This window comes from Streptomyces sp. NPDC012935, from assembly GCF_042900345.1.
Classification (GTDB): domain Bacteria; phylum Actinomycetota; class Actinomycetes; order Streptomycetales; family Streptomycetaceae; genus Streptomyces.
In genome coordinates, this window is the sequence record NZ_JBIBBC010000018.1 from 1 (window position 1) to 115,343 (window position 115,343).

96 protein-coding genes and 8 pseudogenes (1 of these 104 running past the window's edge) are annotated in these 115,343 nt (G+C 70.4%); 48 read left to right on the forward strand and 56 right to left on the reverse strand.

Annotated features, from left to right (window positions below):
* A partial coding sequence (locus ACFY5C_RS32815; RefSeq protein ID WP_389451659.1) for a glycoside hydrolase family 19 protein occupies window positions 1-122 on the forward strand: 122 nt, incomplete at its 5' end.
* Between the two features lie 13 nt (window positions 123-135).
* Window positions 136-903 (forward strand): NPP1 family protein, encoded by a 768-nt coding sequence (locus ACFY5C_RS32820; protein WP_389451217.1) that lies wholly within the window; start codon window positions 136-138, stop codon window positions 901-903.
* A gap of 62 nt (window positions 904-965) precedes the next feature.
* Here the strand turns inward: ACFY5C_RS32820 and ACFY5C_RS32825 are convergent, their stop codons facing one another.
* From ACFY5C_RS32825 to ACFY5C_RS32835, 3 genes are all read right to left on the reverse strand, one after another.
* Window positions 966-2,321, reverse strand: coding sequence for an MFS transporter (locus ACFY5C_RS32825; RefSeq protein ID WP_389451220.1), 1,356 nt, complete (start codon window positions 2,319-2,321; stop codon window positions 966-968).
* 67 nt (window positions 2,322-2,388) lie between these two features.
* Window positions 2,389-3,864 (reverse strand): NAD-dependent succinate-semialdehyde dehydrogenase, encoded by a 1,476-nt coding sequence (locus tag ACFY5C_RS32830; RefSeq protein WP_389451223.1) that lies wholly within the window; start codon window positions 3,862-3,864, stop codon window positions 2,389-2,391.
* A 180-nt stretch (window positions 3,865-4,044) separates the two neighbouring features.
* On the reverse strand, window positions 4,045-4,842 hold the full coding sequence (locus ACFY5C_RS32835) for an IclR family transcriptional regulator (protein ID WP_389451226.1): 798 nt from the start codon (window positions 4,840-4,842) through the stop codon (window positions 4,045-4,047).
* A gap of 220 nt (window positions 4,843-5,062) precedes the next feature.
* On the opposite strand from ACFY5C_RS32835, the gene fae reads away from it, so the two are divergent.
* The 5 genes from fae to ACFY5C_RS32860 all read left to right on the forward strand — a co-directional run bounded on the left by fae (window position 5,063) and on the right by ACFY5C_RS32860 (window position 10,584).
* On the forward strand, window positions 5,063-5,602 hold the full coding sequence (fae, locus tag ACFY5C_RS32840; RefSeq protein WP_328883998.1) for a formaldehyde-activating enzyme: 540 nt from the start codon (window positions 5,063-5,065) through the stop codon (window positions 5,600-5,602).
* Entirely contained in the window at window positions 5,599-6,711 is a 1,113-nt protein-coding gene (locus ACFY5C_RS32845; protein WP_389451229.1) for a mandelate racemase/muconate lactonizing enzyme family protein, read from the forward strand. The genes fae and ACFY5C_RS32845 overlap by 4 nt, the downstream gene beginning before the upstream one ends.
* On the forward strand, window positions 6,708-8,228 hold the full coding sequence (locus ACFY5C_RS32850; RefSeq protein ID WP_389451231.1) for an aldehyde dehydrogenase: 1,521 nt from the start codon (window positions 6,708-6,710) through the stop codon (window positions 8,226-8,228). Before ACFY5C_RS32845 ends, ACFY5C_RS32850 begins: the two co-directional genes overlap by 4 nt.
* 80 nt (window positions 8,229-8,308) lie before the next feature.
* Window positions 8,309-9,247, forward strand: a complete 939-nt coding sequence (locus ACFY5C_RS32855; protein ID WP_389451234.1) for an NAD(P)-dependent oxidoreductase — start codon at window positions 8,309-8,311, stop codon at window positions 9,245-9,247.
* Window positions 9,248-9,423: 176 nt separating this feature from the next.
* On the forward strand, window positions 9,424-10,584 hold the full coding sequence (locus ACFY5C_RS32860) for an iron-containing alcohol dehydrogenase family protein (protein ID WP_389451237.1): 1,161 nt from the start codon (window positions 9,424-9,426) through the stop codon (window positions 10,582-10,584).
* A 10-nt stretch (window positions 10,585-10,594) separates the two neighbouring features.
* On the opposite strand, the gene rph is transcribed toward ACFY5C_RS32860, so the two are convergent.
* Entirely contained in the window at window positions 10,595-13,225 is a 2,631-nt protein-coding gene (rph, locus tag ACFY5C_RS32865) for a rifamycin-inactivating phosphotransferase (protein WP_389451240.1), read from the reverse strand.
* 219 nt (window positions 13,226-13,444) lie between these two features.
* Complete coding sequence (locus ACFY5C_RS32870; protein WP_389451243.1) at window positions 13,445-14,056, reverse strand: 3'-5' exonuclease; 612 nt, start codon at window positions 14,054-14,056, stop codon at window positions 13,445-13,447.
* Between the two features lie 150 nt (window positions 14,057-14,206).
* Here ACFY5C_RS32870 and ACFY5C_RS32875 point away from each other — a divergent pair, with 150 nt between their 5' ends.
* The gene (locus ACFY5C_RS32875; RefSeq protein ID WP_389451246.1) at window positions 14,207-14,773 is read left to right on the forward strand and encodes a DUF6817 domain-containing protein; all 567 of its coding nucleotides are present in this window, start codon (window positions 14,207-14,209) and stop codon (window positions 14,771-14,773) included.
* 412 nt (window positions 14,774-15,185) lie between these two features.
* On the opposite strand, the gene ACFY5C_RS32880 is transcribed toward ACFY5C_RS32875, so the two are convergent.
* The 3 genes from ACFY5C_RS32880 to ACFY5C_RS32890 all read right to left on the reverse strand — a co-directional run bounded on the left by ACFY5C_RS32880 (window position 15,186) and on the right by ACFY5C_RS32890 (window position 17,884).
* Window positions 15,186-15,620, reverse strand: a complete 435-nt coding sequence (locus tag ACFY5C_RS32880) for a subtilase-type protease inhibitor (RefSeq protein ID WP_389451249.1) — start codon at window positions 15,618-15,620, stop codon at window positions 15,186-15,188.
* Between the two features lie 427 nt (window positions 15,621-16,047).
* A complete protein-coding gene (locus ACFY5C_RS32885; RefSeq protein WP_389451252.1) occupies window positions 16,048-16,788 on the reverse strand; it encodes a VOC family protein in 741 nt (246 codons plus the stop codon).
* A gap of 121 nt (window positions 16,789-16,909) precedes the next feature.
* A complete protein-coding gene (locus tag ACFY5C_RS32890) occupies window positions 16,910-17,884 on the reverse strand; it encodes a helix-turn-helix transcriptional regulator (RefSeq protein WP_389451255.1) in 975 nt (324 codons plus the stop codon).
* A gap of 137 nt (window positions 17,885-18,021) precedes the next feature.
* On the opposite strand from ACFY5C_RS32890, the gene ACFY5C_RS32895 reads away from it, so the two are divergent.
* The 4 genes from ACFY5C_RS32895 (at window position 18,022) to ACFY5C_RS32910 (ending at window position 22,563) form a co-directional block, all read left to right on the forward strand.
* A complete protein-coding gene (locus ACFY5C_RS32895) occupies window positions 18,022-18,417 on the forward strand; it encodes a RidA family protein (RefSeq protein ID WP_389451662.1) in 396 nt (131 codons plus the stop codon).
* Between the two features lie 164 nt (window positions 18,418-18,581).
* Complete coding sequence (locus ACFY5C_RS32900; protein ID WP_389451258.1) at window positions 18,582-19,298, forward strand: FadR/GntR family transcriptional regulator; 717 nt, start codon at window positions 18,582-18,584, stop codon at window positions 19,296-19,298.
* A gap of 41 nt (window positions 19,299-19,339) precedes the next feature.
* A complete protein-coding gene (locus ACFY5C_RS32905) occupies window positions 19,340-20,710 on the forward strand; it encodes a hypothetical protein (protein ID WP_389451261.1) in 1,371 nt (456 codons plus the stop codon).
* A complete protein-coding gene (locus ACFY5C_RS32910; RefSeq protein ID WP_389451264.1) occupies window positions 20,707-22,563 on the forward strand; it encodes a GMC family oxidoreductase N-terminal domain-containing protein in 1,857 nt (618 codons plus the stop codon). The genes ACFY5C_RS32905 and ACFY5C_RS32910 overlap by 4 nt, the downstream gene beginning before the upstream one ends.
* Before the next feature lie 80 nt (window positions 22,564-22,643).
* Here the strand turns inward: ACFY5C_RS32910 and ACFY5C_RS32915 are convergent, their stop codons facing one another.
* From ACFY5C_RS32915 to ACFY5C_RS32925, 3 genes are all read right to left on the reverse strand, one after another.
* Window positions 22,644-22,958, reverse strand: coding sequence for a DUF4326 domain-containing protein (locus tag ACFY5C_RS32915; protein WP_389451664.1), 315 nt, complete (start codon window positions 22,956-22,958; stop codon window positions 22,644-22,646).
* A gap of 17 nt (window positions 22,959-22,975) precedes the next feature.
* Window positions 22,976-23,530: a PaaI family thioesterase gene (locus tag ACFY5C_RS32920; protein WP_389451266.1), complete on the reverse strand. Its 555-nt coding sequence runs from the start codon at window positions 23,528-23,530 to the stop codon at window positions 22,976-22,978.
* 281 nt (window positions 23,531-23,811) lie between these two features.
* Window positions 23,812-24,111 carry a putative quinol monooxygenase gene (locus tag ACFY5C_RS32925; protein ID WP_389451269.1) on the reverse strand — a complete coding sequence of 100 codons (300 nt, stop codon included), beginning with the start codon at window positions 24,109-24,111 and terminating at the stop codon, window positions 23,812-23,814.
* A 167-nt stretch (window positions 24,112-24,278) separates the two neighbouring features.
* Between ACFY5C_RS32925 and ACFY5C_RS32930 the strand changes: the two genes are divergently transcribed.
* A complete protein-coding gene (locus ACFY5C_RS32930) occupies window positions 24,279-25,238 on the forward strand; it encodes a GlxA family transcriptional regulator (RefSeq protein ID WP_389451271.1) in 960 nt (319 codons plus the stop codon).
* A 127-nt stretch (window positions 25,239-25,365) separates the two neighbouring features.
* Here ACFY5C_RS32930 and ACFY5C_RS32935 read toward each other — a convergent pair whose 3' ends face one another.
* From ACFY5C_RS32935 to ACFY5C_RS32960, 6 genes are all read right to left on the reverse strand, one after another.
* Window positions 25,366-26,118 (reverse strand): LPXTG cell wall anchor domain-containing protein, encoded by a 753-nt coding sequence (locus tag ACFY5C_RS32935; RefSeq protein ID WP_389451274.1) that lies wholly within the window; start codon window positions 26,116-26,118, stop codon window positions 25,366-25,368.
* A gap of 269 nt (window positions 26,119-26,387) precedes the next feature.
* Window positions 26,388-27,266 (reverse strand): PhzF family phenazine biosynthesis protein, encoded by an 879-nt coding sequence (locus ACFY5C_RS32940; protein WP_389451277.1) that lies wholly within the window; start codon window positions 27,264-27,266, stop codon window positions 26,388-26,390.
* Between the two features lie 57 nt (window positions 27,267-27,323).
* Entirely contained in the window at window positions 27,324-28,160 is an 837-nt protein-coding gene (locus ACFY5C_RS32945) for a carbohydrate ABC transporter permease (RefSeq protein WP_389451280.1), read from the reverse strand.
* The gene (locus ACFY5C_RS32950; protein ID WP_389451282.1) at window positions 28,157-29,140 is read right to left on the reverse strand and encodes a carbohydrate ABC transporter permease; all 984 of its coding nucleotides are present in this window, start codon (window positions 29,138-29,140) and stop codon (window positions 28,157-28,159) included. The genes ACFY5C_RS32945 and ACFY5C_RS32950 overlap by 4 nt, the downstream gene beginning before the upstream one ends.
* A 2-nt stretch (window positions 29,141-29,142) precedes the next feature.
* Window positions 29,143-30,444, reverse strand: coding sequence for an ABC transporter substrate-binding protein (locus ACFY5C_RS32955; protein WP_389451285.1), 1,302 nt, complete (start codon window positions 30,442-30,444; stop codon window positions 29,143-29,145).
* A 17-nt stretch (window positions 30,445-30,461) separates the two neighbouring features.
* Window positions 30,462-31,682: an aminotransferase class V-fold PLP-dependent enzyme gene (locus ACFY5C_RS32960; protein WP_389451288.1), complete on the reverse strand. Its 1,221-nt coding sequence runs from the start codon at window positions 31,680-31,682 to the stop codon at window positions 30,462-30,464.
* A gap of 239 nt (window positions 31,683-31,921) precedes the next feature.
* Here ACFY5C_RS32960 and ACFY5C_RS32965 point away from each other — a divergent pair, with 239 nt between their 5' ends.
* Window positions 31,922-32,638, forward strand: coding sequence for a FadR/GntR family transcriptional regulator (locus ACFY5C_RS32965; protein WP_389451291.1), 717 nt, complete (start codon window positions 31,922-31,924; stop codon window positions 32,636-32,638).
* An 18-nt stretch (window positions 32,639-32,656) separates the two neighbouring features.
* Here the strand turns inward: ACFY5C_RS32965 and ACFY5C_RS32970 are convergent.
* Window positions 32,657-32,872, reverse strand: a pseudogene (locus ACFY5C_RS32970) (IS5/IS1182 family transposase); the annotation flags it as partial.
* 175 nt (window positions 32,873-33,047) lie between these two features.
* Between ACFY5C_RS32970 and ACFY5C_RS32975 the strand changes: the two are divergent.
* From ACFY5C_RS32975 to ACFY5C_RS32985, 3 genes are all read left to right on the forward strand, one after another.
* Window positions 33,048-33,470 (forward strand): hypothetical protein, encoded by a 423-nt coding sequence (locus ACFY5C_RS32975; RefSeq protein ID WP_389451294.1) that lies wholly within the window; start codon window positions 33,048-33,050, stop codon window positions 33,468-33,470.
* Between the two features lie 354 nt (window positions 33,471-33,824).
* Window positions 33,825-34,652, forward strand: coding sequence for a class I SAM-dependent methyltransferase (locus ACFY5C_RS32980; protein ID WP_389451297.1), 828 nt, complete (start codon window positions 33,825-33,827; stop codon window positions 34,650-34,652).
* A gap of 221 nt (window positions 34,653-34,873) precedes the next feature.
* Window positions 34,874-36,967 carry a SpoIIE family protein phosphatase gene (locus tag ACFY5C_RS32985; RefSeq protein ID WP_389451299.1) on the forward strand — a complete coding sequence of 698 codons (2,094 nt, stop codon included), beginning with the start codon at window positions 34,874-34,876 and terminating at the stop codon, window positions 36,965-36,967.
* A 41-nt stretch (window positions 36,968-37,008) separates the two neighbouring features.
* Here ACFY5C_RS32985 and ACFY5C_RS32990 read toward each other — a convergent pair whose 3' ends face one another.
* Window positions 37,009-38,433, reverse strand: coding sequence for a Gfo/Idh/MocA family protein (locus tag ACFY5C_RS32990; protein ID WP_389451302.1), 1,425 nt, complete (start codon window positions 38,431-38,433; stop codon window positions 37,009-37,011).
* 392 nt (window positions 38,434-38,825) lie between these two features.
* On the opposite strand from ACFY5C_RS32990, the gene ACFY5C_RS32995 reads away from it, so the two are divergent.
* Window positions 38,826-39,677: an endonuclease/exonuclease/phosphatase family protein gene (locus tag ACFY5C_RS32995; RefSeq protein ID WP_389451305.1), complete on the forward strand. Its 852-nt coding sequence runs from the start codon at window positions 38,826-38,828 to the stop codon at window positions 39,675-39,677.
* 8 nt (window positions 39,678-39,685) lie between these two features.
* Here ACFY5C_RS32995 and ACFY5C_RS33000 read toward each other — a convergent pair whose 3' ends face one another.
* On the reverse strand, window positions 39,686-40,063 hold the full coding sequence (locus tag ACFY5C_RS33000) for a MerR family transcriptional regulator (protein ID WP_389451308.1): 378 nt from the start codon (window positions 40,061-40,063) through the stop codon (window positions 39,686-39,688).
* 116 nt (window positions 40,064-40,179) lie between these two features.
* Between ACFY5C_RS33000 and ACFY5C_RS33005 the strand changes: the two genes are divergently transcribed.
* The 14 genes and pseudogenes from ACFY5C_RS33005 (at window position 40,180) to ACFY5C_RS33070 (ending at window position 53,879) form a co-directional block, all read left to right on the forward strand.
* Complete coding sequence (locus ACFY5C_RS33005; protein WP_389451311.1) at window positions 40,180-41,253, forward strand: alkene reductase; 1,074 nt, start codon at window positions 40,180-40,182, stop codon at window positions 41,251-41,253.
* A gap of 154 nt (window positions 41,254-41,407) precedes the next feature.
* Window positions 41,408-42,008: pseudogene (locus ACFY5C_RS33010) on the forward strand (flavodoxin family protein); the annotation flags it as partial.
* Window positions 42,009-42,179: 171 nt separating this feature from the next.
* Window positions 42,180-42,689 (forward strand): SRPBCC family protein, encoded by a 510-nt coding sequence (locus tag ACFY5C_RS33015; RefSeq protein ID WP_389451314.1) that lies wholly within the window; start codon window positions 42,180-42,182, stop codon window positions 42,687-42,689.
* Window positions 42,682-44,301, forward strand: a complete 1,620-nt coding sequence (locus tag ACFY5C_RS33020; RefSeq protein WP_389451317.1) for a phytoene desaturase family protein — start codon at window positions 42,682-42,684, stop codon at window positions 44,299-44,301. The genes ACFY5C_RS33015 and ACFY5C_RS33020 overlap by 8 nt, the downstream gene beginning before the upstream one ends.
* Before the next feature lie 68 nt (window positions 44,302-44,369).
* Window positions 44,370-45,251, forward strand: a complete 882-nt coding sequence (locus ACFY5C_RS33025; RefSeq protein WP_389451320.1) for an SDR family oxidoreductase — start codon at window positions 44,370-44,372, stop codon at window positions 45,249-45,251.
* Between the two features lie 50 nt (window positions 45,252-45,301).
* Window positions 45,302-45,559, forward strand: a complete 258-nt coding sequence (locus tag ACFY5C_RS33030; RefSeq protein ID WP_389451323.1) for a DUF2945 domain-containing protein — start codon at window positions 45,302-45,304, stop codon at window positions 45,557-45,559.
* Window positions 45,559-46,047: pseudogene (locus ACFY5C_RS33035) on the forward strand (MSMEG_6728 family protein). The gene ACFY5C_RS33030 and the pseudogene ACFY5C_RS33035 overlap by 1 nt, the downstream one beginning before the upstream one ends.
* Before the next feature lie 69 nt (window positions 46,048-46,116).
* On the forward strand, window positions 46,117-46,956 hold the full coding sequence (locus ACFY5C_RS33040; protein WP_389451326.1) for an oxygenase MpaB family protein: 840 nt from the start codon (window positions 46,117-46,119) through the stop codon (window positions 46,954-46,956).
* Between the two features lie 71 nt (window positions 46,957-47,027).
* The gene (locus tag ACFY5C_RS33045) at window positions 47,028-47,423 is read left to right on the forward strand and encodes a VOC family protein (RefSeq protein WP_389451329.1); all 396 of its coding nucleotides are present in this window, start codon (window positions 47,028-47,030) and stop codon (window positions 47,421-47,423) included.
* A gap of 134 nt (window positions 47,424-47,557) precedes the next feature.
* On the forward strand, window positions 47,558-47,980 hold the full coding sequence (locus ACFY5C_RS33050) for a CBS domain-containing protein (protein WP_389451332.1): 423 nt from the start codon (window positions 47,558-47,560) through the stop codon (window positions 47,978-47,980).
* 48 nt (window positions 47,981-48,028) lie between these two features.
* Complete coding sequence (locus ACFY5C_RS33055) at window positions 48,029-48,250, forward strand: DUF6480 family protein (protein WP_389451335.1); 222 nt, start codon at window positions 48,029-48,031, stop codon at window positions 48,248-48,250.
* 293 nt (window positions 48,251-48,543) lie between these two features.
* Complete coding sequence (locus tag ACFY5C_RS33060) at window positions 48,544-49,731, forward strand: glutamate--cysteine ligase (RefSeq protein WP_389451667.1); 1,188 nt, start codon at window positions 48,544-48,546, stop codon at window positions 49,729-49,731.
* A 165-nt stretch (window positions 49,732-49,896) separates the two neighbouring features.
* Window positions 49,897-51,681: an N-acetylglutaminylglutamine amidotransferase gene (locus ACFY5C_RS33065; RefSeq protein ID WP_389451337.1), complete on the forward strand. Its 1,785-nt coding sequence runs from the start codon at window positions 49,897-49,899 to the stop codon at window positions 51,679-51,681.
* The gene (locus ACFY5C_RS33070; RefSeq protein ID WP_389451339.1) at window positions 51,678-53,879 is read left to right on the forward strand and encodes a S9 family peptidase; all 2,202 of its coding nucleotides are present in this window, start codon (window positions 51,678-51,680) and stop codon (window positions 53,877-53,879) included. The genes ACFY5C_RS33065 and ACFY5C_RS33070 overlap by 4 nt, the downstream gene beginning before the upstream one ends.
* A 7-nt stretch (window positions 53,880-53,886) precedes the next feature.
* Here ACFY5C_RS33070 and ACFY5C_RS33075 read toward each other — a convergent pair whose 3' ends face one another.
* Window positions 53,887-54,522 (reverse strand): hypothetical protein, encoded by a 636-nt coding sequence (locus ACFY5C_RS33075; protein WP_389451342.1) that lies wholly within the window; start codon window positions 54,520-54,522, stop codon window positions 53,887-53,889.
* Between the two features lie 218 nt (window positions 54,523-54,740).
* On the opposite strand from ACFY5C_RS33075, the gene ACFY5C_RS33080 reads away from it, so the two are divergent.
* Window positions 54,741-56,861, forward strand: a complete 2,121-nt coding sequence (locus tag ACFY5C_RS33080) for a SpoIIE family protein phosphatase (protein ID WP_389451345.1) — start codon at window positions 54,741-54,743, stop codon at window positions 56,859-56,861.
* Between the two features lie 44 nt (window positions 56,862-56,905).
* On the opposite strand, the gene ACFY5C_RS33085 is transcribed toward ACFY5C_RS33080, so the two are convergent.
* The 7 genes from ACFY5C_RS33085 to ACFY5C_RS33115 form a co-directional block, all read right to left on the reverse strand.
* Window positions 56,906-57,478, reverse strand: a complete 573-nt coding sequence (locus ACFY5C_RS33085; protein WP_389451348.1) for a hypothetical protein — start codon at window positions 57,476-57,478, stop codon at window positions 56,906-56,908.
* Between the two features lie 110 nt (window positions 57,479-57,588).
* On the reverse strand, window positions 57,589-58,056 hold the full coding sequence (locus ACFY5C_RS33090) for a hypothetical protein (protein WP_389451350.1): 468 nt from the start codon (window positions 58,054-58,056) through the stop codon (window positions 57,589-57,591).
* Between the two features lie 51 nt (window positions 58,057-58,107).
* A complete protein-coding gene (locus ACFY5C_RS33095; RefSeq protein ID WP_389451353.1) occupies window positions 58,108-58,665 on the reverse strand; it encodes a Dps family protein in 558 nt (185 codons plus the stop codon).
* A 136-nt stretch (window positions 58,666-58,801) separates the two neighbouring features.
* The gene (locus ACFY5C_RS33100; protein WP_389451356.1) at window positions 58,802-61,303 is read right to left on the reverse strand and encodes a SpoIIE family protein phosphatase; all 2,502 of its coding nucleotides are present in this window, start codon (window positions 61,301-61,303) and stop codon (window positions 58,802-58,804) included.
* Between the two features lie 76 nt (window positions 61,304-61,379).
* Window positions 61,380-65,651: a HAMP domain-containing protein gene (locus ACFY5C_RS33105; RefSeq protein ID WP_389451358.1), complete on the reverse strand. Its 4,272-nt coding sequence runs from the start codon at window positions 65,649-65,651 to the stop codon at window positions 61,380-61,382.
* Between the two features lie 594 nt (window positions 65,652-66,245).
* Complete coding sequence (locus tag ACFY5C_RS33110) at window positions 66,246-66,965, reverse strand: DUF6766 family protein (protein ID WP_389451360.1); 720 nt, start codon at window positions 66,963-66,965, stop codon at window positions 66,246-66,248.
* A gap of 83 nt (window positions 66,966-67,048) precedes the next feature.
* Entirely contained in the window at window positions 67,049-67,459 is a 411-nt protein-coding gene (locus ACFY5C_RS33115) for a hypothetical protein (RefSeq protein ID WP_389451363.1), read from the reverse strand.
* Window positions 67,460-67,785: 326 nt separating this feature from the next.
* On the opposite strand from ACFY5C_RS33115, the gene ACFY5C_RS33120 reads away from it, so the two are divergent.
* Window positions 67,786-68,529, forward strand: a complete 744-nt coding sequence (locus ACFY5C_RS33120; protein WP_389451366.1) for a class I SAM-dependent methyltransferase — start codon at window positions 67,786-67,788, stop codon at window positions 68,527-68,529.
* 461 nt (window positions 68,530-68,990) lie between these two features.
* Here the strand turns inward: ACFY5C_RS33120 and ACFY5C_RS33125 are convergent, their stop codons facing one another.
* The 3 genes from ACFY5C_RS33125 to ACFY5C_RS33135 form a co-directional block, all read right to left on the reverse strand.
* Window positions 68,991-69,473, reverse strand: a complete 483-nt coding sequence (locus ACFY5C_RS33125; protein WP_389451369.1) for a hypothetical protein — start codon at window positions 69,471-69,473, stop codon at window positions 68,991-68,993.
* 382 nt (window positions 69,474-69,855) lie between these two features.
* Window positions 69,856-70,269 carry a DUF3662 domain-containing protein gene (locus tag ACFY5C_RS33130; protein ID WP_389451372.1) on the reverse strand — a complete coding sequence of 138 codons (414 nt, stop codon included), beginning with the start codon at window positions 70,267-70,269 and terminating at the stop codon, window positions 69,856-69,858.
* Window positions 70,270-70,401: 132 nt separating this feature from the next.
* Window positions 70,402-71,523, reverse strand: coding sequence for a YihY/virulence factor BrkB family protein (locus ACFY5C_RS33135; protein ID WP_389451375.1), 1,122 nt, complete (start codon window positions 71,521-71,523; stop codon window positions 70,402-70,404).
* A 178-nt stretch (window positions 71,524-71,701) separates the two neighbouring features.
* Between ACFY5C_RS33135 and ACFY5C_RS33140 the strand changes: the two genes are divergently transcribed.
* The 3 genes from ACFY5C_RS33140 to ACFY5C_RS33150 all read left to right on the forward strand — a co-directional run bounded on the left by ACFY5C_RS33140 (window position 71,702) and on the right by ACFY5C_RS33150 (window position 76,550).
* Window positions 71,702-72,268 (forward strand): PadR family transcriptional regulator, encoded by a 567-nt coding sequence (locus tag ACFY5C_RS33140; RefSeq protein ID WP_389451378.1) that lies wholly within the window; start codon window positions 71,702-71,704, stop codon window positions 72,266-72,268.
* 78 nt (window positions 72,269-72,346) lie between these two features.
* Window positions 72,347-74,065 (forward strand): acyl-CoA dehydrogenase family protein, encoded by a 1,719-nt coding sequence (locus ACFY5C_RS33145; protein WP_389451380.1) that lies wholly within the window; start codon window positions 72,347-72,349, stop codon window positions 74,063-74,065.
* A gap of 319 nt (window positions 74,066-74,384) precedes the next feature.
* A complete protein-coding gene (locus ACFY5C_RS33150) occupies window positions 74,385-76,550 on the forward strand; it encodes a SpoIIE family protein phosphatase (RefSeq protein ID WP_389451383.1) in 2,166 nt (721 codons plus the stop codon).
* Between the two features lie 42 nt (window positions 76,551-76,592).
* On the opposite strand, the gene ACFY5C_RS33155 is transcribed toward ACFY5C_RS33150, so the two are convergent.
* From ACFY5C_RS33155 to ACFY5C_RS33165, 3 genes are all read right to left on the reverse strand, one after another.
* Window positions 76,593-77,780 carry a type III polyketide synthase gene (locus ACFY5C_RS33155; RefSeq protein ID WP_389451386.1) on the reverse strand — a complete coding sequence of 396 codons (1,188 nt, stop codon included), beginning with the start codon at window positions 77,778-77,780 and terminating at the stop codon, window positions 76,593-76,595.
* A 280-nt stretch (window positions 77,781-78,060) separates the two neighbouring features.
* Window positions 78,061-79,620, reverse strand: coding sequence for a mucoidy inhibitor MuiA family protein (locus ACFY5C_RS33160; RefSeq protein WP_389451388.1), 1,560 nt, complete (start codon window positions 79,618-79,620; stop codon window positions 78,061-78,063).
* Between the two features lie 4 nt (window positions 79,621-79,624).
* Window positions 79,625-81,820, reverse strand: coding sequence for a DUF4139 domain-containing protein (locus tag ACFY5C_RS33165; protein WP_389451391.1), 2,196 nt, complete (start codon window positions 81,818-81,820; stop codon window positions 79,625-79,627).
* Window positions 81,821-82,145: 325 nt separating this feature from the next.
* Between ACFY5C_RS33165 and ACFY5C_RS33170 the strand changes: the two genes are divergently transcribed.
* Window positions 82,146-83,375, forward strand: coding sequence for an MFS transporter (locus tag ACFY5C_RS33170; RefSeq protein WP_389451394.1), 1,230 nt, complete (start codon window positions 82,146-82,148; stop codon window positions 83,373-83,375).
* A gap of 92 nt (window positions 83,376-83,467) precedes the next feature.
* Here ACFY5C_RS33170 and ACFY5C_RS33175 read toward each other — a convergent pair whose 3' ends face one another.
* From ACFY5C_RS33175 to ACFY5C_RS33185, 3 genes and pseudogenes are all read right to left on the reverse strand, one after another.
* On the reverse strand, window positions 83,468-84,517 hold the full coding sequence (locus ACFY5C_RS33175; protein ID WP_389451397.1) for a glycoside hydrolase family 5 protein: 1,050 nt from the start codon (window positions 84,515-84,517) through the stop codon (window positions 83,468-83,470).
* A gap of 187 nt (window positions 84,518-84,704) precedes the next feature.
* Window positions 84,705-85,062 (reverse strand): annotated as a pseudogene (locus ACFY5C_RS33180) (hypothetical protein); the annotation flags it as partial.
* A 90-nt stretch (window positions 85,063-85,152) separates the two neighbouring features.
* A complete protein-coding gene (locus ACFY5C_RS33185; RefSeq protein ID WP_389451400.1) occupies window positions 85,153-85,419 on the reverse strand; it encodes an SAM-dependent methyltransferase in 267 nt (88 codons plus the stop codon).
* 304 nt (window positions 85,420-85,723) lie between these two features.
* Between ACFY5C_RS33185 and ACFY5C_RS33190 the strand changes: the two genes are divergently transcribed.
* Complete coding sequence (locus ACFY5C_RS33190) at window positions 85,724-87,064, forward strand: ferric reductase-like transmembrane domain-containing protein (RefSeq protein WP_389451403.1); 1,341 nt, start codon at window positions 85,724-85,726, stop codon at window positions 87,062-87,064.
* A 266-nt stretch (window positions 87,065-87,330) separates the two neighbouring features.
* On the opposite strand, the gene ACFY5C_RS33195 is transcribed toward ACFY5C_RS33190, so the two are convergent.
* The 5 genes from ACFY5C_RS33195 to ACFY5C_RS33215 form a co-directional block, all read right to left on the reverse strand.
* The gene (locus tag ACFY5C_RS33195) at window positions 87,331-87,783 is read right to left on the reverse strand and encodes a VOC family protein (RefSeq protein ID WP_389451406.1); all 453 of its coding nucleotides are present in this window, start codon (window positions 87,781-87,783) and stop codon (window positions 87,331-87,333) included.
* 416 nt (window positions 87,784-88,199) lie between these two features.
* Window positions 88,200-88,874 carry a hypothetical protein gene (locus ACFY5C_RS33200; protein ID WP_389451409.1) on the reverse strand — a complete coding sequence of 225 codons (675 nt, stop codon included), beginning with the start codon at window positions 88,872-88,874 and terminating at the stop codon, window positions 88,200-88,202.
* Between the two features lie 360 nt (window positions 88,875-89,234).
* On the reverse strand, window positions 89,235-89,495 hold the full coding sequence (locus ACFY5C_RS33205; protein WP_389451412.1) for a hypothetical protein: 261 nt from the start codon (window positions 89,493-89,495) through the stop codon (window positions 89,235-89,237).
* A 480-nt stretch (window positions 89,496-89,975) separates the two neighbouring features.
* Window positions 89,976-90,818 (reverse strand): DUF4397 domain-containing protein, encoded by an 843-nt coding sequence (locus tag ACFY5C_RS33210; protein WP_389451415.1) that lies wholly within the window; start codon window positions 90,816-90,818, stop codon window positions 89,976-89,978.
* Window positions 90,819-90,937: 119 nt separating this feature from the next.
* Window positions 90,938-91,561, reverse strand: a complete 624-nt coding sequence (locus ACFY5C_RS33215; protein WP_389451418.1) for an RNA polymerase sigma factor — start codon at window positions 91,559-91,561, stop codon at window positions 90,938-90,940.
* A gap of 165 nt (window positions 91,562-91,726) precedes the next feature.
* On the opposite strand from ACFY5C_RS33215, the gene ACFY5C_RS33220 reads away from it, so the two are divergent.
* The 6 genes and pseudogenes from ACFY5C_RS33220 (at window position 91,727) to ACFY5C_RS33245 (ending at window position 97,436) form a co-directional block, all read left to right on the forward strand.
* A complete protein-coding gene (locus ACFY5C_RS33220; RefSeq protein ID WP_389451421.1) occupies window positions 91,727-92,824 on the forward strand; it encodes a MerR family transcriptional regulator in 1,098 nt (365 codons plus the stop codon).
* 124 nt (window positions 92,825-92,948) lie between these two features.
* A pseudogene (locus tag ACFY5C_RS33225) lies at window positions 92,949-93,050 on the forward strand (FAD-dependent oxidoreductase); the annotation flags it as partial.
* Window positions 93,051-93,221: 171 nt separating this feature from the next.
* Window positions 93,222-93,932 (forward strand): SDR family NAD(P)-dependent oxidoreductase, encoded by a 711-nt coding sequence (locus tag ACFY5C_RS33230; RefSeq protein WP_389451424.1) that lies wholly within the window; start codon window positions 93,222-93,224, stop codon window positions 93,930-93,932.
* Entirely contained in the window at window positions 93,929-95,158 is a 1,230-nt protein-coding gene (locus tag ACFY5C_RS33235) for a lycopene cyclase family protein (protein ID WP_389451427.1), read from the forward strand. Before ACFY5C_RS33230 ends, ACFY5C_RS33235 begins: the two co-directional genes overlap by 4 nt.
* Complete coding sequence (locus ACFY5C_RS33240; protein ID WP_389451430.1) at window positions 95,155-95,886, forward strand: methyltransferase domain-containing protein; 732 nt, start codon at window positions 95,155-95,157, stop codon at window positions 95,884-95,886. The genes ACFY5C_RS33235 and ACFY5C_RS33240 overlap by 4 nt, the downstream gene beginning before the upstream one ends.
* Window positions 95,883-97,436, forward strand: coding sequence for an FAD-dependent oxidoreductase (locus ACFY5C_RS33245; RefSeq protein ID WP_389451433.1), 1,554 nt, complete (start codon window positions 95,883-95,885; stop codon window positions 97,434-97,436). The genes ACFY5C_RS33240 and ACFY5C_RS33245 overlap by 4 nt, the downstream gene beginning before the upstream one ends.
* 24 nt (window positions 97,437-97,460) lie before the next feature.
* On the opposite strand, the gene ACFY5C_RS33250 is transcribed toward ACFY5C_RS33245, so the two are convergent.
* From ACFY5C_RS33250 to ACFY5C_RS33285, 8 genes and pseudogenes are all read right to left on the reverse strand, one after another.
* Window positions 97,461-98,468 (reverse strand): DUF5914 domain-containing protein, encoded by a 1,008-nt coding sequence (locus ACFY5C_RS33250; protein WP_389451436.1) that lies wholly within the window; start codon window positions 98,466-98,468, stop codon window positions 97,461-97,463.
* Window positions 98,469-98,529: 61 nt separating this feature from the next.
* Window positions 98,530-99,456: pseudogene (locus tag ACFY5C_RS33255) on the reverse strand (phytoene/squalene synthase family protein); the annotation flags it as partial.
* On the reverse strand, window positions 99,456-101,045 hold the full coding sequence (locus ACFY5C_RS33260; protein WP_389451439.1) for a phytoene desaturase: 1,590 nt from the start codon (window positions 101,043-101,045) through the stop codon (window positions 99,456-99,458). The gene ACFY5C_RS33260 and the pseudogene ACFY5C_RS33255, both read right to left, overlap by 1 nt.
* Window positions 101,042-102,184, reverse strand: a complete 1,143-nt coding sequence (locus ACFY5C_RS33265; protein ID WP_389451441.1) for a polyprenyl synthetase family protein — start codon at window positions 102,182-102,184, stop codon at window positions 101,042-101,044. Before ACFY5C_RS33265 ends, ACFY5C_RS33260 begins: the two co-directional genes overlap by 4 nt.
* A 143-nt stretch (window positions 102,185-102,327) precedes the next feature.
* A pseudogene (locus ACFY5C_RS33270) lies at window positions 102,328-103,826 on the reverse strand (cryptochrome/photolyase family protein).
* A gap of 15 nt (window positions 103,827-103,841) precedes the next feature.
* On the reverse strand, window positions 103,842-105,215 hold the full coding sequence (locus ACFY5C_RS33275; RefSeq protein ID WP_389451444.1) for a cryptochrome/photolyase family protein: 1,374 nt from the start codon (window positions 105,213-105,215) through the stop codon (window positions 103,842-103,844).
* Window positions 105,216-105,399: 184 nt separating this feature from the next.
* Window positions 105,400-106,293: an SDR family oxidoreductase gene (locus ACFY5C_RS33280; RefSeq protein WP_389451447.1), complete on the reverse strand. Its 894-nt coding sequence runs from the start codon at window positions 106,291-106,293 to the stop codon at window positions 105,400-105,402.
* A gap of 105 nt (window positions 106,294-106,398) precedes the next feature.
* Window positions 106,399-106,607, reverse strand: a pseudogene (locus ACFY5C_RS33285) (MMPL family transporter); the annotation flags it as partial.
* 664 nt (window positions 106,608-107,271) lie between these two features.
* Here ACFY5C_RS33285 and ACFY5C_RS33290 point away from each other — a divergent pair.
* A complete protein-coding gene (locus ACFY5C_RS33290; protein WP_389451450.1) occupies window positions 107,272-107,643 on the forward strand; it encodes a cupin domain-containing protein in 372 nt (123 codons plus the stop codon).
* Window positions 107,644-108,039: 396 nt separating this feature from the next.
* Here ACFY5C_RS33290 and ACFY5C_RS33295 read toward each other — a convergent pair whose 3' ends face one another.
* Entirely contained in the window at window positions 108,040-109,014 is a 975-nt protein-coding gene (locus ACFY5C_RS33295) for a GNAT family N-acetyltransferase (RefSeq protein WP_389451453.1), read from the reverse strand.
* Between the two features lie 316 nt (window positions 109,015-109,330).
* Window positions 109,331-109,534 carry a hypothetical protein gene (locus ACFY5C_RS33300; RefSeq protein ID WP_389451456.1) on the reverse strand — a complete coding sequence of 68 codons (204 nt, stop codon included), beginning with the start codon at window positions 109,532-109,534 and terminating at the stop codon, window positions 109,331-109,333.
* Window positions 109,535-109,713: 179 nt separating this feature from the next.
* Between ACFY5C_RS33300 and ACFY5C_RS33305 the strand changes: the two genes are divergently transcribed.
* The gene (locus tag ACFY5C_RS33305) at window positions 109,714-110,844 is read left to right on the forward strand and encodes a winged helix DNA-binding domain-containing protein (RefSeq protein WP_389451459.1); all 1,131 of its coding nucleotides are present in this window, start codon (window positions 109,714-109,716) and stop codon (window positions 110,842-110,844) included.
* 1,114 nt (window positions 110,845-111,958) lie between these two features.
* Here the strand turns inward: ACFY5C_RS33305 and ACFY5C_RS33310 are convergent.
* Entirely contained in the window at window positions 111,959-112,591 is a 633-nt protein-coding gene (locus ACFY5C_RS33310) for an RBBP9/YdeN family alpha/beta hydrolase (RefSeq protein ID WP_389451462.1), read from the reverse strand.
* Window positions 112,592-112,645: 54 nt separating this feature from the next.
* Here ACFY5C_RS33310 and ACFY5C_RS33315 point away from each other — a divergent pair, with 54 nt between their 5' ends.
* Window positions 112,646-113,002 carry a MerR family transcriptional regulator gene (locus ACFY5C_RS33315; protein WP_389451465.1) on the forward strand — a complete coding sequence of 119 codons (357 nt, stop codon included), beginning with the start codon at window positions 112,646-112,648 and terminating at the stop codon, window positions 113,000-113,002.
* 513 nt (window positions 113,003-113,515) lie between these two features.
* Here the strand turns inward: ACFY5C_RS33315 and ACFY5C_RS33320 are convergent.
* The 3 genes from ACFY5C_RS33320 to ACFY5C_RS33330 form a co-directional block, all read right to left on the reverse strand.
* Window positions 113,516-113,836, reverse strand: coding sequence for a hypothetical protein (locus tag ACFY5C_RS33320; protein WP_389451468.1), 321 nt, complete (start codon window positions 113,834-113,836; stop codon window positions 113,516-113,518).
* Between the two features lie 129 nt (window positions 113,837-113,965).
* Window positions 113,966-114,151, reverse strand: a complete 186-nt coding sequence (locus ACFY5C_RS33325) for a hypothetical protein (protein ID WP_389451471.1) — start codon at window positions 114,149-114,151, stop codon at window positions 113,966-113,968.
* A gap of 305 nt (window positions 114,152-114,456) precedes the next feature.
* Window positions 114,457-115,343, reverse strand: the 3' portion of a protein-coding gene (locus ACFY5C_RS33330) for an Lrp/AsnC family transcriptional regulator (RefSeq protein ID WP_389451474.1). 175 nt of this gene lie beyond the right edge of the window; the window shows 887 of its 1,062 coding nt (coding positions 176-1,062); its start codon lies beyond the right edge, outside the window; the stop codon is at window positions 114,457-114,459.

Below are 115,343 nucleotides of genomic sequence, written 5' to 3' on the forward strand. Positions count from 1 at the left end.
GCATCAACGGCTCCCTGGAGTGCGACGGCAAGAACCCGGCGCAGGTCCAGAGCCGCGTCGACGCCTACCAGCGCTTCACGCAGATCCTCGGCGTCTCGCCGGGCAGCAACCTCTACTGCTGAGCCGGGAGTCGTGATGCGCAAGCTGAGATCCCTTGCCAAGGTCGCCCTCGGCGCCCTCGGCGCGATGACGCTCGTCGTGGCCCTCCCGGCGAGCGCCCACGCGAACGTCCTGACCCTGCTGCCGCAGAACGCCGACGGTCTGCAACAGACGTTCTCCCCGGCCTACGACTACGACGGCGACGGCTGCTACGCCACGGCCGCCATCGGCGCCGACGGCACCATCAACCCGGGCCTCAAGCTCGGCGGCGACGTCAACGGCAAATGCCACGACTACGCCCAGCTGGCCAACGCCAACACCTACTCCCGCGCGAAGTGCAACAACGGCTGGTGCGCGGTGATGTACGCGAGCTACTTCGAGAAGGACCAGATCACCCTCGGGCCGGCGGCCCTCGGGCACACCCACGACTGGGAACACGTCATCGTGTGGATCAGCAACAACCAGGCCGAGTACGTGTCGGTGTCCCAGCACAACACCTACCAGCTGGCGGCTCGTTCGGCGATCCGCTTCGACGGCACCCACCCGAAGATCGTCTATCACAAGGACGGCGTCTCCAGTCACTGCTTCCGGTTCGCGGGCACCAACGACGAACCGGCGGAGAACGCCACCGGCACCTGGTTCTTCCCGCGCTTGGTGGGCTGGGAGGGCTATCCGGCCGGATACCGCGACAAGCTCATGAGCGCCGACTTCGGCTCGGCCACGATCAAGATCGACGACGGCGACTTCCAGTGGGCTCTCAACTACGCGAAGCCCTCCGGGATCCCCTTCGACGCCTACGCGTGAGCTCGACAGTGCACGGCCCCGCAGGCGATCGCCTGCGGGGCCGTCCCTTTGGCGTGCGGTGGCTATGCCCCGCGCGCCTTGCGCGCCGCCCTGGCGAGGTCCATGTCGGTGGTCTCGGGGGCCAGGAACTGCGAGACCAGACCACCGAGGGCGAGCACGCCCGCACCTATCAGGAGCACGAACTCCGCCCCGAACCGCTCCAGGCCCATCGGCAGCAGGAAGGTGCCGATGGCCGCGCCGACCCGGCTCATCGCGGTGGCGAAGCCGACGCCCGTGGTGCGCAGGGCGGTCGGGAAGACCTCCAGGGGATACACGGCGGTCAGTGCGCTCGAAGCGGCGTTGAGGAAGATGAAGAACAGGAATCCGCCGACGATGACCGGCGTCGACGTCGGCCACAACGCGACCAGCGCCAGACAGCCGGCGGTGATCCAGAACGGCGGGATGAGCAGCCTGCGCCGGCCGATCCGGTCGACGACGAGGCAGCCCGCCGTCACGCCGGCCACAGCGGTGAAGGAGTAGACGAGCAGCGCCGCGACCGCGTTGTCACCCATGTTGAGGGCCTCGAAGACCTGGGTCCAGAACGTGCCGATGGCGAAGTACGGCAGCACCAGAGCCGCCCAGAAGACGCTCGCGAACACGGTGCTGCGCAGGTGCCGGCGATGGAACAGCGCGCCGAACCCCTCCTTCGCGGGGGCATCACGTTCCTCGAGTTCCGCGTCGACGTCGACCTCGATGCCGTACTTCTCGATCAGCGCCTCGGCCTCCTCGCGGCGCCCCTTGCTCAGCAGCCAGCGTGCCGACTCCGGGATGCCGCCGCGCAGCGCCACGCACACCACGGCGATGACCGCGCTGCTGGCCAGCGACCAGCGCCAGCCGCCGTCGACCTCGGCGAAGAGCGCGCCTACGACGGTTGCCAGCGCGTAGCCGACGTACCAGCTGATCTCCAGGCTGGCCAGCAGCCGGCCGCGGCCCTGGCGAGGCGCGTACTCGGACAGCAGCGGCGCGCCGATCGCGTACTCGCCGCCGATCGCCACGCCCATCAGCAGGCGGATCAGGAACAGTTGGAGTCCGTCGGCGACGAAGAACTGCAGGACCGAGCCGATCAGGAAGATCAGCATGTCCACCAGGAACACGGGGCGGCGGCCGAACCGGTCCGCGAGCCGCCCGAAGAGAGGCCCGCCGACGAAGATGCCGATCAGCGGGGAGGCACCGACCAGTCCTTGCATGAGGGGCGAGAGGTGGAGGTCGGCGGTGAGCGCGGCCATCGCCATGCCGATGCCGCCGATGATGTAGCCGTCGATGCCCTGCCCGATCTGGGTGGCGAGCTTCAACTTGGTGTGCAGACGGCGGCGTTCACGCGTGAAGTCGGGGACTTCCGGGGTGCTGGGCTGGTTCTGGGTCGCAGGCGTCATTGCCATGGGCGGTCCTTGTCCTGAGCGGCGTGAGCAAGAGGGAGAGCGGGGGAGAGCCGGGGGAGAGCAGGGATCAGAGCGGCCAGTCCAGAGCGATGTACTGCGTCTCCAGGAAGGCCTCGATGCCTTCGCGGCCGCCTTCCCGGCCGAGACCGGACTGCTTGACGCCCCCGAACGGCGCCGCGGGGTCGGACAGCAGGCCGCGGTTGACGCCGACCATGCCCGCCTCGAGGCGCTCGGCGATCCGCAGGGCGCGGCCGACGTCGCGGGAGTAGACGTACGAGGCGAGACCGTGCACCGTCGCGTTGGCGCGCGCCAGCATCTCCTCCTCGTCGGTGAACGTGCTGAGGGGCGCCACCGGTCCGAAGACCTCCTCGTGCAGGATGCGGGCCTCGTCGGGCACGTCGACGAGGACGGTCGCCGGGTGGAAGTGGCCGGGCCCGTCGGGCGTGGTGCCCTGCGCGGCGACCCGCGCGCCGCGCCCGAGGGCGTCGTCGACGAGCGAGCGGATCTTGTCGACGGCCGCCCGGTTGATCATGGGGCCGAGTGTGACGCCCTCCTCCAGGCCGGGGCCGGTCCGTACGGCGGCCATGGCGGCGCCGAACTTCTCGGTGAACTCGGCGGCGACCGACTCATGGACGTAGAACCGGTTGGCGGCGATGCAGACTTCGCCGCCGCCGCGCATCTTGGCATCCATCGCGCCGCTCACCGCCGCGTCGATGTCGGCGTCCTCGCAGACGACGAAGGGGGCGTTGCCACCCAGTTCCATGGTCACGTTGACGACGTTCGCGGCGGCCTGCTCCAGGAGCAGCCTGCCGGTTGCGGTGGAGCCCGTGAACGAGAACTTGCGGACCCGTTCGTCGCCGAGCCAGGCGGAGACCACCTCGGGGGCGCGGTCGGTCGGCAGGACGTTCAACAGCCCGTCGGGCAGGCCGGCTTCAGCGAGGAGAGCGGCGATGGCGAGAGCGGTCAGCGGTGTCTCCGGCGCCGGCTTGAGCAGGACGGGGCAGCCCGCCGCGAGCGCCGGGGCGATCTTCCGGGTGGCCATGGCGGCCGGGAAGTTCCAGGGCGTCACGAAGGCGGTGACGCCGACGGGGTGCTTGCGTACCACGTGCCGGAAGCCGCCGGCCGGTGCGTCCGCGAAGGAGGAGCCGATCCGGACCGCCTCCTCGGCGAACCACCGGAAGAACTCGGCGGCGTAGGCGACTTCTCCCGCCGCGTCGCGGTAGGCCTTGCCGTTCTCCAGCACGATCAGCCGGGCGAGGGGGTCCGCGTGCTCGCGCATCAGCTCGAAGGCGGTGTGCAGGACCTCCGAACGGCGCCGTGGCGGTGTCGTACGCCAGCCGGCGGCGGCGGACCGAGCCGCCTCGATCGCCGCGCGGGCGTCCTCCGGTCCCGCCGAGGACACCTCGCGGACCAGGTCTCCGGTGGCCGGGTCGTGGACGGGGTAGGTCCGTCCGTCGGCGGCCGGGAGCCAGCGGCCGCCGAGGAACACATCGCCTTCGGCGAGCGGGGCCTTGGCCAGGAGGTCGATGCCGGCGAGGTTCATGAGCTGCTCTTTTCTCCGTTCCGGACGGGGGCTCGTCCGATGCGCGGTGAATTTACGAGGGCGTCATGGGGCCGACAAGACAACCTCGGCGGATCGCAACCGTGGTTGCTGTGAGGGCAACTCGCTCGCAGGCCTTGCGCGGGAGCACAGACAACGGGAGCACAGACGGTGGTGGAGCCGTCAGGTCAGCCGGGCCCGCAACTGCGGAGTGCGCCGCGGTTCCCAGCCCAGCAGCGACGACACCCGCCCCGCCGCACGCGCTGTCGTACGCCCCGCGACGTCGAGGCGGTCGCCGAGCCGGGAGATGGGGGCGGAGATGTTGATGGCCGCGACCACCCGGCCTCGGAAGTCGCGCACCGGCGCCGACACCCCGACCAGGCCCTCCTCGAACTCCTCGCTCACCCGCGCGTACCCCAGCCGCTTGGCGTCCTGGATGAGGGCCCACAGCTCCTGCACCGGCATCTCACCGGTCGTACCGAAGCGGACGTACAACTCGTCGGGCGTCGCGTCGGCGAGCAGCACGCGGCCCGCGGACAGCCGCCAGGCGGGCACCCCGCGCCCCTCCCAGCCGTGGACACGGAAGGAGTGCCCGGAGACCGACAGCAGGGTGAGGACCTCACGCTCGCTGAGCACACACAGGTGGCTGGTCTCCTCCAGATCCGCCGACAGGGTGTGCATGACCGGCTCGGCCACCCGCACCAGGCGGCTCTCGGAAGTACGGGCCACCAGGGAGAACAGCCGCCAGCCCAGCCGGTACTCCAGGGTGTCGGGGTCACGCTCGACGATGCCCTCGGCGGCGAGCGCCTTCAGGGCCCGGGAGACCTGCGTCTTCTCGCGGCCCACCAGCTGTGCGAGGCGTACGACGCCGAGGCCGCCGGCGTTCTGCGCCTCGTCGGACGCGAGCGCCTCCAGCAGGTCGATGTCGCGGCGCAGGCCATGTCCGCGGGAAGCCGAGGAAGAGTCGGTCACGTGGGTCATCGTATGCGGGCAGACCGGCTGAGGAACCCCCAGGTCAGGGACGAAGTTGTCAGGAGAGCAACCGGCATTTCGATTCCCGCGACCGCCTTGCGACGAGGTGGCGACCGACCTAGATTCGCCGCATCGAGCCGGATGAACTGCGAGGTATGCGAGCTTTGCGCCCACTCGCCGGATCCACCGGCCGTCACAGCTCCCCGCTCCCGGAGATCCAGGAGATCCCATGCCTTCGCCCTTTGCCCCGACCGCGCTCATCGGCGAGTCCTTCGTCGGTGAGGGCGCCAACGCCGCCCACACGAACGTCGTGATCGGACGCAAGGGCGGCCCCGTCGAGACCGCCTGGGCGACGGCGCTGGCCACACCGAGCGCCGGGCACGTCCCCTTCATGACGGTCGTACGGCCGTCGGTGCCCGTGAAGCCGCTGACCCTGTTCGTGGCCAAGGCCGCCGCGGAGGGCGAACTGCACCAGCGTGCCACCTGGGGTTCCGCCCAGGCCGGACTGGCGCAGGGCATCTCGGACGCGGTCGACGCAGGGCTGATCCCCGCCGAAGAGGCCGACGACCTGCTGATCATCGCCGCGATGTGGATCAACCCCGCGGTCGACGACCTGGACGAGTCCTTCCGCAACCAGCGTGCCGCCGCCCACGACGCGATACGGGCCGCCGTGACCGGCACCCCCACCGTCTCCGACGTACAGGCTGCCGCCAAGCAGGGGCCGACGAACCCGTTCTACACGCCGACCGCCGAGGTGCTCGCCCGATGAAGATCACAGACATCACCCTGGACCGGCTGCGCCTCGAACTGGACCCGCCGTTCCGCGCCGCCTGGGACCCCGAGCCGCGCCGGCACTTCGACGCCACGATCGTCCGCGTCCACACCGACGAGGGCATCACCGGCATCGGCTCCGGCGACCTCATGGACGGCTTCGAGACGTACAAGCACCTGTTCGTCGGCGAGGACCCCCTCGACATCACCCGGCACGTCAAGGCGATCGAGACCGCCAACTTCCACGGCGCCCACTACTGGCCCCTGGAAGCGGCCCTGTGGGACATCATCGGCAAGGTCCATGGCCGCCCCGTGTCGGAACTCTTCGGCAACGCGGCGAAGCGGCTGCCCGCATACGCCTCCTCGGGCGAGCTCAAGTCACCCGAGGAGCGTGTCGCCACGGCCCTGAAGGTGCGTGAGGCCGGCTTCCGCGCCATGAAGATCCGTATCGACCGCAACCGGATCGACGAGGGCGTCGCGGCGGTACGTGCCGTGCGCCAGGAACTCGGGGCCGACTTCGAGATCATGGTCGACCTCAACCAGTCCTGGCGGATGGCCGGCGACACGGCGAACGCCTCCGATCTCGCGGGGACCCGCAAGACCATCGCCCGCCTCGCCGAGCTCGACGTGTTCTGGGTCGAGGAGCCGCTGCCGTACGCCGACCTGAACGGCTTCAAACGGCTGCGCGCCGAGAACCCCGGCGTCCGCATCGCCGCCGGCGAGATGCACCACTCACCCACCGAGCTGCTGCGCTACCTCGAAGAGGACGCCCTGGACATCTACCAGATGGACGTGGTGCTCGCCATCGGCATGCACCGCGCCCGCACCCTGGCCGAGCTCGCGCAGCTGAAGCACCGTCAGTTCACCCCGCACAGCTGGACCAACGGCATCGGCGTGCTCGCCAACCTGCACGTCGCGGCGGGCGTCGGCGGCGGCCCCTTCTTCGAGTTCCCCTACGACCCGCCCGGCTGGACGCCCGAGCGCCGCGACTTCATGCTCGCCGAGCCCGTCCGCGTGAACGCCGAGGGCGACCTCGAGATCCCGGACAGGCCCGGCCTCGGCGTCGAGCTGGACGAGGACGCGATCGACCGCTGGAGGATCAAGTGACGTACACGATCGACGAGTTGCTGATGCGCAGCCACGGCGAGTGGCTGGCCGCCGCGAGCAAGCTCACCTTTGAGACGCGCCCGTTCATCGACGGCACCTTCACCGACGCGACCTCCGGCGACAGCTTCACCAGCGTCTCACCGCGCGACGGTTCGGTGCTCGCGGAGGTACAGGCCGCGGGCGCCGACGACGTCGACCGGGCGGTGCGGTCCGCACGCGCCGCCTTCGAGGACAGCCGCTGGCGTGACCTGGCCCCGAGGGAACGCAAGAGCGTCCTGCTGCGCTGGGCCGACCTGATCCGGGCGAACGCCGAGGAGCTGGCGCTGCTGGACACCCTGGAGATGGGCAAGCCCATCACCGAGTCGGTGCGCATCGACGTGGACAAGGCCGCCGAGACCATCGCCTGGTATGCCGAGGCCATCGACAAGACGTACGACGAGGTGGCCCCGACCCCGGGTGACGCGCTGGCGCTGATCACCCGGGAGCCGCTGGGAGTCGTCGGCGCGGTCGTGCCGTGGAACTACGCGCTGCTGATCGCCAGCTGGAAGCTGGCCCCGGCGCTCGCGACCGGCAACAGCGTCGTCCTCAAGCCCGCCGAGCAGACCTCCCTCGCCGCCCTCCGGCTGGCGGCACTGGCCACCGAGGCCGGGCTGCCCGACGGTGTGTTCAACGTGATTCCCGGGCGGGGCGAGGTCGCGGGGCAGGCCCTCGGCCGGCACCCCGAGGTCGACAAGATCGCCTTCACCGGCTCGGCCGAGGTCGCCCGGCTGTTCCAGGTGTATGCGGGCGAGTCCAACGGCAAGCAGGTCGCCGTGGAGGCCGGCGGCAAGTCGCCGCAGCTCGTGCTGGCCGACGCAGACATCGAGGCCGCCGCGTCCGCCGTGGCGTGGGGGATCTTCTACAACGCGGGCCAGACCTGCAACGCGGGTTCCCGCGTCGTGGTCCACGCGTCGGTGAAGGACCAACTCCTGGACGCCGTACAGCGGATCACCGCCGACACCTTCCACGTCGGCGACCCGCTCGACCCGGCCACCGTCATGGGCCCCATCGTCGACGAGGCCCAACTGGCCAAGATCCTCGGCTACGTCGAGCGCGGCAGGACGGACGGGGCGCAGGTGCTCCTGGGCGGCGGACGCACCCTCACCGAGACCGGCGGCACCTTCGTCGAGCCGACCGTGCTCGACGGCGTGGCGAACACGTCCGCCGTCGCCCAGGAGGAGATCTTCGGCCCGGTCCTGGCCGTCGTGTCGTACGACGGCGACGTCGACGAGGGCGTAAGGCTGGCGAACCAGAGCGACTTCGGACTCGTCGCCTCCGTCTGGACCCGGGACGTCACGATCGCCCACCGCACGGCCAAACGGCTGCGAGCCGGCACGGTGTGGATCAACACCTTCGACGCCAGCGACGTCATCACTCCCTTCGGCGGGTTCAAGGCCACCGGCGCGGGACGCGACAAGTCCCTGCACGCACTCGACGCGTACACGGCACTCAAGACGACCTGGATCAACCTGGCCTGACCGGCCCGCCACCGCACTCCACCCCGTCACCTGCACACTTTTCACCTGCACACCCCTACAGAGCTGTAGCGAGGACAACGATGAGGATCGGTTTCATCGGACTGGGCAACATGGGAAGCCACATGGCCCGCCACCTGATCCACGCGGGCCACCTGGTCACCGTGCACGACACCCGGCCCGAGGCCGCCGCCGAGCACATGGCGCTCGGTGCGCGCTGGGCCGACACCCCGGCGGCATGCGCCGGCGATGCCGAACTGCTCGTCACGATGCTGCCGAATCCGCGCATCGTCGAGGACGTGCTGCTGCGCGGCGGCGCCGCCGAGGCGCTGCCCGAAGGCGCCCTGTGGATCGACATGTCGACCTCCACGCCGGCCGCCGCGGAACGGGTGGCCACCGAGGTGCTCGACCGGCGCGGCGTACGCCGCCTGGACGCCCCCGTCAGTGGCATGGCGCGTGGCGCCGAGGCCGGACGGCTGCAGATATTCGTCGGCGGGACGGCGGACGACTTCCGCATGTGCCTGCCGGTGCTCGAAGCCATGGGCGACCCCGACAAGGTGCTGCACGTGGGCCCGCTCGGCGCCGGCTACACGGTCAAGCTGATGATCAACCTGCTGTGGTTCAGCCACCTCGTCGCCACCTCCGAGGTGCTGGCCATGGGCGTGAAGGCGGGCGTGGACCTGGGCGTGCTGCGCAACTCGCTGCTCGCCAGCCCGGCCGCCTCGAACTTCCTCGAGAACGACATGCTGTGCGTCCTGGCCGACGGCGACTACGACGACTCCTTCGCCATGGCCCTCGCCTGCAAGGACCTCGGACTCGCCATCGACCTCGGCCGCGACGTCGGCGTCTCCACGGAACTGTCCGCGCTCGTGGAGCAGATCTTCCGCCGCTCCAAGGCGCATCACGGGGATCTGGCCGGCGAGATGAGCCCGGTCCGTCTCTACGAGGCCCTGGCAGGAGCGGAGTTCCGCCTCCCGAACCCGGCCGCCGCCCACGACGACGCGGCCCTGAGCCCCGTCTGATCCACGCTTTGCGTCTTGTCAGCCGGGCCGTCTCGTCCGCCGGGCCGTCAGGGTCGGCCCGGCGGCCCCGTCCCCTCCCTCCTCCGTCCCCCTCCGTTCCGTCCCTCCGTTCCAGAACCGTCCCTCTTCTCTTCCGAGCACCACACGTCCCGCCGCGTATTCAGGAGCCGAACGCCATGGGCGAGTCCCGCACCGACCAGCTGACCATCGACCCGACCTGCCGCATCGAGTTCGGCCCCGGCCGCATCGCACACCTCCCGGAGCTGGTCTCCTCCCTCGGCATGAACCGCGCGTTCGTCGTCACCGACCGGGGTCTGCGGGCCGCCGGAATCGTCGACCAGGTGCTCAAGGTCCTGGACGCGGCGGGCCTGGAGCACGGCGTGTACGACGGCGTCGGCGCCAACCCGTCCACCGGCAACGTCGACGAGGGTGCCGCCCGGGCTCGTGCCTTCGGCCCGGCAGTGGTCGTCGCCCTCGGCGGGGGCTCGGTCCTCGACGCGGCCAAGGGCATCGCGCTGCTCGTGGGCAACACGGACGCGGCGGCAGCCGACGCGGACGCGCTGTGGGATGCGCTCGACGGCCTGCCGCTGATCGCGATCCCCACCACCTCCGGCACAGGCGCGGAGACCAACGGCTTCGGCGTCATCGAGGACGCCGAAGCCTGCCGCAAGGTGTACATCGGCCACCCCTCGGTCAAGCCCCGGATCGCGCTCCTCGACCCGGAGCTGACGCTCGGCCTGCCGGCCCGGATCACGGCGGCCACCGGCATCGACGCCCTCGTCCACGGCATCGAGTCACTTGCCTCGCGCGGCGCCAACCCCGTCTCGGTGGCGTACGCGACCCAGGCGGTGGCCATGGTCGGTCGCTGGCTGCCTGCCGCCCACCGCGACGGCTCGGACCTGGAGGCTCGCGCCCAGCTGATGCTCGGCGCCCATCTGGCGGGCCAGGCCCTGACCATCTCCGGCCTGGGCCTGGTGCATGGCATCGGCCACGCCCTCACCGCCCACACCGGCACCCCGCACGGCATCGCCCTCGCCGCCGTCCTGGAGGAGGTCCTGGAGTTCAGCGCCCCGGCCGCCCAGGACGCCTACGAGCAGACCGCCCGCGCGCTTCGCCTCGCCCCGCCCGCCGACGGCGACTGGGCCCGCGCCGCGATCGACGCCGTGCGCGAGATCTCCGGCGCCCTCGACATCAAGCGGCCCCTGCGCGACCTCGGCGTCCGTCCCGACCTGCTGCGCCCGATCGCCTCCGGCGCCCTCGCGGACGCGGTGACCCGCAACGCACCGCGGCAGCCGACGGAGGGGGAGATCGTGGAGATCCTCGAAGCGGTGCTCTAGCCGCAGGTGTTCACGAGGGGCGCGGTCCAGTAGGTGACGGAGGAAGGACCTCGACGTACCCGTCGGTTCCGTGCACGCGGATCCGCTGCCCGTCCCGGATCAGCCGGGTGGCCTGCTCCACGCCCACGACGGCCGGCAGGCCGTACTCGCGGGCGATCACCGCGCCATGGGTCATCAGGCCGCCCACCTCCGTCACCAGGCCTGCGCTGCCGACGAACAGCGGCGACCAGCTGGGGTCCGTGAACGGCGTGACCAAAATGTCGCCCGCTTCGAGATCGGCGTCCGCCATGTCGAGGACGACGCGGGCCCGACCCTCGACGGTCCCGGCGGAAACCGGTAGGCCGACCAGGGCGCCGGCCGGCACGTCGGCGCGCCGGTACGCCCCGGTGACGGCCTCCCCGTCCGATGTGAGCACCCGGGGCGGTGTGAGCGCCTGATACGACCGGAACGCGTCCTTGCGCTGCTGGATGAGCCGAACATCCGCCCGGTTCGAGCGCACGACGTCGTGAAGTTCCTGGAACGTGAGGTAGAAGACGTCCTCCTGCTCAGGCAGCACACCTGCCTCCACGAGGCGCTCGGCTTCTTCCAACAGGGCCTGCTTGTAGACGAAGTAGCGGCTGATGATGCCGTACTTCGGGTACTCCCGGTATCCGATGAAGCTGCGGACCCGGTCGATCATCCGCTTGACCTCGTCGGCCTTCCGCTCCCCGTCCGGCAGGGCCCGCAAGCGTGACAGCACGTCCTGTTCTTTCTTCTGCGCCTTCTGCCGCCCTTGCTCGAATCGCCGCTCGGCGGCGCCCGGCTGGAAGTTCCTGACGTGGTCGAGGATCACGGGCACGAGCGTGGTGGGGCGTTCGCGCCAGCGTGGCCTCGTGATGTCGATCTCGCCGACGCAGCGCATTCCGTACCGCGCGAGGTAGGCCTCGATGGCGTCGCGCGACTCGGCCCCGCCTGGGAGCTTCGCCAGTTCGTCGAGGAAGCCGTCGTCCTCGACGCCCTGCAGTAACGCCACCACCTCCGAATGCGGGCGGATCACATCGGCGACGTCGAGCAGCGCCAGTCCCATCTCGGAGGTGATGTTGCCCGGGGCGGACAGCGTCAGCGTGTCAGCCGCGTTCTTCTCGCCCAGCCACTCCCACAGCTTGTCGTTGAGCCACCACGTGGCCTCCATCCCCGCCATGATCGCCTGAAGGTTCAGCGGATCACCGAAGACTCGCTTGTGCTCCTCGAACGCCTCCAGCAGGAAGTCGAACAGCGCCGGTCCGCTCTTCGTCCGGATGTCGCGTTCCAGGGCGGCGATGGTCTCCTGGCTGCGCTCGATCAGCGCGGTGACGATGGCCGGGTCCGGGTCGGTCTCGATCGGGGCGGGCGCACCCCCGGCCGGCGGCCTGCCGGGATCCGCGTCCGGGACCGACGGGACGAAGCCGTCGCGGTCGAGGACGGTCTCCAGAGCGTCCCTGATCAGCGGATCGCCTTTCCCCAGTACGTCCAGAAGGCCGGCGCGGCTCGCGGGCGAGGCCAGTCGCCGGGTGACGTCGACGAACAGCCTCCCGCCGGCCTCGTGCATCGGCACCATGGCCGTCAGCTGCCACATGGAGAGCCCCAGGGGCTTCATGGGGTCGGTCATCATCTGCCCATGACCGACCGAGACGTAGACGTGATTCTCCTGATCGCCGGTCTCCGGGATGGGGAACAGCGTCGTGATCGGCCGGCTCTGAACGATCTCGAAGTCATCGTCGACCAGGCACCACTCGACGTCCTGCGGGCGGCCGAAGTGCGCTTCGATCCGCCGCCCGAGCTGTACGAGCCGCACGACCTGCGCATCCGTCAGCGCCGGCAGTTCCTGGCGCCACGCGTCGATGGCCACTTCCTGCGTACCGCCGGCCGGGAGGGCTTGAACGGCACGCTGTTTGGCGGCGATCGCCTTGGCGACGACTTCGCCGTCCCGCACCTTGAAGACGTCCGGGTTCACCAGCCCGGAGACCAGGGCCTCGCCGAGGCCGAAGCCGGCGTCCACGGTGGCGACCTTCCGGTTGCCCGTGACGGGGTCGGCCGTGAACAGGATGCCGGCCGCGTGCGGGAAGGCCATCCGCTGCACGACCACGGCCATGTGGACCGTACGGTGGTCGATGCCGTTCCGCTGACGGTACGTCACGGCCCGCTCGGTGAACAGCGAGGCCCAGCACCGGCTGACGTGCTCGAGGATCGCTGTCGGCCCAACGACGTTCAGGTACGTGTCCTGTTGTCCGGCAAAGGAGGCCGTCGGCAGGTCCTCTGCTGTCGCACTGGACCGGACGGCGTAGGCGGACTGCTCACCGAGCCGGCCCAGTGCGCCGGTGATCGCCACCGCGAGATCGCCGGGGATGGCGATCCCCTCGATACACCTGCGAATCTGCGCGCTGAGCGTGCGGATCGCCTCCCGGTCATCGGGGTCCAGACGTGACAGCTGATCGAGGTGCTCGTCGATCGACGGCGCCTGCGAGATGATCCGTCGGTAGGCGTCCGTCGTCACGCAGAAGCCACCGGGCACACGGATCCCCTCGATCCGTGACAGCCCGCCCAGGTGCGCGGCCTTCCCGCCAACGACCGCGACCTGCGTCTCGTCGACCTCTTGGAGATCCAACACATACTGCTCAGTCACATCGCTACCAACTTTGTCGTCGACAACAACACACACGTCGTGCCCCCCCCGTTTGCGCAGGTTGTGGCATCGGCCGACGATTCTGCGCCGTGACCCGGGTCTTGCGGCAAGCCCCCCAGCGCGCTATAAGTTGAGAGTGGCAAGGAGAGTTCTCTCCTTGCCTTTTTCGTTGGGCCGTCCAATTGAGCTGACACCCGGATCCGGCACAGGCGATCGAGGCTAGCCGCTGCAAGGACGCCGCAGACATCCGTCGGGCAGAGCGGCGCCGGTGCTGCACAGGTATTCGATGGCGGCAGCGAGGGAATAGCAGTCGAAAAGCGCGGAGTGCTCTTCACCAGCTGCGGGCTTGGGGAGACCGAGTACCTGCCACAGGCGACCCACGTTGACTGTCGCCGTCTCCGGCGCGAGGGTGTTCAACCAAGGTCGGATATTCAGGAAATGGGCAGCGAGGTAACCATTCTTGACCTCTTCGCCTCGAGCTCGCGCCCAGCCCACGTTCTCGCCGAGAACCATCATGTCGTTGCCGTAGGAGAGCACGGACTCGCCCCGACAGAATCCCAGGAACTCGCCCAGTGCTTCTGACGGGGGAGTCGCCTCTCGATCCAACGTCTCCTGGTCGATGCCGGTGAGATCAGTGAAGTACGCCGAAAGCCGGGGATTGGCCAGGGGTTGCACCAGTGCCTCGAACTCCTCGACGACGGAACAGTCCTCGCGCAAGCGCAGTGCGCCGATCTGTACGATCTCGCGGAGCTGCCCCGGCGCCCCCCAGTCCCGCTCAAGTGCCCCCGGCCAGGACGTGAATTCAAGATCGAAAACAATGAAGGTGGACACAACGAGTCTCCCTGTGGCACAAGTCGCCGTCAGGTTACCCCGTCACGGAGTCGGCGTATTTCCTTCATTGCCTCATGTTCTGCCCGCCGCAACCTCCAAGCCCGCGCCGACGACCCCTGCACCACCCACTGGTGAAAGGACATCCGAACCATGACACCAGCCAGGCAAGGACCGCTGACCGGAAAGGACCAGGAGGCAATCGAGGCCTTCCTGCTCGACCGGGGGGCCGGCGGGATGCCGCACCCCGGCGGCACACTGTTGGAGCACCTGCAGCGCGTTCGGCGGCTGTTGGCCGAATGGGGAGCCGACCCCGAGGTCCAGGCGGCGGGTCTGTGCCATGCGACCTATGGAACCGACGGCTTCGCACCAGCACTGCTGCCTCTCACCGACCGGGCATCGCTCGTCGCGCTGATCGGTGAAAAGGCCGAGGCGTGGGTCTACTTGTACGCCAGCTGTGACCGCGCCACCGTCTATCCGCGCCTCGACGGTAACGCCGCAGTCGCCTTCCGGGACCGCTTCACCGGCCGTGAGTACAGCCCATCGCCCGACGACCTGCGGACCTTCCTCGAGATCACGGCAGCCAACGAACTCGATGTACTGACGCACAACGCGGAACTCGCCGAGCAGCACGGACCCGAGCTGTACCGCTTCCTCAAACGGACTGGCCCATTGCTGTCACCTGCCGCACAGGATGCGGTGGCCCGGCAGCTGGGATAGGTCACCGCGCCGATCGGGCTGTGATGGAGTCGGCGTGGCCGTCACCGACGCACAGGACGGGCAGGCCCGCCGCGCCCAGAGCCCTCTCACCCGGCGCCTCGGTCCCCGGTCCCATGCCGGTGAATCCGCAGGACGAACTCCCATCCCCGTAGGACTCGTTGACCCGGGCCGACCCTGGTGGGTGAGCAGATGAGCCAATGATCCACAACGCGGTTGGATTTGCCGGCATGGGACCATTGCCACGCGAGACCGTCGTCGACGTCCTTGAGGAACGGCTACGCGGGGACAGTCGCGCCGGGCGACCCCCGGCGGACAATTGTCTGCCTCACGAGCGCGAACTCGCCGACGAGTTCGGTGTCACGGGCGAGGGGAGGACCCTCGAGGAGGCCGTACGGCCGTGGGCCGTAACGGCTCAGAACTCGAATGCCGAAGCCCCCTGCGTTTCCTTGATGCAAGGATTCGCGAAGGTGTGCTCATAGTTCACGCGTATACCGCGCCATACGCCCTGAACAGTGACGACAATGGGGCGGTATTCCCTCGTGCAAGGCCGCCCGGTCTCATTTCCGCGGAGCGTGGCCAAGCGGTCGAGATCGCCGTTCACGCGGTCCAGGTCCGCACAGGCCTGTCGCGGGTCGGGGTGAGTTCCGGACGTGGTGTACGCGCAATTCAGCGATACTGCCCGCTCGGGCGCCGCCGTGGCGGCCCGCTCGCCGTGGCCGGTCGTCAGGACCAAGGCCGACGGGGCGTGGAGCGAGGCGGGGGCGCTGTGCGCGGGCACGCTCATGGGACCCGCGAGGGCCGCGGTGAGCAGGATTCCTGTTCCTGCCCAGCGTGTCATTGGTTGCATGGTGAATCTCCTTTCTGTTTGCGGTGCTCTTGCCTCGCAGTACCCATCTGCTTGCTCTCGTCTCAGGGCGGAAGAGTTGTAGCGCTTTCTGTCGTTGCAATTCAGACCCGGTTGCTTACTCAATCAGTGGCTTGATTGACTGAGTGGCGCGCACGGTTGAGGAGGTGCACGGCCTTTCACTGCGATAGCCGATTGAATGCGTGGCCGATGTGCGCGGGTGTGAAATGGCCTGAAATCTGTGAGCGTGCGTTCCGAAGCGGGTGGGTGCGATGGTGTACGGCGCAGGCCCGTTGCTGAGGTTGAATCCCCCGCGAGACTCCGGGCGGTCGGTGCTCAGCCCGCCTCCTGTGGATACCGCATGACCCCAGCGACTCCGGTGATGGCCTCGCTCTTGATTCACGTATCGGCGTGTCGTCAGGGCTCCGTGTCAGGACGGGGCGAGGACACAGAACTCGTGACCCTCCGGGTCGACCAGGCAGGTCCACGGGACGTCGCCTTGGCCGAGGTCGAGGTCGGTGGCGCCGAGGGCCCGCAGGCGGTCCACCTCCGCTGCTTTGTCGTCACCGGGGTACGGCAGCAGGTCGAGATGGACGCGGTCCGGCACGGCCTTAACGCCGGGCGTGCGGAGGAACTCGAGATACGGTCCGACACCCTTCGCGGAGCGCAACACCGCATGATCGTCGGTCACCTCGTGCAGGGTCCAGTCCATCGCCGCGTCCCAGAACCCGGCCATGGCACGCGGGTCTGCGCAGTCGACCACCACCGCGGCGATCGGCCCGGTGTCCCGGTAGATCTCCCGAGGCTCCAGCACGCAGAACTCGTTGCCCTCGGGGTCGGCGAGGACCGTCCACGGCACGTCACCCTGGCCCACGTGGGCGCGCGTCGCACCGAGAGCGTCCAGACGCGCGACCAACTCCGCATGATGTACCGCAGAGGTGGTGGCGAGATCCAGGTGCACACGGTTCTTCGTTGTTGTCTTGGGTTCCGGGACGGGAACGAAGTCGATGCCCACGGCGACCGGGTCGGGCCAAACGAGGCCCCCGGAGGGTCCGACGTAGGTGGTTACCCCGGGGCTGTAAGCAGTCCAGCCGAGCGCCTCCGCCCAGAACCGGCCGATCGCCGATGGATCAAGAGCTTTTATGTTCACCATCGCAGGTCGCAGCGCCACGCGGGCGATCCTACGCGCCCGCTCTGCAATGACATCCGCAGGTGTCGTTCCGCGAGCTCGGCACCTACCAGGATGGAGCGTTCTCATCCTGTCGGGACCCGCACGCAGAGGGCGGCGGCACTCAGGATGGCAGCCCATAGCGGGTGGCGATCGCGGCGGCACGGTTGCACAGGGAGTCGCGCAACCACTGCGGGGCCAGGGCTTCCGCATCTGTGGCGAGCTGCCACAGCGCCCATTCCGCGTGTCGTGAGTCCTGGAAGGTAACCCCCAGCCGCAGCCACCCGTCCGGGTCCGTTGCCTCGGCGCGGACGGCCACCGCGGTGCCCGCCAGGTCCTCCCGTCGAGCCGGGTCCACCCTTACCAGCACGGTGACTTGGTCGCCGCCGGTCCGGAACTGCGTGCTGCGCTCCTGCCAGGCCCGGTCCAGATCGACTTGGTCCGGTCGCTGTGCGGGTTCGTCGAGTTCCTCGGCGGCCAGCACCCGGGACAGCCGGTAGGTGCGGTCCGCGCCAGACCTCGTGGCCAGCAAGTAGCCCTGGTCGCGTACGGTGACCAGGCCGATCGGATCCACCGTGCGCCACTTCGGGGCCTGGTCCACAGCCGCGTAGCGGATGCGCAGTTTGTGTCCGGCGAACACTGCGCGCCGGACCTCGGCCACAACGGTGTCGGGCAGCTCCTCAGCGGCCACGCGGCGCGACAGAAGGTCCGTCTCCGGGTCGATGAGCAGTCGCTGCGCCGCGCCGGCTGCGGTGTCCCGATAGCTTTCGGGCAGCGCGTCCACCACCTTGAGCATGGCCGAAGCGAGCGCCGAGCCGAGCCCGAACACCTGCGCGCCGCGCCGTGACCCGGCCACCAGAAGGGCGAGCGCCTCGTCATGGTTCAGCCCGGTGAGCTCTGTCCGGAAACCGGGCAACAACCCGAAACCGCCGTGCCGACCGCGTTCGGCGTAGACCGGGACACCGGCCGCGGACAGCGCCTCCACGTCGCGCAGCACAGTGCGCGTGGATACCTCCAACTCGCGGGCCAGCGTGGCTGCTGACAGCCGACCGTGCCGGCGCAGCAACAGCACCAGCGATACCAACCGGTCGGCGCGCATACGAGAAACCTATCCAAATACGTGACACAGGATGTCGTAATTCGTTGGGAGCCTTTCAACACGACGCCAAAGACGGGCGGCCACCGAGCCGGTGGACCGCACTCACCGTCGATGAACCGAGTGGAGTTGATGTGGCTGTGGAGCGCACGACGGTCAACCCGTGGACGTGGTCGGTGGAGCTGGGTTACAACCAGGGTGAGATTGTCTCCGGACACACCCGGACCCTGTACTGCTCCGGACAAGCCGCGATGGGGGGTGACGGCAAGCCCCAGCATGACGGTGACATGGCGGCGCAGTTGGCGCTGAGCCTCGACAACCTGGAGGCCGTGCTCGGGGAGGCCGGCATGTCCCTGGTGAACCTCGTCCGGCTCAACGTCCACACCACCGACATCGACCTGCTTTTCCAGCACTACGGCGTGCTGGCTTCCCGGTTGGGCGCTGCCGGGGTGGCGCCGACCACCACGATGCTCGGGGTGACACGGCTGGCGATCCCCACCCTGATGGTCGAGCTCGAAGGGACCGCCGTCGCGTGATGCCGACGTCGGCGTAGGCCCGGGCGTCGTCCTGGGCGTGGGCGCCGGCTCGGCGTGCGGTCCGGTCCGGACGAACCGCTTTCCCAACAGGATTCGTTGACCTGAGGTCAACTCAGGTGGTTCAGTGGATGAGTCACTGATCCACAGCACGGTTGGGGGCCCGGATGGAAGCACTGCCACGCGAGACCGTCGTCGACCTTTTGGAGAAACGGCTGCGCGAGGACATTCTCGCCGGACGTCACCCGGCGGGAAGCTATCTGCCTCCCGAGCGCGAACTCGCCGACGAGTTCGGCGTCAACCGCACCACGCTCAAGCACGCGTTCGGCCGGCTGGCGCAGTCGGGGCTCCTGGAGACGCGGCACGGAGTAGGGACGCGCGTCCGGGATTTCCTGCGCCTGGGCGGAGCGGACCTGCTGCCGATGCTGGTCCGGCACAGTCCGGACTGGATCGGCGAGATCTTCGAGGTGCGGCGCAGTATCGGGGCGTTGATCGCGGCGCGTGCCGCTGACCGGGCCACCGAGGCCCAGGTCGCCGAGCTGCGGGTGCTGCTGGCAGCGGTCGGGGACGCGGACGGCGGCGACGACGTGCAGCTGGCGGACGCCGAGGTGCACCGGGCGCTCGCCCGTGCCACGGGCAACCGCGTGTATGTCCTGCTGACCAACACCCTGTTCAACGCCTACCTGCCCGTGCGCGCGGCGCTGGTCGGGCCCTTCACGGATGCCCGGGCGGCCCACGACCGCCTGGAATCGGTCATCGAGGCCGTCGCCGCCCGCGACTCCGAGGCGGCACGTGTCGCGGCGGGCGCCTATCTTGCGGCGACGGAACGCATCATGCTCGAGGGACTGGCGCGCTCCCGCGAACGCCGGGACGGTGCGCTGTGACCTCACGCGGAACGGAGTTCCGGGAGACAATGCTGGGTCGCGTGCACCTGAACGACGAGGATCACGAGCGCCCTTTGCGACTGGACCTCGTGGTGCGGTCCGATGACCTGATGCTGCCTCAGCGCACGACTCAGGCCCGCCTGACGGGAAGGGTGCGCATAGCCGGGCGGGCGGACGATGCCGAAGCCGCCGGTGAGTTGGAGATCTCGCCCCTGGCCCGCCGCAGGATCCGGTACCGGATCACGTTCGCCATGGAGGGCCGGCGCCTGGTGCTGGACGGCTGGAAGTCCATCTCGCCTGCGCGCCCTCTCGCTTCGATGACCGTGCTGCCGTACACCCTCTACGAGGAGGGCGAACGCGTGGGCGAGGGCACCCTGCGCTTCCCCCTCGCCACCGGGCTGTTGCCCTTCCTGACGAGCTTCCGCTTCCCACGCGCCACGCAGTCCGCACCCGCACCCGCACCCGCACCCGCCGGGCAGGATCTGGCCTCGCGCTGGGACGGTGAACCGGGGCGCACGGAGGTCTGGTACACGACCCTGACCGACCCGGCGACCGGCAGCGGAGTGTGGCTGCACCACGAAGTGGTGGCGCCCACCGATGGCTCCGGCGCCTACGCGCACGGCTGGGTCGCCGTCTTCCCGAAAGACGGCCCCGCCGAGCACGCACGCTTCGGCCCCGTGCCGTGGTCCGAGGACCAACAGGGCTTCGCCACCGAGGAGATCAGCGCGCGGCCCGGCCGTCTCACCGGCTCCGCAGGGCCGTTCACCTGGTCGCTCACCGAGACGCCCCTGAGCGGTTCGGTCCACACCTTTCCCCGCTGGTCGTGGCGGCGGCCCTGGCTGCCGGCCAGCCACATGCTGCCGGCCGCCCGTTGTCACTACAGCGGAACCGTCCGGTACGGAACCGAGGAGCTGCGGCTGGACCGGGCGGTCGGCGCGAGCGCCCGCATCTACGGCCACGGCAACGCGCGACGCTGGGCGTGGCTGCACGCGGACCTGGGCGGCGGTGACGTCCTGGAGATCGTTGCCGCGGTGTCCATGCGACGCGGACTCGACCGACTGCCACCGCTGGTGTTCCTGCGCCTGCTGCAGAACGGACGCACCTGGCCCCGTCGTGCGGAGCGCACCGCCGTGGGCTGGGCGGGGCTCGGCCGGTTCCGCGCGGACATCGGCCTGCCCGAGTGGCGCGTGGCTGGCCGCGCGGGCCTGCGCCGCATCCGGGTGACGGTGACCCAGCCGCCACAGCGGACGCTGGCCCTCGACTACACCGATCCCGACGGATCTGCGTCGGTCTGCCGCAACAGCGAGACCGCGGACGCCGTAGTCGGCGTGGAACGCTGGTGGGGCACATGGCGGCAGGAGGCCACCTGGCGGCTCTCCGGCACCGCCCACGCGGAGGTCGGCGACCGATGACTCCTTCAACTTCCCCTGGACTTACGGCTCTTGCCGCGGCGCTGCTCGCGGACGACGGCACGGCCGAGTGGACCCGGGCCGTGCCGCGGCGCCTCGAGACGCTCCTGGCAGCCATGCCCGCCCCCGCCCGCACCGCGATACACGGCGCGACCAAGGCCATCAACGCCTACGCCGTCGCCCGCACCGGCCGGCGGCTGCCCGCACTCGGCCCCGTGGAACGCGAGCACGTCATGGCGTCGCTCGCCTCCCACCGCTCCCTGCTGCCCCTGCTGGACGCGGTCAAGGTACCGGTGTTGTTGGCGGCCGGTACCGAACGGACGGCGCAGCAAGGCCCGCCGACCTCACTGACCGCCGCCGACGATCCACCGCTTGACTGCACTCCTTCCCGGGACTGGCCGACACGTTCCACCGCGGACGCCGTCGTCGTCGGATCGGGGGCGGGCGGCGCGATGGCCGCGCGGACACTGGCCCGCGCGGGACTGCGAGTCGTCATGGTCGAGGAGGGCGAGCACCACACCACCGCGTCGTTCGGGCGCAGGGCTCCGCTCGACCGCTTCACCGACCTCTACCGGGACGGCGGGGCCACGATCGCCCTCGGGAACCCACCGCTGGTCCTGCCCGTAGGCCGCGCGGTCGGCGGCACCACCGTCGTCAACTCCGGAACCTGCTACCGCACCCCGGACCACGTCGTCACCCGCTGGCTGAACCACCACGGATTCGACGTCGCGGAGGGCTTCGACGCACGCCTCGACGAAGTGGAACGCACCCTCCGAGTGGCACGGCAGCCGTTGGACGTCCTGGGCAACAACGGCCTGCTCGCCCTGGCCGGCGCGAAGGAGCTCGGGTGGGCCGCGGCGCCCCTGCGCCGCAACGCCCCCGGCTGCCGGGGCTCGTGCCAGTGCGTCGTCGGCTGCCCCACCGGCGCCAAACAGAGCGTCCAGCTGTCCGTGCTTCCTCAAGCCTGCGAGGCCGGCACCGCGATCATGACGGGCGCCCGTGTCCTGCGGATCCTCACCGACCGAGACCGGCCGGGCGGTCCGCGGGCCGCCGGAGTGGTGGTCAGCCGCCCCGACGGCAGTGAACTGGAGATCCTCAGCTCCCTGGTCGTGGTCGCCGCCGGCGCCCTGCAGACCCCGCAACTGCTGCGCCGCTCGGGCCTCGGCGGGCACCCCCGGATCGGCCGGAACCTCAGCGTGCACCCGGCCATCAGCGTCGCGGGCCGCTTCAGCCGCCCCGTCACCGGCTGGAAAGGGGTCCTGCAGAGCGTCGGAGTGGAGGAGCTGCACGCCGACGGCATCCTGATCGAAGCCACCGCGGCGCCCCCGGGGATGAGTTCGTTCGTGCTGCCGGGCGTCGGACGCGAACTGCGCCGCGAAGTGGAGGAGACGGAACAACTGGCGACACTCGGCGCCATGGTCGCCGACCGCCCCTCGGGCCGGGTCCTCGGCCGGGATCGCACACTGCTGCGCTACGACCTGGCGCCGCGCGACGCCCGCCGCCTGCTTCGAGCTCAACGCGCCATGGGCCGCCTGCTGTTCGCCGCCGGCGCCGAGGAAGTGCTGACCGGCGTCCCGCACGCCCCACGCGCTCGGACCCTCGAGCAACTGGAGGCGCTTCTCGACACGGTGACGGCGCGGCACCTGCACATGTCCGCGTTCCATCCCACGGGTACGGCCGCCGCCGGGACGGACCCGGAGCGGTCGCCGGCCGACGCAGAGGGGCGCCTGCGCGGCGTGCACGGTGTGCTCATCGCCGACGGGTCCGTGCTGCCGAGCTGCCCGAAGGTGAATCCACAGCTGAGCATCATGGCGGCCGCCCTGGGCGTTGCTGAGCACTTCGTGGCGGATGGCTGAACCAAGGACCGGCCGGGTCCGGGACCCGCCGGGCCCGGGGCCGACCGCGTGCGGGGCCGACCGGGTCCGGGACCGGCGCACTATGGCGCGAGCGAGTCGGCCAACTCGGCGATGACCTGCGCGTGGCACGGCTGAGGGACACACCAGCAGCCGAGCCTGCGGCCACGGAGGGCGGGCAGCAGTTCGAGCAGATCCGGGCGGCTCAGCAGATGGGCCCGGTACTTGTCGATCACCGCCTCCCGGGTGCCGTCCCGGCCGGGCCGGAAGGGACTGGCGAGCGGTGAGGCATCGAGATGCCATCCGCCGCGGTGCATCGCGCGCCCGACGTAGACGACGTCCGCGTAGTCCGGATCGTCGCGATGCCCTTTCATGTTGACGACCGTCGTCCGGTTCACGTCGTTCATAGGCACCCTCAGTCCGCGCCGGGCAGTGGGAAGACGGCGCAGGTGGCGGTCCCGTGCGCATACAGCTTGCCGTCGGCTGCACCGACGAGCCGGGCCTGCGCGGTCGCGGTGGTGCGACCGACGTGGACGGCGGTGCCCTCGCAGCGCAGCGTGGGAGTGGTGTCGAGTACCGGCCTGACCAGGTTCACACCGAGCTGGACGGTGGTGTAGGCACGGCCGGCCGGCAGGGCGGTCAGCACGGCGGTGCCGAGCGCGGAGTCGAGGAGGGTGGCCATAAAGCCTCCGTGGACCGTGCCCATGGGGTTGAAGAGATGTTCTCCCGGCTCGCCCTCGAAGACGGCCTGCCCGTCCTCGACCGCCACCAGGCGAAATCCGAGGGTGGTGCAGATCGGGGCCTCGGGCAGACGACCGTCCAGGCTCATACGGGCCAGCTCGATGCCCGTATGGCCGTCGGCTGCCGCGTAGCTCGCCGGCGGTTGCCAGGTGTGCGTACGTGAGCGGGATCGGGCGGAGGGCACCCCGTCGCCGGTTGTGCTGCCGCCCTTGGTAGCGGGCTGGGCCATGGTCTCTCTCTTCCTCGGTCTACCACTGTCGGCCCGGTCGGAGCCGTGGCCGATGCGTACCTGCGTGCAGGGAGCCGGGGGGGCGGGGCGGGGGGGGGGGGGGGGGGGGGGGGGGGGGGGGGTGGGGGGGTGTTTGGCGGGGTGGGGGGGGGGCGGGCCCTGGGTATCCCCCGCCGGCCCACCCCCCCGGGGCGCCGGGGCGGCGCGGGCGCCGGGGCGCCCGGGGGGGGGGGGCGGCGGCCGCCCCCGCCGGCCCGCGCGCGGCCGCCCGGCTGGTGGGATCAGGGAAGCTTGACCGCCAGGAGGTCGACCGGCCGGATGTCCGGTGCCTCACTGAGCATGGTCTCGGCGGCCCCCATCAGCGCGGCGGCGATCTTGCCCTGAAGGTGTCCTTGACGCCCCTGCTCGTCGGCGAAGGTGTCGAAGACCCCGAAGGTGGTCGCGCCCTGCCGGAACGCGAACCAGGTGACGGTGTGCTCCTCCTGCTGCGCCAGTCGGACGGCGTCCCGCAGCAGAGCCTCCACCTCCCCGGCGAACTCCGGCTTGGCCTCGATCCGGGCCAGCAGCCCCAGCTTCGTCATGCTGCATTCCTGTCTGTGGTCATGGCTGAACGTGCTGTTGTCTCTGGTCATCGGCGAACGTGCGGTGCTGGTACCGGGCACCGGATGTCGTCCGGACACCACAAAACTAGGCCGCCGCAGCCGCCTCGCCCAGCGTCGGAAACGACGCGTCCGATACGGTTTCCGTCATGGATGTAGCTGTACTGGCATACGACGGTGTGTTCGACTCCGGGCTCTCCGCCCTGCTCGACGTGATCGAGGGGGCGAACGCCATGCGCGAGGAACTCCCCACACCACCGCCCGCCTGGAAGGTCTCCACGATCGGCTTCCGCCGCCGGATCCGCACCGGAGCAGGGCATCTGGTCGAGACCCTCCCCATGGACACGGCGAAGAAGGCCGACCTGCTGCTGGTGCCCGCCCTGGCCGAACGACGGCCCGACGCCCTGATCGCCCATGTGTCGGGTCCGGCCGCCGAGCCGGTACGACGCCTGGTGGCCGCGACACGCGAACGTCGCATCCCCATCGCGTCCGCTTGCACGGGCACGTTCCTGCTGGCCGAGTCGGGGGTGCTGGACGGGCGCCGGGCCACGACGAGTTGGTGGCTCGCACCGTACTTCCGTCAGCGCTATCCGGCGGTGACCGTCGACGAGACCCGCATGGTCACCATGTCCGACGGGGTGACCACGGCCGGTGCGGCGTTCGGGCACGTCGACCTCGCGCTCGCGATCGTACGGATGAGCAGCCCGGCCCTCGCGGATCTGGTCGCGCGCTACCTCGTCGTCGACGAGCGGCCGTCGCAGGCGGCGTACACGATCACCTCCGCCCTTGCGCAGAGCGATCCCACGCTCGCGGCCTTCGAGCGCTGGGCCCGGGTGCACCTGGACCAGCCGATCTCGATCGCTGACGCGGCGCGCACCCTCGGCGTCAGCGAACGCACGCTCCAGCGCATCGTGCGTCGCACGCTCGGTACCTCACCCGTCCGCTTCGTCCAGGACCTCCGCGTCGAGCACGCCTCACATCTGCTGCGGACAACGGACCTGCCGCTTGAAGCCATCGCCCGCAAGGTTGGCTACGAACACGCCAACACCCTGCGCATCCTGCTCCGCGAACGCACAGGAGCGACGGCGAGTTCCCTGCGAGGGCGATGAGTTCCGGGCCGGCCGGGGGAGTGGTCGTGTGCGCGGAATCGGCGCGGCGGCTGGTGCACACACCTGCGGCGGCGCGGAGCAGACATCGGCTCCGCGCCGCCGCAGGTGGCGTCCGGCTTGTGATGCGCTAGCGGCGGGACGCTGCCCGGCCTCGCCGGTACAGGAAGGTCCCGGCGGCCAGCAGCGCTCCGCCGCCGGCCATGGCGGCCAGGACACCCTCGTCGATGCCGGTGTCGGGCATCTCCCCCGGCGGGGTCGGCTTCTCGGGTGCGTGCCCGGTCGGTGTCGGCGAGGGTGAGGCCGGCGGGGTGGTGTGCGGCGGCGGAGACGTGGGTGTGGGCTTGGGCGGCTCCTCGGGGCCGTACCCGGCTGGTTCGTCCGGGCCGTACCCGGTCGGTTCATCAGGGCCGTACCCGGACGGTTCGTCCGGACCGTACCCCGTCGGTTTGTCCGGACCGTACCCCGTCGGTTCGTCCGGGCCGTACCCCGTCGGTTCCTTCGGGCCGTACCCGGTCGGTTCGTCCGGGCCGTACCCCGAAGGTTCCGACGGTCCGTACCCGGACGGTTCCTCGGGTCCGTATCCGGACGACTCCCGTGGGCCGTGCGGCGTCCCACGGTCGTTGGTGGACGGTTCTCCTGTGTGGTGTCCGGACGTGCCTTGCGGGTCCTGGCCCCACATCTTGTCGAACCGGGACATGGTGTCTTCGACCTTGGAGTGCATGGCGTCAAACTGCTTGACGTCGAACGGCTCGTCCGGGAAGTCCCACTGGAACGCACGGCTCGACGGCGCGGCGGGCGCATCCGCCTCCGTGCCTTGTGGATCGTGGGCCGCGAACGCCCATGTGCCGCACAGGGACAGGGCGCTTGTGGTGGCGGCCACGGCCAATGCCCTGCTGAGGATCTGTCGCACTCTCGTTGTCTTTCTCTCGGACGGCAGGGTCGCGGCCGGTGCGAACGTGACGCTGCACCTTCGAACTCGCCGCGACGCGCAAATTGTGCACGAACGGTGAAGGTTCGCAGGTGCTGAAATGCTTGTACTGCTCCGGAATTAACCCAATCGTCCGCCCGTGGGGTCAGTTGACCCCAAAGCAAATAGGCCCTCCCGCGCCGGAGATGAATCCGGCGGGGGAGGGCCTGTGACCGGTGCTCTCAGTCGATGCGCGTCCCCGTGCCACCGACTCGGATCCGCCGGTCACCGGCTCGTAGCGTCACGGTGAGTTCGCCGGGGCGGCCCAAGTCCGCGCCCTGGTGCAGGGTGAGGACGGCGTCCTCCCCGATCAGGCCCAGCTCGCGGGCGTAAGCACCGAACGCGGCCGCGGCGGCGCCGGTTGCCGGGTCCTCGACGACGCCACCGACGGGGAATGGGTCGCGGACGTGGAACACGGTGGGGGACTCCCGCCACACCAGTTGAACGGTGGTCAGATCCAGGCGGTGCATCAGGGCTTCGAGGCGCGTGAAGTCGTACCGGAGATCCGCGAGGCGGGCACGCGTCGCGGCCGCGAGAACGAGATGGCGGGCGCCGGCGAAGGCGACACGGGGTGGGAAGGCCGGGTCGAGATCGGCGGCCGGCCAGTCGAGCGCGGCGAGTGCCTCCGCGAGGTCGGCGTCCGCGATCTCCTCGATGTGCGGCTCGACACTGGTGAGCGTGGCCCTGAGCGACCCGCCCTCGTCGCTGACCTCCACCGGCACGGTGCCCGCGCGCGTCGCGAACACCAACTCCCCGGAGCCGAACCGTTCGGCGAGCGCGACGGCTGTGGCGACGGTGGCGTGCCCGCAGAACGGCACCTCGGCCTTGGGGCTGAAGTAACGGATGGTGTACGCCCGTCCCGCCTGGCCGGCGAGGCCCTCCGGGGGCGCGGTCAGGAACGCGGACTCCGAGTATCCGAGGTCGGCGGCGATGGCCAGCATGTCGTTGTCGTCCAGGCCACTGGCGTCCAGAACGACGCCGGCGGGGTTTCCGCCGTCGGCGGTGCTCGAGAAGGCGGTGTAGCGCAGCACCTCGGGCTGCTGCGGCGAGTTCGTCGTCATGATCCTGGCAACGCAGGGTTGGTCCGCGGCCATTCCCGCCGCCGGCCCGCCTCCCACTCAGCCCTTCACCGCCCCCGACGTGAGCCCTTGGACGATGTGGCGGCTGGCGAAGGCGAACAGGAGCATGGTGGGCAGGATCGTGAGAACGGCCGCGGCGGACATCGAGCCCCAGTCGATGTTGAAGCTGGAGATGAAGCCGTTCAGGGCCGTGGGTACGGTCTTGTTGCTGTCACTGTTCATGAGCGTCACGGACAGGAACAGCTCGTTCCAGCAGTTGACGAAGTTGAAGATGAAGGCAGCGACGATGCCCGGACGCATCACCGGCAGCAGGACGCGGAACAGCGCCGCGAACCGGGACAGGCCGTCGATCATGGCGGCCTCCTCCAGCGCGTCCGGGATGTTCTCGAAGAAGCCGCGCAGCATCACCGTGCAGAAGGGGATGCACACCGCGACGTAGACGAGGGTCAGGCCGAAGCGGTTGTCGACCAGCTTCAGGTCGGTCATCAGCAGGTAGAGCGGCCCCAGTGCGATGAACGACGGGATCATCTGGGTGACCAGCGCGGCCATCAGCAGCGCGGACTTGGAGCGGAACTCGAAGCGGGCCAGCACATACGCGGAGAGCATCGAGATCGCCGTGGCCGTCGCGCCGGCCACGGTGGAGACGACGAGGCTGTTGGTGAGGTACGTCCCGAAGTCGGCCGTGCCGAACAGGCCGCTGTAGTTCTCCAGGGAGAAACGCTCGGGCCAGTAGGCGAGCGGGAAGCGGAAGATGTCACCGGGTGCTTTGAGCGAGGTGACGGTGATCCAGTAGAGCGGGAAGACGGTGAAGAGCAACCACACGCCGAGGAACGTGAACTTGACGGCCCGGCCCGCCGCGGACTCCTTGCCGATCACGGCCTCACTCCTTTCTTCTCGCGTGTGGCCATGAGGAAGAACACCGCGAACACCAGCAGCGCGGCCACCACGAGGAGGCCGAGCGCGGAGGCCCTGCCGTAGTCGCCCTGCTGAGTGATCTTGATCATCCAGGTGGTCACGATGTGCGTCTCGTTGTTCGGCCCGCCGCCGGTCATGCCGAAGATCAGGTCGGGGAAGTTGAAGATCCAGATCACCCGCAGCAGCACGGTCAGGGCCAGCGTGGTGCGGATGTACGGGATGGTGATCTGGAAGAGCGTGCGTGTCCTGCTCGCGCCGTCCAGCGCCGCCGCCTCGTAGAGCTCGTCGGGGATCGACTGGAGCGCGGCCAGGATCATGATCGCGAAGAAGGTGACGCCGTACCAGATGTTGGCGATGAGCACGGCCACCATCGCCGTCTTCGGATCCGCCAGCCAGGCGATCGGCTCGTCGATCAGACCGGCCTTCTGCAGCAGGTCGTTGACGACGCCGAACTCGCTGTTGAACAGCCAGCGGAAGAGGATGCCGATGAGGAATCCGGAGATCGCCCAGGGGAAGAAGATCAGCGCCTGGTAGAGGCCTCGGAAGCGGAAGTGGCGGCGCAGCCACAGGGCGAGGGCGAAGCCGATCACCAGCTGCGGGACGATCGAGCCGACCACCCAGACCCCGGTGTTGCCCAGCACGGTGCCCCAGGCGGGGTCGGCGAACACATCGCTGAAGTTCTTCAGTCCGACCCATGAGGTGTCCGTGAGGTCGGTCAACTTCCAGTTGCGGAAGGCCATTTGGCCGCCCGCAATCATGGGGTAGTAGGTGAAGACCGCTACGAAGACCGCGGCCGGCGCCATGAAGGCGGCGATCTGCAGGCCCCGCCGGGTGGTGAACTCCCGCCTCCGGCCGCCCCCTTGGGGGAGACCGCGCTTGCGGGAGGCCTCCCCCCTGCCGGGCCCCTTCGTCTTCGCCGTGGTGGTGAACGTGACGGGCATGCCTACTGCTCCTGCTGCCACTTCTCGGTCCAGTACGCGTCCCAGCCCGCGAGGAGCTTCTTGGGCGTCGTCTTGCCCAGGATCAGCTTCTGCACGTCGGCGTCCGCCTTCTGCTGCCACTCGGCCCACCAGGTGACGCCTCGGGGCTGGGTGACGACGAGGTACTTGTCGGGCTGCTCGGTCATGGTGACGTAGCTCGACCAGGGGCCGGTCTTGTAGAAGGGGTCGCTGGTCGCGGACTTGAGGATGGGCACCAGGCTGTTCTTCTTGGTGAACGTCGTGGACGCCTCGCCTTGCGAGAGGAACTCGACCAGCTTCACGGCCTCGGCCTTGTGCCCGCTGCCCTCGGCGACACCCCACCCGGCGGTGGCCAGCGGCTGCACCGTCTTGCCGCCCGGCCCGGCCACCAGCGGCGCGGTGCCCCACTGGCCCTTCGAGATCGACTTGGACTCCGAGACGGTGGCGATCACCTCGGGGTCCTGGAGCAGGAACGCCGTCGAACCGTTGGAGAAGGCCTCGACCATCTCCGGGTAGCCCCAGGAGACGGACGACTTGGGGGACGCCTGCTTGAAGAGCTTGAGGTAGTCGTCCATGGCGTCCTGCGCCTCGGGGGCGGAGAAGATCGTACGGCCGCTCTTGAGCTTGAAGCCGTTGGCCGGGTCGACCTGGTCGGCGAGGTAGGCCTCGATGGCGGCGGTGGCGTTGCTGTTGGAGTTGGCGCCGCCCCGGAAGGCGTAGCCGTAGCGCCGCTTGGCCGGGTCGTGAATGGCGGAGGCCTGCTCCACGAGTTCCGCCCAGGTGGCCGGCGGCTTGCTGAAGCCCGCGTCCTTGATCAGGTCGGTGCGGTAGAAGAGGCTCAGGCCGTAGAAGCCGTACGGGACGAAGTACGTCCTGTTCTTGGCGTCCTGGGAGGCGTTGACGGCGTTCTCCGTCATCGCCTCCCAGCCCTTCCAGCCGTCGAGGTCCTTCTTCATGTCGTAGAGCCAGCCGTTGTTCGACCAGGGCCCGACGGTGATGTCGCGGACCTCCAGGACGTCCACCCCGCTGCCGGACTGGAGCATCTGCTGGAGCTTTTGGTCGGCCTGTTCGGTGGGCGGGGAGACCAGATTGACCTTGATCTTGGGGTTCTTCTGCTCGAAGTCGGCTATGAGGTCCTTGAGCAGGTCGGTGCGGGTCGGGTTCGTCAGGCTCTCGACCATGTTGAGGGTGACTGTTCCACTCGCCTCGGGGCTCATGGTGGAACAGCCGGTCAGGACCATCGCGGCGGCGGTGCCGAGCGCGAGAGCTGCCGTCCTTCTTCTCATTGTGCTGACCTCTTCCTTCAGTTCTCTCGTGCCCACGTGCCGAGGGCGGGGACGCATTCCTCGGCGAAGTACTCGTAGTCGGCGGCGGTGTTGTAGACGTGGGCGGACAGGCGCAGGTATCCGACGCCGTCGAAGCTGGTGAAGGCCGCCTCCACGCCCAGTTCGAGGGCCACCCGGTCGCGCAGGGCGTCGGCCTCGATCCGGTGGGCGGCGAGTCCGTCCGGGAGGCGCACCAGGCGCATGCCGGGAACGGGCATGCCGACGTCGACCGCGGTGTCCTCGCCGGTCAGTCGGGCAAACGCGGCGCCGATGACGCGGGCGCCGTAGTCGGCCAGCTCGTCCATGTAGCGGCGGGCGGCGCTCCAGCCCCAGGTGCGCTCGATGAGAGCGAGGGACGTCGGCGCGGCCAGGTAGGCGGTGGCGTCGACGGTGCCCTGCTGGTCGAACCGGTCGGGGTAGGGATCGGCTGCGGCCCACGAGTCGATGAGGGGGTGCAGGCCCTCGCGCAACGGGCCGCGGGCCACCAGAGCCGCGGTACCGCGCGGGGCGCAGCCCCACTTGTGCAGGTTGCCGGTCCAGAAGTCGTAGGTCGCGTCGGCGAGCGGGGCGGCGAGGAGCCCGGGCGCGTGCGCGCCGTCGACGAGGACGGGGATGCCTCGCCGCCGGGCCTCCGCTCCGATGCGTTCCACGGGCAGGCGGCGCGCGGTCGCCGAGGTGATCTGGTCGACGACGACGAGCTCGGTGGCCTCGCCGAACTCGTCGATCACGGCCTCGTACGCCTGGTCCGCGTCCGCGTCCAGCGGCACCCGTGCAGTACGGACCCGGCCGCCCCACCGACGTGCAAACCGCTCGGCACCCATGGTCACAGCCCCGTAGCCGTGGTCGGTGACGACGATCTCCCCGCCCCGGCGGAGGGTGAGAGCGGCGTAGACGACGCTCGCGCCGGCGCTGGCGTTGGGCACCAGGGCGAGGTCCCCGGGGCTGGCGCGCAGGAACTCGGCGAGCTCGACCCGCGTGGCGGCGAGCCGCTGGGGGAGCGCCGGGAACCACACCACGGGCGAGCGTTCCATTTCCACACGCAGGAGTTCCTGCCGCTCCTGCGCCACGAGTGGAACCGCCCCGAAGGAGCCGTGGTTCAGGTGCTTGAGGGCAGGATCCAGCGACCACGCCCGGTCGGCGGGCCGGCCGTCCGCCAGCAGCAGAGGGCGCGGCGCGGTGGTCACCTCGGTCTCGCTCACAGGTCTCCAGATCTGGGCAGGGGCGGGCCGACGGAAGGTCGGACTCCGCCGGACACATCTGATGACTCGGCATCCTGCACAGCTTCTCCGACGGAAACAAGGGTCGTACAGTGAAAGTCATCAGATGACTTTCCGGCGGTACGCAACCGACACATCTGATGACTCGCCACACCTCGCTACAGTGCTACGAGGGGACCGCGGCATGATCGCTGTCCCGTCAGGGGAGGAAGAGGGGACGGATGTCCGCAGTCGAGAGGGCGTTCCACGGCCTACGGCACATGATCGCGTCGGGGCGGCTCGGCCCGGGTGAGCGCATTCCGCCCGAGGGGGACCTCTGCGAGGAACTGGGCGTCTCACGGGGATCGCTGCGCGAGGCCGTACGGATGCTTGCGGCCCTCGGCGTCATCGAGCCGCGGCACGGCTCGGGCACGTACGTCTCACAGCTGAGGCCCGAGGATGTGATCGGCAGTCTCTCCCTGACGCTCGAACTCCTCCCGCTGTCGGGCCTGTTGGAGGTCTACGAGATCCGGCGCGTCCTCGAGGCCCACGTCGCCGCCCAGGCGGCGGCCAGGTGCACCCCGGAGGCGGTGCGCACGCTCTTCTCGCTCATCGAGGACATGGAGGCCACGAGCGACCCCACCAAGGCCTCCGAACTCGACCACCGCTTCCACGCCGAGATCGCCCGCGTCGGTGGCAACCCCACCCTGGCCACCCTCCTGGCGGTCTTCCGCGCCCGCTCCCGCAAATACCAGGTCTTCACCTTGCCCGAGGGCCCTGAACTGCGCAGGAAGAGCGACGACGACCACCGTGTCCTGGCCACCGCCATCGCCGACCGCGACCCCGTCGCCGCGGCCGGCGCGGCGCAGGCGCACGTCGCCCAGACCGAGCGGTGGCTGCGGGCGTTCATGCCGCCGATCGAGGAGACGGACGTCCTGGACGGAGCGGACGACGGCTAAAGGGCTGTCCCTTAAAAACGAGCGGTTGTACTCCTGCTTCCAGTCGGGGAGTTCCTCGTCGGCCCGGCGGCGGTGCGGCAGCACGAGGCCGGTGCCGGGACAGCCGCCGTCTGCGATCGTCATGGTGTTGCCGACGGCGGCCTTGGCCCCGGATTCCACCCATGCCTTGCAGTCATCGCGGTTGCCGGGCACCGGTCGGCCGACCACGACGACCAGGCCGCTGTCGGCGTCGATGGGGCGGCGGATGGCCTTCCTCGGCCCCCGGCTGGTGGACCCGCGCCACCTGAGCGTGAAGATGTTCCTCCCGCTGGGAGCCCTCTCCGTACCGTCGGCCCTACGGCCGACTCGAGGGTGAGGCTGGTCCGGGTCCGGTTGGCAGGTGCATGGGTCCGCGGGCAGGATGCTGTCCATGCGCAAGCCGTACCAGGCCCAGGCCCCGGCCCGACCGGGCGCCTCCGCCACCAATGCAGTGCTGTCCCTGTGGTCGCAGGACTCCGTGCTGTCGATCGGTTCGGTTGGATCGGTGCTGTCCATCGGTTCCGTCGGGTCGGCTCTCTCCATCGGCTCGATCGGCAGCGCACTGTCGGTCGGCTCGATCGGTTCCAGCCTGTCGCTGCTGTCCTTCGGGTCGTGGCTGAGCACCGGCTCGGTGCTGTCGGCTCAGTCGACTTGGTCGGCGCTGTCCTGGCGTTCCTCACGCAGCTTCCTGTCCTCCGAGAGCAGGCGGGTCGCCGGAGTACTGGGGGTCGCGGGCGCGGCGGCGGGCACATTGGTGCTGCTCGCACGGACGACGCGGTCCGGGCGCTGGACACCGGGGCTCACGGGGGTGTGAGCCGACAGGTACCTGCGGATCTGCCGCCCGAGCGGCTGGGACCGCGCCGAGCGGTGCGGAGGCCGCGTTCGGGCAGCGGCCTTCTTTGGGCCGTTCGGCTCGGGGCCCGGCGCGCCTTGACTGCGCAGGCGGCCTGAGGCGGAGGATCGGTGGGACGGCGGCCGGGGGACGGCCCGCCCCGGTATCGCTCGACTGCGTGAAGAGGTCGGTCATGAAGCCGTTGGAGGAAGCCATCCTCGCCGCTCGGGCGCACCTGCTCCTCGGCCGGCTCACCCGCAGGAGGGGGCTCGCTCGGGTCCGGGGCGTGAAGCCCGGCGAACCTGGTCGCACTGTCCCTGCCACGCGGGCGGCGGCGTGACTGCCGCCCAGGGAGACGGCGCGCCCGGCGGTGGCCGGTACGGACAGGACGTCTTCCGTCCCGAGCAGGCGGGGGAGGGTGAGCGCATCGACTTCGGTGCGCTCGCCTACGACGACATCACGATGGGACGCCTGCGGGCGCTGGGGGTCGGCCAGGGCTGGCGCTGCCTGGACGTCGGCGCCGGAACGGGCACGGTCTCCCGGCGGCTGTTGGGCGAGGCCGGGGTGGACAGCGTGCTGGCCGTGGACCGGGACGTACGTTTCCTGGCCGAGCGGCCCATGCCCGGGCTGGACGTGCTGGCAGCAGACCTTACGGCCCCGGACTTCGTCCGCGGCACCTTCCGGCTCGTCCACGCGCGATTCGTGCTGATGCACCTGGCCGAGCACGACCGGCTGATCACAACGCTCGCCGACCTGGTCGCGCCCGGCGGGGTGCTGGTGCTCAGCGACGCGGTCGACCTGACGAGCGACCGGACGCCCAGCACGCCGTACACCGCGGTGATGCGCGCGATGTGGAAAGGGCTGCGGGCCACCATCGGGACCGATGTCTCCTGGGTGCCGTCGTACCCGCAGTTGCTGCGAGGGGCGGGGCTCGTGCCTGTCGCTGCCGAGATCCATGTGCCGCCGCTGGTGCCGGGCAGCCCCATCAGCCGCTTCTGGGCGGACACCTGGGAGCGCAGCAGGGCGGCGATGCTCGCCACGGGCCTGGTCGACGACGCGGGTATCGAAACGGCGATCCGGTACCTGGACTCGCAGGAGTGCGCCGCGCTGTCAGCCGGCATGCTCACCGCGTGGGGATGGAAACCCGAGGCCGGAAGGCTCTAGGGACCTCGCCCAGCTCTCCCTCTCCGGTGCCTGAGCGGCCGGCGCACCGATCTGACGACCCGCCGATCTTGGACCGTGCGGCACCGGAGAGGGAGAGCTGGGCGAGACCCCGAGCGGTTTCCTGCGGGCGGTCTGCGGGTGCGGTCCTGCCGCCCGTGGAGCACGCTGGGACAAGGGGCAGCCGACCCCCGAGAGATCGCAGTACCTCGGAGGTGGGTCCCGTGGCGCACAGGGATCCCGGCGGGCGCGTCGACGAGGCAGCCGCCTTGATGCTGGAGGCGCTGTTCACGCAGTCCCCGATCGGGCTCCACCTCATTGACACGGACCTGCGAGTGCTGCGCGTCAACACCGCCACTCCTTTGATGCGGAGCCTGTCCAAGGACGACCTCAGGGGACGCTCGGTCCGTGACGTCTACAGCGTCGTGGATGACGACGTGGAGGCGGTGCTGAGAGGAGTGCTCGACACCGGGGTCCCGGTGCGGCAACGCATCGTCCGAGCGCATGTCGACGGGGATCCACAGGGGCGGGACTTCGAGATCAGCGCGTTGCGCCTGGAAGACGCGCCCCGGTCGGTGCTCGGGGTGGCGGTCACCGCGGTCGACGTCACCGAACGGGAGAGAGGTCACGCCCGAATCAGGATGCTCGACGCGGTGCGGGAGCGGGTGGGACGCACCTTGGAGCCGGCTCTGATCGGCGAAGAACTTGCCGCGGCCGTGGTCCCCGCGTTCGCCGACGTCGCCATCGTGGACGTGGTGGACGCCGTGCTCCGCGGCGACGACCCGCCTCTCGCCCCGCCGCCGACCGGCACGCTCGTCATGCGCACTGCGTTCCACGGTGCCGGGATACGGCCGCCGCGTGCCCGTTCGGTGGGCGACATCCGCCGCCTCGCGGGTCCGACGCCCTTCACCCAGGCCCTGGCCGATCTGAGCCCGAGGGTGGTCCAGCTGCAACCGGACGCCCCCTGGCTGGCCGCCGATCCGGCACTCGCGGAGGCGATCCCGTCATCGGGAGCCCACTCCCTTCTCGTGGTTCCACTGATCCTGCGTGACGCCGCCCTCGGGATCGTGAGCCTGTACCGCACGGAGCACTCGCCGGCATTCGACGAGGACGACCGTGCGCTCGCCGTCGAGTTGGCCACGCACACCGCACTGTGCATCGACAACGCCCGGCGCTACACACGTGAACACACGATCGCCGCCACGGTTCAGCGTCAACTGCTGCCCCGCCGTCCGGAAGCCCACGCATGGCTGGAGACCGCCTACCTCTCCGTCACGGGTGCCGATCCCGGTGCCTGGTACGACACCACCGCCCTGTCGAGTGCCCGCACGGCGATCGCTGTCGGCGAGGTGGCGGGACGCGGTGTGCACGCCGCTGCGATCATGGGGCAGCTGCGCACCGCCGTACGCTCCCTGTCGGTGTTCGACCTCGCCCCCGACGAACTGCTCGCCCGTCTGCACGACACGGCGGCGCGCCTCGCCGCTGAACAGGCTCACCTCCCGCTCGGCGATCCGCTGCGCCAGGAAGCGCTCACCGCCGACTGTGTGTACGCGGTCCACGACCCTTTGACCGGCGTATGCACGATGGCGGCGGCCGGCCGGCTGGCCCCCCTGGTCGTACGTCCGGACGGGACGGTGTCCCTCTCCGGCGCACCGGCCGGGCCCAGGCTGGGGAGTTCGGAGGGCGCGCCCTTCGCGGCCGTCGAGATCGACGTACCGGCCGGCAGCGTCCTGGTGTTCGCCAGCGACCCGCTCCTCACTTCGTATCTCGCCGAATTCCCGGGCCCGTTGGCCGCGGTGTCCCAATACGACGACCGTCCGCTCCAGGAACTCGGCGATGCCCTCGTCTACGCCCTGCCGGCCGATCTGGGCGTCAGCGACGCCGCGGTGATCGTCGCGCGCACCCGGGCGTTCCCCGCCGACCGCTGCGCCACATGGTCACTGGACCCCGAGCCGACGGCCGTGGCCGACGCCCGGCGCCGTACGCGCCGGCAGCTCGCCGCGTGGAACGTCGATGACGAGACCGCCTACAACATCCAGCTCATCGTCAGCGAACTCGTGACCAATGCGATCCGGTACGGCAGACCACCGATCGAACTGCGACTCATCCATGACCGCACCCTGACCTGCGAGATGCGTGACGCCGGCTCGGCCGCCCCACACCTGCGCCACGCCGGCACGGTCGACGAGGGCGGGCGAGGCCTGTTCATCATCGCGCAGTTGGCTCAGGCATGGGGGACCCGTTTCAGCACGGAGGGGAAGACGATCTGGGCCGAGCAGCCACCGTCCTCCGACCGCGAGTCCGACAGTTCGGTCTGATCGACTACGTGGCCGAGAGCCGGGCCGGTCGGGGCATCGGGTCAGCCGACGGGTGGCATGTCCGTGGGACCGGAGTCGAGTCCGGGCCGTTTGCCGGTCCAGGCGCCGCGGGTGAAGTCCGGGATCTCGACGGGGCGGCCGTTCCTCGCCAGGGACGCCGCGCTCAGCGGGACCGCCGAGCACCAGGCAGCCGAGTCGTACACGTCGATGTCGGGCACCAGCCCTGCGCGCATCAACTGGACGGTGCGCCACTGCAGGACGTAGTCCATGCCGCCGTGGCCGCCGTTGTTCGCGGCGTCGTCACCGACCTTCCGCCACAGCCAGTGGTCGTACTCCTTGCGGTAGTCGGCGAAGTCGCGCCAGGTGTGGCCGCCGTGGTCCGGTTCGAGATAGACGCGCGCGCCCGTCGGCGCGGGCCCGGTGTAGTCCTCGACGATCCCCCGGCTGCCGGCGAGGCTGTTGATCCTGCTGTACGGCCGGGGCGAACTCACCTCGTGCTCGGCCCGGATGATCCTGCCCTTGTCGGTCTCGATGAGGCAGGTGACCAGGTCACCGTTGATGTACGTCTCTTTCCAGGACGGGTGGTCGCGGGGGACGAAGCGTTCGCGGTAGTCGGCCAGTCCCTTCGGGGCGGTCGCGGTGGCGGCGAGGGTGGTCATCCGGTCGCCGCGGTTGATGTCCATGGCCGCCGCGATCGGGGCCAGCCCGTGCATGGGGTAGAGGGAGGCGGTGCTGCGGGTGTGCCACAGGCGCCGCCAGGAGTCGGTGTAATAGGTGTCGGAGAAGAGGAGTTCACGCAGGTCGTGCAGGTAGCCGCCGTGGCCGTTGGTGATGTCCCCGAACAGGCCGGAGTGCGCCATCCTGAGCATGGCCAGTTCGTTGCGGCCGTAGCTGCAGTTCTCGGCGAGGAGCAGGTGCCTGCGGGTCCGCTCGGAGGTGTCGACCAGGTCCCACAGCTGGCTCAGTTCGGTCGCGACGGGGAGTTCGACCACGGCGTGCCTGCCGCTCAGCAGCGCGGCTCTGCCGTGCTCGTAGTGGAACTCCCACGGCGTGGCGACGTACACCAGGTCGATGTCGTCGCGTCGGAGCATTCGGGCGTAGGAGTCGGCTGATCCGCCGTACTCGGCGGGGCGGGGCTCGCCCTTGCTCACCAGCCGGTCGGCGACGCGTCGCGCGCGGTCGGCGCGGATGTCGCAGACGGCGGTCACGGTGCAGCCGGGCACGGCCGCCCAGCCCTCGACCATGCCTCCGCCGCGGTTGCCCAGGCCGATGACACCGACGCGGACAGTTCTGTGGACCTGGAACGGCACGCCGATCATCGACTTCTGGCCCGGACGGCGGCGGGGCACCGGTCCGGTCGCGGCGGACGCGGCCGGGGCCGCGGCGGTCATCCCGACCGCGGCCGCGCCCGTGGCGACGGCTCCGCCGAGGAGCAGTCGGCGTGAGACAGCGGGTGTTTCGGACATGACGGCAACACTCCTCGCTGGGGTGGCTTGCATCACTGCCGGGGCACTGTGGGGACTGTCCGGACTGTCGGGGCATGACTCTGCGGGCTTCGACGGTTCATGTCAATACGTGCTCGATAGAGAGCAGTTCCGAGCAGGATCAAGCATTGATGCGGAGTGGGCGGGCACCGGTCCGGTCGGCCGATCGGTCCCGCTGCCGACAGGTGCCGTGTCGGCCAGGGCGGTCAACGTCGGCCTGCTGAAGGCGGGTTCAGGCCGGAGGCCGGAGCCCGGGTCAGGGTCTGACAAGGGCCAGGTGAAGATGCGCAAGCAGGTGTTGCGGACAACCGCGTCGCCTAACCTCGTGTAGGGAGACGTCAGATGCCACGGGGAGCCAGATCGAGGAGGCGAAGGTGTTCGGAAGGGGCCCGCGGTTGTTCGCCGGTGCCGTGATCGTGGCCTGCATGGTCCTCGTCGGCCCCAGTGCACCGAGCGGTGCCCTCTTCGCCAGGTCACAGCCCGTCGAAGCCGTCAGGGACGTCGTACCGAACCGGGTCATGACGTGGAACATCTGCAACCCGTGCGAGGTGAGCAACGTCGACCGGGCCGCGGAGATCGCCGCGTACGCGCCCCAGGTCATCGGCCTGCAAGAAGCGTGCGTACGTGACGTCGAGAGGATCCGGGAGTATCTGCGGAGCCTTCACGGGCTGGTCTACCACGTCGAGTACGGGACGGTGCTTCGCAGTTGGGGCCGCTGCGGGGGAGTGCCGTGGAGTCCGGGGGCCTACGGCCAGGCAGTCCTGTCGGCGGCGCCGATGACGGACCGCGTGAGCATGGAGTACCCCGACGGGGGATCGGAGGACCGTGGGTACATGGCGGTCACGACCACGGTGGGCGGCCAACCTGCCCGCGTCTTCAACACCCACCTCGCCCATCGACGTCAAGAGGCAGTCCGGGCACGCCAGGTCGGCGTACTCGCCGCAGACGTCGCGCGGCACGACCGCGCGATCGTTCTCGGCGACTTCAACGCAGTGCCGGACACGTCCGAACTCGCCCGCATGTGGGCCCTGGCCGCGGATACGGACACCCAGTGTCATCCCTCGCCAGTCGGCGCGTGCGAGCCGACCACGGACTGGCAGACCAAGTTCGACTACGTCTTCCTGCGCGGCATCGCCCCGCTCGAGCACCGTGTGCGTCCCAGTCCGTACTCGGACCACCACCTGGTGTATGCCGACCTGGGCCGGAATGAGGACGCCGGCTCCTGAGCCCGGGCTCAGCTCGTCGCAGCCGACTTCAGGCGGCTTCGGTGGGCCCGGTTCGTGGCCATCAACGTGTCGAGGGCTTCCCGGGTGCGGATGAGGTCCTCGATGTGCTCGGAGAGCCGGTCGCGTTCCTCGGCCATGCGTTCCAGCGCGGCGTCGGACGTCTCCTCGCTGGGCGCGTCGACGCACGGCAGGAGTTCGGAGATGGTCCGGCTGGACAGGCCCGCGGCGTACATCCGTTGGAGGAACGTGACGCGCTCGACGTGGTGCTCCGTGTAGTGCCGCTGCCCGCTGGCGCTGCGGGTGCTCGAGAGCAGGCCCTGTTCCTCGTAGTAGCGCAGCGACCTGACGCTGACTCCGGCCCGTGCCGCGAGTTCGCCGATACGCATGCCGCCCCTCCCCGTTGTGATCCGGAGCACAACCCTTGCCTCTGACGTCAATGTCAGGTTCTAGCGTAATCGACGTGCCCGGACACGGGCACGACAGATCACGAAGGAGACATGACGTGACGACCCTTTTCTCCGGTTACCGGCTCGGTGCCCTGACACTGCCCAACCGCGTGGTCATGGCGCCGATGACACGGGTCCGGGCCGCCGCGGACGGTCTGGCGACGCCGTCGATGGCGCGCTACTACGCCCAGCGGGCCACGGCCGGCCTGATCGTCTCCGAAGGGGTGCAGCCGAGCCTGATCGGGCAGTCCAACCCCGGCACTCCGGGGCTGTACACCGACCAGCAGGTGGCCGCGTGGCGCCCGGTGACCGATGCGGTGCACACCAACGGCGGCCGGATCTTCGCCCAGATCATGCACGGCGGACGTGTCTCGCACCCGGACACCATCGGCATGCAGCCTGTCGGCCCCTCGGCCATCGCGGCCGTGGGTGAGGTGTTCACCCCCAACGGGCCGCTGCCCGCACCGACTCCGCGTGCCCTGGACACGGCCGAAGTGCCCGAGCACGTCCGGTCGTACGCGGACGCCGCACGCCGTGCCGTCGACGCCGGTTTCGACGGTGTGGAACTCCACGGCGCCAACGGCTATCTGATCTCACAGTTCCTCTCCTCCAACGCCAACCTGCGCACGGACCGGTACGGAGGCTCGGTGCGCAACCGGATCCGGTTCGCCGTCGAGGCGGCCGCCGCGACCGCCGAAGCCATCGGCGCGGACCGCACCGGGATCCGGCTCTCTCCCCAAGGCACCTTCTGGGGCGTCGAGGAGACCGACGTCGCCGAGCTCTACACCGCGCTCCTGACCGAGCTTTCCCGGCTCGGCCTGGCCTACGTCCACCTCGAGGCCACGACCGACGAAGAGACGCTTCTCGGTCTGCGCCGAAGCTGGTCCGGCACCCTCGTCATGAACCCCGTTCTGCCGATGGGCCCGAAGCAGACCGGCCGAGCCGACGCCGACCGATGGCTCAGCCTGGGAGCAGACCTCATCAGCTTTGGCCGTGCTTTCATCGCCAACCCCGACCTGGTGGAGCGCCTGCGCACCGGTCTCCCGATCGCTCCCGTCGACGACGCGACGTACTTCCAGGGCGGCGACAACGGATATCTCACGTACTCGACGTACCAGCACTCGGCTTGACGCCGTGCCGCGGGCCGCGCCGATCACGAGACCCGCTCGTGCGACCGCGGTGCGACACGGCCGCTGAGCGCCCGCCGGTGCCGGCTGGTGCGGGGGAGTGAACCGATGCGCGGCCTGTCCGGCGTGGCAGTGGGCCCAGGGGGAGAGTGGCTTCATGCGCGCCCTGGTGATCAACTGCGCTCTCAAGCCCTCTCCGCAGCCGTCGAACACCGAGGCTCTCGCCGCCATGGTCATCCAGGCGCTCAAAGGCCACGGAGTGGACGTGGACGTCGTGCGGGCGGTCGACATGAACCTCAAGCCCGGCGTGCAGGGCGACATGGGAAACGGCGACGAGTGGCCCCAGGTGCACGAAAGGCTGCTGTCGGCTCAGATTCTGGTCATCGCCTCTCCGACCTGGCTCGGCCGTCCCTCCTCGGTCGCTCAGCGCGTCCTGGAGCGGATGGACGTGCTCGGCGAAACCGACGACGAGCAGCGCCCCATCGCCTACAACCGCGTCGCCGGCGTCCAGGTCACCGGCAACGAGGGCGGCGCCCACCACGTCATCAGCGAGATCAGCGGTGCCCTCGCCGACATCGGCTACACCATTCCCGGTCAGGCGTGGACGTACTGGCATCTCGGCCCGGGACCCGGTCCCGACCACCTCGACGACGACCGCGGTCACGACTGGTCGACCTTCGACCGGCCGGGCGATGGCCTCCAACCTGGTCCACGCCGCACGGGCGCCGGCAGAGAACCCTCTGCCGGCGCCACCATCTTCCCGGTTGCTGCCGTCCCTCCACGGCACCCCGGGCGACGCAGGACTCCTGCAGAATCCGACACCTCCCACGACAGCCGATTGAGGTGGATGGAACCGGTTTGACCCGTGATGTGCGGGCACTCGGGCGTGACTGCCGGGCAATCCGGCCGAGGCACCCCTGGAGGTCTCCGTGGCCGTTCGCCACCGTCTGATCCAAGTCGGTCCGAGTGCCGTGTGGGCCGTCCTCGCCGACGGCAACCGATACGCGGAGTGGGTGGTGGGGACCTCGCGGTCCGAGCCGCTACGCGGGCGGTGGCCGGACACCGACGCGGCGATCCGCTACGAGGTCCGGATCGGCCCCGTCCGGCTGTTCAACGAGACGGTTGTCCGCCGCTGCGAGCCCGGTGTGTCCATGGAGCTGGAGGCACACGCCGGCGTGCTGGGCACGGCACGTATCGCGATCGAGCTGCGCCCGTGGGGAAAGAAGTGCCTGGTGCTTGTGGACGAGCACCCCCTTCAGGGAGCGGGCGGCCGGCTGCACAACGTGGGCTTCGAGGCGCTGATCCAACTGCGCCACCGGGCGATGCTCGCCCGCCTCGCCCGGCTCTGCGAGAGCGAGGCGCATGACGCCCGCCGCGCCCCACACAGGGCGCCGGCCGCGCCGGCGGTGCCGGACGCGGACGGAGCCGGCCGTGCCTGACGCGGTGGTGATCGGCGCCGGCCCCAATGGTTTGGTGGCCGCGAACGTGCTGGTGGACGCCGGGTGGAGCGTCGAAGTGCTGGAGGAGCAGCCGGAGCCGGGCGGCGCGGTGCGTCACGACCGCGGCGTCGACCCGGATTTCGTCAACGACATCTTCAGCTCCTTCTACCCGCTCGCAGCCGCCTCGCCGGTCCTGACCGCCCTGCGTCTCGAGGACTACGGGCTGCGGTGGAGCCACGCGCCCAGTGTGCTGGCGCATCCCCTCACCGACGGCCGCTGCGCCCTGCTGGACCGGCGCGTCGGCACCACTGCCGCGTCCCTCGAGGCCTTCGCGCCGGGTGACGGTGCCGCGTGGGAGCGGCTGCACGGCGTGTGGCAGCACCTGCACCCCGACCTCCTGGACGCTCTGTTCACCCCCTTCCCGCCCGTCCGCGCGACGGCGCGGCTGGCATTCCGGCTGCGGGCCGCGGGCGGACTGCGTATCGCACGCTCCCTGGTGCTGCCGGTACGCCGCATGGGGGAGGAGGAGTTCCGCGGTCAGGGTGGCCGCCTGCTGCTGGCCGGCAACGCGCTGCACGCCGACCTCGCCCCGGAGTCGGCGGGCAGCGGCGGCTTCGGCTGGCTGATGGCCATGCTCGGCCAGACGTACGGCTTTCCCGTCCCCGTCGGCGGCTCGGGCGCCCTGACCCAGGCCCTGACCCTGCGCCTGAGGGCCCGCGGCGGGGGCGTGCGCTGCGGACAGCGCGTCGAAAGGATCGTCGTCCGCGGCGGGCGGGCCGTCGGCGTGCGTACGTCTGTCGGTGACGCGGTGCCGGCCGGCCGGGCGGTGCTCGCGGACGTGTCGGTGCCCGCCCTGTACGGCGAACTGCTCGAACCCGAGCATGTGCCCGAGCAGCTTTTGGACGACCTGCGTCGTTTCCAGTGGGACTTCGCCACGTTCAAGGTGGACTGGGCGCTCGACGGCCCGGTGCCCTGGGAGGCTGAGCAGGCGTCCCGGGCCGGCACCGTGCATCTCGCCGACGGCATGGACGAACTCACCCGCTTCGCCGCGCAGATCGCGATGCGGCAGGTCCCGGACCGACCCTTCCTGCTGTTCGGCCAGATGACCACCGCCGACGCCTCACGCTCGCCGCTGGGCACCGAATCGGCCTGGGCCTACACGCACGTTCCCCGCGAGATCACCGCCGACGCCGCTGACGAGGGCATCAGCGCGCGGTGGGACACCAAGGACCAGGAACTCATGGCCGATCGGGTCGAACGCCAAGTCGAACGTTTCGCGCCTGGCTTCCGCTCTCTGATCCGCGCCCGCCGCATTCTGGCGCCCCCGACCCTCGAGGCCCTCGACGGCAACCTCAGCGGCGGAGCCATCAACGGCGGCACCACCGCGATCCATCAGCAACTCGTCTTCCGGCCCGTGCCCGGCACCGGGCGTCCCGAGACCCCGGTCCCAGGGCTCTTCCTGGCCTCCGCCGGAGCCCACCCGGGCGGCGGCGTGCACGGCGCACCGGGAGCCAACGCCGCACGGGCCGCGCTGCACCGCCACCGGCCACCCGGCCTGGCACGCGCCCAGCGGCTCCTGAGCCGGCGGGACCGCACCGGAACCAAACGCTGACCCACGCAACACCGGCGCCGTGGAGGCACCGAACGCTAGGTCAAGCAAGAGGGAAAGGAAGGGCAGCCGTGCGCAGCAGTCCGCTCGCCGACCGTACGGTCGTCATCACCGGAGCAGCCCGCGGCGTGGGCGCGGCCCTGACCCGCGAGGTCTCGCGGCGCGGCGCCAGGGTGGCGCTGCTCGGCCACGAGCAGGCGGCGATGGAAGCGGTGGCCGCGTCCCTGCCGGGCCCGGCTCTGGCCGTCGAGGTCGACGTCACCGACCCCGGCGCGCTTGATGCCGCGGCCCACACCGTGCGGGCCGGGCTCGGACGCCCCTCGGTCGTCGTCGCGAACGCGGGCATCGCCGAGGGCGGCCCGTTCCTCGCCTCCGACCCGAGCGCCTGGCGCCGCGTCATCGATGTCAACCTCACCGGCAGCGCCCACACGGCCCGGACGTTCCTGCCCGACCTGTTCGACACAGCGGGGTACTTCCTCCAGATCGCTTCGCTGGCATCGATCGGCGCCGTCCCTCTGATGAGTGCCTACTGCGCCTCCAAGGCCGGCGCCGAGGCCTTCGCGCACGCCCTGCGAGCTGAGGTGGCGCACCGCGGGGTCGCTGTCGGCATCGCCTACCTGAGCTGGACGGACACGGACATGATCCGCGACGCGGACCGTTACGCCGCGCTGCGTGGACTACGCGCCCACATGCCCCCGGGGGCCCGCGGGGTGCACCCCGTGAACACGGTCGCCGCCCGCCTGGCGAGGGGTCTGGAGTGTCGTCGTACAGCCGTGTACGCGCCGGCCTGGCTACGTCTGGCCCAGCCGTTGCGCGTGGCTCTGCCCCCGGTGGTGCTGCGCGTATCGCGCCGGGAGCTGCCCCGTATGGAGGCGGCGCAGCCCTTCGCGTACACCGGGCCACTCGGCGCCGGTGGCCAGGCCGATCGGGCGGCGTCCAGGGGAGGTTCCTGACGGCCGGGCGCGGCTCAGCGGGGCCTGGTCGGCGGAAGAGAGGAATCGCGATGACGAAGAAGGCGAAGAAGACGAGCGGCGGGGACAAGGGCAAGCAGCTCACCCAGGGCGACGAGGTCACCTGGAGGAGCCACGGCAGTACCACGGAAGGCAAGGTCGAGCGGAAGATCACCCGACGCACCGAAGCCGCCGGCCGCACCGTGGACGCCTCACCCGAGGATCCGCAGTACGAGGTGCGCAGCGCCAGGTCGGGCAGGTCGGCGGTGCACAAGCCGTCCGCACTGCGCAGGAAGCGAACCGGTGACTGATGCAGACGTTCCTGCCCCACCCCGACTTCCGGCAGACGGCCCTGCTTCTGGACCGGCGCCGGCTGGGCAAGCAGCGGGTCGAGGCGCTCCAGGTCCTGCGCGGTCTGACCGTCCCCGACTACGGGTGGCGCCGACACCCGGCCGTACGGATGTGGACCGGGTACGAGGAGGCTCTCGTCCGGTACGGCTTGGAGATCTGCCGGGTCTGGCGGGAGCAGGGGCATCAGGACAGCTGCGCAGCCTCCCTGGTCGCCGGACTGGCCGCGCACTGACCCGGCGTTGCCGTACGAGACCAGGCGGACCTGGCCGCCGCCGGTGAGCTGCCGCCCTGGCTCGGAGACGAGGCCTTCCACGAAAGCCACCGCTCGGCACTGGTCCGTAAGGACCGCGACGTTTACGGCGGCCTGTTCTCCGGCGTCTCGGACGACCTGCCCTATGTGTGGCCGGCATCGGACCGTGAACCCACGTACGTGCCCATCGGCAGGTGAGGCCCCCGGCCATGACCGGTTCGGGTCGGCATCGCGGACACTGGCAGCAGGAGAGAGGGGAGGCCGACCGTGCTGACCTCAGTCCGCGAGCAGCTGGGCCAGGCCCTGTTCCGCCGGGTCGCGGGCCCCGACGGCATGGCGACGCGTGCCCGCATCCACGACACTCCGGGCCCGCGCTGGTTCGGCCCGGATCGCCCGATCCGCACGGTCCACGGCGACGCCTCCATGTTCATCGGCGGACTCAGCGCACTGCTGCTGCAGTCCCTGCATCCGCTCGCCATGGCGGCGGTGGCCGGGCACTCCGGATACCGCGGCGACCCGTGGGGCCGGCTCCAGCGCACCAGCGCCTTCCTGGCGGTGACGACCTACGGCACCGCTACGGACGCCCAGCGGGCCGTCGACCACGTCCGCGGCATCCACGAACGGATCCGCGGGACGACGGCCGAGGGCGTGCCGTACCACGCGGCTGATCCACACCTGCTGGGCTGGGTGCACGCCGCCGAGACCGACAGTTTTCTGCGCTCCCACGAACGCTACGGAGCCCGCCCGCTGGATGCCGGCGCCTACGACGCCTACGTGGCCGACACCGCACGCATAGGTGAGGCGCTGGGGGTGATCGAGCCCCCACGCGATCGCCGCGAACTCGCCGAGCGCCTGGCCGCCTACCGGCCCGAACTGCGGGCCGGTTCCGAGGCCCGGGCCGCCGCCCGCTTCCTGCTCTTCCAGCCGCCGCTGCCCCTCGCGGTGCGACCCTTCTACGGCGGGCTGGCCGCGAACGCGGTGGCCCTGCTCCCGTCCTGGGCCCGCGGCATGTTGTGGCTGCCCAGGGTCCCGGTCGTCGAAGACCTCGCCGTACGCCCCACCGGCCAGGCCCTGACCCGCACCATCCGCTGGGCCATGAACCGCTGACGGCTGCCTTCCCCGGGCCGGGCTCACGTCGGTTCGGCAGGCCCGTCGGCGAAGACGGGCAGGAGCACTGCATGAAGCCTCAACCGCGTTTCACGCTGGCCGCGACCACCCTTGATGCTCCGGACGCTCACGAACTCGCGCAGTTCTATCAGGAGCTGCTCGGGTGGCGGATGCGGAAGGAAGAACCGGGCTGGGTCGAGATCACATCCCCCGACGGCGGTGCCGGGCTGTCGTTCCAGACAGAGCCGCGGTTCACCGCACCGCAGTGGCCCTCCAGCCGCTGCGAGCAACAGATGATGATGCATCTGGACCTTGAGGTGACCGACCTGCCGTCCGCTGTCGATCACGCCGTCGCGCTGGGGGCGACCCTGGCGGATGTCCAGCCCCAGGCCGACGTACGCGTCCTGTGCGACCCGGCGGGGCACCCGTTCTGCCTCTTTGTCCGCACCGGACCGCAGGCCCCCTGACAGGCCGGGGCACGCGGTGCCCCCGCGGCAGCTGATGAGGGACGGCGCGAACGTGGCAGCCGGGCCGTCCACGGGTACTCGGGCGCTGCACGGCGGTGAACAGCACCGCCCCGACCTCTCGGAGGGACGTTCCCATGACTCGGCATGTCCGCGATGTCATGACGACCCACCCGATGACCGTTGAACCGCAGGCATCGGTGCAGTCGGTGGCCCAGATGATGCGCGACGAGGACATCGGCGCTGTACTGGTCACCGAGGGCGGGCGGCTGCGCGGGCTGGTCAGCGACCGGGATCTGGTGGTGCGCGCGGTGGCCGAGGGCGGCGACCCGGACCGTACGACCGTGGCTCAGGCGTGCAGCGAGGACCTCGTCACGGTAGGGCCCGACGACGACCTGATTCTCGCGGTGCAGGTGATGCGCGAGCGCTCCGTCCGGCGGGTACCTGTCGTCGACCGGGAAAATCACCCAGTGGGCATCGTCGCCCTCGCCGACCTGGCCATCGAACGTGATCCCGACTCGGCACTCGGTGACATAAGCACCGCCCGCCCCAATCAATGAATCCTGCAACCTCCCATGGCCTGCCTGTAACCGAGAGGAGGGCGCGCCATGACGAACCCTCAACCCGAGCCGGCACGAAATCCAGGACGCGAACCCGGCCGCGGCGTACCACCCGGTGAGACTCCGCCCGCCGAGTCGGACACCACGTCCGCCATCTCCTATCCGCAGACCGAACTGCGCAGGGGCTGGGGCCCCATGCCGATCATCCTGATCATGATCGTGGTGGCCCTGGTCGCGATCGGCCTGATCGCGATGGCGGTGGCAATCTGATCGCGTGGCGTCAGCGGGCAACGCGGCATTCGGCGGCACCCGCTGTCCCGGGCATGGACCTCACGGGAGGGCAGCCGACCCCGGCTGCCCTCCTCGTCGGCCCCTTGTCCCGACATGCCGCGGCCCGGTTGCCTGATCGCTCGTTTGTGCGGCCCATGCCTCAAATGCGCAGGCGGCAGGCTTACGTCCCCGGGGACTGGGAACTCAGAGGACACCACAAGCCGCCCCACCGCCGGGGTCGGGTCGCCCCTCCCGTGCGGCAGGTGCCGGGATCCGTAGGAGTGAACGTGAGCATGCGCATCGGAGTGGAGGAAGAATTTCACGTCCTGGAGGTGGAGAGCGGACTGCTCGTGCCGAGAGCCGACGCGGTCCTGCGGCAGCTTCCCAGACGCACCTACACGACCGAGCTGCATCAGTGCACCGTGGAGTCCAACAGTTCGGTACACACGTCCCTGCACGACCTCTACGCCGACCTCACCGGCATGAGACGGCGGCTCGACGCGGCAGCCTCCTCACTGGGGCTGGCCGTGGTGGCCGCCGGCACGGCCCCGCTGGCGCCCGCCGCCTCGGCGCACCCCACGGCCGAGGCACGCTACCGCCACATGACCGAGGAGTACCGCAAGGTCGCCGACGAGCAGCTCATCTGCGGCGCCCAGGTCCATGTGGACGTACCCGACCGCGACACCGCAGTACGGGCCATGTGCGAAGTCTCGCCCTGGCTTCCGGTACTGCTGGCCCTCTCCGCCAGTTCACCGTTCTGGCAGGCGTCCGACACGGGGTACGCGAGCTGGCGCACCTTGCTCTGGCAGCGCTGGCCCACCGCGGGGCCGGTCGGCTGCTTCCGGGACGCGGCCGAGTACGACGCGGCCGTGGAGGACTTCGTACGGGCCGGGATCATCAGCGACGCGGGGATGATCTACTACGACGTCCGCCCCTCGGCCCATCTGCCCACGCTGGAACTGCGCACATGTGACGCCTGCCCGCGCCCGGAGACCGTCGTGCTCATCGCCGGACTGTTCCGTGCCCTGGTGGCCGAGGCCCGCGAACGCCTCGACCGAGGCGACGCCCCTGGGTGCGCGGGGCGGCACGAGTGGCTGCGGGGTGCATCGTGGCGTGCCGCCCGGTCGGGGCTGGAAGGGACGCTGGTGGACCCCGAGACCCACGAGGAGGCACCCGCCCACGCGGTCGTGCGCAAGCTGCTCGTCCGGCTGCGGCCCGCGCTGGAAGCCCACGGGGACTGGCATACCGTCCGGGAGCTCACCGAGTCGGCCCTCGCCGGCGGAAGCGCCGCCCGGCGTATACGTCGTGCGGCACAGGAAGAGGGCCTGCTGGGCTGTGTCGACATGCTGATCGCCGAGACCCGCGGCCAGCACCGACGCCGCAGGTCCCCGGCGCTCGACCGCACCCCTGCCCGTGCTGTCGTCCTGGGCGGCCCGCCCACCTCCGTCGTCCCGGGGGCACCTGACGGCATCGGCAGCTGACGTGCCAGTGGCCGTCCCGGCGGCGTTCGCCGACCTACTCCTCCCCGTGCAGAAAGGATTCGTGATGTCTCGCACCACCGCCCAGGACCTCCTGACCGGCGCCTGCGCACCGGCACCACCGTGCGGGCGCGCAGGCGCCGACCCGAGGAAGGGAGGCGGGACGTCATGTGCGGTCTGACCGGCGAGGTCCGATTCGACGGCCGGCGAGCCGACCTGGCGGCCGTCGGCCGTATGAGCGACCGGCTCGCAGCCCGTGGGCCCGACGGGCAGGGCACCTGGACGCGCGGCCCGGTCGCGCTGGGACACCGGCGCCTGAAGATCATCGACCTCTCGGACCGCGGGGCCCAGCCGATGACCGACGCCCGTGGGGAGGTCACAGGCGTCTTCAACGGCTGCGTGTACAACCATCCGGAGCTGCGCGAGGAGTTGCGCGGCCTCGGGCACCGGTTCGAGTCGACGTCGGACACGGAGGTCGTGCTCAAGGCCTATCAGCAGTGGGGCACCGCCTGCGTCGAGCACTTCCTCGGCATGTTCGCCTTCGCGCTCGTCGAGCACCGCACCGGGCGAGTCGTCCTCGCCCGGGACCGGCTCGGAATCAAGCCCCTGTACCTGACCCGGACACCGGACCGGCTGCGGTTCGCCTCGACGCTGCCCGCCCTCCTCGCAGGCGGAGACGTGGACACCTCGCTCGATCCGGTCGCCGTCCACCAGTACCTGAGCTGGCACGCGACCGTCGCGGCGCCGCGCACCGTCCTCAACGGAGTGCACAAGCTCCCGCCCGCCACCGTGCGGGTCGTCGAGCCGGACGGCACCCATCAAGATCACTGCTACTGGCAGCCGTCGTACACGCGCCGGGCCGAGTACGCCGGCATGGGCGCGGACGAATGGCGTGACGCGGTGCTGGACGCGCTCCGCACGGCGGTGCGCCGCCGGATGGTGTCCGACGTGGAGGTCGGTGTCCTGCTCTCCGGCGGCCTCGACTCCAGCCTCATCGTGGCGTTGCTGGCCGACGAGGGCCGGCACGACCTGATGACGTTCAGCGTCGGGTTCGAGACGGAGGGCGGCGAGAAAGGCGACGAGTTTCACTACTCGGACCTGGTCGCCCGCGAGTTCGGCACCGACCACCGCCAGTTGATGGTTCCCTCCGACCGGGTGTCGATGGCCCTGGACGGGGCGGTCGCGGCGATGAGCGAGCCGATGATCAGCCACGACGTGGTCGCCTTCTACCTGCTGTCCGAGCAGGTGTCCAAGGAGGTCAAGGTCGTCCAGAGCGGCCAGGGAGCCGACGAGGTCTTCGCCGGCTACCACTGGTACCCGCGGCTGGCGGAGGTCGCCCGCGAGGACGAACCGGAGCGGTACGCCGCGACCTACTTCGATCGGCCCCATGCCGACCTCGCCAGGGTCCTGCGGCCGGACATGCTGCCGCGCGACGACGTATCGGGCAGTTTCGTCCGCAGTCACATGGCGGTCCCCGGGGCGGAGACCGCGCTCGACGCGGCCCTTCGGCTGGACACCCACGTCATGCTCGTCGACGACCCCGTCAAGCGGGTCGACAACATGACCATGGCCTGGGGCCTGGAGGCCCGGGTTCCGTTCCTCGACCACGAGCTGGTGGAGCTGGCGGCGGCCTGCCCGCCCGAGCTGAAGCTGGCCGACGGTGGCAAGGGCGTGCTGAAGGAGGCGGGCCGCAAGCTCTTGCCTCGCGAGGTGGTCGACAGGCCCAAGGGCTATTTCCCGGTGCCGGCGATCCGGCACATGGCGGGCCCCGTGCTGGAGCGCGTGCGTGAGGCGCTCCAGGCGCCGGAGGCGAAACGACGCGGCCTGTTCCAGGAGTCGTACGTGTCCGAGCTCCTCGCGGCGCCGGACGAGCACCGGACCAACCGGGGTGCGAACGCACTGTGGCAAATAGCTTTGCTGGAGATATGGCTGCAGACCCACGGAATCAAGTGACCGACGACGGGGGCGTGCGGGTGGCGCACGGCCAGGCGCCCGTGTTCGCGCGTCCCGGGCCGCTCGCCCCGGCCACCGCGCCGCCCCCGGACAGCCGGACGGGGGACATGCACGGTGCCGACCGCGTCGCTGCGCCGGCACCGGTTCCGTTGCCCGAGGCAGGCGGCCCCCGGGACGCCGTGACTCGGCTGCGCGCACACGGCTGCTGGTACCCGTCCGCCAACGCGGATGGCACCGAGGTGGCCTTCATCTGCGACCGGGGTGGCGTTCCCCAGCTGTGGGCCGGCTCCGTCGACACGGATGAGGTGCGGCTGCTGGACTCGTCACCGGATCCCGTGAAAGAGGTGTTGTGGTCGCCGAACGGACAGTGGATCGCATACACCACCGCGCCGGGCGGCGGAGAGCACACCCGGGTCCTGTGCGTACGGCCCGACGGCACCGGTCGGCGCCTCCTGGCAGGGGCCGACCCGGCCAGTTCCGCCTATCTGGGCTGCTGGGCGCACGACGGCTCGTCCGTCGCTGTCACGTTCGCGGCCCCGGCCGTCCCGCAGTACGGGATCGTCACGGCGAACGCCGTGGCAGCTGCGGACCTTGCCGACGGCCGCACCGCCGACTGGGCGGACCGGGACGGTCGCGCGACGCTCCTGGGCCCAGCCCCGTACGACGGGGCACCGGGGGAGGAGCCGAGCGGAACGCCGACCGACGTCCGGACGCCGGCGGCGCCGACGGTACGTCCCGACGCCGGTCTGTCCGTCTACCTGATCGATCCCGACGGTCTGGTTTCCCCCGCCCTGCTCACCACGGAGACCCACGCCGCCTCCCTGCGCGTGTGCGATCTCAGCCGCGACGGCAGCCTCGCGCTGCTGCGCCGCGGGCCGCGCGGTCGCAGGGAGGCGGTCGTCCGCCGCACCGCCGACTCGCAGAGCACTTTCACCATGCCGGTCGCCGACGGCGACCCGTGGATCGGCCGGTTCTCTCCGGACGGGCGGACACTGTGGCTGCGCAGCAACGCCGACCGCGAGCACGCGGCGCTCCTCGCGGTCGCTCTGGACGCCGACGGCGGCCCGCGCGGTGTATCCCTCGTGGCCGAACGCGACGGCGTCGACCTCGAACTCCTGGCGCTGGCGCACGACGGCCGCACGGCCGCCCTGGCGTGGAACGTCCAGGGCGCCAGCGAGCTGGAACTCGTCGAGACCCACCCGAGCCGGCAGCCCCCGGACGCCGCGGGTCCGGGACGGCCCGTTCCGCTGCCCCACGAGGTCGCCACACGCGTGACTGCCGCCGGCGCCGGGGCCCTGCTGCTCGCGCTGTCCGGGTCGCAACGCCGACCGGGCATCTGGTGGGCCCACGAGGGCGTGTCCATGCTGCGCACCGCGTGGTCCTCCCAGGACGAGGACGCCGTCCCGCCGGGCCGCCCACCGGTACGTCCCGTCCCCATGCGCCTCACGGCGAGGGACGGGCTGCCGCTGAGCGGTTGGTACTACAGGGCGCCGGGCCGTGCTCCGGACGAACCGGCCCCCTGCGTGATCCACCTGCACGGCGGTCCAGAAGAACAGGAACGGCCCGTGTTCAACCCGCTTTACCACGAGCTGATCGGGCGTGGCCTGGACATCTTCGCCCCCGACGTCCGAGGCTCCTTGGGGCACGGCCGATCGTTCGTCGACGCCGATCTGGGCGCAGGGCGTTTCGCGGCGTTCGACGATGTGGCCGACTGCGCGGGCCACGCGGTCATGGCGGGCCCCGCCGATCCGACGCGGCTGGCGGTCATGGGGCGCTCGTACGGCGGCTATCTGACGTTCGCCTCCGTCGTATGGCACCCGGACCTGTTCCGCACCGCGATCGCCGTCTGCGGCATGTCGGACTTCCTCACCTTCTTCGCCGGCACCGAGCCCTGGATCGCGGAATCGGCCGCTCACAAGTACGGCCACCCGGACCGCGACCGTGAGCTGCTGCGCACCCTGTCGCCGATGAGCCGCATCGACGCTCTGCGCGTCCCGCTGCTCGCCGTCCATGGCGAACACGACACCAATGTGCCGCCGGGGGAGTCCCAGCAGTTCGTCCGAGCCGCCCAGGAACGCGGCATCGAAGCCGAACTGCTGACTCTGCGCGACGAGGGTCACGACTTCCTGCGTGCGGACAACCGGCGACTGTTCCGCCGGGCCGCGGCGGACTGGCTGGAAGGCCACCTCCACCTGTGAACAGGCCTCATCCGGGCCCCAGCTCCACCGTGGTCGTGACCCGTGTGACGGCGGGCTTGGCCGGCACAGAACCGAACCCGAAGCGCACCGGCGGTTCGACAGGCGCCAGCCCACCGAGGTCATGGCCCTCAAAAACGGCCGACAGAGCGGAGACCGGCCGCAGATCCCGTGCGCCGTACCACTCCCGGCGGCCCGCACCGGCACTGCCCCGTGTCCGCACGCCGGGCAGAAGCACACCGGCAGGCAGGTCCGTCAGGGCACTCCATGCCGGACGGCGGGCGAGGAAACCGGGTACCGCGCACAACAAGAGCCCCAGCGCCCCTCGTTGACCGGTGGTGAAGCACAGGTCGAGAGGCCCCGCCGTCACGGTCCAGGTGCCGTCGGCCACGCGTACGCCGACCGGGGTGATGCGTACGGTGTCGAAGGCGTAGGTCCCGCTGATGAATGCGGCCGTCTCCGGCGTGGGGGCCAGCAGGAGCCTTTCTCCGTCGGCGCGCTCCACCATCACGTCGCCGAACCGTCCGAACGGTGACCGCTGCCAGTGGCCGAGCACGACACGCGTCCCCGAGGACGTGCCCAGACCGGCGATCCAGCCGTCGAAACGCAACCGCGGCCGCCCGGCTCCGCCCAGGATCCGGCTCATCCGCTGATCACCGGCGCCCGAACTCCGTACGCCACCACAGCAGGCGAGTCCCCCACGCAGCGTCACCGGAAACGGGCGGGACACACGGCCACGGGCGGCACTGCCGCCGCCCCCACCGGACCGTGTGCCGACGGCTGCGCATGGGCGTAGCGTCCTCGTATGGGCGAGCACGGGCACGTGCGGCGTCCGAATGGTGCGCCCCGAGGGGAGCAGTCGGGATGACCGGTACAGGTGATCCGGCCCCGGACGAGGGGGCACTGGATGCCGCGTTCGCGGAAACGGTGCGCCGAACCGGCGCGTCCATCGGCGCCCTCTACCTGCTCGCACCGGATCAGCGGCTGCTGTGTCTTGACGTGCTGTGCGGGGTCCCGGTCGAGTTCGCCGCACCATGGGCCCGGGTTCCGCTCGCCTCCCCGGCGCCAGTGGCCGACGCCGTCCGTGAGGACCGCCTGGTGTGGGTCGGCAGCCAGGACGAGATGGTCCGCTTCTACCCGCGCACCGCGGTGGTGCTTCCGTACCCGTTGGCGCTGGTCGCCGCACCGGTCACCGGCGTACGGCCACGTGGATCCCTACTGCTGATGTGGCCGGCCACGCGGCCGCCGTACATGACCCAGCGGGAGCGGGGCAACATCACGTCCAGTTGCCGACGGCTGGCCCGGCTGCTGGAGGAGGCCGCCGACAAGGCCGGTTCCCCCGCCCGCCGCGAACAGCCCCGCGTCGTCCCCGTCGCAACCGGGCGCCGATCCGCGAGCCCCGATCCGGCCGTGGCCGACTTCGTGGAGCGTCTGCCCGGCGGAAGCTGCGCCCTGGACCTGGAGGGGCGCTTCACCTATATCAGCTCCGGCGCCTGCGAACTGCTGGGCTGCGAGGCCGGCCGGCTGCTGGGCACACGGCCCTGGCAGTCCCTTCGCTGGCTCGACGACCCCAGCTACGAGGACGGCTACCGCGCCGCGCTGATCAGCCGCGAACCCGTTTCGTTCACCGCGTGCCGTCCGCCGGACCAGTGGCTGGACATTCACCTGTACCCCGACGCGAGCGGCATCAGCGTCCGCATCGTTCCCACCGGTGGGCCCGCGCCCCCCTCACCGGCGCCGCGCCGGTCGACGCGCACCGCCACGCCGGCCCGCGGCGGTCAGCTGTACCAACTCACGCACCTCGCTGCCGCGCTGACCGAAGTCGTCGGCGTTCAGGACGTCGTCGACTTGGTCGCGGACCAGATCATGCCCGCCTACGGTGCTCAGGGGCTGGTCATGTCCACGGCCGATGCCGGTCGGCTGCGGATCACCGGTCACCGCGGTTACGCCGCCGAGACCATCAGGCGGCTCGACGGCCTCCCCCTCGACACCTCCTTCACCCCGGCCGGCAAGGCCCTGAGCAGCGGCATCCCCGCCTTCTTCGCCAGCGTGGAGGAGATGCGGCGCGACTACCCCGAGGCACCGCTGATCAGCGGCAAGCAGGCCTGGGCGTTCCTGCCACTGATCGTCTCCGGCAGGCCCGTCGGCGTATGCATCCTGTCGTACGACAGCCCGCACGAGTTCCCCGCCGAGGAACGCGCCGTCATGACCTCCCTCGCCGGGCTCATCGCCCAGGCCTTCGACCGCGCCCGCCTGTACGACGTCAAACACGACCTCGCACACGGCCTTCAGCAGGCGCTGCTCCCACGCAGCCTGCCCGCCATCGCCGGCCTGCGCGTCGCCGCCCGCTACCTGCCCGCCACCCGCGGTATGGAGATCGGCGGTGACTTCTACGATCTGATCCGGCTCGGCGACACCGCGGCCGCCGCCGTCATCGGCGACGTCCAGGGCCACAACGTCGCAGCCGCGGCCCTGATGGGTCAGGTACGAACCGGCGTCCACGCCCACGCGACCCTCGGCACGCCTCCCGACCAGGTCCTCCACCGGATCAACCGGGTCCTCACCGACCTCGCCCCCGACCTGTTCACCAGCTGCCTCTACGCCCACCTCGACTTCGCCCGCGGACGGGTGACCCTCGCCAGTGCCGGTCACCCGCCACCCCTTCTGCGCCGCCCCGACGGTGACACGCGACCCGTCGCTGTTCCGCCCGGGCCTCTGCTCGGCATCGACCCCGACGCCACGTTCCCCACGACGGCGATCCCGCTCACGGCCGGCACGCTGCTCGCCTTCTACACCGACGGCCTGGTCGAAACGCCGGGCACCGACCTCGACGACTCCATCGCGCAGCTCGCACACCATCTCGCCGCCGCCGACGTCCGCGACCTGGACGGGCTCATCGACACGCTGCTGAGGAAGGCCGCCACCACCGAGCAGCGCACCGACGACATCGCACTGCTCGTCGTGCAGTACGAGAGGCGCCGCTGACAACCGAGGGTTGCAGCGCGGTGCGGAGCCCCAGTCCAGCCTCCTCAGGGGCGTTCGTCGGAGAGGCCAGGTTCGTGGTGGTGTGCGGTGGCCTCCGCGATCCGCTTGAGCCCCGATGCCGTGGCCGGGTCCCCGACCTTGGCGGGTTCATCGTGCACGGGGCTCGCCGTACGGTCGTGGTGGAAGTGGGAGGAAGCCAGCTTGTTGCCGGGACCATGGGGCTCCGGATCGGCGTCGGCGGCTTCCGTGGGGACAGGGCCGGACCCGGCCGCAGAGCGCTGTCCGCCGTTCTGCGCCGCACCGGCGTCGGCGTCCTGGGCCCTGCCGTCCTGGGCCGTCTCCTCCTGCCCACCCTGTCGCGGGCGCGGCTGGGTCAGCCAGGCGACAGCGGCGCCGGTGACGGCCAGCGGCCATTCCACCACCCCGGCCACGCCGAGCACTCCGGCTCCGGTGTAGACCGCGATCCGGCGGCCACGAGGAGACACCGCCCCGATCCGGTCCAGGGCACTGTCGGCAACCTTGCTCACCTGCTCAGCCCCGGGCAGGCGCCGCAGCCCGGAGCCGACGACGCGCAACGGAAAAGGAAGATCCGACGGACTCGTCCTGACCTGGCTCATCTCGAACTCCCTCCGCAGGTCTCCAAGGGTCTTCGCCCCGGGTTTCCACTCTCACACCGCCTACCCGGTGTTCAGGAGGTTTGTGCGAATGATGGCCTGACCAGGCACTCTCAGTGATCGCTCCGCTGCCTGAGACCGGTCCTGGCCGTATTGCGGATCCGCTTCGTACGGCCGCCCGCGGCGAGGATCTCCATGGCCTTGGTGCTCGACGCGGCGGCGGCCTTGAGCTGAAGCCAGTCGGAGGACGCGAGCAGGTCGCCCTGGTGCCACGGCTGCTCCAGGGCGATGGCGCGCAGGAGGGACCACTCCCGCAGGCGCCGGGTCAGGAAGGGCCGGCTGAGAACCACCAGCTGCATCGACTCCGCCCACGACGGATATGAAGGTTCGAGGCAGAGGTCCGCGGCACGGCGATCCAGGTGCCGTAGTACGGCGGACTGGGCCATCGACTGGTCCGCGTCGGTGAGAACGAGGCCGACCAGATCCACCTCATCCGCGTCGCGCACGCGCCGCAGCTCGTCCAAGTAGACCGCGAAGCGGAGGTGTTCGTCCGGTTCCTGCACGGCGTCGCTGACCCTCACCCGGCTCCTCCCGTCGCTCGACCCGAACGCCAGTCTCGCACCCCCGGCCGGTCAGCCCTTGGCGGCCTTGGCGCCGTCCTGCTCGTTGTCGGCACGAGCCGTCGACAGGGTGCCGCCGGCACTCTCGAGGTGCGCCCGGACGAACCACTGGAACTGCTCGAGATCCCGCAGCTGTTCGATGAGCAGGTCCTCCGTCGCCGGGTCGATCTCCCCGACGGCCTTGATCCCGGCGCGCACGTCCTCGATCACGCCCGTGTAGACCACGTCCAGAGCCCCGAGGTGAGCGATGGCGTCCTCGCGGCCGATCGAGTAGTCGTCCCAGGTCCGCTCCTTGACCAGAGAGCCCGGCGTGCCCTGTGCGACTCCGCCGAGTGCGGCGATGCGCTCGGCCACGTCGTCGGCCATGTCGCGCACCCGGTCGACCTGAGGGTCGACCATCTGGTGCACGGCGATGAAGTGCGGTCCCACCACGTTCCAGTGGACGTGCTTCAGCGTCAGGTGGAGGTCGTTGAGGGCGTGCAACCGCAGGCGGAGGACGTCGATGATCCGACCGGCCGCGGCGCGCTCGATGCCGGGCACCGTGTACTTGGGGGTCAGGTCATGTGCCATGTCTGCAACTCCTTCTCCGTAGCGTGAAGTCGGAGTTCAGGTGCCCTGCTTTCGCGATCACAGACCTGTGATGTCGCTTTCATTCACTGAACGGACCACTGCGTCGGGCCCGGTCGGGTGAGGTGGTCGGCGCGGCTCAGGCCACTCGGACGCCCACGATGCAGGTGTCGTCGTCCGTGTCGGACCTGCTGTAGGTGAGCAGACGGTCCAGCTGCTGTTCGAGCGTGGGCGGGACCGTGCGGGCCGCCGCCAGCAGCTGGGTCAGCGACTCCTGCACGGACCGGTCACGGCGTTCGATCAGACCGTCCGTGTACATCAGCAGTGTGTCGTCGACGGCGAGTTGGACCTCGTGTTCCTCGTACGTCGCCTCGGGCACGGCACCGAGCAGCATGCCCTTGACCAGGGGCAGCGCCGTCGCTTCGCTGTCGCGCACCAGGACCGGCGGCAGATGGCCGGCCCTGGCCCAGCGCAGGGTACGGCGGTCGGGGTCGTACAGGCCGCAGACCGCGGTGGCGGTGACGGCGCCCGTCAGATGGTGCGCCACCATGTTGAGCCAGGTCAGCAACTGGGCCGGTCCGGCGCCTGTCACGGCGAGTCCGCGCAGCGCGTTGCGCAGGACGACCATGCTGGTGGCCGCCTCGATCCCGTGCCCGGCGACATCTCCCACGCACAGCAGCACCAGCCGGGACGGCAGCACGACGGCGTCGTACCAGTCGCCGCCGACGAGCTGCTGGGTCTCCGCGGGCCGGTAGCGCACGGCCACGCGCAGGCCGGGGGCCTTCAGCGGCGCCTGCTCCGGCGGCATGATCGCATGCTGCAACTGCAGGGTGAGACGAGCACGCTCGATGGCCTGCTGCTCGGTGTGGGCGAGCTGATCACGCGTCGCGGCGAGCGCGACCTCCGTCCAATGGTGGGCGGAGATGTCCTGGTAGGCGCCCCGTACGACGAACAGCCGACCGTCGGAGTCGAGTTCCGGCTCGGCGACGACGCGGATGTGCCGAGTCACCCCGTCCGGCCGCTGGAGCCGGAACGCCGTGGACGCGGGACGGCGGTGATGCAGCAGCGTGCGCAGAAACCTGCCGATGGCGACCGCGTCGTCGGGGTGGGCATGGGCGGGCAGGTCCTCCAACGGGATCGGACCGCTCGCAGAGGGTTTGCCGTAGAGACTGTAGAGCTGGACGTTCCAGGTGATCTCGCCGGTGAGGAGGTTCTCCTCGAAGCCGCCGATGCGGCCGAGGCGCTGGGCGTGCTGCAGCAGGCTCGCCAGCCGCGCCGTTTCGTCCTCTATGCGCCACAGCAGCAGGACGCTGCCGCCATGCCGACTGATGTTGACGTCGGCGACCGCTGCCAGCGGGACCTCATCGACCAGTGCGGTGAGTCGCATGCGGTGGGCCCGGTACGGCTCGCCGGTGGCATAGACACGCTCGATCTGCTCGAACAGCTCGCTCTCCCCGGCGACCATCGGGTACGCCTCCAACAGCAGCGAGCCGTGGATGACACCCCGAGGCCGGCCGGTCGGGTCCAGGAATCGGCTGTTGACATGGTGGATGTGGAAGTCGACGAGTTCCCCATCGGCGTCCAGCCGCGGAACCAGCACCAGCGCGGGGTCATGCAGGCCGTCGGCCAGGTCCATCAACTCGGCGACGTCCGGCAGGACGGCGGGCCGCGCAGCGCTGTCGGGGTGGGGCGGGGCGGACGTCTCCAGGGTGTGCGCACACAGCTCGGCCAGGGCCTCGACCTGACGGACGATCTGCGGGGGCTGAGGGGCCAGCGGGGCGGGCCAGACGATCTCCAGCACGCCGTGGATCCGGCCGCCGGTGCCTGCAGGCACGGCGACCCGGCCACCGTCGGGGTGGTGGTGCTGGCCGATGGAGGGCAGCCCGGTCTCCGACAGACAACTGATCCACTGGCCCGTCCGCTCACCGAGCCCACGACGCGCCACGGTCGCCACACCGGGTGGCACGTATCGCCAGCGCCCCGCCTCCGCGAGCGAGAATCCGGCGCTGCCCGCCAACGTGAGCGACCCGTCGCCGCCGAGCGCCCAGATGGCCACCGCCTCCGCGCCGAGGGGCCTGAGCGCGTGCTCCATCAGGGAGTCGGCCACGGCTTGGGCGTCGCGCGCGGCCAGGGCACCGCTCTCGGCGGCTCGTAGCCGTACGGCGCAGGAGTCGCTCCTGGGCGGGGCGGTGGCTCCTGTGCCGCCCGCCGTGGTCGCGAGGAACGCGGTGGTCACTTCGGAAAGCCGGTCACGCGAGGCCTGGTTGATGACCTCGACGGCGAACTCGAGCGGTGTCACGCCTGCCTGCTCGGCCAGCTCGGCGAGCTGACGCGCAGCCTGCGCCGGCCCGCACCCGAGCCGCTCGACGAGGATGCCCTTGGCCAGCTCGATCAGGGCGCGCCCGTCCGCCTCCGCCTGAGCCGCCCGCACCTCCCGGCGCAACCGTTCCACGGTCGCCGCGAGCCTGCCGACGGGGGAGGGGTGGCTGCCTCCTGCCTCTCTTTCCACGTCGGACTCAGCATGTCGGTCGCCGCGTCCGGCGACGGGGACGGGCACGGGCCGGTCGGTGGCAAGCCGTTCGCTGTCCGTCGCCGGAACACCGGCGGTTTGCGGGTCGGGCGGCTGGTGGGGATGGGTCACGGTTGACCTGTTCCTCGGCTCGGACGTCCAGGGACGACGGGGGGTCGGCTGGTGCGGACGGCGGCGTGACGGCCCGTCACACGGACAGCCAGTGCTGGACGCGGCCGATGAGCTCGTTGGTGTCGACAGGCTTGGTGACGTAGTCGTTCGCCCCGGACGCGAGACTCTTCTCCTGGTCCCCCGGCATGGCCTTCGCGGTGACCGTGATGATGGGCAGGTTCGCGTACTGGGGCATCGAGCGGATCTCCGCGGTGGCGGCGTAACCGTCCATCTCCGGCATCATCACGTCCATCAGGACCAGCGAGACGTCCCTGTGGGCCAGGAGCGTCTCGATGCCTCTGCGGCCGTTGTCGGCGTGCAGGACGCGGAAGCCGTGGAGTTCCAGCGCCCCGCTGAGCGCGAAGAGGTTGCGCGCATCGTCGTCCACCACGAGCACGGTACGGCCGACGAAGGCCTTGTCGACCACCTGCGCGATCGGCCGCTGGGGTTCCTCGACGCGTACCAGCGACAGCACGTCTCCCGGCTCCTCGGCGGACAGGTGCAGGGTGATGCGCTCGCGCAGATCGTCCAGGCTGGAGAGGAAGTCCAGCGGGCGGCCGTCCGCGCGGGAGCGCAACATCTGCTCCTGCGCCAGGTCCACGTGATGACCGGTGTGCACGAGCACCGGCACGCTGGTCAGCGCCGAGTCGCCCTCCATGGCCTGCAGCAGACGCGCGCCCTCGTCGTCGGGCATGTCGAGCTCGAGCACGACGCAGTGGCAGGGCTCGGCGGCCAGGGTGCTCGCCGCTTCCTGCGCCCCGACCGCCGTGATCACGTCGATCGCCCCGAGCGGGTTGTGGGGGTCGGTGGCGATGTCCGCAACCGCGCGCTCGGCGACCAGGGTGAGCAGCCCGCGTGGGCGGCCCTCGACGACGAGCAGACGGCGCCTGCGCTGCTCGGGAGCCTTGAGGGCGGCGGCCTCCGACGGGGAGGCCGGCAACAGCTCGGCGGCGGTGGCATGCGGCTGGTCCGCCCCGAGGTTGCCACCGTCGAGCAGATCCTCGAAGTCGGCGCGTGTCACCGGGAGGTAGAGCGTGAAGGTGCTGCCCTGGCCGGGCGTGCTGTCGACCGTGACGGCGCCGCCGAGCAGATAGGCGATCTCCCGGGTGATCGACAGGCCGAGGCCGGTGCCGCCGTACTTGCGGCTGGTCGTGCCGTCCGCCTGCTGGAACGCCCCGAAGATCGTCTCCAGCTGCTGCTGGGGAATGCCGATGCCGGTGTCCTTCACCCGGAAGGCCACCACGGGGGCGCCGCGCAGGACGCCCACGGGCACCTCCTGGTCCGCGGGGGGTTCGATACGCAGCTCGACGCCGCCCTGTTCGGTGAACTTCACCGCGTTCGACAGCAGGTTGCGCAGGATCTGACGCAACCGGGAACCGTCGGTGAGCAGATCGGCCGGCGTGCCGGGCGCGGTGGCCACCGTGAAGGCCAGACTCTTCTGCGTCGTCATCGGCCGGAACGTCGCCTCGACGTACTCCAGGAGCTGGCGCAGCGGGATGCGCTCGGGGGCGACGTCCATCTTGCCGGCCTCGACCTTCGACAGGTCGAGGATGTCGTTGATCAGCTGCAACAGGTCCGAGCCCGCCGAGTGGATGATCCCCGCGTACTCGACCTGCTTCGGGGTGAGGTTGCGCGACGGATTCTGCGCGAGCAACTGAGCCAGGATCAGGAGGCTGTTGAGCGGCGTACGAAGCTCGTGGCTCATGTTCGCCAGGAACTCCGACTTGTACTTCGACGCCAGCGCCAGCTCCTGCGCGCGCGTCTCCAGCTCCTGCCGTGCCTGCTCGATCTGCAGGTTCTTCGCCTCGATGTCGCGGTTCTGCGAGGCCAGCAGTGAAGCCTTCTCCTCGAGTTCCTCGTTGGAGCGCTGGAGTTCGTCCTGCTGGACCTGCAACTCCTCGGAACGCGCCTGGAGTTCGGCCGTCAGGCGCTGGGACTCGTCCAGCAGCTCGTCCGTGCGGGCGTTGGCCACGATCGTGTTGAGGCTGACGCCGATGGTCGGCATCAGCTGGGCGAGGAAGTCCTGGTGGATCTGGGTGAAGCGAGCGATGGACGCCAGCTCGATGACGCCGAGGACCTGGTCCTCGACGACGATGGGCAGGACCACCAGGGCGCTGGGCACGGCCTGCCCGAGACTGGAGGAGATCGTCACATAGCCCGGCGGCAGTTCCTCCACGCTGATGGGGCGGTGGTTGCGTGCGGCCTGCCCGACCAGGGAGCGTCCGACGCGGATGCGCTCGGGCCGGCTGGTGTCGTCGGGATAGCCGTACGAGCCCACGAGCCGCAGGTCGGAGCCGCGCTCGGTGTCCTCGGCGAGGTAGAAGGCGCCGTACTGCGCCGAGACCAGGGGCGCGAGCTCGTCCATGACGAGTTCGGCGACGACGGGCAGGTCGCGGTGGCCCTGCATCAGCGCGGAGATCCGCGCGAGGTTGGTCTTCAGCCAGTCCTGCTCCTGGTTGGCCCGGGTGGTCTCACGCAGGGACCCCACCATGGAGTTGATGTTGTCCTTGAGCTCGGCGACCTCGCCCGACGCCTCCACGGTGATCGAGCGGGTCAGGTCGCCCTCGGCGACGGCGCTCGCGACCTCGGCGATCGCACGGACCTGGCGGGTGAGGTTCCCGGCCAGTTCGTTGACGTTCTCCGTCAGCCGCTTCCAGGTCCCCTCGACCCCCTCCACCTCGGCCTGTCCGCCGAGCCGTCCTTCGCTGCCGACCTCGCGGGCCACGCGGGTGACCTCGGCGGCGAACGACGACAGCTGGTCGACCATCGTGTTGATGGTGGTCTTGAGCTCCAGGATCTCGCCGCGGGCGTCCACGTCGATCTTCTTCGACAGGTCACCGTTGGCCACCGCGGTCGTGACCAGGGCGATGTTGCGGACCTGCCCGGTCAGGTTGTTGGCCATGGAGTTGACGTTGTCGGTGAGGTCCTTCCAGGTGCCCGCCACGTTCGGCACGTGCGCCTGTCCGCCGAGGCGTCCCTCGGTACCGACTTCGCGGGCGACGCGCGTGACTTCGTCGGCGAACGCGGACAGCGTGTCGACCATCGTGTTGATGACGTCCGCCAGGGCGGCGACCTCGCCCTTGGCCTCGACGGTGATCTTCTGCGAGAGGTCGCCCCGCGCGACGGTCGTGGCGACCTTGGCGATCGAGCGGACCTGGCCGGTCAGGTTGGACGCCATCACGTTGACGTTGTCGGTGAGGTCCTTCCACGTCCCCGACACGCCCCGGACGGTCGCCTGGCCGCCCAGATTGCCCTCGGTGCCGACTTCACGGGCGACGCGGGTGACTTCGTCGGCGAAGGCGGAGAGCTGGTCGACCATCGTGTTGATGGTGGTCTTGAGCTCCAGGATCTCCCCGCGGGCGTCCACGGTGATCTTCTGCGACAGGTCGCCCTGCGCGACGGCGGTGGCCACCTGGGCGACGTTACGCACCTGCGCGGTGAGGTTGCCCGCCATGAAGTTCACGGAGTCCGTGAGGTCGCGCCAGGTGCCCTTGACGCCCTTGACGTCCGCCTGTCCGCCGAGGCGTCCCTCGGTGCCGACCTCGCGGGCGACGCGGGTGACCTCGTCGGCGAAGGCGGAGAGCTGGTCGACCATCGTGTTGATGGTGTTCTTCAGCTGGAGGATCTCGCCGCGGGCGTCCACGGTGATCTTCTGGGAGAGGTCGCCCTGCGCGACGGCGGTCGTCACCTGGGCGATGTTGCGGACCTGGGAGGTCAGGTTTCCCGCCATGAAGTTGACCGAATCGGTCAGGTCGCGCCACACACCACCGACACCGGGCACCCGGGCCTGTCCGCCGAGGCGTCCCTCGCTGCCGACCTCCCGGGCGACGCGGGTGACCTCGTCGGCGAAGGCGGAGAGCTGGTCGACCATCGTGTTGACGGTCTCCTTCAGCTCCAGAATCTCGCCGCGTGCGGGCACGTCGACCTTCTGCGACAGGTCGCCCTTGGCCACCGCCGTCGCCACCTGCGCGATGTCACGCACCTGCGTGGTCAGATTGCCCGCCATGGCGTTGACCGAGTCGGTCAGATCGGCCCAGGTCCCCGAGACGCCAGGAACCTCGGCCTGGCCGCCCAGCGTGCCTTCGGTACCCACCTCCCGCGCCACTCGCGTCACTTCCGACGTGAACACGGACAGCTGGTCCACCATGCCGTTGAAGACGGTGGCGATGTCGCCCAGAAGACCCTCGCCATCAGCCGGCAGCCGGGTGCCGAAGTCGCCGTCCCGCACGGCGGTCAGTCCGGCCAGCAGTCGCCGTAGCTCCTGCTCGCCCGGGGGTCCGTCGACGGCCTCGATCGTCTTGCTGGTCATGCGCACCCTCGTTCCGCTCCCCAAGAGCCCTCACCCCGAGGACTCGGAACCGCGCGGGGCCTGTGAAGGCCCCTTCACCGTCCGGGTTTCCGCTGCTCACACAGCTCGACCGGATGAGAAAATCCCGTGAAGATTAACTCAGTTGCCAGGCGACAACAAAAGCCTGACGCGGAGGTCCCGGCTGAACGGAATCCTGCCCTTCCGGGAGGCATGTTCGGTGGGCTACGAGGTACTTGGAGGGGTTCGCGCGGACCTCGGGAGCGGCGAAACGGACTCCGTGTCGCGTCGTACGCACCGGCATCAGGGGTACCCGGGCCGCATGCCGAAGAGGGTGAAGTATGCGGGTCTGGTCCTGGCGTTCTTTGCGCTGCTGGCCGTGGTGATCAGGTTCGGGGGCGGGGGAGTCGGCTGGGGCCATGCCTTACTGGGTGCGCTTGTGGCGACGCCGCTCGGCCTGTGGATGATCTGGTTGCGTCGGCGCATGACGGAGCAGGCCCAGGAGTGGGGACGACGGAGGTTCCGACCGTGGCCTGAGGAGCGGCACCGCTGAGTCCTGGGACCGCCGGGGCGTGCGTGGACTCCCGCGCGGTCTGCTCAGCCCTCCACGCCGGTGGCGCCGTGGGCCGCTCCCACCGGCTTCGACTCGGGGGAGCCGCGCTGCCGCAGGTAGACCGACAGGACGGCCATCGACGCGACGGCGAGCAGTTCGGACTGCCAGTTCTGCAGGGTCCGGTTCCAGAAATCCGCCGCGCCGAGGTAGTCGGCCCAGCTCAGCGGCGCCTGCAACTCCCGTAGCCGCTGTTCGTTGTAGGCGGCGACGCCGGTGATCGACTGGACCAGCCAGGACAGCAGGAAGATCGACCCCATGACCAGCAGCAGCGAGTGCGAGTACACCGCTTGTCGCCATCCGCCGACCCGGGCCCACTTGGGCGAGCTCTCCTTGGCGTACGCGCCGACCATTTGCGCCTCGTCGGACTCGATGCCGCCCTTGTGCAGTTCCTTGGACTCCGGGGAGCCGCGTTGCAGCAGCCAGACGGTGACGCCGATGTAGAGGAAGAACTGCAGGTACTCCGACTGCCAGTTCTCGGACACATCGACGGCGAAGTCGGACGTGGTGACGTATTCGCCGAACGACACCTGCTGGAGCTGGGCTGTGGCCATCTGGTTGTTGAAGTCGGCGTGGCCGGCGATCGCCTGCCCGACCAGCGCCAGCACGAATGTGACGATGAAGAACAGCCCGAGCCCGTTGTCCCTCACGAAGCCGCGCAGGCCCCGGCGCCTGGGCCGGCTGGTCCGGGACGAGCGCTCGGTCATCGGTGCATCAGCCCCAGGGCCGCCAGATAGACAAGACCGACCGCGATGATCCCGATGACGACGGCGAACATGCCCCTCACACCTCACCCGCCCTTGATCCGGCACTGGTACGGCTCCTGCGGCCGCTGCTCGCAGCCGGCGGCCACGACCCTCCAACCGGCGGCGAAGTGGGAGAGGAACAGGGTGTCGGCGGCGAGCACCGCCCGCGCCTGATTGCCGTACACATCCGTCCGCCGCACGGCACTACCGGGCGTCGGTCGCTTCGCACGCAGCGCCTGAGCACACGGGCTCCCGGCCGACTGCTCCAACTCTTCGAGCGTGCCCGGCGCGAGAAGGGCGCACGCACGGTCGTACGCCTGTGCACCCAGCGCTGCCTGAAACGCGGCCGTGGCGTTTCGCACGTCGTCCCGCCGCTCGGCCACCGTGCCACATCCGCCGACGCCACCGACGGTCAGCAGAACGCACACGGCGACACAGCACGCTCGCCCGACCATCGGTCCACCTCCCACCGCAGTACACCGCAAGAAACCCCGAACCATCCGCTACCGCGCAACGGGTGTCCCTCACCCGGCCGATCGACCGGGGCATATGACGTATGAGGGAGGCGGAACGCCCGGTTGGGGGCAGGCAGATGGGGCCATGTCTGCTGGAGGAGTGTCCGGTGTTTGCCCGGTCACGGGCTGACTTCTTTGTGTCATCGGTCTGTACGGCGGCCGAGCAGGTGCGCAGGAGACTGTCTGTCACGACCGCGCCCCGGCAAGCCTGCGGATCGGGCGGGCCGGCGTGGCCTGTACAGGACGACGAACAGGGGAGCGCAGCAGTGAGTGTGCAGCAGTACGACGAGATCGGCGAGGCATTCGAAGGGTTCAAGTCCCTGCCGCTGACGCGCTATGGGGAGGTGCCGAGCTTCCTGGGCTTGGTCGGGGACGTGAGCGGCAGGTCGGTTCTTGACCTGGCGTGCGGCACCGGTTTCTACAGCAGGGAGTTCAAGCGGCGCGGTGCCGCGGATGTGTTCGGTGTCGACATCTCCGTCGAGATGATCGCCGCCGCGCGGGAGTTCGAGCAGCGTGACCCTCTGGGCGTGCGCTACGAAGTCGGTGACGTGGCCGAGTTGCGGCCCTTCGACCGGCCGTTCGACATCGCGGTGGGAGTGCAGTGTCTCAACTACGCCGAGGACATCGCGGCGATGGAGCGGATGTGCCGCAACATCCACCGGAGTCTGGTGCCGGGTGGCGAGTTCTTCGTACTCGGGCAGAAGCCCGACTACCGGTTCGACTGTCCGTCCCTGGACAAGTACGGGTTCCGCTGCGAGCCGACCGGCGAGGAGATGGAGGCGGGTCCGCGGGTGCGGGTCACGGCTCTCCTCGACCCGCGGCCCGTCAGTATCGTCGCCACTGCACCGCGCCGTGAGGTCTACGAGCAGTGTCTGCAGGCGGCCGGATTCAGTGAGGTCGAGTGGGTTCCATTGCAGGTGGCCGAAGCCGGCATCCGTGAGTTCGGCGAGGACTTCTGGGCAGACTTTTTCGCCTACCCGCCGCTGGAGATGTTGCGCTGCTCTGCCTGACCGGCTGACCGGCTGACCGGCGGGATCTCGACTACGGTTTCGCCGTGCGCATGGCCCTGGGGGAGTGCGCAGGCTCGCTCGTAGACGTCGGTGAGGAAGCTCGCGTCGCCGCAGGCGGGCGGCGATGCCCCCGGGGGTGCCACCGCATCGGTGCACCGGAGGCGTTCGAGGCGCCTCGGAAGGTGTGGCGTCGTCCCCCCGCCGCCAGGCATGTGACCTGGCTCAGTGCCGGCCGCACCCACGGAGCACGCTTCCTCACCGACCGACCGACCGACCGACCGCCCGGCCCCGGCCCGCACCGAGCATGGGTACCTGCCCGTGCCGGTGCAACTGCCCAGTCGCTCCCGAGCTCCGCTCGCGCGAGTACCTGATCCGTCGGACAATGCCGAGCCGCCTCCGAGTCGCCTTCCACGGTGCCGCTCTCGGAACCCGGCGCTGGTACGGCTCGACGACCGGCCTGATCAGCGTCGCAGAATGCCGCGCCAAGAGCCCAGGGCGGTGGCCCCGGGCCCCCGGCGGCCGATCAGGCCCTCGGCGATGAGGGAGATGCCGATGCCCAGCAACCAGGCGTCCTTGGCCAGCACGGTTCCCGGCTCAGTGGGGCTCAGACTGCCTTCCCGGCGCATGCCTGGGGTACGCAGGTACAGCCCGAGAGTGCCGCAAGAGAACGCGGTGAGCGCGGCCCCCGCGACAGCGGCAGGGATGACCGGCAGGAGCAGCGCGGCGCCAATGGCGATCTCCTCGGCGGAGAGCTGCCGGGTGAACTTCTGGGCGTCGAGCTTGCCCAAGAAGGGGTAGGTGCCGGTGGCGAACTGGTGGAGTCGCTCAGCGGTGGCGTCGTCCGCGTTGCGTTTCGACAGTCCGGAGTTCAGGAAGAACGCACCGACGGTGAGCCTGAGCGGCAGTTGCCGCGCAGCGGAACGCCAAGCCGAACCGGATGCCATGCCGAACCTCCTGACCCTCACCCCCGCCTACCACCATGCCACCGGCCCGAACCGTGTCAAACGGAGACGGGAGAGCACCCGTGGTTCAAGCTGCCGCTTTCGCCACGGCACGTCGTCGCTCCCTGTGTCGTGCCGTGTGACGTCCGAAGGGACGGCCCGCGATTGACCTGATGTCAATCCGATGCGAACCATTGGATGCCGGCGTGAGAGCACGGACCCGTCGTCTGCGAGTCAGCGCCGGATGCGCGGCCTTGACGGCGAAGGCGCTCCAGCGGCCGTGACGTCGGGGAATCGGCACGGGAACAGCCTTGAGGGCGAGGGGCCCACCAAGGTTGAGTACGTCAAGAGCGCACGGGGCGACTGACGGGTCGGGCACGCCGGATCAGCCGATGTCTGCCCTGTTGGCGGGCTGGAATCCCTCGGCGCTGACGTTGGGCATCACCGTGCTCGTCACGCGGTAACGTCCGTTCGGGACGTCGCAGGACCTGGTCACGTGCACGGCCAATGGTCCGGCCCATTCGTACCCCTGGTGCTCGCCGTACTGTGCCAGCCGGTCGGTGAGGACCTGCCCCACCTGGCCAGTGTTGCGGGCGAGTTCGTCGTGGACGTGTTCGGCCAGTTCCACGTCGTACGCGTTCGGGACCACGACCCGGCTGTGACTGCACACGACGGCATTGCTGTCACACTCACGCCGCAACGCATCCACCAACTCGACCGGGTCCTTGCGGAAGAACTGTGCCCAAAGCGCCTCTCCGGCGCGCTCGAGAGCCCGTTCCCATCCGGTCAGCGTGCTCATCTGGCTCGTCACTCCTTCTTCGTCGTAATCGCTCGTAATCACTCGTCTTTACTCGTCATCAGGGCGGCACGTGGCCGCGGCTCAGCCCGGTGCGTTCGACTGACGCCCCATCACCAGCAGTACCCGCACTGCCTACTCGTAGCGGCCCCGGTCTTCCTCGTTCCACGAGCGGGTGTCACGCGGCTCGACGTACAGCTCCTCCTGCGGCGGGTACCCGCCGGCGATGGCGCGTTGGCGGGCGGTCTCGGCGTCGAACTCAAGGCCCAGCAGGACGGCGATGTTCGTGATCCACAGCCACACCAGGAAGACGATCACGCCTGCGAAGGTGCCGTAGGTCCTGTTGTAGGAGGCGAAGTTCGCCGCATAGAACGCGAAACCGGCTGAGGCGATCATCCAGATGACCAGGGCGAGGAAGCTGCCCGGCGTGATCCATTTGAACCCGCGGATCTTCGCGTTGGGACTGGCCCAGTACAGAATCGCGATCATGAGGGTCACCAGGACGAACAGGACTGGCCATTTCACGATCGACCACACCGTCAAAGCCGTGTCGCCCACTCCGAGCACGTCCCCGGCTCGGCGGGCGACGGCGCCGGTGAGGACCACGATCAGGGCGCTGAGCGCAGCGAGGATCACCAGCACGATCGTCAGGGCCAGCCGCAGCGGCAGCACCTTCCACGCAGGGCGGCCTTCCGGCACGTCGTAGACGGCGTTGGAGGTGCGGATGAACGCCGCCACATAGCCGGATGCCGACCACACCGCCAGGGCCAGGCCGACGATCGCCATGATCGACCCGATGCCGGAGTTGCCCTGCAGCTGGTGCACCGCGTCGCGGATCACGTCGCGAGCAGCGCCCGGGGCGAGCTGCTGGACGTGGTCCAGCACCGCACTGGTGGCCGACTGCCCGGCAACTCCCAGCAGGGACACCAGCACCAGCAGGGCGGGGAACAGCGAGAGGATGCCGTAGTAGGTCAGGGCTGCCGCACGGTCCGTCAGCTCGTCGTCCTTGAACTCCTTGAGCGTGCCCCGCAGCACCGCCCGCCACGACTTCCTCGGCATCTCTGTGAGTGCCGACGGCTCCTTGCGTTCCACGTCCGGACCCGGACCGAACTGCTCCGGCTCGCTCGTGCAGCCGGGCCTGTCCGGGGGCTCCTCCTGTTCGCCCGCGTCCTGTTCGCCCGCGCCGAGGCCCTGTGTGGGGCCACGGCCATGGCGAGCGTCCTCGCGTCTGCGTTCCGGTTTCATGAGCTTCGCCATACGCGGCGAGTAACCACAAACGACGCAGTCACCCGGCTCGCAGCTGACTGGGGGATACCCGCGCGGTGTTGCCAAGCCGGTGGTGCTCCAGCGCGCACGGCCACTGCCTGGCGTGAGCCCCGTCTCACCTGGGCGGCGCCACTTGGCTATGCAACGAGTTGCATATAAACATCGAGGTATGGCGCTCGAGCACGCGATCCTCGTCTCCCTGCTGGAGAAGCCGGGCACCGGCTATGAGCTGGCCCGGCGGTTCGACCGGTCCATCGGATACTTCTGGACCGCCACGCACCAGCAGATCTACCGCGTCCTCAAGCGCATGGAGAGCGAGGGCCTGCTCGCCGTCCGCGGGCTGCCGCAGCAGACCCGGCCGGACAAGAAGGAGTACTCCGTCGTAGGGCCCGGGCGCGTGGCCCTCTCGCGCTGGCTGCACGAATCGATCGAACCGGAGAGCATCCGGCACGACCTCGCCGTGAAGATCCGCGGCGCGGCCTTCGACGACCCGTCCGTGCTGATCCGTGAAGTCGAACGGCACCGGCAGGTGCACAGCGACAGGCTGGCGCACTATCTCGCTGGGGAACTGCGCGACTTCACCGGCCCGGCGGCCCCGGCCCCGCTCGACGCCGGTCAGGAACTGCAGCATGTCGTGCTGCGCGGCGGCATCGCGTTCGAGCGCATGACTGTCGCCTGGCTCGACGACGTACTCGCCACTCTCCGTCGGCTCGGTACGTCGGGCCCGCACGCCTGAACTGTCGGCCACGGCCGCTCGCGCTCCACGACCTTCAGTTCTGCACCCCTCACCCTCAACCCCGGAAGGCGGACCTCCATGGCCGACCCTCTGCTCTTCAACCCGCGCACCTACGACCCGGCACAGTTCGACCCCGAGACCCGCAGGTTGCTGCGTGCGACCGTCGACTGGTTCGAGGGCCGGGGCAAGCGCAGGCTCATCGAGGACTACCGTTCCCGCGCCTGGCTGGCCGAGTTCCTCGAGTTTTCAGCCAAGGAAGGGCTGTTCGCGACCTTCCTCACCCCGGCGTCCGCCGCCGGCCGCGAGGACCAGCGCTGGGACACGGCCCGGATCGCCGCTCTCAACGAGATCTTCGGGTTCTACGGTCTCGACTACTGGTACGCGTGGCAGGTGACCATCCTCGGCCTCGGACCGGTCTGGCAGAGCGACAACGCCGCGGCTCGCACCCGCGCGGCGGAACTCCTCGCACAGGGCGAGGTGTTCGCCTTCGGCCTCTCCGAGAAGACCCATGGCGCCGACATCTACTCCACCGACATGCTGCTGACGCCGGACGGAAACGGCGGCTTCACGGCGGCGGGTTCCAAGTACTACATCGGCAACGGCAACGCCGCCGGGCTCGTCTCGGTCTTCGGCCGACGCACCGACATCGAGGGCCCGGACGGCTACGTCTTCTTCGCCGCCGACAGCCGCCACCCGGCATATCACCTCGTGAAGAACGTCGTCGACTCCTCGAAGTACGTCAGTGAGTTCCGCCTCGAGAACTACCCGGTGGGACCGGACGACGTCCTGCACACGGGCCGCGCGGCCTTCGACGCCGCCCTCAACACCGTCAACGTCGGCAAGTTCAACCTCTGCACCGCCTCGATCGGCATCTGCGAGCACGCGATGTACGAGGCGGTCACGCACGCGCACACGCGCATCCTGTACGGCCGCCCCGTCACCGCCTTCCCGCACGTGCGCCGCGAGCTGGCCGACGCGTACGTCCGCCTCGTCGGCATGAAGCTGTTCAGCGCCCGCGCCGTCGACTACTTCCGCTCCGCCTCGCCGGACGACCGCCGCTACCTGCTCTTCAACCCGATGACGAAGATGAAGGTGACCACGGAGGGCGAGAAGGTCATCGACCTGATGTGGGACGTCATCGCCGCCAAGGGCTTCGAGAAGGACACGTACTTCGCCCAGGCCGCCGTCGAGATCCGGGGGCTGCCCAAGCTCGAGGGCACGGTCCACGTCAACCTCGCGCTGATCCTCAAGTTCATGCGCAACCACCTCCTGAACCCGGCCGAGTTCGCGCCCGTGCCGCCGCGCCCGGACGCGGCCGACGACACGTTCCTCTTCGAGCAGGGACCGGCCCGCGGCCTCGGTGCCGTGCGCTTCCACGACTGGCGCCCCGCCTACGACGCCTACGCCGGCGTGCCGAACGTCGCCCGATTCCGCGAACAGGCCGACGCCCTGTGCGAGTTCGTCGCCACCGCAGCCCCCGACGAGGAGCAGAGCCGCGACCTCGATCTTCTGCTCGCCGTCGGCCAGCTGTTCGCGCTGGTGGTGCACGGCCAGCTGATCCTGGAGCAGGCCCGCCTGACGGACCTTGACGAGGATGTGCTGGACGAGCTGTTCTCCGTCCTCGTCCGCGACTTCTCCGCGTTCGCCGTCGAGCTGCACGGCAAGGACTCCGCCACTGCGGATCAGCAGCGCTGGGCGCTCGGTGCCGTCCGGCGTCCCGTCGTCGACGAGGCGCGTTCGGCGCGCGTCTGGGATCGTGTCGAGGCACTGGCCGGGGTGTACGAGATGGCCCCGTGACGGTGCGCCTGGCGGGCCCGTCGACACATGACGGGCAGGGCCGCCGGGAGCAGTAACGCCGTACAGCCGACGTCGCCACGTACCCGCCGTAGCCCATGCCACGGCGGGTACCGTGCACGAGGTGAACCAACAGAGACGATTCGGAACGTCTCGTCATGCCCGCGCACAGAGCCCTCTCGCAAAGCTCTCTCGACGGGCAGGTGTGGGCGAAGCCACCCCCGGTGGTATTCAATGAGGTGTGCGGTCAGGGATCTCGGGGCCCCGTCGCGCGGTCCGAGTACGGCCCCGGTGCTGCGCCGGGGATTGCTGAGAGAGTCGTATGGACTCCACACCCTCGCGCTCATCCTCGTCGGCGTTCCACCTGGTCAGCCAGGCCCTGGGGCGCTACATCCCCCGCGGTGGAGCGGCCGCCGGACCTGCCGGGCCGGCCGACGAGCAGGGCGACCGCACCACGCGCCACCCCGCACCGGACAACACGGCAGCGAGCCATCAGGAGCAGATCCTCGGCGCGGTCCTGGTGGACCGCGATCTGATCATCACCCGCTGCAATCTGGACGCCCCCGTCTTCGCGGGTCTGGACGCCGTGCCCGGGAAACCATTCGTCGATCTCCTGCCCCCCTGGGACGTTCCGACGGTCACACGACGGTTGCGCCAGGTCGTGGAGAGCGGTGAGGCGCATGTCGCCCGAATCCAGCGCCTGCGCCGCAGCGACGGGTCGGAACTCGTGGTCTCGCTGAGCATCCTGCCCGCTGCGGCGCCTGAGGAGGGCCTGACGGTCTCCATGATCGCCATGGCCAGGAGGCTGCACCTGTACGCTGCCGAGACCGCGATCGGGACCTCGCTGGACATCGGCGAGACCGCGCAGTCGCTCGCTGAGTCCCTCTTGGCCTGGGGAGACGTGGCGGCCGTCGACCTCGACTTCGCCGTATGGACGGGTGAGGGAGTCACCGGGCAGGTGCAGAGGCGCATCCGACTGCGGCGGGCGGCCCTGGTGCCGGACCGGGCATGGCCCGAGGGCTATGTGACACCGGGCGCCGACCTCCCCAGCGAGGCGAGTCGCCTGCTGGCGCAGGCGGTGCTGCAGAACGATGCTCCGCAGACCATCGTCATACCCGACCGGGAGGCGGTCGAGCGGGTGCTCGACAGCCCACGAGTAGTGCGTGCCCTCGTGCCCGTCGACCGGTCGGCCGGCGTGGCGTGCATACCACTGGTCCTGGACGGCGCGCCGCCCGTCGTACTGGGCGTGGCGGAGGTCTGGCGGCGGGCGGACCGCCCCTTCCGGGACAGCGAGCTGTTCGACTTGCAGGAACTGGTGGCCAGGACCGCCCATCACGTCGACCTGGCTCGCCAGCACCAGCGAGAGCACACGCAGGTGCTGGCACTGCAGCGCCGGCTCCTGCCCCGGACCGGCGGCGACACCATCGAGATCGCCAGCGTCTACCAGCCCGCCACCCCCGACAGCGCGGGCGTCGGCGGTGACTGGGTGAACAGCTTTCCGCTGCCGGACGGCCGTACCGCGCTCGTGGTCGGTGACGTCGTCGGGCATGGCCTGGGAGCTGCCGCAACCATGGGCCAGCTGAGCATGGAGGCCCGTGCGCTGCTGTCCGCGGGTCTCGCCCCCGACGAGGTGCTGGAGCACCTGGACGAGACCGTGACGTTGCTGGACGACGCGGAGTCAGGGCTGGCGGCCGGCTACAGCGCCCTCGGCTCGACCTGCTGCATCGCCCTCTACGACCCGGTCAGCCACCAGGTGGCGCTGTCCAGCGCCGGCCACCTCCCCCCGGTCCTGATCACCCCGGACGGGCACGCCGGTCCGCTCCAGCTGCGGCCTCACCCCGGCCTGGGCGCCGAGTTCGCGTTGCGGGAGCCGTTCGACGTCCACACCTTCGTCGCCGCCCCGGGCTCCCTGCTCGCTCTCTACACCGACGGCCTGGTCGAGGATCCCGCCCTGTCGATCGACGAGGGCATCGACAGGCTGGCGGCCGCCGTGGCCACGGTCCACCCCTGGGACGCCCTGCAGCAGGCCGCACGGCACGTCGTCTCCGAGCTGGCTCCCGTGCGGCAGCGCGACGATGTGACCCTGCTGCTCGCGCGGATGATCGGCTACCGCAAGGGGGACACGGCGACCCTGCGCCTGGCCGCCCGCTACGACGCCCCCGCCCGTGCCCGAGCTCAGGTCTTCGCGCTGCTGACGCAGTGGCGGACCAGGGACGACACCCGGGAGAAGGCGGTGCTGCTGGTCAGCGAGCTGGTCACGAACGCGGTCCGCTTCGCTGCCGGTCCCATCACGGTGCGGCTGATCAGGGCCGGCAACGGCCTGCTGTGCGAGGTCGGCGACACCGGCAACGGCAGGCCACGCCTGAAGCGGGGCGACCTGCTCGACGACGGCGGCCGTGGCCTGAGCGTCGTGCACCGGGTCACCACCCGGTGGGGGGTGCGGTGGACGGACACCGGGAAGGTCGTCTGGGCAGAAGTCGCGAGGTGAAGCGACTCCCGCATCGGGGACGCGACAGGCCTGCGCGGCGCGCTACAGCCACTGTCCTTCCAGGGCGGTGGCGGTGAGACCGGGTGCCGCAGCGTACAGAACGGCGCGATTTCCGGGCTTCTGCTTCCCGGCGTCATGCGCCCGCCGCAGGATGTCGAACACGGCGGCGCCTCCGCGGTTGCCGCTGGTGTAGCTTTCCCGGCTGTAGTCCAGCAGCCCGGACGGCCACGCGTCGGGCATCGTCTGCTCCATGTACTCCAGCACCCGGGTTCCGCCGGGGTGGGCGAGCAGCACGTCGGGGTGCCAGGAGTGGGGGTCGTCCTGGTAACGCGAGCGCAGCCAGTCCCACATGGCCGTGACCGTCTCCTGCACGGCGCGCGGTCCGCGCCGGTCCATCACGAAGTGGGTGCCGTCCGCCCGTGTCTCCAGGCGGTGCAGGTCCTGGGTGCCGGGCAGGGTGTGATTCCAGGCGGCGTCCAGCCGCAGCACCGCCTCGGGCCTCGGGCGGCCCGTGACCACCGCGGCGACCGCCGTGTCCGCGAACAGCAACCGGACGATCAGCGACTCGAGGGTGTCGTCTGCGGGCTGGTAGGTCGTGCTCAGCGCCTCCGCGATGACGACCAGGACCACCCGGTCGGGGTCTGCGGCCACGAGATCCGCCGCGAGCGCCAAGGAGCGGGTCCCCGCGATACAGGCCCACTGGGTGGCCGGCAGCAACATGACATCGCTGCGGAGCGGAAGCTTGTTGGCCAGGGCAACGTCCAGTCCGGGCAGCGCCGGGGTGGTGGAGTGACTGGTGATCAGGCAGTCGACGTCCGCTGCGTCCAGCCCGGCCGCCTGAAGCGCCCCGCGCGCCGCACGCTCGCCGTAGGACTGCACGGCCTCCCAGGCCGGGGCCGTGCGTTCCTGGACGGTCTGCGGTGCGGGTATGGACTCTAGGGTGCCGATCACACGGTCGACGTCCTGCTGAGTGAACCCGTCGCGTATGAGCGCCTCTTGGGCCGGCTCGATCCCGACGGCGTCCAGGCTGCTGCCGCTGCCGGGCGCGACGGCGGTCTCCAACGGCAGCATCCACCCGCGGTTCTCGATGCCCGTACTGGCCGCGATGCTGTCGATCCGCGGCGCCCACGCCGCGCGCGGGTGCCGGTCGCTCACCTCCGCCACGATCTGGCTGGTCTTCACGGCGTGCTCACCGTGTATCACGGCAGGAGGACAGAGGTATGCGGCCATGATGAGGCACCTTCCAAGAGGGAACGGGGGAGCGAGGGAGGGCGACTGGTGCTGTGTCGTGGGCCACGCTGGAACTTCGCGCCCAAGACGATGCAAATGGGCTCCACTTCGGGAGTTCGTGTCCGACCGAGCATGGGTCTAAAAGGACATTTACGCTGTGATGCAGACAACTTAGGCGCGGACTGGAACGCGTGACACGGCACACACCACTGACTCGCCGGCACCCTCAGAGCGCTTGAAGGAAAAGTGCTGACCTACCGTCAGCCAGATGGGATGTCGCTCACAGTCCCGCGACCTTGCCGCTCGCGGAGATCTCGTAGACCAGCGTGACCGTGCGATGTCCGCCGGGCGCCAGCTGCAGGTCCCAGCGTGCGATGCCGTCGGCGTCGACCGCATCGGGCTCCGGGGCGCAGGCTTCCTTGCGCAGGCGTACCTCCACGGCCGAGACCTCGGAGACCGGGATCCGCTCTCGAAGGGTGACGACGTGCTCGATCTGTTCTCCGGGCGCGGAGAAGCGGGACACATGCAGCCGGACCGTGCGGGTGATCAAGGTTCGCTGGCTCAACGTCGCAGTGTCGCGGGACTCTTCGGCTTGCCGGATCACCCGGTAGTCGTCGTGGCTGCCGAAGGCGAGCTCGACAGGGGCACCCGGTGCGGTGAAGGCCAGCGTGCCGCGGCCGGTGAACCCGCTGCCGCGGACCAGGTCCACGGGCCCGGCCAGCAGCGCGTGGCCGGAGACGTTGTCGAACCGCACGACTTGGGTGACCAGCGGCGACAGTTCGGGCGAGGAGGAGTACTCGCTTCTCGCGACGGCGGTGACAGCGGTGAGCGGCACCCGGTGGGCGCGCCCGTCCGCGGGGACGCGGACGGGCGCGGGGGAGTGCAGCACACGCGTCCGGCCGCCGTCGTCCACTCCAGGAAGGCCGAGCACCGGGGCCGGCCCGAGGTCCGCGGTCTCCTCCTCGCGCAATTCCACGTCGACCGTGCGGCGCTCCGCGGCGGAGCGTTCCGTGAGGGTGAGACGGTCCTCGGTCAGCTGCGGCGGATCGGTGGTGAGCGCCGAGCGGGCCGTCGACAACGTGAGGCGTACGTCCGACCAGTCCTCGCCGGTGCGCTGCCAGACCATCGCGTCCGTCTCCAGCGACAGTGAGTCCTCGTCGAGTACGGCCCGGTAGGCGGGGCGCCACAGAGCGCACGAGGTGAGGTGTGTCAGGCGCAGCCGGACCGGTCCGGCGACTGCGGCCTGTACGGTCAGCTCGACATGGCCGATCAGTTCGGCGGGCTGCTCCTCGGCGAGGTCGAAGGCCTGCTGGGTCTCCGTCAGCTCTCTGGAGAGTGTCGTCAACCTTGCTTCGGCGGCGCGGAGTTGTTCGGCGTACGAGTCGCGCTCTGCGTCGATCCGGTCCAGTTCGCGGGTCCAGCGGGTCTCGTCCGTCTCCCCGTAGCCGGTCCCTTCGGCGATGTCCCGCAGCAGATCGGCGGCGAGCCGGCCGAGGAGGTCGAGGCGGGCGCGCAGCCGGTCGCGTGCGTGGCCGACAGTGAGCTGCTCCTCTTCGAGCGCGCGCATCCGTATGCGCAGGGCGGAGTCGTCGGCGCAGGGCAGCGGCGCCCGAGGTGTCCAGGTGCGGACGATCCGCACGTCGAGAACGGTCGCCCGGTGGTCGCCCGTCAGCTCCGCGTGCACAGTGCGGTCGACGGCGAGTGCGCTGATCGGGCCGAGGCGCAGTCGCTGAACGCCTACACCCAGGTCGAGTTCGGCGGACCGCTCGATATGGGCGCGGTCCTCCAGGCAGGTGACGGCTGTGACGGGCAGGGGGATCGGCCGGGTGTCCGTGGGCATGGGGTCAGCTCCTGCGGTTGCCGCCGACCAGGGCCTTGGCGGCCGGGACGCGGATGTCGTAGCCGCCGTCGAGGGCGGTGCTGCTGCCGGCGGGCAGGTCCACTCGCCAGACGCGGGTCCCCGGGGCGTGCCGGTCGGGGCCGCTGTCCTGATCGGGCGCTGTCCAGTCGGCCCGTTCCTCGATCCGGACGTCCGGTTCGGTGGTGACCGGAACCTGTTCGTGGACCTCGACGGTAACGGCATGGGCCAGTCGGTTGGCCAGTTCCACATGGACCTGGTGGGCGAGCACAGTTGTGTTGTTGCGCAGACCCGACGTCGACTCGCGCAGGTTCGTGCGGCGGGTGACCCGGACACCCTCGGCCGGCCCGAGCCCCATCCGGCGTACGCCGCCTGGAGCGAGCGTCGGCAGAGCGGCGGTCGTCAGGAAGTCGTCGTCGCTGGTGACTTCGACCGGTCCGGCGAGCAGGGCCTGGTCGGTGGCGTTGGAGAGCACGAGCGTGGCGTAGACCGTCTGCTCCACGGACGGCACGCACACGTACTCGGTGCGCAGGCCGACCGGGATGTCGGTGACGGTGACGGTGTGCCAGGTGCCGTCGGAGGGGATGTCGGCGCGGGCGACGGCGTCGTAGCGGTGGTCGAAGGAGCCCGCCGACTCGCGGGGCCGCACGGCGTGTCCGGGCAACGGCAGCATGGACACCGCGTCGGCGCGTCGGCGGTACTCGTCCGCCACCGCGTCGTAGGGCGCGTGGGGGAAGAGCCTGCCCCGGCGGCCGTCGTTCTCCTCGGCGCCGGACAGCAAGAGCGCGGCGTAGTCGAGCTCCGCGCCGCTGGGCTGCGGCGGACCGGCCGCCAACGGCGAGGACCGCGGTGGAGACGGCGGGCCCGCCTGGATCGCAGCCGCCGGAGCCATTGCGGCGGGAGCGGCGACGCCCCTGGCCGCGGGACCGGACCCGCCGCTCGGTCTTCCCGACGGCCTCGGCCTCGCCGAGGCCGGACCGGCGGCGTCGAACGGTGCCGGCGGAGCACCGGCGAAGCCTGTGGGCTCAGCGGGTGCGGCGGGCGGCAGGCCGTATCCCTGCGGTGCCGGCGGCGGCGGAGGAGGAGGGACGGGACCGGGCGCGGCGGGCGGCATGCTGTATCCGAGCGATGCCGGCGGCTGGGGGACGGGCACGGGCGCGGGCACGGCGGGCGAGGCGTACCCCTGCGGTACCGGCGGCGTGGGGAGGGGCCCGGGCGCGGCCACCGGCACAGGCGCTGCGGCGGAAACAGGACGGGGACCTGCCGCGTCGTATCCGGAGAAGAGATCGTCGAGGCCCACAGGGGGCTCGCGCCAGCCGGAGGGCGCGGGGGAGGGCTGCCGCCGTCCGACCCGGATGGACCGCAGTCTCGGCAGGTCGGTGCGGCGCCGCAGATCCGCGGTGGCCAAACCGATGCGGACCCCGGCCCAGTCCTCTCCGGTGCGTTGGGCGACCGAGGCACGCAGTACGAGGGTGCCGCTGTCGTCGCCCTGACGGTGGGTAAGGCGATAGGCGGGGACCCAGACGGCCCCCGGCACACCGTACTCGAGCTCCAGTTCCACAGTGCCGGTTCCGGTTCCGGTTCCGGCGAGTGTCAGGACCGCGACGACCGTGGTTTCGACCTGCGCGGACTGCACGTCGGTGGAGGCGCGGATCCACTGGTCCGTGGCCATGGAGAGTTCGTGCTCGACACGGCGCACCTCCTCCTCCAGCTCGACGAGCCGGACGTGCAGGCTGCGCAGCCGCTCGTCGACGAACTCGGCGAGTCGCAGCCACGCGTCGGCGGGCGTACGGCGGGGAGGGTCCTCGCGTTTGCGGGTCGGCGGAACCGGGCGCAGCGCCGTCACTTCGGAGATGAGGCCCAGCTGCCGGTCGCGGCGGCCCTGTGCCGCGCCACAGGCGTCGCGCAGCCTCTCCATCTCGTGCCGCAAGGTGTCGGCCGCGTCGGTGCCGGAGGGTTCGGCATCCACCTCGACACGCACCTCGGTGACGCGTACGCCGAGGTCGCCGACGACTCTCGCGCGCAGCGAGCCCGGGTCCATCGAACGGGGCAGTCCCGTCACCCGCACCCTGCCGTCCGCCGGCACGGCGCCCCGCGCCACCCGGGTACAGAGGGCACCCTGCGCGTACACCAAGACGGCGTCGAGCGACGACTCCCAGCGCTGCGCTTCCCCAGACTCCATACTGCCCGCCCCCGTTGTGTCCGTGCCGCGCCCGAAGCCTACGCCCAGGCCCAGGCCGCCCCAAGCCTCGACCGGCTGACTTCCCGGTGCCGGTGGGCGCCGCCGAGGCGGCATGACACAGGTCACGTCAAGATGCGCCCCGATCTTGGAATGTGCGGTCTCCGGCCGCTGCTGCACTGTTCATGGGCTCGCCCTGTGTGGGGGCGCGCTGGGCAACGGTGCTCGACGCGGCCGGCCGAGGTGGGTGTCCCCCCGACCTCGGCCTTCTCTGCTCCCTCGTCCTGCTCGTCCCCGGACCGCTGTCTTCGAAAGGTTCTCCCGCACCATGCCTCTGGCTCTGCTGGCCCTTGCCGTTGTCGCCTTCGGCATCGGCACCACCGAGTTCGCCACGATGGGGCTGCTTCCCCAGATCGCCGACGGGATCGGGGTGTCGGTGCCCCACGCCGGCAACCTCGTGTCGGCGTACGCGCTCGGTGTCGTCGTCGGCGCCCCCGTGCTCACCGGCATCGGCGCACGCATACCGCACAAGCGGCTGTTGCTGATGTTGTCGGGACTGTTCGTGGTCGGCAACATCGCCTCCGCGCTCGCCCCGGACTTCGGGCTGCTGTTCGCCGCGCGGTTCCTGGCGGGGTTGCCGCACGGGGCGCTGTTCGGTGTGGGTGCCGTCGTCGCCTCCCGGCTTGTCGCCCCCGAACGCGCGGCCCGCGCCGTGTCGAAGATGTTCCTCGGTCTGACGGTCGCGAACATCATCGGCGTGCCGGTCGGCACCGCGCTCGGCCAGCAGTTGGGCTGGCGGTCCGCCTACGGAGCGGTCGCCGTCATCGGGCTCGTCGCGCTCGCCGCACTGGCCGCGTTCGTCCCGCACCAGCCGCGCGGTCAGCAGGCCGGCATCCGGCACGAGGTGCGGGCCATGGGCAACAGGCAGGTCGCGATCGGCCTGGCCACGGCAGTGGTCGGGTTCGGCGGCTTCTTCGCCGTCTACAGCTACCTCGTGCCGATGCTGACACACCTCACGGGCATCTCCGACACGTCCACCACCCTGGTCCTCGCGCTGTACGGCGTAGGCATGACCGTCGGCACGCTGATCGCGGGCCCCCTCACCGACCGCGCCCTGCGCCCCACTCTGTATGCGGGACTTGCCCTGCTCGCCGCCGGGCTGGTGGCGTTCTACTTCACCGTCCACAGCACCGTCCCGGCCCTGGTCACGATCACCTTCATCGGCGCGATGGGAGCCTTCATCACCACCCCCGTCCAGATGCTGCTGATGGCGAAGGCCAGGAACGCTCCGACGATGGCCGCGGCCTCCAATCACTCCGCCTTCAACCTGGCCAACGCGGGTGGCGCCTGGCTCGGCGGCCTGGCCATCTCCGCGGGCTGGGGCTGGGCGTCACCGAACCTCGTCGGCGCCGCCCTGGCCGTCGCAGGTCTCGGCCTGGCCTTCACGGGCGGCCTCATGGACCGCGGCGGTCGGCGGACCGGGAACTCCGAAGTGGTCACGTCATCCGGTGCGGAAACCCCGACGGAAGCGGCACCCACCACGCCGGCGAAGGGATGACCCGGCAGGCGACGGCGTCGTGTCGCCGGGCGAGGTGGCCTGTGTGAGACACACAGGCCACCGGTACGGTCACGCTCATTCACGTTCGCCCGTTACCAGTTGTCCGGCGACATGATGCGCTCACGAATCCAGACTCCGGCGGGCTTCAGCGGCGAGGTGCCGGTCCAGGGGCCGGACCTGTCGCACGTCCCGGTCTTGAAGGCGGCGCCGGTGCGGTTGTCGTCGGAGAAGTTCCAGTTCGTCCAGCTGATCTTCTTGCCGGCCATGAGGTCGAGGTAGCGCTGCGACATGGCGAAGTCGTTGCTGCCCTCGCCGGCGTAGTTCTGGGTGCCGAACTCGGTGACGAACACCGGGAGTTTGTCGGCGGCGCGGGAGAGGGTGGCCAGGTACTCGTCGCGGTGCGAGTACGCGTAGAAGTGGAAGGTGTACATGATGTTGGACGCCCGGACCGGGTTGTTCACCACCTCCGACTCGTTGGCGCCCTCGGAGACACCGAACGAGGACCAGGCGCGGGTTCCGACCAGTACGGGAGCGTCGGAGTCGATGGCGCGGATCGTCGGGATGATCTGCTCCGCGTAACTCTTGATCCGCGGCCAGCTCACGCCGCTGGGCTCGTTCGCGATCTCATAGAGGACGTTGTTCTTGTCCTTGTTGCGGTTGGTGATGTCGGTGAAGAACTGTCGGGCCTTGCTCAGGTTGGCGTGGGGGTCGCCGGGGGTGAGCATGTGCCAGTCGACGATCACGTACATGCCACGGTCGGTCGCCTGCTGGATGAGGGAGTTCGCGAGGTTGGTGAAGTGCTGAGGATTCGTCTCGTAGCCGCCCTCCTGTACGTAGGTCGAGACGCGCAGGACGTCGGCCTTCCAGTCGCTGGCCAGGGCGTCGAGTGAGCCGCTGGTCAGGCAGTGCGGGTACCACTGGGTGCCGTGGGTGCTCATGCCCCGCAACTGGATGGGGTTCCCGCGGCTGTTGCACAGCTTGGTGCCACAGACCCTGAGCTGTCCGTTGATCGAGACCGGCGTGGCGGCCGCGGCACGCTGCTCGGTGCCGGCCGCTCGGGCGGAGCCGGTCGGGATGACGCTGAGCAGAAGCAGCAGGACGCTGCCGAGCGCGGCGGCTACCGCGCCCTTCCATAGCGACATACGTGATGCCCTCATATGAACCTCGTTCATGTGAGTGATTGATAGGAAACTTTCCTAATGAGGAAAGCAGAGCCCTCTTTGGGCTACAAGAGCCCTGTCGTCATCCACAATTGCTACGGCATTCACAGAGTCGGGGTTCGCATACGTGATCGCGAGGCGGCTCTGAGCCGGGCCCCGCCACGTCCGCGCTCGGTAATCGGCCCGGTAATTCGTGTACGGAGGTGAGCCCGTTGAAGACGCCCACGTACGCGGTGCCGTCGGGGCCGACGAGGCTCCGTCCGAAGCTGAGCGATCCGACGTTCTCGTAGCCGTAGTTGTTCTCGACCACGAGGCTGCTTCCCCAGCTGATCAGGGAGTTGTCGGTCGTGGATGCGCCGGAGCGGAAGACGGGAACCTTGTACAGGAGCCGCTCGTCGGCCGGGACGCCGGTGCCGCGCCGGTGGTGCCCGAGCCCTGGTTGACGGAGTCCGGCTTGCTGCCGGTGCCCCTGTCGCGGTTCTGCCGCCCACCACCGACGGTGTTCCGTCCGTCGCGGAGGACTGCGATCATTTGCCCTGCCCGGCAAACGCGATGGTCATTGCGCGCGGGCTCCTCGGCAGCCGCTCCTGCTCCCCGGCCGAATACGCCGAACGCGCTCAGGCCTTGAGCCCCACACCACCGAACATGGCTACCTCGGCGGGCAGAACGGTCTCGCCGTCATCCGGCCGCCAGTGATTGCAGGACACGACGCCCGGATCGAGGAGCTCCAGCCCGTTGAAGAACCGAGCGATGTCGGCCGGCGTGCGCTGGGTCAGCTTCGGCGTGCCGTGCTCGTTCCAGATGTTCCAGATCCGGGCCGTGTGCGGCTGGTCGGTCTTGATTCGCTTGTGCGCCTCGGTCGACGCAGCGGGAATCCCGGTCACGCGATGTCCTCCAGATCAGCCCGATTCGGCGGTCAAGGAGCAACCAAGCGGCAGGAGTTGGGGAGAGCGAGGGCGCCCGGGGCAGGGTTCGACCCAGGAAGCGCGCAGTGTGCCCCTGACAGGAGAGCCTCAGCCGCCGAACTCCAAAATGGCGGTCAGATCGGAAGGTTCCGGCATGAACGGATCGAGTCCACCCGCCGTATCCTTACCCGATCGAGGTGCGCATTCAGTCGAATTCCTCGGTCTTCATGGGGTTTGTGCACACGGGTCGTGAGTACTGCGGCCATGGGGGGATGAGGGAATCATGACGGTGGCGAGTAACTCGGTGCGGACAGGCACCATGCGTCCAGTGGACGCGGCACGCCGGGCGATGTGGACGTTCGTCATCGGCAACGTGGTGATCGTCGAGGTGCTGTTCTTCAGCGCCGGCGCGGGCAAGAACGATGTGCTCACGGTCGCCAAGTTCTTCGGCCTGCACGCAGCCCTGCTGATGCTGTTCCAACTGCTGCTGGTGGCCCGGCTGTCGTGGTTGGACCGCCGTATCGGGATGGACCGGCTCACGGTGTGGCATCGCTGGGTCGGCTTCTCTTTGCTGTGGACCGTCCTCACCCACGCCACGTTGGTGGTGCTCGGCTACGCGACTCTCGACGACGCGTCGATGGGGAAGACGTTCGTCGCGCTCAGCGGGGTGCCGGCCTCGCTGCTGGGCATGCTCGCAGCGGCGATCATCACCGTGATCGCCGTGATCTCCACCCGGCCCCTGCGGCGCCGGCTGCAGTACGAGGTCTGGCACGGCCTGCACCTGCTGCTGTACGTGGCCCTGGGGCTGGCGTTCGTCCACCAGTTGCAGGAGACGACGACGTTCACGTCCTCCGCGTTCGCCACGGCCTACTGGTGGGTCCTTTGGCTGTTCGCCTTCGGCGCGCTGCTGACCGGTCGGCTGGCCATGCCGCTGTGGCGCAACGCCTACCACCAGTTCCGCGTCACTGCCGTAGTGCCGGAGTCGGACAACGTGGTCTCTGTGTACGTCACCGGCCGACACCTCGACAAATTCCCTGCTCGGGCCGGCCAGTTCTGCATCTGGCGGTTCCCCGGGCACAACCACTGGTGGCTGGCGAACCCCTTCTCCCTGTCGGCGGCGCCCGGCGGGCAGGGGCTGCGTCTCACGGCCAAGGCGGCGGGCAGTGCCAGCGCCGGCCTGCGGAACGTGCCGGTCGGCGGCCGCGCCTTCGTCGAGGGTCCGTACGGGGCGTTCACTTCGTTGCATCGGACCCGGCCCGGTGTGCTGCTGATCGCTGGAGGTGTGGGGATCACGCCGGTGCGGGCCATGCTGGAGGAGCAGACGGCCGGCGACGTCGTCGTTCTGTACAGGGTTCGTAGCGAGGCCGAGGCGGTGCTGCTGCACGAGGTCCGCGGCTTGGTGGCGGCTCGCGGCGGACGGCTGCAGCTGCTCACCGGCAGGACCGCAGAGGGCGGCGTCGCGCTGTTCGGCCCGAGCAGCCTGCACCGGCTCGTCCCCGACATCACCGAACGCGACGTGTACGTCTGCGGCCCGCCGGCCATGACCACGGCCGTGCTCTCAGGCCTGCAGGACCTGCAGGTCCCGGCGCGGCAGGTGCACGCCGAGCGGTTCGGTCTGGCCTGACTCGGAGGTCGGCCGGACGGGCAGGTCCGCGCCGGGTAACGCGAGTGGACGGGCGCGTGCCCGTCCTGGCGCGTGTGTCGTCAACCAGTAGCGGACCAGGCAAAGAGGGAAAACCTCCCCGGTGCCGCTGGGTGGTCCCGCGGCCGACTGCGCCGAGTTCGTGCGCGGCCCGGTCGTCTGGCACCGCCGGACGCGACGCTCCGTGTGGGTGTCGGGCCTGGTTGGGTTGTTGCGTCGTGCAGTGGACCACCTCGGTCGCCGGGGATTCAGCTGGTGTGGGCGGGAGGGTCGGCGTACGTGCCGTGGAGCATGCCGGTGGCTTGTCCGACTTCGATGAGGTAGCCGTCCGGGTCACGCAGGTAGCAGCGCAGTTCGGCTTTGCGGTCGATGGGTGGTGTGAGGAATTCGGCGCCCTTCGCGCTCCATTGGCGGTGGCATGACTCGATGTCGGCGACTCGGAGGTTGAGGAAGCTGCTCACGGTGGTCGGGTCGGTGGGCGGGCGGAGGGTGACGTCCGGCTTGTCCGGGGTGGGGCCGCCGCCCGGGTTCATGATGATCCATCCGTTGGCGAGTTTGACGATGCAGGGGTTCTCCTCGAGTACGACCTCGCCGCCGAGGACGTCGGTGTAAAAGGCGCGGGATCGGGCCACGTCGGCGACCGTCAGAAAGTGGGTGAGGAGGAGCCCGGAATCCGGGGCGGGGAGACCGTCACGGTGCATGCAAGACCTCCATGTAGATCGGATATTTCTCCCATAGTGGTGGATGGGTGTCCGCGGACACGGATGAACACGGCCTGGAGGGGCTATCCGTGCCGGCTGCCGTCCCCGCGCCGGCCAGTGTCTGACGTGGGTTGCCGGGCAGGGCAGTGCCCGTCGCCGGCATCGCACCGGTCAGGCGGTGGTCTGCGGCGTGATGAACACACCGTGTTCGTGGCGATCCTGCTGGCCGCTGCGTGCGCTGAGCGCAGGGCCCGTTCCCGGACCGTGATCGGGCCGCGCCGTATCGAGCGCCGCCGCAAGTGCGCGTGCGGCCGACCGGCCTCGGGCCGCTGGTCGGGCCCCTGGCCGCCCGCTACGGTCGGCGTGCCGATCTGAAGGACGTCCACATGCGGTCGAGGACCAGGGCTCCGGCCGCCTCAATCCGCCGACCGTCGTGCTTCGTCACTGGGGAAACGCGGCTGATAGCTGCGGGATACCTCATGCACTTTGCGGAGGCCGAGGAACCCCAGCACGACCGCGGTCACGATGGCCGTGGCGGAGGCGACCACGGTCCGCAGGGTGTCCCCGGCACTGGCGGCCTCGCAGATCACCGCGGCCAGAACGGCGGTGACGACGGAGTTGATGATGCCGACGACGACAGGTGAGCCGGACAGCCAGTGCGTCACCCCGATCCGGCGGCGGAAACTGTAGGTCGTCCAGATCCCTGGCGGATCGTCGTGGTGGCTCGCGATGAGGTACGGCTCGATCTCCGGTGCGAGCTCGACATACGCGTGCCGCAGCCTGTTCATGCCGATGATCAGCCAGGTGTCCTCGATGTCCGCCTCGATCACCCGGAAGTACGTACCGAACCCGACGAGCAGGACGACCGGAAGCACCAGCAACGCGAACGTCGTGAACCCGGACCCGAACCCGGTCGCGTTGGCGACCAGCGAGAGTGCCACCACCGCGGCGGACAGCACCGTCAGATACGTGCCGGTTCGGCTGAAGATCTCCTGCCACGTCATGCTGCGCGTCGCCAGCAGACTCCAGTGCTCGGTTGCCAGGAACTGCGCATGCGGCGTCCCGGCATCAACAGCCTTGAGTTCTCTCATCCCCTGAGTGTGACCTCAGTTTTCGATGGGATTGCAGGGCCCGCCGGTGGTGGCACGGGTGAGTTCGACCAAGAGCCTGCCGCAGGTGGCTATGCGGGGGCGAGGGGGGCGTTTCGTCGACTGCCCGGCTGACGGCATGGCCGGCCAACCGCAGCGATCGCGGAGCCGACGCAGTGGCCGCCACCGCCCTGGAGGTGGGGCAGACCCAGCAGACGGCACTCACTCGTAGGCCGGGTGGGCAGCCCGGCGGGCTGGGGGCCGAACCGGATTTCGTAGCCGAGGAACGCTGCGAACAGAATCACCGGTGCCGTGCCTGACCAGTGGAAATGTCGCCCTCACCGCCGGACGGACCGACGCTTCTCACTCGCCGGGCGGCTGTTGCGTCGACTCCGTGGTCTGCGACAGCTGCTGAGCGATCCGTTGCCATACGCGACCCAAAGGCGCGACTGGCAGATCGGCTGTGTCGACGCTGCGGGCGAGGACCACCACCCGTGTCATCCGCTGCAGTTGCTCCCGGCAGTGGCAGCACGTGGAGACGTGCCGCTGGGCATCGGTGTCCCCGCTGAGCGAGGCGCTGCCCAGTGCCAGCTCCACCAGACGCGCGGGCTCGAGGTGTGCCACCGTACCCTCCGGTTCCCTTTGCTCTGTCTTGTCGCCGATTCCGGCTCTGCACGCAGCGACAGGGTGCTTGGCGCCGTCTCAGGGCCGTGGAGGCTTGGCGGTGACGATGAGACCGGACTGGTAGCCGCCCAGCCTGGGCCTGCACAACAGCGCGCAGGTGATCAAGGTGGGACGGCCACCGTGGGATCGCCGGGGATGGAGAGGGCGCCATGTTCGTCCACGCGGACCGGACGTATCGCCGCGTCGATGCCGACGCCGGGTACTTGAACACGTTGCGGCGGTGGCGCGTGGCGCGAGCGTTCAGGGCGGCGCTCTTAGGCGTCTTCAGGCCGCGTTGATGTGGCTTCCTGAACAGGTGGGGACGGGGCGGGTCCGAGGTCGGCAGGACGCGAGGCCGGACCCCACGGTGACAACTGCAGGGCGAGTACTGCTGTCAGTGCGGCAGTTGTCACCGCAAGGCCGGTCAGCCGTCGGGCGGCGTCAGTCACGCCGGCCGGCGACTCGGCGGGCCGCCAGGACGCCCGTCGCCGTCAACGGCACTGCGCCTACGGCAGCCCAGGCCAGCCACTGGCTGGAGGAATCGAGGGCGAGGGCGGCGCCGTTGCCGCCCGCGTGCACTGGGTTGGGGGGCGATTCGATCCCGGTGAACGTTTGGGTCTTCAGCGCCAGGTTCTTGTCGTCGGCGCTGCCCCAGGCGTAAACGACGTTGCTGGTGCCCTCCTTGAGGTTCAGGTCGGCCGGGCCGACGGCGACGGTGTCCGTGCCGGCGAGCACGACGTCGGCGGAGATCGTGCCGGAGCCGACGTCGGAGGTGGCCTCCTTGGGATTCTCGAGGTTCTTGAAGACCGGTTGCCCGTTGGCCCGGACGTCCACGGTGGGTGCGGCGGCGACGTGACGTACGGTCAGCCGTGCTTTGCCTGCGGGGACGTTCGACACGTCGTTGACGAAAGCCGTCAGCTGCGGCTTGCCGTCGGCGGAGAGGTGGGCGGCGACGGTGGCATTCGCGCCCGCGGGTACCTCGACCTGCTTTTCGATGGCCGGTGTGCCGTCGGGGCCCTTGCCGGCTTCGAAGACCTGGATGTCGTAGGTGCCCGCGTCGAGGGACTGGGGGGCGGCGACGCTGCCGGGTTCGAAGTCGCTGAGGAGTTCGTTGCCGTTGGCGTAGACGTCGACCGTCAGCCCGGGAACGCCGTGGAAGACCGACACCATGGCCTTGTCGTCGGTGTTGGCGGGGCCGGCTGCCAGGGCGGGCGCGGTGACGCCGAGCGCCAGTGCGCAGGTACCGGCCGTGGCGGCGATGGCGAGGGGGAGCCGGGAGGTCATGGGGAACATCCCTTCGGGGGAGTGGGGCCACTGAGTGTGAGGACTCGTCCCTGTTTCCTGCGCCGGCGCCGAGACGGATGCGGGCGAAGCCGTTGCGCCGGCCCGTCTTATGCGTCCGGTCATGCGTCCAATCCTTCGGCGCGGCCTTGTTCGAGCGCCCGGTGCAGACGGTGCAGGCCGCGCCGGGCATGGCTTTTCACGGTGCCCAGAGGCATGCCGGTCCGCTCGGCGATCTGGGCGTGGGTCAGGTCGTCGTAGAAGGCAAGACACAACACCTGTCGCTGGGGCCGGGGCAGCCGCGACAGCTCGTCCACGAGCAGGACACGGTCCACCACGTCGTGCGGTGACCGACCGTCGGGCAGCGGCGCTCCGGCTCTGCGGGCTTCGGCGTCGATCAGAGCCAGGCGCCGCGTCCTGGCCGCCAGTGCGTCGACGATCTTGCGGCGGGTGATGCCGACGAGCCAGGCGCCCAGAGGGCCGCGCTCCGGATGGAATCCGGCGCGCCCGCGCCACGCGCCGATGAACACCTGCTGGGTGACGTCCTCGGCCTCATAGGAGTCGCCCAGCGATCGAGTGGCCATGGTGTGGACGAGAGAGCCCCAGCGTCGGTAGATCGCCGCGAAGGCGTCCTCGTCGGCGGCTTGCAGGCCGCGGGCGAGCTCGTCCTCGTACCGGGTCTCTTCCGGTGGCGCGGTGCCGACGGCTGACGCGAGGGAGGGGGCTGATCGCGTCTTCGTGCTCATGACCCGGTTCCTCCTGCCGTTCGTCATGTGCCAGGGGTGGGGCGGACAGTCCGGCGAGCCGTACGGGTCGCCGTGCGTGCCGTGGTGCCCGGCGCGCGACTTCCAGCCTTGGCGGCACAAACGACGCAAGCAACACGCGTCGTTTGTGCGTCGTACACTGTGGGTGTGAGCGGTAGCGACGACTCGGACCCGGGGCGCGGGGCCGGACTGACGACCGGCGAGGTGGCCAGGCGGCTCGGGGTGGCGCCCACCACGATCCGCTCGTGGGACCGCCGCTATGGCCTCGGCCCCGACGCCCACACAGGCGGCAGGCATCGCCGTTGGAGACCCGCGGACGTTGCTCGGCTGGAGCGCATGTGCGCATTGACGGCGACGGGGCTTCCCCCCGCCGAAGCCGCGCGCCTGGCGCGCGATGAGAAGCCGTTGAACGACGCGAAGCCGCTGAACGACGCGAAACCGCTGAGCGACGAAGAGCCGATCAGCGACGGGAAGCCGCTGAGGGATGGGAAGCCTCCGCGCGACGCAGGGCCGCTGAAGAGCGACCAGGTCCCGCGGCCCGCCGCCGTGACGCCACGACCGGCGGCCCGCGGGCACAGCCAGGCCGGCAGCGGCCTTCGCCTGGGCAATGTCCGCCAGGAGTGCAAGGGGGTTGCCCGCGCGGCACTGCGCCTCGACGCCACCGCTCTGCAGCAGCTGCTGGCGGCCGCGATCGAGGAGCACGGCCTCGTCGCCGCCTGGACAGAGGTGATCATGCCGACGCTGCAGGCGGTCGGCCGCAAGTGGGAGAGTTCGGGCGAGCGATACGTCGAGGTCGAACACTTCCTGTCGTGGCATGTCTCCGGTGCGCTGAGGCGCAGTGCGCCGCCGGATGTGGCTGACCGGCCGGGCGCCGTCACGCTGCTGGCCTGTGTGCCGGGGGAGAATCACACGCTGCCGCTGGAGGTGCTCGACGCCGCACTCGCCGAGCGTGGCGTTCCGGTGCGCATGTTCGGCGGGGCCGTCCCCGCGGAGTCGCTGGTGGCGGCGGTGCGCAGGACCGGACCGTCCGCAGTGTGCCTCTGGGCGCAGTCGCGTACGACCGCCAGCTGGCCACTGGCGCAACACGTGTCCGCCATGGAGTGGGGGATGCGAGGTGCTCGCAGGAGACCGGCGGTTCTGACTCTCGGGCCCGGCTGGGCCGGCCATAGGGCGCCCGGTCTGTTGCCGCGACCTACAGGGTTGGCGGAGGCCGTGGCGGCGGTGGAGTCGCTGATGCCGGGGTGAAGTGCACTTCGGGCGGTCCGAAGAGGCGATGTGGGGGTTGGCCACGAAGAGAGCGGGGCGGTCCGGCCATTCCTTAACCGGACCTCATGACTGCTGGTCACCGCACTGAGCCAGGCTGCCGGCCGCGTCCGATGGCATCGGAGGCCGGATGCGCACAGACCGGCGGGACGGCTACCGGCTGGATCGACGACCAGCGCGGTTGAGGCCGCGGCAAGCGGGTGCGGTCTGCGTTCATCCAGGTGCGGTCTGCGTTCATCCAGGTGCGGTCTGGGTGCATCCGTGAGCGGTCTGCGTGCATCCGGGAGGGGCCCGCGGGTGGAAGACACGGCACGGAGGAAGCCAGGGCCCCTGTCCGGGACCTGACTGCCGCGACGACACTCGAGGTCCGGAGCGAGGCGTGAACATCAACGGCGCTCGTGTGCTGGTGGCCGGCGCCACCGGCGTTCTCGGCAGCGCTCTCACCGCCGAACTGGCCGCGCGGGGAGCCCGCCCGGCTCTCGCCGGCCGCGACACGGCCCGGCTGGCTCGGGCCGCTCGCGCCCACCCGGGGTCTGCGACGGCAGAGTTCGACGCGTACGACCCGTCGTCCTGCGTACGTGCGGTGCACGCTGTCGCCGCCGAGCTCGGAGGCCTCGACGCCGTCGTGACGGCTTTCGGTGCCGTGGGCTTCGGCAACTCCCACGAGGTGGACGACGCGGTCGCCGAGTATCTGATGGCGGTCAACTTCCTCGCCCCCGCCGCCTTCTTCCGTGCCGCACTCCAAGTCCTGCCACCTCACTCGGTGATCGCAGCCTTCACCGGAGTGGTGGCCGAGCGCCCACAGCCACGGATGGCCGACTACAGCGCTTCGAAGGCGGCACTGAGCGCATGGCTCGCCGCTGCCCGCCGCGAGGCGCGCGGCACTGGCGTGCAGGTGCTGGATGTGCGGCCGGGCCACCTCGACACTGGTCTGGCCGACCGGTCCATCGCGGGAACGGCCCCGCCCATGCCCCCGGCAGGCAACCCCGCTCAGGTCGTCCAGGCGGTCGTCGACGCCATGGAGTCGGACGCCGAACTCGTGCGCACGGCTCCCGACGGAGCGCCCGTCGTCGAGCGGCGGGCCAGGTGAGCCGGCCCGCCACCCTTCCCGAGCAGCGGGCCGACGTGGTCATCCTGGGCGGCGGGGCGGCCGGCCTCTGCCTCGCCCATCAGCTGACCGCGACCGCGACCACCACCGGTTCCGTCATCGTGGTGGAACCGCCGGAGGGGCCGTCGCGGCCTCCTGAACGCACCTGGTGCTTCTGGGACGAAGGCTCAAGCGACTTCGAGGAAGCGATCAGCGCCTCGTGGTCCCTCCTGCGGGTCCACGGAACCGACGGCGGAGCGCTCACGGTCGATCCGGGTCCGCTGCGCTACCGCATGCTGCGATCGACGCGGTTCGAGCAGCTCGTGCACGCCCGGCTGGCCGCGCACCCCGGCGCGCGTGTCCTGCGCGGTACAGCCGGTGCCGTACGGGACACCGCCGACGGGGCGGCCGTCAGCTGCGTCGCACCCGACGGGCGGCCATTGACGCTGCGCGCCCGCCATGTCTTCGACTCGCGTCCCCTGCACGCTCTGCCTCCGGCCCGCACTTGCTTGTTGCAGCACTTCCGCGGCTGGTTCGTGCGCACGGCAGCGGAGCGGTTCGACGCCACCGTCGCCGACCTGATGGACTTCCGGGTGCCGCAGCCACGTCACGGCCTTGCCTTCGGCTATGTGCTGCCCCTAGCGTGCGACCGCGCCCTCGTCGAGTACACCGAGTTCTCCCGTACCCCGCGGACCACCGCGGCGTACGAGGCCTCGCTCGGCCACTACTGCCGAGACGTCCTCCGCCTGGGTGCGTTCACGGTGGAAGCGGCGGAGCAAGGCGCCATCCCCATGACCGACGCCCGCTTCCCGCGTCGGATCGGCCCCGCTGTCTTCCGTATCGGCACGGCCGGCGGGGCGACCCGACCCGCAACCGGCTACACCTTCGCCGCCGCGCAGCGCCAGAGCCGGGCCATCGCAGCCGCCCTGGCTGCCGGTCGCCCCCTGGTGCCCCCGCCGCACGGGCGGCGGGCACTGGCCATGGACGCGGTACTGCTCCGAGCACTGGACACCGGGCGGATCGACGGCCCTGACCTTTTCACCGGCCTGTTCAGCCGGGTCCCCGCGGAACGGCTGCTGCGATTCCTGGACGGTGCGACCACGCTGCGGGAGGAGTGGGCCATCGGACTGCGCACACCCATCGGACCGATGCTGCGCACCGCCGTAGAACTCCCCCTTCTGCCCCGCCACTTCCCTCCGACCCCACGATCCGCGGAGAGCGCCTCATGACACTGCTGCGCGATGACGACCAGGCACGCGCCTTCGACCACGCGTCCCGTACCTACGACGGCCTCACGGCGCTCAACCCCGGTTACCGCACCGAACTCCTGCGCTCGGCTCGCCGCCTCCGGCTGCCCGACGACGGTGACGGTCTGCACGTACTCGATCTCGGCTGTGGCACGGGAGCCTCCACCCAGGCCCTGCTGCGCGCCGCGCCCCGAGCACGCGTCACCGCAGTCGACGCCTCGTCCGGGATGCTGCAACGCGCGCTGGCCAAGCAGTGGCCCGAACAAGTGCGTTTCCGCCACCTGAGGGCCGGGGACGTGGCGACGGCCGGCGAAGGGCCCTTCGACGCGGTCTTCGCGGCCTACCTGTTCCGCAACGTCACCGACCCCGACAAGGTCCTGCAGGTCCTCAGGAGCTTGCTGCGACCGGGCGGCCGGCTTGCCGTCCACGAGTACAGCCTCAGCGGCTCGCGTGTTGACCGAGCCGTGTGGCGTGCCGTCTGCCAAGGCGTGATCGTCCCAGCGGGCACGCTCACCGGGGACGGCACCCTGTACCGCCACCTGTGGCGCAGCGTCCTCACCTTCGACACCGCACCCGCCTTCACCGACCGGCTGACGCGCAACGGGTTCACGGACGTGCGCGCCGTCCGAGTCGGCGGGTGGCAGACCGGAATCGTGCACACCTTCCTCGCCCGCAACGGCCGTGCCGCGCAACCGGAGCCGGCCCGATGACCGGTGTGGCCCGCGCCGGCGCCCGCATGGGCCGCGACCGCAAAGCCGCACGGCTGATGCCCGTACCCGGAAGGGACCGGTTCGAGCGCGGGGACGAGCCGTCCGTCGCCGTGATCGGCGGCGGCATCGCGGGTCTCGCCGCGGCCACCCTGCTCGCCGAACGGGGAGCCCGCGTCACCCTCTACGAACGGGAGGAGTCCCTCGGAGGCCGTCTCGCCGGCCACCGCACCCGCCTGGCGGACGGCTCCGTCGTGACCATGAGCCGCGGCTTCCACGCCTTCTTCCGCCAGTACTACAACCTGCGTGGTCTGCTGCGGCGCACCGATCCCGCCCTTGAGCGGCTCACCCCCCTGCCCGACTACCCCCTGCGGCACAGCGGTGGCCTGACCGACAGCTTCGCCCGCGTCCCTCGGACCCCTCCCTTCAGCGCCCTCGGCTTCGTGATGCTCAGCCCCACCTTCGGCTGGCGTGACCTCGCGGCCATGGACGCCCGGGCGGCGCTGCCGCTGCTCGACGTGCGCGTGCCCGAGGTGTACGACCGCTTCGACCACGTCGGCGCGACGGAGTTCCTGCAACGGGTCCGCTTCCCGCAGGCCGCGCACCACCTGGCGTTCGAGGTGTTCTCGCGCAGCTTCTTCGCCGACCCGCGCGAGCTGTCCGCCGCTGAACTGCTGCTGATGTTCCACATCTACTTCCTCGGCTCGGCCGAGGGTCTGCTCTTCGACGTGCCGAACGAGCCCTTCCCACAAGCACTCTGGGAGCCCCTGGCCGGCTACCTCCTGAACCTCGGCGTCACAGTCCGCACCGGCCTCCCCGTCGACGCCGTCCACCCGCGCGAGGGCGGCGGAGCCACGGTGCGGACCGACGCCGGTGCCGACGCTCACGACGCGGTGGTGCTCGCCCTCGACACCGCAGGACTGCGGCAGGTCGTGGCCGCATCCCCCGCGCTGGGCACCGCCGCCTGGCGCGCCGATATCGCCGCTCTGCGCGGCGCCCCGCCGTTTCTCGTCTCCCGGCTCTGGCTCGACAGGCCCGTTCGCGAAGACCGCCCGGGATTCCTCGGCACGAGCGGCTACGGCGGCCTGGACAACGTCAGCGTCCTCAACCGCTACGAGGGCGAGGCCGCCCGCTGGGCCGCCCGGAGCGGCGGATCGGTGGTGGAGTTGCACGCCTACGCCGTCGCCGACGCACAACGGGGCCGGGTGCAGGACCGGCTCGTGGACCGACTCCACTCGGTGTATCCGGAGACCCGTGAGGCGCACATCGTCGACGCCCGGCACGAATGGCACGCTGACTGCCCCTTCTTTCCCATCGCCACCCATCAGCAGCGTCCTACGGTGTGTACGCCGCATCCCTGGCTGACGCTGGCCGGTGACGCGATCCGCTGCGACCTGCCGGTGGCGCTGATGGAACGAGCGGCCACCACCGGCTTCCTGGCGGCCAACGCCCTGCTCGCTCCCTGGGGCGTACGGGGCCAGGTGCTGTGGACGGTGCCCCGGGCGGGCCGGTCCCCGCTGCTGCGCGCACTCGGTGGGCTGGCCGCACGCTGAACCCCGCTCCGCCAGGCCCGAGGTTCAGCCTGGGAATCGGCCCGTGCTGCGCAGCGCCCAGCGCCGCTCGGCGTAGGCCAAGTCGTCCCGCCACAGCCGGGCGGCCGCGCGGCGCATGAGCGGGCGCAGGGCCGGGGCGGCGGCCCGTGCCAGCGCGAACCCTCTGCGGTCCGAGGCGGCGACGATCGCCTCGATCACGGCGGTCCTCGGCTGTCCGTGCCCCTCACCGGTCAGCGGCGTGGCATGGCTCTCCACGACGGAGGTGGCTCCCTCGCCCTCGGTGATGCGCATGACGACCGTGCGCGGTTCGGGTGCCGTGAACTCGGCGCGGACCGGAACCACCCAAGAGCCCGCCACCCGGAAGGAGACGTCGACGACGAACGCGTCGTCACCGCTTCCCCGCGGTGTGCTGGCCACGGCCAGGTCGACAAATGAGTACGGATGGAACCACGAGCCGTGCCAGGGGTCGAGCCGATTGGCGACCACGTCCTGCGGCTCGCACCGCCCCACCGCCGTGAACACCGCGTCCAGCCCACCGCCCGTCGAGGGACGCACCGGCACCACGGGCAGCTGGAGCGGCTCCTCGCCACCGACCTCGTCGAGCCGTACCCACAGGAGTACTCCGTCGTCGTGGACGGGGTAGGGCTCCCAGCCGGCGAACCGAGCGCCGTCCAGGGCCAGTCCATGCCAGTGGCACACCAGCGTGCCGCACACCACGCGGCTGTCGCGCAGGGGTGCGCCGAGATGCGGGCAGGCGCCGGGACCCGCGTGCACCAGGCCCGTGTCCGAGCGCCACAGTACGATCTCGACTCCGCCAACAGTCGCGCCGTGCGGGCGCTCGCCGGCCCGGACGTCACGGGAGGCGCCCACGACGAACCAGTTGCCCGAGGGACGCGCCGAGGCCGTCTTGAGCGCGTCGGCGATCAGGCCCGGCCGCGCGTCCTGCCAGGTGGGTGTCTGCGACGCCCAGTTCGGTGTGCGGCGACGCCGCAACGGAGTCGTCCAGCGAGGCTTGTTGGATCGGTCCGTCACCTTGCCTGCCCCTTCCGCTGAAGTGCTCACCCGCTGAGCGGACCGGGCCCGTGCAGTGGGCACGCCACCGGGCCTCGATGACGTGCGCGGCTCCGGCCACGGCCGTGGCCGCACGGCGCCCGCGAGGCACCACTGCGCGGGTGTGCAGGACGTCGTAGTCCTGTTCCGCGATCGCGTCGAGGATGCCGCCGTACAGCGTGAACGCGGTGCGGATGCATGGACGCACCCGCGGGTCGAGCATGGCGATACCGGGCTCGGCCGCCCGGTACACGCCACGGGTCATGACCTCCACGGCGACGAGGGCCGCACGGATCCGCCGGTCCTGACGGCCGGTGCGGCGGCTCCATTCCAGCAGGGACCGGTCGACGCCGTGGGCGGCGAGCAGGTCGGCCGGCAGATAGACCCGGCCCCGGTCCAGGTCCTCGCCGACGTCGCGCAGGAAGTTGGTGAGCTGGAAGGCCACGCCCAGGGCCGCCGCGTGAGGTGCGGCCTCCTCGCGGGGAACGACGGGGCCGAGCACCGGCAGCATCTGCAGTCCGATCACTGCCGCTGATCCGTGCATGTAGGTCCGCAGGGCGGCGTAGGTCGGATAGTCCGTGACGGTGAGGTCGGCCCGCATCGAGGCCAGGAACTGCGAGAACAGGCTGTGAGCGATGTCGTAGCGTGCGGCGGTGTCGGCCACGGCCCGGACCACGGGGTCGCCCGTACCGCCGGTGTGCAGTTGGTGCGCGAGGTCGCTCTCCAGGCGGCGCAGCTGCCGGTGGCGCTCGTCGTGTGTCCGGCTCCGGTCCAGGTCGTCCACGATGTCGTCCGCCCAGCGGGCGAATCCGTACAGGGCGTGCACCGCGGAGCGTCGTTCCACCGGCAGCAGGCGCGTGGCCAGGAAGTAGGTGCGGCCGTGGCGGGCGTTGAGCTGCCGGCACCGGATGTAGGCGGCACGCAGCGCGGGATCGGTGATCCCGGCGGCGTCCAGTTCACGACGGCTCATCAGGGACCTTCCGCGGTCGGGACGGATGGGGCGCCGACGGCCGACGGGGCCGGCCGGGCAGAGCGGACGGTGGGGGTGGTGAGGCCGGCGGTGAGGCCGGTGATGCCGGTGATGCCGGTGATGCGGGCGGCGGCCAGCTTGCCGCTGATGAGGACCGTCGGCACGCCGACCCCGGGGGTGGTGCCGCAGCCGGCCAGCACGGCGTTGTCCAGGCCGCGTACCAGGTTGCGCGGCCGGAAGGGGCCCGTCTGGGCGAAGGTGTGGGAGACGGAGAAGGGGCTGCCCGCCGCGTGGCCCCGAGCCGTCCAGTCCAGCGGAGTCACCAACAGCTCCTCCTGGACGCTGTCCGCGAACCCGCTCATGCCGCGCCGCTCCAGCTCGGCGACCAGGCTGTCCCGGTAGCGCGGGCCGAGGTCGCGCCAGTCGGCGGCGGACGGCCCGATGGAGGTGTTCGGGCACGGGGCCAACACATAGTGCAGATGCCGGCCGGCCGGTGCCAGGTCGGGGTCGTGGGTCGTCGGACGGGTGATGAGCAGGGAAGGGTCGCTCATCAGCGTTCCCGAGCCGGTCAGTTCCCTGAACGTGCTCTCCCAGGCCTTGCCGAAGGAGAGCGTGTGGTGGGCCAGGCCGGGCCAGGTGCGGTCGGTCCCGGCGTGCAGGACCACCGCGGACGGTGAGTGACGCAGCGGGACGGGACGCCGAGGAGCGCGCCCCAGTAGCTGGTGGGCTGTGGACAGTTCACAGGTCAGTACCACCGCGTCGCAGGCGATCCGCTCGCCCGAGGTGAGGTGCACGGCGCGCACCCTGCCGGCCGACCGTTCCAGCGTCCTGACCTCGGCGGACCACCGCAGGTCACCCCCGGCTCCGGCGAGCGCGTCGGCCATGGCGCGGGGCAGCGCGTGCACGCCGCCCTTGGGGAACCAGACGCCGGCCACGGTGTCCATGTAGGCGATCACGGCGTAGGCCGCGAGAGCTCGGGCGGGGGCGACGCCGGCGTACAGGGACTGGAAGGAGAAGACGCGGCGCAGGCGGGCGTCACGGAGGAAGCGGCCGATGCGCCGGTCGAGCCGGCCGAAGCCGCCGAGGGCCGCCAGCCGTGCCAGGTCTGCGTTGAGGAGCTGGAGCGGTGAGTCGAAGTTGGTATCGATGAAGCGTCGCATCTGCGCCCGGTAGAGCCGCTCCAGCCAGTGGCGCAGGTCGCGGTAGCCGGCAGCCTCGGCGGGTCCGGCGAAGCGGCGTACCTCCGACTCCATCGCCTCGCCGTCGGTGTGCACGTCCAGCGACGTGCCGTCCGCGAAGCACGCCCGATAGGCCGGATGCAGCGCCACCAGCTCGACGCGGCGGGCGAGGCTGTCGCCGACGGCCGCGAAGGCCTCGTCGGCCAGGTGCGGCATGGTCAACACCGTGGGCCCGGTGTCCAGTTCATACCCGCCGAGTCGCACCCGGCCGGCGCGGCCGCCCGGGCCGGCCTCCCGCTCGACGAGCGTGACCCGGCGGCCTGCGCCCAGCAGATGGAGGGCGCAGGCGAGGCCGGACAGACCGGCGCCCACCACCACGACATGGTCGGTCGGTCCCGCCACCGTCCTCACGCCCGCTCCTCGGCGCGGCTCAGGGCGACGCCCGCCGCCCGCTCGAGCAGCGACGCGAACTCGCGCCGTACGGAGGCCTCCGCCCCCGTCTGCTCGAAGTGCCGCAGGCTCATGGCCGCCAACCCGGCGATCCGCGACTCTGTGACGGTCCGGGCCCCGGTCCACTCCAGCGCCGCACGCATCCGCTCGACGGTTACCTGCGACCGGTGTGCCGCGCCGGGGGCGAGTGCCTCGGCGGCTGCCTCGTCCCCGGACGTGTCCGCGAGTCCGACCGCGACGGCGAGCAGGTAGGTGAGCTTGCGCGACCGCAGGTCGTCCCCGGCCGGCTTGCCGGTCAGCGACGGGTCGCCGAAGGCGCCGAGCAGGTCGTCGCGGAGCTGGAAGGCCAGACCCGCACACCGTCCGGCGGCTCGCAGCCCGCCGAGGACTCGGGGGTCGGCCCCGGTCAGGGACGCGCCCAGGGTCAGGGGCCGCTCGACCGTGTACAGGGCGCTCTTGAGCGTGGCGATGGTCAGCGCCTCGTCCACATCGGACGAGCCGGTTGCCTGGGCGTACAGGTCGCGGTACTGCCCGGCGACCATTTCACCGCGCATGGCGCGCCACTCGTCGTAGAGGTGCGAACCGTGCGGTGACTGCAGGGCCGTTTCCGCCATCAGATCGTCGGCCCAGGTCAGCGCGAGATCGCCGGCGAGTACGGCGGCGCAGGCCCCGAACGACTCGGAGGAGCCGGTCGTCCGTGCGGCCTTGTGCAGGCGCGCCAGGTCGACATGCACCGCCGGGCCGCCCCGGCGCAGCGGCGATCCGTCCATCACGTCGTCGTGTATGAGGGCGCACGCCTGGAGAAGCTCGAGGGCCGCCCCTGTGCGCAGGAGGGCCGTGGCGTCGCCCGAGCCGCCGGCGGCACGCCATCCGCACCACACGAACGCGGTGCGCAGCCGCTTCCCGCCCCGCCGGATCAGCCCGGCGACACGGTCGGCCACATGTCCGGCAAACACCGGGTCCACCTCGCGGGCCTGTCGCAGCCGAGTGTCGAGGACCTGCTCCAGGAGAGCTTCGACGCTCGTGATCGCGTCGAGGGCCGTCGCGGGGGAGTCGACAAGCCCGGCCGGTTCGGCCACCGTCGGCTTCAGTCCAAGCATGCACGGCCCCTTTTCACTCTCCGTCACCTGCACACCAGTACTTCTGCCGCTGCGGCGGATGTGGATGCGCCGTCTTTCCGCCCGGTGCGCCGTTCTCCGCCGGCGGGGGTCTGCCGAAGGCCGGCACCCACGGGCGGGCGCGCCTATGGCGGGGAGTCGCCGCGTGACCGCTCCTGACGGCGTACCTCGGCGAGGTCGGCGAGCCGGTCCAGGCCGCGCACGGCCTGGACCATACGGTGATTGCGTGCCAGCCGGGAGCGGTGCCGGTCGAGGAAGGCCCAGTAGCCCGCGGTGTAGGGGCAGGCGTGGGCGCCCGTACGGTCTTTGGGCCGGTAGGCGCACGGCCCGCACAGGTCACTCATCCGGTTCACGTAGGCACCACCGGACGTGTACGGCTTCGTGGTCATACGCCCGCCGTCGGCGTACTGGGACATGCCGACGACGTTGGGCACCATCACCCAGTCGTAGCCGTCGACGAAGCACCGGTGGAACCAGTCCGTGACCGAGACCGGATCCCAGCCGTGCTGAAGGGCGTAACCGCCGAGGATCATCAGCCTTGGGATGTGGTGGGTCCAGCCGGTGTCGCGTACCTGGGACAGGACCGTGCGCAGGCAGTGCGCGCGCACGTCGTCCGCGTCCAGGTCGTTCCACCAGTCGGGCAGGGGGCCGTGTGATGCAGCGTGTTGGAGTGCCGGTAGTCCTCGCCGAAGTACCAGTACAACTGCCACACGTACTCCCGCCAGCCGGCGATCTGCCGGACGAAGCCCTCCACGCTGTTCAGCGGGGCCCGTCCCTCGCGCCACGCCGACTCCGCCTGCTCCACGCATTCGGCGGGATCGAGCAGGCCCAGGTTGAGCGACGACGACAGCAGGCTGTGGCTCATGACGGGGTCGGCGGCGAGCATGGCGTCCTCGTACGGCCCGAACGTGCCGAGCCGGTGCTCCACGAACCGTCGCAGGGCTGCCCGGGCCTCGGCGCGGGTCGCGGGAAACAGGCGCGGCCCGTCCCGGCCGACGAAGGACACGTCGCCGTCCTTCTCCCAGCGGTCGAGGTCGTGGCGGACCTCGTCGTCGATGTCGTCCTCGCGCGGGCGGTAAGGACGGTCGACCGGCAGGACGGCAGCGCCGCGGGGCGGAGGCTGCCGGTTGTCGTGATCGAGGTTCCACCGGCCTCCGGCAGGCTGGTCGCCGTCCATCAGCAGGTCGTGTTCGCGCCGGACCCAGTGGTAGAAGCTCTCCTGACGCAGACTCCCGCCGCCCTGGGCGTCCGCCCATCCGGCGAAGGCGGCCATCGGCACCAGGAATCCGCGGGCCGGCCCCATCGCGACGTGAGACAGCGAGCGCACCAGCCGCACGGCGGCGTGCGACGTCGGACGGTGCACGGTCAGCGGGCCGTTGCCCGCTGCTCGGGCCAGTCCTTCCCGGTAGGTGTCGGAGCGAACGTACGTGACCCGGTCGCCGAGTTCGGCCGCGCGGTGACGCATCGCGGACAGGACCAGGTGCGCCTTGGCCCGGTGAAAGCGCCGGCGCCGGAACACCGACCGGGCCTCGACCATCACGAGCGGCGAGTCATGACCGAGGCCGCTGTCCTCGGACGGGCGCAGGAAGTGCGGACCGAGCTGATCGCCGAAGAGCCAGTGCATCAGGCACTCCCGCCGTCAGTCCCGGCCGCGCGCGCGTTTGAACCGTGCGAGTCCGGCACCGAGATCGATCAGCGGCTGCGGATAGTCCACCTGCGATCGCTCACTCTCGGGCATCCGCCAGGGCTCGTGGACGTGGGCCTCCGCCACGTCCCGCAGCTCCGGTACCCAGCGACGCACGTACTCTCCCCGCGCATCGAAGCGTTTGCCCTGGACCACCGGGTTGAGGACGCGGTGGGGACGGGTGTCGGTGCCGGTTCCGGCGACCCATTGCCAGTTGAGCTGGTTGTTGACGACGTCGCCGTCCACCAGCAGGTCCAGGAAGTGGCGGGCGCCGATCCGCCAGTCCACGTACAGAGTCTTGGCCAGGAAACTCGCCACCAGCAGACGCGCCCGGTTGTGCATCCAGCCCTCGTGGCGCAGCTGGCGCATCGCCGCGTCGACGACCGGGTAGCCGGTACGGCCGTCCCGCCACGCGGCGATGTCCTCGGCCGCCTCCTTCTCGGTCCGCCACTTGTCGTTGCGGGTGCGGTAGTCCCGACTGGACGCGTCCGGGCGCGCTGCCAGGACCTGGTGGTGGAAATCGCGCCAGCACAGCTGCCGTACGAACGCGTCCGCCCCCGCCCCGCCGCGTTCGCGGGCCTGGTGGATGAGCTCCACGGGGGAGAGGGCACCGAAGTGCAGGTAGGGCGACAGCCTGGAGGTCGCGTCGCCGGCCAGATCGTCGTGCCGGTCGGCGTACTCGGACAGGTTGCTGCGGGCCCACCGGTTGAACCGCTCGCGCCCCGCCGCCTCCCCTCCGCCGGGCAGCCCCGGGGAGACGTCGGTCAGTTCGTCCCGGCAGGGCAGCGCCTCGCCGAGCACCGCCTCAGGGACGCGCACAGTGCGCGGCGCCGGACAGACGTCCCTGAGCCGCTCCTGAGACCACTTGCGGAAGTACGGGGTGAACACAGCGAAGTGGTCTGAACCGGCCGGGGTCACGGCGCCCGGAGCGACGGCCGTGATCACCGTGTCGTGCACGTGCAATGCCACGCCCTGAGCACGCAGACCGTCCCGCAGCTGTTCCTCCCGCCGGTGGGCGTATCCGGTGACGCCCCCGGCCATGTGCACCTCGGTCGCCTCGCACTCCGTGGCCACCGCGCAGACCTCCTGAGCGACGGGCCCTTTGCGCACGACGAGCCTGCCGCCACGACGGCGCAGCGAGGCGTCGAGGTCGGCCAGGCAGTCGGCCAGGAAGGCGCTGCGGTTGGGCACGTCGAACCCCGCCGCATGGACCCCCGGGTCGCGGACGAACAGCGGCACCACCTCATCGGCCACCGCGAGGGCTGCCCGAAGCGGCGGATGATCATGCACACGCAGATCCGAGGTGAACAGGACGACCGCGACGGTCATGGCGACACTCCTGAGAATGCAATGCGGCGTTGAGAGCTACTTCCCGCTTCTTCGGCCGCGCCACGCAGAACGGATGCGGTCCCGGTGAAAGAACGAGGGCGGGAGCCTGCCTCATCCGCATGCCTTCACACGTCCACTTCGCACGTGGCGCCGTCGACGGATGCAGGACGCAGCCACCAGGGTTTCAACCGTGCGGGGGGTCGGCGCCTGCCGCTTGGTCGGCTCGGCCTCCGGCGCCGAGCAGCCCGGTGGCCGTGAACGGCTCATGGGCGGCCAGACGCGGAAGTTCACGTCGCGACAGCATCGTCACCACCGGCGGCATCGCAGCCCGCACAACCTGGGTACACCGCAGCCAACCCGGCACGTAGACCGACGGTCGGCGCCGTTCGACCGCAGTGACCAGCCGGTCGGCAACGTACGCCACGGGATAGACCCTGCGCGCCGGCCGCGGCATGTGGCCGCGCAGCTCCCGCAGCACCGCGTACGCGTCGGCGTCACGGATCATGTCCGTGTCCGTCCAGTTGATGTAGGCGACACCCACGCCTACGTGCTGATGGGCGACTTCCGCCTGCAGGGCGTGGGCGAACGACTCGACTCCTGCCTTCGACGCGCAATAGGCGCTCATCATGGGCGAGGCTCCGATGGAGGCGAGTGATGCGACTTGGAGAAGGTAGCCCCGGGTGTGCAACAGGTCTGCCAGGAACGTCCGCGCGGTGACGGCACTTCCGATGAGGTTCACCTCGACCACCCGGCGCCAGATCGAGAGATCAGCCTCGGCGAACGGGCCGCCCTCGGCCACCCCGGCGTTGGCGACCACCACCGAAGGTGGTCCGCACCAGGCACGGATCTCGTCAGCGACGCAGGCCATCCCGTGCTCGTCGGTGACATCGACCTCCCAGCACTCGGACACGCCCGGAAGCGCGTCCCTCACCTGGGCGAGGGTCCACTCCTCACGGCCGAGCAGCGCCACCCTCGCGCCCCGGCGGCTCAGCTCCTGCGCCATCGCCTCCCCGAGGCCGCGCGCCGCGCCGGTGACGACGGCGGTCCGACCGTGCAACGGGCTCTGACTGACCGGCATGGAACGACTCCTCTCCGCGGCGGCGCTGGCCCGCCCCACGCTAGACGCGGGCCGGGCCGTCAGCACGCCGGCCGCCACTGCGCAGGGTGCCTCGATCCGGCGTCATCAGGTCCGGGGCCGCGCCGGGCCAGGTCGCCGGGATACCCACCACGCCTGGCGGCCCAGGTCGATCACCAGGGCGGGGACCGGCAGTGAGCGGACCACGAGGGTGTCGGGAGGACGCCGAAAGCGACGATGAACGCGATCTGGACCAGGAACGCCTGGGTGGGGTGGGCATGCAGGATGGCGGCGGTGTCGCGCAGGGACATACCGGCTTGTATCCGCGAGTCCAGTAGTTCCCGCAGCTTGGCGGCGAGCCCGTTTGCCTCACGACCCGGTGTGCGGGGCTGGAGGGCGTCGAGGTGGAAATGTCGAGGTGGAAGTGGAGCCGTTCATGGATGAACGAGAGGCGGGATTCGGCCTCGAACCCGTCTCCGGCACGGACGGTAGCAGCGTGCAGTGGGTGGATCCGATGGCGCAGCACCCCGTCGTTGACGAGCGGAGCGTCCACCGCACGGCCGGACAAACGCTGCGAGGGTACGGAGTTGTCGAGGCAAAGGACGCGCTTGCGGAAAGCCCGATGCAGGGACGGTTTGACCGGCGTGGGCGACGCCGGGACGCAGCAGGAGGACGCCGGCGGTACCCGTCGGCCCATGGCGGCGGCGGTCCAGTGCGAAGTCGACCTAGCCGTGGTCGAGGATCATCAGGTTCCACGTGTCGTGGGTGTGGGCCGGGTGCGCGTGGTCGGTGACGTGTGCGTGGAAGACCTCGGCGTCCCTGGGACCGACGGCCTCCAGGCGCTGAGGGACGTGCGGGGTCGGGCTCCGGTCATGCCAGGAACGTACAAGACCAGCGAGACCCGGTGGGGCAGGCTCGTGACGCCGGCCGGAGGGGCTGAGGAGTCGCTCCCGGTTGACCGGCCTAGAGGAAGGATGCTGGATGTCCAGGACTGCTGTTCCTGTAAACCTCGCCGACAAGCTGTCGCAGTTCAGCGAGCTTTGGTCGCAGAAGAAAGTGGCCGTGCTCAACGACTACGAGGTCAAGCTGGCCAAACTGAAAGGGGAATTCGTCTGGCACACCCACGAGGACACCGATGAACTGTTCCTGGTCATCAGCGGGCGACTCACCATCCAGCTCAGGGATGGCGATGTGGTGCTGGAACCAGGCGAGTTGTTCGTGGTTCCCCGCGGCGTCGAGCACTGCCCCGTGGCGGACGAGGAGACCGCGATCCTGTTGCTCGAACCGGCGGGAACGATCAACACCGGTGACGCAGGAGGCCCGATGACCAAGGCGGCCGAGACCCTCAGCTGACATGGGGCCGTGGCGTCAGACCGCGCCAGCGGGAGCGGGCGTTCGCCCCAGCTGATGTCAATGTCGCTGCGGACGCGGGCCCGTTCCTTCTCACGGGCCCGCATCCATGGAGAGCTGAAGGATGCCGTTTCTGGTGCCAGCAGGGCGAAGAAGTACCAGCGGCAGCTGGACTGCTCGATCCTCTCCGTCTCTAGCCGCCGAGCATGTCGGAGTACTCGGCACGCATCCCCACTGCGTGCTGATGCCGATGATCGTGTAGATCAGGATCCCTGCCGTATGCCGTGGTCAGTAGGAACGGTGACGGGCGGTCAGCGGCAGGTCGTACGGCGTGGAGTCCTGGTTCAGTCGTCTCCTGGGGGCATCGTGTCCTCCCCGAAGCCGACTGTGGCGGTGGACTCAGCGCCAGTCGTCGATCACGTAGGCGTCCGGGTGGCTGTAGCCAGGTTCGTTGGGCTTGTGCATGGTCACGCCTTGCAGCCAGGTACGGAAACCGCGGTCGACCATGCGCTGGTAGGCGCTCTGGCGGGCCAGGTTCATTCCGGCGTCCAGTTGCCCCAGGCCCTTCTCGGTGGCCAGCTGCTCGCACGCATTCAGCAGTCGTTCGAACCGGTCCGCGGCGTCCGGGCCAGGGCGTACGGCGCCGAACTTGACGAAGCACACGTCCTCACCGGCCTCCGACCCCGCTCCGCAGTGGCAGACAGCCAGACCGTCGAGGTCGGAGTCGGCGCCCTCTAGGAGGATGGTGTCACCGAGCCCCTGCGCCTGTGTGGCCATGATCTCGCGCTCCAGGCTCAAGCCCTCGTAGACGGCCCCCGTCAGTGCGCGACTGAGGCTCAGTGCGTCTGGCCGTTCAGCCGCGGTCAGCTCGCCGTAGAGCACTCGGCCGGGGACTGCGGCTGTGACGGCGACCTGCTTCTTCATGATTGCCGTAAGGAACCGGGGCCAGAAGCCGTACCGGCGGTAGAGCTCGAGGTGCTTGGGACTGTGCGAGAAGGTGAACAGGCCGAGGTGGCGGTTCTCCCAGGTGTCGAAGCAGCCCATGACCGGTTCCATGAGGCGCCTGCCGATGCCTTGGTCCCACAGATCCGGACGTACGGTCAGTGGGCCGAAGTGCCCGACGCTGCCCCAGTTGGCGGCGAAGTTCGATCCGACGATCTCGCCCTCGACGGTCGCTGCGAAGGCCGCGTGTGGATCTGACGCCCAGCGGGTGCGGACATAGTCGGCGGTCCCGAAGAACGTCTCCGGCTCCGGGGCCCCGAGGAAGGTCCCGAAGGCGACCCTGAAGATCTCGTCCGCCCGATCCAGGTCCGGCTCAACCAGCGGGCGGACCGACACCGAGGCGGCGACACTCGTTCGCTTCGCTGCGGGCATGATCGCTCTCCTTTCCGCCCCCAATTCCATGGCACCACGGACCTGCGCCGCGGGCGAAGCGACAGATCCGGCGGTATCTCAAGGATCGAGCGGGCGCGTTCCCGGACGACCGGGCGGCCGTCTTCCGGCCGATCGACGAACCGCTGGGCCACGGTCCGCCCAGGGCATCCGAGGAGCCGGAGGAGCGCCGACTGTGCCTGCTCTACCGCCTCGCCCCGCCATGGTCATCACGGCTGTCGACAAGTTCGCCCAGCGAACTATTGGAGCCCGCCATGGCTACTTGACCTTGAATGCGTGATTAGTCATGGTGCTGGCGTCAGAGGCTGGCGCCGGTTCCGGTGCCGGTGCCGGAGAGGCGGCCGTCGAGGTCGTCGTGGCGGCCCTGGAGCTGGCGGAGGCCGCGTCGGACGGCTGTGATCAAGTCATCGGGGTCGGCGAAGGCACGATTGGCCACGGTGGCGCGTCGCAGGACGGACCAGATGCCCTCGACCGGGTTGAGGCCGGGCGCATTGAGCGGCAATTGGAAGACAGTGAGTCAGTCGCGGTCGACGATGTAGCGGCGCATGTCAGCGGTGAGGTGGGTGATGAGGTTGTCCCGGCCCAGCACAATCGGACCGCCAAGCTGCTGGTGGGCAGTCTGCATCAGGTTGGCACAGGAGGGGCCGGCGGGTGTGGGGCGGGGCGGTATCCTGCGCCGTTGTGATCACTGCGCGTGAGCTGAACCGGGCGTCGCTCAGTCGCCAGCTGCTGCTGGAGCGTGAGCCTCTGACTGTCCCCGACGCGGTGCGGCGCGTGGGCGCGCTGCAGGCGCAACATCCGGCCTCGCCGTACCTCGCGTTGTGGAACCGGGTCACCGGGTTCGCTCCGGCGGACCTCGATGCTGCCTTCGCCGGGCGGGCAGTGGTCAAGGCGACCCTGATGCGGATCACTCTGCACGCCGTGCACGCCGGGGACTATCAGGCCTTGCGCGCGGCGATGCAGCCCACCCTCTATGCCTCCCGGCTGGGCTTCCGCTTCGCCGATGCGGGGCTGACCCCGGCGGACGCCGATGAGCTGATGCCGGACCTGCTGGCCTTCGCCCGTCGGCCAAGGACTTCGGCCGAGATGCAGGCGTGGGTCGAGGAGCGGCTCGGTGCCGAGAAAAAGGACGGGGCGTGGTGGGGGCTGAAGGCTTACGCGCCGCTGCATCATGCCCCAACAGGCGGGCCTTGGTCATTCGGCCTCCGGCCGTCCTTCGTCGCGGCGGGGACCGGGACCGTTCCCGCTGGGCGGGCGGTGGATCCGAAGGCGCTGCAGACCTTGATTCTGCGCTATCTGGAGGGCTTTGGGCCCGCGTCGGTGGCGGACGTGGCGCAGTTCGCCATGGTGCAGAGGGCACCGGTCCGCGAGGCGCTGAGGACTCTGGACGGCGCCGTCGAGCAGGTCGAGGGGCCGGACGGGACCACGCTGTTCGACCTGCCGGGCGCCCCCCGGCCGCCTGCGGACACTCCCGCTCCGCCACGGCTCATGGCGATGTGGGACAGCATTCTGCTGGCCTACGCCGACCGGAGCCGGGTCATACCCTCGGCCTACCGCCCCCTGGTGATCCGCAGGAACGGAGACGTATTGCCCACATTGCTGGTGGACGGCTATGTCGCTGGTGTGTGGCGCCCGTTGGAAGCCGGCATCGAGGCCATGGCCTTCCACTCCCTTTCGCCCGCCGCCTGGGACGGCCTGGCCGCGGAGGCCCAGTCCCTGAAGGCGCTCCTCGGCGACCGCGAGGCAGAGGTCTACAGCCGTTTCCACCATTGGTGGTCCAAGCTCCCCGAGAGCGAGGTGCGGATGCTGTGACCAGCTGATGTGCCGCTCCGGCTCTGCCACAACCGCTCATTGCTCGTTGACACAGGACGCCTCCGACCTCGTGACGAGCCGGCACCCGCCTGGGCCGTCTGCAGACGTCAGCATGGCGCTCCCCGGGGGCGGGTGGCGACAGGTGCCCCGCTGCGCGCGGGCTGGTGGCAAGCGGCTTGCTTCGTCAGTGACAACCACGGTGTCTCGTTCACGGCAACTCGCTGACCGGCGCGGTCCGAGGGTGACAACCACCTTGCGTCGGCACACTCGCGTCCACTGCGCTCGGCGCGACGGATCGGCACCTGTTCGTTCTCCCGCGACGCATTGGGAGGCTCGTGGGAGCGCCCCGCCCCCCGGTCCCGCCAGTGCTCACGCGTCCCCGCCGATCGCGCGGCCGCGTCCTGCGAACCGGTCGACTCGGCGAAGGTCGGCCGCCGCGCCACCGGCATGACCCACGGGGAGGCGGCGGGCTGCCCTCGAGGAAGCCGAGCTGCAGTAGCCCTTGGACCGCGACTGCGACGACCTGGCCGACGATGAATGCGGCTCCGTCGAACTCGCGGAGCGGACGCGCACCGTGCAGCTGCTGTGCACCGCCGGCGGCGAGTACGCCCCGGACACCGACGCCTTTGTCCAGGACCAGCTCAACCTGGTAGCCGTAGCCGTAGCCGTAGCCGCAGCCGCCGGAGCCGGAGCCGACCAGTTCTGGCGCGCCAGCGTGACCCACGGCACGCTCGACGCCAGGCGACACGCGCCAGATGACGCCCCCGGGGTGCCCTCGATGAGCCGGGCCCGCCGCCGCGCCCGATGCCCGACCGCCAGCCGGGCTTGTTTCCATTCGTGTCCGCGGCCGTCTCGCCGCGATACCCGCTGACCCGGGCCGGGGCAAGGCGAAGGCTGACGTCGGACTTGCCCGAATGAGGTAAGGGCGCGAGGCTGCGCCGGAAATAACCGAGAAGCGGCCTCACCCGCCGGGTGGGCCTAACGGATGCCATGCCAGGGGCAGGTGGCCAGTGACTGGCGGAGTGGCGGCGGTGGCGCCGATGGCGTTCAGCAGTCGCCTGATTGAAGCCATGCCAGATCCGTCGTCCTGCCCGCTGACTGCAGCGGGGCAGTTTCAGTTTGCGTACGGTGGATGACGTCGATCACGGCCTGAAGCTGCGTCCGCAGGCCGTTTCCGTAGGGCCACTCCTGCGGCTTCAAGGGCTTCGTGCAGCGATGTGACGCCGTCGGAGGCGAGGAAGTGACCGGCTCCGGGGACCACCACCGAGCAGGTTCCGAGCAGGCCTGCAAGACGGTCGGTGTGGTGAGGGGGAACGTACGGGTCCGCGTCCGATCGGAAGACTGTGAGTCGACCGAGGTGCTCGCGGAGCCCCGCTACATCGCAGCCGTCTCCGATGTAGGAGTCCAGTTCCGGGAGCGCGGGCAGTTGGTCCACGAATCCGGAGACCAGCACGAGGGTGCCAAGGTGCCATGGGCCTTGAAGTGTTCGCAGATAACGCAGAACCGTGAGACAGCCCAGGCTGTGCGCGACGACGATCTGGTTCTCGTCAGGGGTTCCCAAGTCCGCGCGTACGGTCTCCATCCACTGTGCAGGGTCCGGGTTCTGCGGGTTCGGAAGAGCTGGGATCGTTGCAGGTATGCCGTCCGCGCTGAGTTGCTCCCTCAGCCAGCCGAACCAGTGATCGCCAGGGGATGCCCCGTAGCCATGGATGATGGAGGCATGCCGCTGCGTTGTTCCTATCGCCATGCCGCAGAACGGTAGGGGTTCACGTCAGCGTGAAGGTCAAGTCGAAGTGGGGAAGTGACGGTGCTGATCAGCGAACTCGCCGAGCTGACCGGGGTGAGCGCGCGAGCGCTACGTCATTACGAGGACCGGGGACTGCTGGCTCCGGCTCGTAGCAGCAGCGGGTACCGGGACTACGCCGAGTCCGATGTCAGCCGGGTGGCTCAGATCAGGATGATGATCGCTGCCGGCTTGGGCACCTCGACGATCCGGCGGTATCTCGATTGCGCTCGCACCGGCGATCACGGCACAACCTTGGAGATGTGCCCCGACCTACGAGCCGAGCTGGATGCCTTGGCCAGACGGCTCGACGCCAGGCAAGCCGAACTCCGCGACATGCAAGGGCGATTGCGCGAGCTCACATCTGCTGGCTGAAGCGTGCCTACCAGGTCACGGCCGGCAACGAGCGGTGCTGTGGCCGCGATGCTGGACATGGCGTTGCGGGGTCGGATGTTCGCTACGTTCGATCCGACCATTGGGTGGTTGTTGCGTCCGGACCCTGTTCGCGTGCGCAGTCCGCCGACCGGCAGCGGCAGTTGCTACAACAGACCGTTCGCCTGCGCCGGTACAGCAGGTTGTCCGGGACCGCATGGATCGGTGCGTCGTCCGGACGGGCTGCGCGGTTTCGCCCGCCAGTGGGTGCACCGCGTTCGTGTCGCCCAAGGGCGCCGATGCACGCCGCTGGAACCGACAAACACCGGGACCGGCCCGTGTGTTCACCACATACCTCAGCGCCGTGCGCCTGGCGGCGTCGTAGTGGTCCGCGATGGCCAGTGCCGCGCTCTCCGAGGCTGGGGAACGCGCCGGTGGCGAGGGTCTCGGCGGCTGTCGGGGACGGCGTAATTCCCCAGGGCTTGTCGTCATGTGAATCCGCAGGTCCGGACGGGTTCAGAGATCATCAAAAGGTTCGTCGCTCCACCTGAACCAAGCACGACCGTCCCTGATGTGCAGAAGGAACTCCGCGACCGGACCTGACGGGGCCACCAGCGACAAGGTGGCCGTGATCCGGTCGTAGGAGTCGTCAAAACGCTCGTACTCCTCCGCCTCCATCAGAGTCAGCGACTCGTCGAACCACGGCTGCACCTCTCCGAACGTCGGCATTGGAACGAAGCGACCGTTCAGCCACGGAAAGTCGGCTTCGTCGATCACAATCTCGCCGAGCAACTCCTCCTGCCGCATCAGTCGCCAGACTTCGCCCTCGAAACCCATCCCGCCAACTCTCCATCCATGTCCTGGTGCCGCCGGCAGCCTCTCACGCGCCGGTCCAGGAGGGACCCGGTGACGACGGGGTTGGGGAAGAGGGGAGACCAGTCGTTGGGGCCGGGTTGCTGGTGATGATTACGGACTGGCCTTCCTCTCGGATATGAGTACGTAGAGGTCGGCGGCCTGCGGAGCGGTCATCCGGCGCAGAGCGAAGGGGGAGAGAAGCAGCCAGCCGCGCAGAGCGAAGGCGTCGAGGAGCAGCCAGCGGCGCAGAGCGAAGGCGTCGAGGACCAGCAAGTCAAGCCGGACCAGCTCCCGCATGCGCCGGTCCCAGGTGTGGTCCGCATGACCGCCGGCGAGCTCGACCGGGATCCGCCTGGGCTGGACAAACCAGACACGTCGACGGAGCTGCCAGTCCTCGGTCGGCCCCAACCCGCAAATCGGTCGGTCGCGAGGTTCAGCCACGGTTGTGGCCGGCTCGCCGTCCCCGCACGCCGCCCCCCGGGGCCGTATCCAACTCCCGCTTCAAGGGCACACCGCGTGTCTGAACCCGAATACCCGACCCTGAACTGCCTTGCAGGCGACAGCCGTCGCCCCCCCCGGCCACGGCCGACCTGACCTGGACGTCATCTCATGTGGCCGCTTCGGTAGGCAGCCGTCCGCGGCGGGAATCGTGGAGTGCGTTCCGCCATCGAAGGCAGCAGGAGCGGCCCCGCCCGCTTGGCGCGGCGCTGAACAAGGGCGCTCTCCACCCGGCCGATGCCCGGCAGCGCGGCCAACTCGCCGGCCAGGTAGCCGTACAGAGCGCCGACGTCACGGCACTGGACCATCGCGAAGACTGATGCCCGCCCTGTCGTTACGGCGGCGAAGGCGACTGCGGCCTGCTGTGACAGTGCCTGCGTCACCTCGCCCAGCGCGGCGGGCGCCACCTCCAGCCACAGCAGCGCCTCCACCGGGAAGCCGAAGTGAGCCGGGCTCACGTCCACCTCGAAGTGCAGCACCCCAGCGTCCCGCAGCCCGGCGAGGTGGCGGCGCACGGTCGAGGCCGACCACCCGGTGACGGCGGCCAGCTGCGCGATGTCCGCCCGGCCGTCCAGCGCCAGTTCGCCCGCCAGCCGGGCCTCAGCCTCGCCCCAGCCGGATGCCTCGGCAAGGACTTCCGGGCGTTCAGGCGACTCGGGTGCGGGGCTGCGGAGGGCCGCCTGCTCGGACGCGTCCAGCGCACTCGTGCGGCCTGCCCAGCCACCGACCCCGGCCACCGGGCGCAACACGCAGCCCGCCTCGATGTCTCGTATCCCCGGTGTCCGCAGCAGGTGGTCGAAGAGCAGAGGTTCGTGGTCCGATCCCGGGCCCGGGGTGCGGACCATACAGGTCAGCCGCGTCCCGCCGGCCAGCGGGGCGATCCACGAGGTGTCGTCGCGCTGTGCGAGGGCGGCGGTCAGAGTGTCGGTGGCGTCCGGTGTGCAGTCGATGCGGACGAACCAGTCGAGCATGCCGATCCGCCGGCTGTCTA

Bases quoted from the DNA above. Each gene is read 5' to 3' on its own strand.
- ACFY5C_RS33110 (WP_389451360.1), bottom strand. From the start codon at position 66,965: ATGACCGAGCGCTCGTCCCGGACCAGCCGGCCCAGGCGCCGGGGCCTG.
- ACFY5C_RS32990 (WP_389451302.1), bottom strand. From the start codon at position 38,433: ATGTCCGAAACACCCGCTGTCTCACGCCGACTGCTCCTCGGCGGAGCC.
- ACFY5C_RS33165 (WP_389451391.1), bottom strand. From the start codon at position 81,820: ATGGAGTCTGGGGAAGCGCAGCGCTGGGAGTCGTCGCTCGACGCCGTC.
- ACFY5C_RS32825 (WP_389451220.1), bottom strand. From the start codon at position 2,321: ATGGCAATGACGCCTGCGACCCAGAACCAGCCCAGCACCCCGGAAGTC.
- ACFY5C_RS33290 (WP_389451450.1), top strand. From the start codon at position 107,272: ATGTCCAGGACTGCTGTTCCTGTAAACCTCGCCGACAAGCTGTCGCAG.
- ACFY5C_RS33325 (WP_389451471.1), bottom strand. From the start codon at position 114,151: ATGCGGGAGCTGGTCCGGCTTGACTTGCTGGTCCTCGACGCCTTCGCT.
- ACFY5C_RS33190 (WP_389451403.1), top strand. From the start codon at position 85,724: ATGACGGTGGCGAGTAACTCGGTGCGGACAGGCACCATGCGTCCAGTG.
- ACFY5C_RS33105 (WP_389451358.1), bottom strand. From the start codon at position 65,651: ATGACCAGCAAGACGATCGAGGCCGTCGACGGACCCCCGGGCGAGCAG.
- ACFY5C_RS33275 (WP_389451444.1), bottom strand. From the start codon at position 105,215: ATGACCGTCGCGGTCGTCCTGTTCACCTCGGATCTGCGTGTGCATGAT.
- ACFY5C_RS33135 (WP_389451375.1), bottom strand. From the start codon at position 71,523: ATGGCGAAGCTCATGAAACCGGAACGCAGACGCGAGGACGCTCGCCAT.
- ACFY5C_RS32820 (WP_389451217.1), top strand. From the start codon at position 136: ATGCGCAAGCTGAGATCCCTTGCCAAGGTCGCCCTCGGCGCCCTCGGC.
- ACFY5C_RS32890 (WP_389451255.1), bottom strand. From the start codon at position 17,884: ATGCGCGCCGACCGGTTGGTATCGCTGGTGCTGTTGCTGCGCCGGCAC.
- ACFY5C_RS33115 (WP_389451363.1), bottom strand. From the start codon at position 67,459: ATGGTCGGGCGAGCGTGCTGTGTCGCCGTGTGCGTTCTGCTGACCGTC.
- ACFY5C_RS33050 (WP_389451332.1), top strand. From the start codon at position 47,558: ATGACTCGGCATGTCCGCGATGTCATGACGACCCACCCGATGACCGTT.
- ACFY5C_RS33195 (WP_389451406.1), bottom strand. From the start codon at position 87,783: ATGCACCGTGACGGTCTCCCCGCCCCGGATTCCGGGCTCCTCCTCACC.
- ACFY5C_RS33130 (WP_389451372.1), bottom strand. From the start codon at position 70,269: ATGAGCACGCTGACCGGATGGGAACGGGCTCTCGAGCGCGCCGGAGAG.
- ACFY5C_RS32855 (WP_389451234.1), top strand. From the start codon at position 8,309: ATGAGGATCGGTTTCATCGGACTGGGCAACATGGGAAGCCACATGGCC.
- ACFY5C_RS33085 (WP_389451348.1), bottom strand. From the start codon at position 57,478: ATGAGCCAGGTCAGGACGAGTCCGTCGGATCTTCCTTTTCCGTTGCGC.
- ACFY5C_RS33170 (WP_389451394.1), top strand. From the start codon at position 82,146: ATGCCTCTGGCTCTGCTGGCCCTTGCCGTTGTCGCCTTCGGCATCGGC.
- ACFY5C_RS33310 (WP_389451462.1), bottom strand. From the start codon at position 112,591: ATGGCGATAGGAACAACGCAGCGGCATGCCTCCATCATCCATGGCTAC.
- ACFY5C_RS33080 (WP_389451345.1), top strand. From the start codon at position 54,741: ATGACCGGTACAGGTGATCCGGCCCCGGACGAGGGGGCACTGGATGCC.
- ACFY5C_RS33125 (WP_389451369.1), bottom strand. From the start codon at position 69,473: ATGGCATCCGGTTCGGCTTGGCGTTCCGCTGCGCGGCAACTGCCGCTC.
- ACFY5C_RS32965 (WP_389451291.1), top strand. From the start codon at position 31,922: ATGTCCGCAGTCGAGAGGGCGTTCCACGGCCTACGGCACATGATCGCG.
- ACFY5C_RS33060 (WP_389451667.1), top strand. From the start codon at position 48,544: ATGCGCATCGGAGTGGAGGAAGAATTTCACGTCCTGGAGGTGGAGAGC.
- ACFY5C_RS33155 (WP_389451386.1), bottom strand. From the start codon at position 77,780: ATGGCCGCATACCTCTGTCCTCCTGCCGTGATACACGGTGAGCACGCC.
- ACFY5C_RS33210 (WP_389451415.1), bottom strand. From the start codon at position 90,818: ATGACCTCCCGGCTCCCCCTCGCCATCGCCGCCACGGCCGGTACCTGC.
- ACFY5C_RS33055 (WP_389451335.1), top strand. From the start codon at position 48,029: ATGACGAACCCTCAACCCGAGCCGGCACGAAATCCAGGACGCGAACCC.
- ACFY5C_RS33045 (WP_389451329.1), top strand. From the start codon at position 47,028: ATGAAGCCTCAACCGCGTTTCACGCTGGCCGCGACCACCCTTGATGCT.
- fae (WP_328883998.1), top strand. From the start codon at position 5,063: ATGCCTTCGCCCTTTGCCCCGACCGCGCTCATCGGCGAGTCCTTCGTC.
- ACFY5C_RS32940 (WP_389451277.1), bottom strand. From the start codon at position 27,266: ATGACGACGAACTCGCCGCAGCAGCCCGAGGTGCTGCGCTACACCGCC.
- ACFY5C_RS32950 (WP_389451282.1), bottom strand. From the start codon at position 29,140: ATGCCCGTCACGTTCACCACCACGGCGAAGACGAAGGGGCCCGGCAGG.
- ACFY5C_RS33200 (WP_389451409.1), bottom strand. From the start codon at position 88,874: ATGAGAGAACTCAAGGCTGTTGATGCCGGGACGCCGCATGCGCAGTTC.
- ACFY5C_RS32955 (WP_389451285.1), bottom strand. From the start codon at position 30,444: ATGAGAAGAAGGACGGCAGCTCTCGCGCTCGGCACCGCCGCCGCGATG.
- ACFY5C_RS32925 (WP_389451269.1), bottom strand. From the start codon at position 24,111: ATGACGAAGCTGGGGCTGCTGGCCCGGATCGAGGCCAAGCCGGAGTTC.
- ACFY5C_RS32880 (WP_389451249.1), bottom strand. From the start codon at position 15,620: ATGCAACCAATGACACGCTGGGCAGGAACAGGAATCCTGCTCACCGCG.
- ACFY5C_RS33065 (WP_389451337.1), top strand. From the start codon at position 49,897: ATGTGCGGTCTGACCGGCGAGGTCCGATTCGACGGCCGGCGAGCCGAC.
- ACFY5C_RS32830 (WP_389451223.1), bottom strand. From the start codon at position 3,864: ATGAACCTCGCCGGCATCGACCTCCTGGCCAAGGCCCCGCTCGCCGAA.
- ACFY5C_RS33150 (WP_389451383.1), top strand. From the start codon at position 74,385: ATGGACTCCACACCCTCGCGCTCATCCTCGTCGGCGTTCCACCTGGTC.
- ACFY5C_RS33175 (WP_389451397.1), bottom strand. From the start codon at position 84,517: ATGTCGCTATGGAAGGGCGCGGTAGCCGCCGCGCTCGGCAGCGTCCTG.
- ACFY5C_RS33265 (WP_389451441.1), bottom strand. From the start codon at position 102,184: ATGCTTGGACTGAAGCCGACGGTGGCCGAACCGGCCGGGCTTGTCGAC.
- ACFY5C_RS32930 (WP_389451271.1), top strand. From the start codon at position 24,279: ATGGATGTAGCTGTACTGGCATACGACGGTGTGTTCGACTCCGGGCTC.
- ACFY5C_RS32910 (WP_389451264.1), top strand. From the start codon at position 20,707: ATGACTCCTTCAACTTCCCCTGGACTTACGGCTCTTGCCGCGGCGCTG.
- ACFY5C_RS33280 (WP_389451447.1), bottom strand. From the start codon at position 106,293: ATGCCGGTCAGTCAGAGCCCGTTGCACGGTCGGACCGCCGTCGTCACC.
- ACFY5C_RS33295 (WP_389451453.1), bottom strand. From the start codon at position 109,014: ATGCCCGCAGCGAAGCGAACGAGTGTCGCCGCCTCGGTGTCGGTCCGC.
- ACFY5C_RS32845 (WP_389451229.1), top strand. From the start codon at position 5,599: ATGAAGATCACAGACATCACCCTGGACCGGCTGCGCCTCGAACTGGAC.
- ACFY5C_RS33215 (WP_389451418.1), bottom strand. From the start codon at position 91,561: ATGAGCACGAAGACGCGATCAGCCCCCTCCCTCGCGTCAGCCGTCGGC.
- ACFY5C_RS32975 (WP_389451294.1), top strand. From the start codon at position 33,048: ATGCGCAAGCCGTACCAGGCCCAGGCCCCGGCCCGACCGGGCGCCTCC.
- ACFY5C_RS32920 (WP_389451266.1), bottom strand. From the start codon at position 23,530: ATGGCCCAGCCCGCTACCAAGGGCGGCAGCACAACCGGCGACGGGGTG.
- ACFY5C_RS33095 (WP_389451353.1), bottom strand. From the start codon at position 58,665: ATGGCACATGACCTGACCCCCAAGTACACGGTGCCCGGCATCGAGCGC.
- ACFY5C_RS33000 (WP_389451308.1), bottom strand. From the start codon at position 40,063: ATGCGTATCGGCGAACTCGCGGCACGGGCCGGAGTCAGCGTCAGGTCG.
- ACFY5C_RS33240 (WP_389451430.1), top strand. From the start codon at position 95,155: ATGACACTGCTGCGCGATGACGACCAGGCACGCGCCTTCGACCACGCG.
- ACFY5C_RS32875 (WP_389451246.1), top strand. From the start codon at position 14,207: ATGACACCAGCCAGGCAAGGACCGCTGACCGGAAAGGACCAGGAGGCA.
- ACFY5C_RS33160 (WP_389451388.1), bottom strand. From the start codon at position 79,620: ATGCCCACGGACACCCGGCCGATCCCCCTGCCCGTCACAGCCGTCACC.
- ACFY5C_RS33320 (WP_389451468.1), bottom strand. From the start codon at position 113,836: ATGGGTTTCGAGGGCGAAGTCTGGCGACTGATGCGGCAGGAGGAGTTG.
- ACFY5C_RS33140 (WP_389451378.1), top strand. From the start codon at position 71,702: ATGGCGCTCGAGCACGCGATCCTCGTCTCCCTGCTGGAGAAGCCGGGC.
- ACFY5C_RS33030 (WP_389451323.1), top strand. From the start codon at position 45,302: ATGACGAAGAAGGCGAAGAAGACGAGCGGCGGGGACAAGGGCAAGCAG.
- ACFY5C_RS32900 (WP_389451258.1), top strand. From the start codon at position 18,582: ATGGAAGCACTGCCACGCGAGACCGTCGTCGACCTTTTGGAGAAACGG.
- ACFY5C_RS33145 (WP_389451380.1), top strand. From the start codon at position 72,347: ATGGCCGACCCTCTGCTCTTCAACCCGCGCACCTACGACCCGGCACAG.
- ACFY5C_RS33245 (WP_389451433.1), top strand. From the start codon at position 95,883: ATGACCGGTGTGGCCCGCGCCGGCGCCCGCATGGGCCGCGACCGCAAA.
- ACFY5C_RS32860 (WP_389451237.1), top strand. From the start codon at position 9,424: ATGGGCGAGTCCCGCACCGACCAGCTGACCATCGACCCGACCTGCCGC.
- ACFY5C_RS32835 (WP_389451226.1), bottom strand. From the start codon at position 4,842: ATGACCCACGTGACCGACTCTTCCTCGGCTTCCCGCGGACATGGCCTG.
- ACFY5C_RS33075 (WP_389451342.1), bottom strand. From the start codon at position 54,522: ATGAGCCGGATCCTGGGCGGAGCCGGGCGGCCGCGGTTGCGTTTCGAC.